Raw genomic sequence first — 99,742 nt, 5'->3', positions numbered from 1 at the left:
ATCAAGATCAAAAGCAGATCAAGTGCACAGCGGCCTGAAAGCCGGCTTGAGTGTGGTGAAGCAAAGGCAAAATCTAAAGCGGGGCACGATCCCCTGTAGGAGCTGGCTTGCCGGCGATGGCATCAACTGGATGTACCTGATGCACCGAGTCGCCTGCATCGCCGGCAAGCCAGCTCCTACAGAAAAGCAGCTTTTGCCTTTGCTTCACCACACTCAGGTCGGCTTTCAGGCCGCCGTGCTCTTGATCTGCTTTTGATCTTGATCTGCGGGCCCCGTCAACCACGATGGCCGGAGTGCGGGCATGCCGAGCCTAGGCGAGGCACCGAGTGGTGGGGCAAAGACCTTTTGGTTACTTTTGGCTGGGCCGGCATTCCGGGCGTTTGCCAAAAGTGACCCGCTGTAAGAGCGGAACCATAAGCGGCCGTTACCTAAATAACGGATATGCACACTGATTCACCCCGCCGCCAAAGAAGGCTCCAACTGCCGCTGAGCCAACCAAATCTCCTCCTGCAACCACCGCGCAAACACCTGCAACTGCGGCGAGTCAGTCTGCTCCGGCCGCGTCACCAACCAATAAGACTGATGCCCCTCCACATGCACATTCAACACCTGCGTCAACTGCCCACTGGCCAACTCCGAAGCCACCATGTGCCAATCCGCAATGGTAATCCCCAACCCATCAATCGCCGCCCGAATCGCCAGGTCCAACAGGTCAAACTCATACCCACCCTCGATATCAACCCCACTGATCCGCGCCGCATCCAGCCAGTGCTTCCACGTCAGATACCGCTGATCCTCCCGCGCCAACACATGCAGCAACGTCATGCGATTCAGATCAATCCCGTCACTCCACTCCCGGGCATACAACGACGGCGCACACACCGCAATATGCCGCTCCTGAATCAACAACGAACTGTCCAACCCATCCCATTCCCCATCGCCAAACCGAATCGCACAATCCAGCGTGCTGGTCTCCGCCAGACTGTCCTGCAAGCGCGTGGTGATGCTCAACTCCAACTCCGGATGCTGCTCGCGCAAGCGCCCCAACCGTGGCATCAACCAGCGACTGGTAAAGGTCGGCGGCGCGTTGATGTGCAACCGATTGGCATGGGACTTCTGCTGGATACTGCGCACCGTCAGCTCGATCTTGTCGAACGACTGATGCAACGCCCGCAGCAACACCCGCCCGGCGCTGGTCAATTCCAGATGGTGGTGACGACGCTCCAACAGCGCCTCGCCCAACTGTTCTTCCAGCTGACGCACCTGGCGGCTGACCGCACTCTGCGTCACGTTCAACAGCTCGGCAGCCCGGGTAAAACTGCCGGTACTGCCGGCGACTTCGAAAGCTTTAAGGGCGTTGAGACCGGGCATTTTGCGTTTCATGGACGACACTCGGGGGCACATGGGAAATAACCTGCACAACATACCTTTTTGTATTGGGTCAGCGGTAGCGCGCTGCGTTGACGGGGAAACAATCCCTCCAGGCACCGAAAGTGTCGTTTATCGACGCAGACCGTCGCTCACGCATAAATAGCCTGCGTATAACGCATGCACACTAAGACAAATAAGCATTGGTCGCCGCCGGACTATAAACGCTAGTCTGCCGATGTATTTCTTATTACTTCGCCCCGCTCTTTCGCGATTAACTTATCGAGTCATCGCCATGTCGAAAGCCCCCGCTTCATCTCGGCGAAGTATTGCCTTGCTCGCACTGGTATTTACCGCGTGCAACGCCACTACCCACGGTTTCAGTGTGTTCCTGTATTCGGCGTTGCTGCCGCAGATCCGCCTGGGGTTTGACCTCAGTTACAGCCAGGCCGCGTTGATTGCCGCGCTGTTGCAGCTGTTCTACATGGGCGCCTCGATTGCCAGCGGCCTGGCGGCGGCGTGGATCAGCCCGCGCAATATGGTGCGCCTGACCATCGTCCTCAGCCCCGCCCTGCTGGCCCTGGCCGTGGCCACGCCGTGGGTGCTGCCGTTTGCCCTGTGCCTGGCGCTGGTGTCGGCCTGTGCGGTGTCGAACTGGAATGCGATTTCGGCCCTGGCCCAGGACGTGATTCCGGCCACGCACCGCAGCCGGGTGCTGGGATTAGCTTCGTCGGGGTCCGCGTTTGCGCTGTGCTTGAACGGGCTGTTGATCGCGCTGTTGCAGGGTTTGTCCTTGCGTCAGTTCTGGCTGATCTGTGCCGGGTTGACGCTGCTGGTCACGCTGCTGACCCTGTGGGCACTGGCCCCGATCAAGGAACCCGCACCGCGTGAGGCCAAGGCGCCCGCGCTGAATCAGGTGCTGCGCCAATGGCTGAAGCTGTGTGTGGCGCAACCGGTGGCGATGCAGATCGTTTTGCTCAGCGCGTTTATCGGCGCCATCAGTGGGCCCTTTCTGAATTTCCTGTCGGCGTTTGTCAGCGAGCAGTTGCAGGCCAGCGCCTCGGTCACCGGGTCGATGTGGACGCTGATCGGCGTCGGCGGGGTCGTCGGCGGCTTGCTGCTGGGCACGCTGGCAGACCGTTGGGGCGCGTTGCGGGTGATGGCCCTGAGTATCGGCGCGTTTGGTCTCAGCATGCTCGGCGTGCTCGGGCACCCCAGCCTGCTGCTGAGCTGGCTGGCGGCCGGGCTGTTCGCGCTGTTTTATTTCCCGTGCTGGGGCTTGATGGCCGCTTACGTCGGCGCCCGGCTCAGCCCGGTGCAGAGCCTGCAAGTGGTGAGCCTGAGCATGGTCAGCTACGGCCTGGCCAGTGCCACCGGCAATGCGCTGTGCGGCTGGCTGCTGCAAGTGACCGGCGAGTTTGCCGTGGTCCACGGCTGGATCGTGGCCTGGGTGCTGGCCAGCCTGTTATTGCTGAAGCGCATGGCCTATCGACAAACTGCCGAGGCGCTGGCTGCCCAGATGCCCTGAGTGGCCCAATTGCCGGCGCAGAATCTCCACCAGCGCATCCACCTCCGGCACCTGGCAACCGGCTGAGCGCCAGAACATCAGGCGCGCCGGGGCGATCGGCGGGAAGCCCTGGCGCTCGTCCAGAATCTGCCAATCGGCCGGCACCAGGCGCCGCGCCATCACGCCCACCGACAGCCCCTGCTCAATCGCGATCGCAATGCCACGCGGGCTCTGGCTGGTGTAGACCACTTGCCACGAGCGTCCGGACTGGGCCAGTGCCTGCACCGCATTCGCACGAAATGCACAGCCCTCGGCGTACACCGCCAAGGGCACTGACTGACGCCCCACGCAGCTCCAACTGGGCGCCGCCACCCACACCAGCGGCTCGTCGCACAGGTATTCCCCAGCCTGCAAACCGGCGTGCTCCACCCCCAGCACCAGGTCCAGTTCGCCCCGTTGCAGGCGCCCCACCAACGCTGTGGACATCTCGCAGCACACGTCGGGCCGTACCTGGGCGAATTGCGCCTGGAAGTCCTTGAGCATCCCGCCCAGGCAATATTCGGCGTAGTCCTCGGGCATGCCCAGGTGGATACACACTTGCTCATTGGGCAACTGCGCGGCGCTGACGGCCTCGCTGTGCAGCTTGAGGATCTGCCGGGCGTAGATCAAAAAGGTTTCGCCACTGGGGGTCAGGCCCACCGAGCGGCTGGTGCGGCGGATCAGCGGCGTGCCGACGATGTCTTCCAGGCGTTGCAGGCTCTGGCTGACGGTGGATTGGGTCTTGTGCAGGCGCTCGGCGGCGGCCGAGAAACCCTGGCACTCGATAATTGCCACAAACACTTTAAGCAGGGTGCCATCCAGTTCGCCCGACATAACTATCGCCCTCCCCGATGGATTCGATCACAACTTGTAATTTCCACTTTGCACCTCGTTCAGCAACTATCGGTCCAGCCAGAAAACACCAACTGATAGTTCCGGGAGTCTTGCATGAGCCTTCAACTTGCTGACGCTGAAGTGGGCGATATCAGCGACATTATTAATACCGAGCTGTATCCCATACATGATTCGGGCCATGTGCAATTACAGGCCCTGATCGAACACGCCCGGGCGGAACTGGCCGAAGACGGTTGCTGCCTGCTGAAGAACTTCCTGCGCCCCGCAGCGCTGGAACAGGCACGCCTGGAAGGCCTGGCGCTGTCGGGCAAGACGTTTTATTCGGTGCGCAAGGTCAATGCCTACTTCACCGAAGACGACACCACCCTGCCCCAGGATGACCCGCGCCGCACGTTCATGGAGCGCACCAGCGGGTTTGTGACCCGCGACATGATCGCCCCGGACGCGATCATTCACCGGCTATACGTGTCGCCGATGATGAAACGCTTTATCGGCGCCTGCCTCAATGAGCCGGAAATCTTCGAGTACGCCGACCCGTTCGCGGGGCTGGTGATCAACGTGATGCCCGACGGCACCGAGCAGCCCTGGCACTTCGATACCAACGAATTCATCGTCAGCATGATGACCCAGAAGCCCGAGGCGGGCGGCCTGTTCGAGTACGCGCCGATGATTCGCTCCCGCACCCAGGAGAACCTCGGCGCAGTGGGCAAGGTGGTGCGCGGCGAAGACCGTTCGCGGGTGCAGGAACTGGAGCTCAACCCGGGCGATTTGCAGATCTTCAAGGGCCGTTTCTCGGTGCACCGCGTCACCCGCGTGGAAGGCGCCACCGAGCGCAACACGGCGATCTTCGCCTACTCCGAAAAGCCCGGAATCATTGGCCGCGCCCAACGCACCAAGCAGCTTTACGGACGCCTGTCCGAAGCCCATCTGCAAGCCGAACGCAACCTGGTGCGCAGCGACCAGTTGCTCGACTGATTCACCCCCTCAAAAAACTAAAAACCCGTATTTGCCCTGCGAGGAACACCCCATGAGTCTGTCCGGCGCCAACCGCAACCCCGCCGATTGTGAACCTACCTATGACGAGATCCAGCAGATCCAGCTGGACCGCCTGCAACGGGTGCGCAACGAACTGAAGAAGCGCGACTACGCCGCCTGCGTGCTGTTCGATCCCACCCACATGCGCTACGCCACCGGCTCGCGCAACATGCAGGTGTACTCGGCGCGCAACCCGGCCCGCTATGCGTTTATCCCGGCTGAAGGCCCGGTGGTGGTGTTCGAATTCGGCGGCTGCCTGCACCTGGCCGAAACCCTCAACACCGTCGACGAAGTACGCCCGGCCAAAGCCATCTCCTATTACTTCTGCGAAAGTTTCCTGGGCAATGTCACCGCCGACTGGGCTGCCGAAATCGATGAGCTGGTGCGCAAATGTGGCGGCGGCAAACGCATCGCCATTGAAAGCGCGACCTCGGCCGCGGCCTTCGAACTGCAAAAGCTCGGCTATCAGATTTTTGATGCCCAGGAGCCGCTGGAACGCGCGCGCTGCATCAAGGTGCCGAACGAGCTGAAGATGATCCGCGCCAGCCTGCGCGCCACCGAAGCCGGGGTGCGGCTGATGGAAAGCAAACTCACCCCCGGCATCAGCGAAAACGAACTGTGGTCGCACCTGCACCAGCATGTGATTGCCACCGACGGCGATTACGTCGAGACCCGCCTGCTGTCCTCCGGCCCGCGCACCAACCCGTGGTTCCAGGAATGCAGCACCCGGCCCATTGAGGCCGGCGACCTGGTAGCGCTGGACACCGACGTGGTCGGGCGTTTCGGCTACTACGCCGACTTCTCGCGCACCTTTCTCTGCGGCGAACAGGCCGCCACCGCCAAGCAGCAGGAGCTGTACAAGCTGGCCTACGAGCAAGTGCAAACCAACATGGAAATGCTCAAGGCCGGGCGCAGTTTCAAGGAGTACGCGGAACTGGCCTGGAAGATTCCCGAGCATTACAAAAACAACCGTTACTTCGCCCTGGTGCACGGGGTGGGCATGACCGGTGAATACCCCTACGTGGTGCACCGCGAAGACATCGATGCCCTGGGCTACGACGGCGTGTTCGAAGCCGGCATGACCATCTGCGTGGAAAGCTACATCGGCCACGATGACGGCGGCGAAGGGGTGAAGCTGGAAGAGCAGATCTACATCCACGAACACGGTATCGAGCTGCTCTCCGATTACCCGTTCGACCCGCGCTTGTTGCGCTGACCACCAGGATACAAACACCCCCGTAGCAGCTGTCGAGCCTTGGCGAGGCTGCGTAGCGGTGTATCAGGCAAACCGCAAACGCAGCCTCGCCAAGGCTCGACAGCTGCTACGCATGAGTAAGTTTGGGCCATACGCATGAATGGCTTTAGATCGATGGGTGGGCTTGGGATCGGTGAGTAACATGCGTTTATAGAACGTTCCAACGCAGAATTTGTCGTTTGTCGATCTTTGCGCAAATGACAAAACTGCGGGCATCTCTAATAAAAACAACATGAGAGCTGCCCTATGTCCTATCCCATTGCCACCCTCCCGACTTCGTTGCGCCTTGTTCTCCTGCCGGCTTCACAGAGGTCCCGGCTGCGCCTTCGCGGCGCTTGCCACTGACCCTTGCGGTTCAACAAAAAAACGCACATTCGCAAGTACCGGAGAGGCTTATGAAAGACTTGACTACCCTGGACGGCGCCGCGCCGCATCCCGCCGTAAATGATCTGTGTGCCCAAGTGCAAAGCGGCGAAATCAACCGCCGCCAGTTCCTGCGCACGGCCGCGCTGCTGGGCATTACCGTCGCCAGCGCCAGCACCTTTCTCGGCTCCGCACTGCTGGGTAACAACGCCCAGGCCGCCGAGCCGCGCCAGGGCGGCAGCCTGCGGTTTGCCTGCGCGATCCAGGAAATCCAGGACCCGATGCTGATCACCTGGATCGAAGCCTCGAACCTGTTGCGCAACTCGGTGGAATACCTGACCTGGGTCGACGCCGACAACATCACCCACCCGTACCTCGCCGAGAGCTGGAGCCCGTCGGAAGACCTCACCACCTGGACCTTCAACCTGCGCCAGAACGTGAAGTGGAGCAACGGCGACACCTTCAACGTGGATGACGTGCAGCACAACATCGAACGCTGGATCGCCGCCGACTCCAAGTCGGTGAACCGCACCGCGTTCCAGGACATCAAGGCCTTCGAGAAAGTCAGTGAGTTCCAGTTCCGCCTGGTGCTCAAGCGGCCGATCCTGGCGATCCCGGAAATGCTCAACGCCTTCACCTGCGCCATCGTGCACCGCAGCTTCAAGGCCGGAGATGACTGGGCGAAAAACCCGCTGGGCACCGGGCCGTTCAAGCTGACGTCGTTCGCCGTGAACAAGCAGGCGACCTTCGCCAAGCGCGCCGATTACTGGGGCAAGCCGGCGAATCTCGACGAGCTGCGTTATGTCGACATGGGCACCGACGTGTCCACGCACCTCGCCGCCCTGCAAGCCGGGCAAGTGGACGTGCTGTACCGCGTGACCGTGGCCGAGCTGGACCTGGCCAAGCGTCTGCCCGGCGCGCAACTGCTCACCTGCAAATCCGCGCAAACCGTGGTGATGCGCATGGCCTGCGACCAGAAGCCGTTCACCGACCTGCGCATTCGCAAGGCCGTGGTGTTGTGCGCCGACAACGCGCAGATGCTGAAGATCGCCTATCGCGGCATGGGTACCCTCGGTGAAGACCACCATGTGGCGCCCTCCCACCCCGAATATTTCCCGCTGCCCAAGCGCAACCGCGATGTGGCGGCGGCGAAGAAGCTGTTGGCCGAGGCCGGTTTCCCGAACGGCATCGATATCGACCTGATCGTCGGCAACACCCAGGGCCGCTACGAGCAAGACTGCGCGCAGATCCTGCAACAGAACTGCCTGGAGGCCGGGATCCGCATCAACCTCAAAGTGATCCCAGCCGCGCAGTACTGGCCGATCTGGGACAAGGCCGCCTTCAGCCTCACCTACTGGGCCCATCGCCCGCTCGGCGTGATGTCCCTGGAGCTGGCCTACCGTGGCGGCGGCGCCTGGAACGAAAGCCACTACAGCGACCCGGCGTTCGATGCCGCGCTGGACAAGGCCATGGGCATCATCGACCCGAAACAGCGCGCAGTGGCGATGGAAGACGTCGAGCGCATCCTGCAGGACGCCTGCGTGATCGTGCAGCCGTTCTGGGGCGACAAGTTCACCGCCGTGAGCAAAAAGGTCCAGGGCTTCCAGGTGCACCCTTCCGACTTCTACCCAATGGACAGTGTGTGGATGAGCGCTTGATTTAGCCGCGCCCTCCTCCCTGCCCGCACGCGGGCAGGCATCCCTTGAACAGTCGGAGCATGCACCCATGGCTCATTTTCTGATGCGCAAGTTATTGGCGCTGGTGGCAACCCTGCTGTCGGTGTCACTGATCGTGTTCCTGGCCCTGGAACTGAATATCGAAGACGTGGCGATCAACGTCCTCGGCCCCTACTCCGCCGCCGACCAGCGTGCGGCGTGGCTGGTGGAACACGGCTACAACCAACCCTTTGTGTGGCGCTACCTGGTGTGGCTCAAGGATTTTGTCAGCGGCGACTGGGGCACCTCGGTGTACTTTCGCGAATCGGTGATCAAGCTGCTGCTGCCCAACCTCGCGCAAACCCTGACCCTGGCCGGCCTGGCGCTGCTGGTGATGGTGCCGGTGGCGTTGACCCTGGGCGTGCTCGCCGGGATTCGCCAGGGCTCGGCGCTGGACCGGCTGGTGTCGTTCCTGTCGATCGTCACCACCTCGATTCCCGACTTCGCCAGCGCAGTGTTCGTGTCGGCGATCTTCGTGTTCTGGCTCAACTGGCTGCCCGGCGTGAGCAGCATGAGTGACGGCTTCAGCGCCGTGCAGCTGGTGCTGCCCTTGATGGTGCTGTGCCTGTTCGGCATCGGCTACCTGGCGCGGATCACCCGGGCCTCGATGGTGGAAGTGATGCAGGCGCCGTACATCCGTACCGCGCGGCTCAAGGGTGCGTCCACCTCACGCATCGTGCTGCGTCACGCCCTGCGCAATGTGCTGATCGCGCCGGTCACGGTGATCATGCTGTACATCCCGTGGCTGCTGTCCAACGTGATCGTGGTGGAGGTGTTCTTCGCCTACAAGGGCTTCGGCTCGCTGCTGTACACCGCCTCGCTGAACCATGACGTGTACCTGATCGAAGCCTGCGCGATGGTCAGTGCCGTGGTGGTGGGCATCACCAAGATCTTCTCGGACCTGGCCTACACCTGGCTCAACCCGCGCATCACCCTGCGCAGTCTCGGCGGAGGTGCCCAATGAACCTGCTGCATTCCTTCAAACATCCTTTGGCGCTGCTGGGTTTGCTGCTGGTGGGTGGCTGGGTGTTGATCGCGCTGTTCGCGCCGTGGATCGCGCCCCATGACCCGCTGGAAAGCTTCACCCCGCTGCTGACCCCGATGACCACCGGCGACAACGGCCAGAGCTTTCTGCTGGGCACCGACATGATTGGCCGTGACATTCTCTCGCGGCTGATCTGGGGCACCCGCACCGTGTTGTTCTGGTCGATCCTCGCCACCCTCACCGCCTTTGCCGTGGGCATCGCCATGGGCCTGTGCGCCGGTTACTTCAACGGTTGGGTCGACAACGTGCTGTCGTATGTGGCCGACACCGTGCTGTCGTTCCCGGTGCTGGTGTTGTACATCGTGATCATCATCGCCCTCGGTGCTTCGGCGCTGAATATCCTGATTGCGGTGACGTTCACCAGCGCGCCGGCGATCTTCCGGATCATGCGCGCCCTGACCATCGACATCCGCTCCCGGGACTACGTGCTCAGCGCCATCACCCAGGGCGAAGGTTCGCTGCGGATCATGCTGGTGGAAATCCTGCCCAACTGTGGCGGGCCGCTGATCGTCGATTTCTGCCTGCGCATCGGCTACACCGCGATCATGATCGGCGCCCTGGGTTTCCTCGGCCTCGGCCTGCCGCCACCCACACCCGACTGGGGCGGCATGATCAACGACGGCCGCGCCATGGCCATCGCCTTCCCGCACCTGGTGATCTTCCCGTGCATCGCCATCTCCACCCTGATGCTGGGCCTGAGCCTGTTGGCGGACGGTCTGGATGAACACGCCCAGAAAGGCGCAAGGAGTTGAGCATGAACCACACACAAGTGCTGCGGGTAGAGAACCTGTCCATCGAACTGCCCGCCGGCGCCGACCGCAGCCATGCGGTGCAGGGCATCAGCCTGGACGTGCGCAAGGGCGAAATCCTCTGCGTGATTGGTGAGTCCGGCTCGGGTAAGTCGGTGCTGTCGGCGGCGATCATGGGCGACTACGCCAAGGGGTTGCGGCATACCGAAGGCGTGATCGACTTTCTCGGCGATGATATTTGCACCCTCGATGAGGAACGGTTGCGCCAGTTGCGGGGCAATCGCATCGCGATGATTTTCCAGGAGCCGATGGCCGCGCTGAACCCGGCGATCCGCATCGGCACGCAAGTGGAAGAGATCTTCGATATTCACGCGCCACAGATGCCGGCGGCCGAACGTCGCGAGCGCATGCTGGCGTTGCTGGAATCGACCCACCTGCCGGACCCGCCACGCATCGCCAACAGCTTTCCCCATCAACTGTCCGGCGGCCAATGCCAGCGGGTGGTGATCGCCATGGCCCTGGCGATGAACCCGGACCTGCTGATCGCCGACGAACCCACCACCGCGCTGGACGTGACCACCCAGGCCCAGGTGCTGAAGCTGGTGCGTGAACTGCGCGGTCGCGGGCAGCACGGCATTCTGTTTATCACCCATGACTTCGGTGTGGTGGCGCAGATTGCCGACCGTATCGCCGTGATGGAAGGCGGCCGGCTGGTGGAAATCGGCGAGCGCGACCAGGTGCTGAATGCCCCGGCCCACGCCTACACCCGCAAGCTGATCGCCGCCGTGCCGGCGCTGCATCCGGAGTTGCACACGCCGAGTGCCGACGGCGAGCTTGCCTTGCGCATCGAGCACCTGACCAAGACCTACACCGTCGGCGGCAGCTCCGTGGCGGCCTTGCGCAACGTCTCGCTGCAACTGCCACGGGGCAAGACCCTGGCGATTGTTGGCGAATCCGGCTCGGGCAAAAGCACCCTGGTTAAGGCCGCGATCCGTTTAGTGGACAGCGACAGCGGCCACGTGTGGGTCGGCGACACCGATTTCCTGGCCCTGCGCGGCTCTGCACTGGCGGCGAATCGGCGGCGCATCCAGATGATTTTCCAGGACCCGTACGGCTCCCTCAATCCTCGGCACCGGGTGGGCGACATCATCGCCCGCGCCGCGCAGTTGCGCGGGTTGTCGGCCAAGGATGCATGGGCCGAAGCCGGTGACCTGCTGGAACAGGTAGGCCTCAAGCGTGACGCCCTCAAGCGCAAGCCCCGGCAGTTCTCCGGTGGCCAGCGGCAGCGCATCGGCATCGCCCGCGCCCTGGCGATGCGCCCGGAAGTGTTGATCGCCGATGAGAGCGTGTCGGCCCTCGATGTGTCGGTGCAAAAGCAGGTGCTGGAGCTGCTGGCCGAACTGCAGCAGCGGCTGAACCTGAGCATCCTGTTCATCACCCACGACCTGCGGGTGGCGGCGCAGATCAGCGACTACATCGCGGTGATGCGCCAGGGCGAAGTGGTCGAGTACGGCACTGCCGAGCAAGTGCTGCTGCGGCCGCAGAACACCTACACCCAGACCTTGCTGGCCGCCGCCCCCGGCGCCTCGGAGCTGCCTGCCGCCGGCCCGCCGCTGCGGCTGATTCGCCCCCAGGCCCAGTGAGTCAACCCTTTACCCCGCGTCGCAGCGTTCGTTGCGGCAAGGGGCTGCTGTTGCCAGAAAATAACCAATAACGAGAGCAAAACCATGCGACCAACCCTTCGATACATCGCTCTGGTCCCTGTGCTCGGCGCCCTTGCGGCACCGGCCATGGCCATTCAAGTCACCGACAACCTGGACCTCGGTGGCGCCGTGCGCGCCCGTTGGGACTACGACCCGGATCGCGGCATCCAGAAGTTCGGCCTCGACACCGCGTTCCTCAGCGCCAAGTACAACTCCGACACCTGGATCGGCGAGGCGCAGTACCGGTTCTACGGGCGCTCGTACCCGTACCAGTACACCAAGAACTACGGCGATATCCAGTTCGCCAAGTTCGCCTGGGTGGGCTACAAGTTCAACCCCGACCAGCAGGTGCAGGTGGGTCTGAACACCGTGCCGTTTGGCTTGCAACCGTACTTCGGCAGCACCTTCTACGAAACCCTGGGCAACGTCATTGGCCTGGAAGATGTGCAGCAGGTCGGCGCCAAGTACATCCAGCAAAGCGGCGACTGGAACATCCAGGCCGGTTACTACCTGCGCCCGGCGTGGCAAGGCAAAGGCACCAGCAAGGGTGTGACCTATTCCAGCGTGATCTCCGAGGCCGACAGCTACGTCGGCGACGGCAGCAACAACCAGGAACGCAACACCGTGGTGGTACGGGTGGCCAAGGCCATGGACCTGGGTAACTGGAAGTCGGAAGTCGGGCTGTCCGGCCTGACCTCCACCCTGGAAAACAAAGACACCAACAACGATGGCCGGCGCAACGCCGTGGCGATCCACTACCTGGGCAAAAACGGACCGTGGGGCGTGCAATTGCAGGCGGCGCGGCAGCAGATGTCACCGCGTAACCCCGGCACCGACAGCGTGGTGACGCTGGGCGGTTACGACGGCACGTTCAACGTGGCCAGCCGGGGTAATTTGTATGTCGCGGACCTGAGCTATGACGTGGGCGGCAAGTACCTGTTTGACCAGATCAGCGGCGTGAAGCTGTATGCCAACTACAGTGCGTTTGACAAGTCCGAGGACCAGTTCAAGACCTCGCAGCGGGTGATTCTGGGTACTTCGTTTTCGGTCAGCAAATTGTGGGTGGCCACGGAGTGGTTGATCGGCAAGAACGATCCGTATATTGGTGGGAGCAGCTATACCGAGAGTCTGGGGGCTGGGGGGAGTAACCAGTGGGAGAATCAGTTGTATATGAACATTGGGTACTACTTCTGACTTAAGCTCTGTAGCGCTTCAACTGGCCTCATCGCAGGCAAGCCAGCTCCCACATTTCGATCGGCGCCGCGGTCAAAATGTGGGAGCTGGCTTGCCTGCGATAGCGTCAGTACCAACACCATAAAAACAATAAGTGTGGAATCCCTTTCATGCGCCAACTGCCCTCCCTCAACATGCTTCGGGTCTTCGAAGAAGTCGCCCGCCACCGCAGCTTCAGCCAGGCGGCCGTGGGCCTCAACGTCACCCAGGGCGCCGTCAGCCGCCAGATCAAACAACTGGAGGACTACCTCGGCGTCGCCCTCTTCATCCGCACGCCCCAGGGCCTGTCCCTGACCGAAGCCGGCTTCGCCCTCTCCCCGCACCTGAGCGACGCCTTCGACCATATCGAACGCGCCTTGCAAGCCGTACGAGTACCCAACCTGCGCCAACGCCTGCGCATCGTCGCCCCGCCGACCTGGGCCACCCGCTGGCTGTCCGCACACCTGCGCCGGTTTTGCGAGCGCTACCCCGACATCAACCTCAGCGTCACCCACCAGAACAGCCACGCGAGCCTGGCGGAAATCGACTGCCAGATCCGCTTCGGCCTGGAAGCGGCCCCCCATTGCAGCAGTGAACTGTTGGTGATGGAACGGCACATCGCCGTGGCCAGCCCGGAACTGTTCGCCGACGGCCAGCCACCCGACCTGCGGCGCTTCCCGCTGCTGCACATCCTGCACGACGGCAAGCGTTTGAAGGTCTGGGAAAACTGGCTGGCGGCCATGGGCCGGGACGATATCGATGCAGAACAGGGCCTGGAATTCAGCACCCTGGACCAGGTGATCCACACCGCACTGGCCGGCGGTGGGCTGGCGGTGATCGACCGGCAGATGATCGAACGCGAGTTGGCCAATGGCAGCCTGCTGCCGATCACCCCGGTTGAGGTGATCGGCCCGTACGGCTATTGGCTGGATGTGGCGAGTGACAAGCAGGGATTATCCAAGGTTCGGTTGTTTACGCAGTGGTTGAACCGGGTTAGCAATCCCTGACACCGGTGGCTCGGCCTTGCACGCCTGGCTCAAAGTCAGCGCCTTGGTTTCCGGCGCCCAGGCCCAGGAGATGATTGCGCCCAACACCAGGATCGCGGCGAGGATGCCCATGGTCGGGCTCAGGCCGATCCCGGCCACGCTCACCGGCAACAGGAAGGTACTGACTGCCGAACCCAGCCGGCTGACCGCCGTGGCCAGCCCGATGCCGCTGGCCCGCACTTCAGTAGGGAAGCTCTCCGCCGGGAATACACCCACCAGGTTGCTCACCGCCGACAGCACCAGGGTGAACACGCCGAACGTCAGCACCATCAGCCACGCCATGCTGCCCGGCAATACCGCCAGCAGGAACAGCGCCGCCGCAAGGACGATGAACGAGTTGATCAGGAAGCCGCGCCGGGAGAATTTCACGGTGCACCAGATGCCAATCAACGCGCCGATGATCAGCAGCAGGTTGAGCATCAGCTCCGTGCCAAAACCTTCGGCCAGTCCCATCTTCTGCAGGATCGACGGCAGGAAGGTGTAGATGGCGAAGTACGGCATCACGATGCACACGAAGAACAGGCAGTTGAACGCGGTGCGCTTGCGGTATTCGCGGCTGAACAGCACGCCGTAGCCGGAGCGGGTTTGCGTCGACGGTTCTTCATCGAGTACCACATGCTCGCCCAGGTGCTTTTTGACGATGGCACGAGCCTCGGCAATCCGGCCTTGATTGACCAGCCAACGCGGTGATTCGGGGGTGCCGATGCGGGCGATCAGAATCAGCCCGGCGGGAATTGCCGACGATGCGAGCATCCAGCGCCAGGCATCATCACCGAGGCTGAGCATGGCGGTGCCGACGAAAGTCGCGGCCACGTAGCCAACGGTCCACACCACGCTGAAAGAGCCCAGCAGCACCCCGCGATGTTTCTTCGGCGAGAACTCGGCGAGCATGGCGTGGCCGACGCTGAAGTCGCCGCCCAGGCCGATGCCGATCAGCACCCGACAGAGGAACAGGCCCATGGCGGTTTCGGCATAGAACTGCATCACCGAGGCAACGGTGATCAGAATGAAGCTGACCAGGAAGATCTTCTGCCGGCCGAGGGTGTCGGAGATCCAGCCGAAAAACAGGCTGCCCATGAACAAGCCGATCAGGGCGGAGGCGCCGATCAGGCCTTGCCAGAAGGCGTCCAGCTGCATCTGTGGGCTGAGCAAGGTGAAGGCAATGCCGATCAGGCCAAGGATGTAGCCGTCGGTGAAGTGCGCGCCGAAGGTCAGGCCGGCGATTTTAAGGTGGAAGCGACCGATTGGCAGGTCGTCGATTTTGATCGATTGAGTGGACATGGTGTTCTCCCTATTTTTGTTTTTGACGGAGTAACAGCGGGCAGGCCGAGGGTGGTGGTGTGTGAGCTTTTTGTGGGAGCTGGCTTGCCTGCGATAGCGGTGGGTCAGTTGAATCATCAGGAGCTGACATACCGCTATCGCAGGCAAGCCAGCTCCTACAGGGGATTTGTGGTGTTTGGGGGAATGGGGTTAGAGACCGCCCATCAACACGTATTTGATCTCCAGGTAATCCTCCAGGCCGTACTTGGAACCTTCACGGCCCAGGCCCGATTCCTTGATCCCGCCAAACGGGGCGACTTCAGTGGAGATGATCCCTTCGTTGATCCCCACCATGCCGGCTTCCAGGCCTTCGGCCATGCGCCATACCCGGCCGATGTCGCGGCTGTAGAAGTAGGCGGACAAGCCGAATGGCGTGTCATTGGCCCGTTGCAGCACTTCAGCTTCGTCCTTGAAGCGGAAGCAGGCCGCCACCGGGCCGAAGGTTTCTTCCTGGGCGATCAGCATTTCACCGTGGGCTTCGGTGAGGATGGTCGGCTCAAAGAACGTGCCGCCCAAGGCGTGTCGACGGCCGCCGCACAAAAGCTTGGCGCCTTTCTCCAGGGCATCGCCGACGTGGGCTTCAACCTTGGCCAACGCAGCCACGTTGATCAGCGGGCCTTGTTCGGTTTCGCCGTCCAGGGCGCTGCCGACGCGCATCTGCGATACCGCTTCAGCCAGTTTGCGGGTGAACGCATCGTATACGCTGTCCTGGATAAAGAAGCGGTTGACGCACACGCAGGTCTGGCCGGTGTTGCGGAACTTGGAGGCCATGGCGCCTTTGACGGCGGCGTCCAGGTCGGCATCGTCGAACACGATAAAGGGCGCGTTGCCTCCCAGTTCCAGGGAGACCTTCTTCAGGGTGTCGGCGGCCTGGCGCATCAGCAGTTTGCCGGTGCGGGTGGAGCCGGTGAACGACAGCTTGCGCACTATGCTTGAGGCTTGCAGCGCGCCGCCAATGGCCACGGCATCACCGGATACGATGTTGAACACACCGGCCGGAATCCCGGCCTGCTCCGCCAACACCGCGAGGGCGAAGGCCGACAACGGGGTTTCCTCAGACGGCTTGAGGATCATCGTGCACCCCGCCGCCAGCGCCGGGCCGACCTTGCGGGTGACCATGGCCAGCGGGAAGTTCCACGGGGTGATCGCCGCGACCACGCCAATCGCTTCCTTGGTCACGATGATCCGCGCATCGGCCTTGTGGCTCGGGATCACGTCGCCATAGGCACGCTTGGCTTCTTCGGCAAACCATTCGAGGAAGCTGGCGGCGTAGACCACCTCGCCCATGGCTTCGGCCAGCGGCTTGCCCTGCTCCAGGCTGAGCAGGTTGGCCAGGTCCTTCTGGTTGCTCAGCATCAAGTCGCTCCAGCGCTTGAGGCGCTGGCTGCGTTCCTTGGCGGTCAGTTTGCGCCAGGCCGGCAAGGCACGGTTGGCGGCGGCAATGGCCAGGTTGGTTTCTTCGGCTCCAGCGCGTTGCACCTCGGCGATCTGCGCGCCATTGGCCGGGTTGAGCACCGGGTAAACCGGCCCACCACTGGACCATTGGCCATCGATGAAATTGCCTGTGCGAATCAGCGGGTTCATGCCACGGCCTCTATCAGGTTAAAGCGGTCCAGGCCCGGACGGGCGCTGCGCAGGATGCGTTTGCCGGCGGTGTAGTCGTTGATCACGTCGCACGGTGTGTAGTTGCGTTCCAGCTCATGCAGTTCTTCGGCGTCGAGTTGGGTGTCGAGGGCGGCGAGCGCGCTGTCAAACTGTTCGGTGGTGTCGGCGCCCACCAGCATCACGTCCACACCCGGGTGATTGGCAACCCAGGCCTGGGCGATCTGCGCATTCGACACGCCACGGGCACGGGCGACACGTTGCACCGAGTGGGCGATATCGAATGATGCCTGGTCGCTGTACATCTGTTGGGTGAAGAAGTCGGTCTGGTTGCGGGTGGACTGCACTTCACCGGTGAGCAAGCCACGGGCCAGCGGGCTGAACACCGAGACGCCCAGGCCCTGGTCGCGGCAGAACGGGATCATCTCGCGCTCTTCTTCGCGGTAGGCGCAGTTCAGTTGCAGCTGCATGTTGATCGGCTTGACCCAGCCATTGCGCTCGCAGGCCATGAGGATTTTCGCCAGTTGCCCGGTGAGCATGGTGGACACGCCGATGTAGCGGGCCTTGCCGGAACGCACGATGTCGTTGAGGGCACCCATGGTTTCTTCCACGGGGGTGTTCACGTCAAAGTAATGCAGCATGAACACGTCGACGTAATCCATGCCGAGGCGGCTCAGGGACGCGTCAATGCTGTCCATGATGTGTTTGCGCGAATGGCCGCTGGCGTTGACGCCGCTGCGGGTGCCGTAGCCGACCTTGGTGGTGACCACGATGTCTTCACGGCGGGCAACGCGCTTGAGGATGCGCCCCACCACTTCCTCGCCGACGCCGGCAGAGTAGAAGTCGGCCAGGTCAATGAAGTTGACGCCGTTGGCCAGGGCATGGGCGACGATGGGCTCGCTTTGTTTCTCATCGAAGATCCACGGTTTCCAGTCCGGGGTGCCCATGTTCATGGTGCCCAGGCACAGGCGGGAGACTTGCAGGCCGGAGTTGCCCAAACGGATATATTGCATGGGACAGTCCTCAGGCTTTTGGCGTGTAGAAAGGGTTGCTGATGTGGTTGACCACATCCGCCAGTTGCGCGGTGTGCGGCAAGCCTGTAAGGGCGGCGCGGATCGCGGTGCGGCAGGCGTTGTAGTTGTTCAGGTAGACCGCATCCAGGTCATCGCAGGCCGGGTTGACCCAGTTGGCGGTGACGATGGCCCACTCGTCGCAGGCTTCCGGCGGCAGGGTGCCGTCGAGCAAGGCCTCGAGCACCGCCTTGGCAATCCCGGCCTGGGACGCGCCCCAGGTGGCATTGCCGTGCAGGTCGCTGCCGATGGCGGCCTTGTTGACGTAGAGGGTCATGGGTTTGACCGGGATGTTCGGCTGGGCAATCACCATGAACGGGCAGTGGCCCTGGCTTGGGGACGCCAGGCTGGTGGCGAACGCCTGGCCGGCCGGGCCGTTGCGCGGGCCGATGAGGATGTTGATGTGGGCAGCATTGACGCCTGGGCCTTCGAAGCCTTCGCCGATGTACAGATCAAGTGCTTTCATTTCGCAAACGCTCTTTTTTGTTATGGGGAGCTGGTTGGCGAATTTTTAGCACTGGCCCGGGCGGCAGCCGTAACCATTAAAAGTCATGGGGGTGTGAGTTTTGGTCATGGCCCTGCGACCATCAGACCCTTCCTACGCGTTGACCATCGTTAACACACACCATATAGTGTGCCCACAAACACAGACAACCACTACATAGTGTGCAGGAACGCAGTATATCGACCACACTATGCGCAGTATTTCAATGCCTTGAAGCCTGCAAAACGCACATTTTTGAACGCGGTCACGCCGTCAAACGGACCAGGAAGGAGTAATTCAATGCTGAGTTGGGATGAAGCAGATCAACCAGACACCGGTGACGTAGTCATCCGAGGCGCCAACGCCGGCCACGCCACCGAAGCCAACATGGACCGCCTTGACGGCGCCGGCGCTGCCGCCGCCCTCGAAGCCCGCAACGTGACCGCCAACGACTCGGCCGCGATCATCCGCGCCAAGGCTGCGCTGGACAAACTCGACGTCGCCGAAGGCCTCGCCGAGCTCGAAGGCTCCGCCGCCCGCGTCGCCGTTGACGAAAAGCGCATGATCAACTGCCGCGCCGACCTCAACCAACTCGTGCCTTTCAAGTACGACTGGGCCTGGCAGAAATACCTCGACGGCTGCGCCAACCACTGGATGCCGCAAGAGGTCAACATGACCGCCGACATCGCCCTGTGGAAAAACCCTGAAGGCCTGACCGACGACGAGCGTCGCATCGTGATGCGCAACCTCGGCTTCTTCTCCACCGCCGACTCGTTGGTCGCGAACAACCTGGTACTGGCCGTGTACCGCCTGATCACCAACCCGGAGTGCCGCCAGTACATCCTGCGCCAGGCCTTCGAAGAAGCGATCCACACCCACGCCTACCAGTACTGCATCGAATCGTTGGCCATGGATGAAGGCGAGATCTTCAACATGTACCACGAGATTCCATCGGTCGCCAAAAAGGCTGCCTGGGGCTTGAAGTACACCCGCTCGATCTCCGATCCGAAGTTCGAAACCGGTACCGTCGAGACTGACAAAGAGCTGCTGCGTAACCTGGTCGCTTACTACTGCGTACTGGAAGGCATCTTCTTCTATTGCGGCTTCACCCAGATTTTGTCCATGGGCCGTCGCAACAAAATGACCGGCGTGGCCGAGCAGTTCCAGTACATCCTGCGGGATGAGTCGATGCACCTGAACTTCGGTATCGATGTGATCAACCAGATCAAAATCGAAAACCCGCATTTGTGGGATGCCGAGATGAAGGAAGAAGCGACCCAGATGATCCTGCAAGGGACTCAGTTGGAGATTGAATACGCTCGCGACACCATGCCGCGTGGAGTGCTGGGGATGAATGCGGCGATGATGGAGGATTACCTCAAGTTCATCGCTAACCGTCGTCTGTCGCAGATTGGGTTGAAGGAAGAGTATCCAGGGACGACTAACCCGTTCCCGTGGATGAGCGAGATCATGGACTTGAAGAAAGAGAAGAACTTCTTCGAGACCCGTGTGATCGAGTACCAGACCGGCGGCGCGCTGAGCTGGGATTGATTTAAAGCGGCCCCTTCGGGGGCCGTGTTGTTTTAACTGTCGATGCTTTTTTATGCCCAATCAAACCATCAAGACACCCTGCGTCGGCCTGTGCTCCACCGTCTACGGAGACCTGGTGTGCCGGGGTTGCAAGCGTTATCACCATGAAGTGATTCAGTGGAACGGCTACAACGCCGAGGAGAAACAGGCGGTGTGGCTGCGCCTGGAACAGCTGCTGGTGCAGGTGATGACCAGCAAGCTGCAGGTGCTGGACCCGCAACGCCTGCGCCAGCAACTGGAAGACCGCAAGATTCGCTTTGTGCCCCACCAGTCGCCGTACTGCTGGGCGTATCAGTTGATTGCCCGGGGCGCGCGGGTGATTTCCAAGCTGGATGCGTATGGGTTGGCGCTGTTGCCAGAGTTTCGCGAGCGCAATCTGGCGGATCTGCGGGATGCGATTGACCGGGAGTTTTTCCTGCTGTCCGAGGCGCATTACGAGCGGTATATCGCGCCGGGGTTTCTGCGTGAGTCTTTTGGGGCGCCGTTGATAGCCAGTACCTTGGGATAAACACCGACTAATGTGGCGAGGGAGCTTGCTCCCGCTGGAGTGCGCAGCGCTCCCAGGATTTTGGGGCCGCTTCGCAGCCCAGCGGGAGCAAGCTCCCTCGCCACAGTTTTGTTGTGTCAGCACACCCAGGACGCATCCCGCTCCGTCTGCAACGCGTACCGCTCTATCGCCTGCTGGCAAACCTGCCTGTCCAGACTCCCCTGCTCCACCAACGCTGTCAGCGCCGCCAGCACGATGTGATAGCGATCCACCTCAAAGAAATCCCGAAGCGCCGCCCGGGTATCGCTGCGACCAAAGCCGTCAGTGCCCAGCACCGTATACGCCGACTCCACGTACGACCCAATCATCTGCGGCACCGCCCTTACATAGTCAGACACCGCCACCACCGGCGCGCCCTTGGGTAAACACTCCGCCAGATGACTGCACCGCGCCGGCTGTTGCGGATGCAGACGGTTCCAGCGCTCCACCTCCCGAGCATCTCGCGCCAGTTCGCTGAAGCTGGTGACACTGAACACTTCAGCTTCAACCTGCCAATCATCTGCCAGCAACTGCGCCGCGGCCTGGGCTTCACGCACCAGCGTGCCGGAGCCAAGCAGGCGCACCTTGCCGCCGGTCTGCCCGCTCAACCGGTACATGCCTTTGATAATCGCCACTTCGACGCCTTCCGGCAGGCTCGGCTGCGGGTAGTTTTCGTTCATCAGGGTCACGTAGTAGAACTCGTCCACATCGTGCTCCAGCATCTGGCGCATGCCATGGTCGAGGATCACCGCAAACTCACCGGCAAACGCCGGGTCGTACGCGCGGCAATTGGGCACCGTGGCGGCGGTCAGGTGGCTGCTGCCGTCCTGGTGCTGCAAGCCTTCGCCACCCAAGGTGGTGCGCCCGGCGGTGGCGCCCAGCAGGAAGCCACGGGCACGCTGGTCGGCGGCGGCCCAGATCAGGTCGCCGACGCGCTGGAAACCGAACATCGAGTAATAGATGTAGAACGGCAGCATCCGCAGGCCATGCACCGAATAACTGGTGGCCGCCGCCACCCAGGAGCTGATGGCGCTGGCTTCGCTGATGCCTTCTTCGAGGATCTGCCCGTCGGTGGCTTCGCGGTAGCTGAGGATCGAGCCGATGTCTTCCGGCTCGTAACGCTGGCCGACACTGGAATAGATACCGATCTGCTTGAACAGGTTGGCCATGCCGAAGGTGCGCGCTTCATCGGCGACGATGGGCACGATGCGCGGGCCGAGGGCCTTGTCCTTGAGCAGATTGGTGAGCATGCGCACAAAGGCCATGGTGGTGGACATTTCCTTGCCGTCCGCCTGGGTGGCAAACGCGCCGTAGCCCGACACCGGCGGCACGCTCACGGTAGGCGCCTGCTGGCCGCGACTCGGCACATACCCGCCGAGGTCGGCGCGGCGTTTGTGCAGGTAACGCATTTCGAGGCTGTCTGGCGCCGGTTTGTAGAAGCTCAGGGATTCGGTCTGCTCATCCGACAGCGGCAACTGAAAGCGATTGCGGAAGGCGATCAAGGCTTCGCGGTCGAGCTTCTTTTGCTGGTGGGTGGTCATCTTGCCCTGCCCGGCCTCGCCCATGCCGAAGCCCTTTTTGGTCTGGGCCAGGATCACCGTGGGCTTGCCGCTGACCCGGCGTGCGGCGTGGTAGGCGGCGTGGATCTTGACCATGTCATGGCCACCGCGCTTGAGGCGGTCGATCTGTTCATCGCTCATGCCTTCGACAAGCTTGGACAGCGCCTCGCTTTGGCCAAAGAAGTGTTCACGGTTATAGGCACCGTCCTTGGCGGCGAAGGTCTGGAATTGTCCGTCCACGGTCTGCGACAGGGTGCGCGCCAGTTCGCCGTCGGTGTCCTTGGCCAGCAAGGCGTCCCAGTCCGAACCCCAGACCAGTTTGATCACGTTCCAGCCGGCCCCGGCAAACAAGGCTTCCAGCTCGTCGATGATCCGACCGTTGCCCCGCACCGGGCCGTCGAGGCGTTGCAGGTTGCAGTTGACCACCCAGGTCAGGTTGTCCAGGCCTTCACGGGCCGCCAGGGTCAGGGCCGACATGCTTTCCGGCTCGTCCATCTCGCCGTCGCCGAACACGCCCCACACGTGACGGTCGGTGGTGTCCTGCAAACCACGGTGTTGCAGGTAGCGCATGAACCGCGCCTGGAAAATCGAGCTGATGGGGCCAATGCCCATGGAGCCGGTGGGAAATTGCCAGAAGTCGGGCATCAACCACGGGTGCGGATAGCTGGACAGGCCCCGGGCGCCCGCCTTGCCGGCGCCGATTTCCTGGCGATAGTGGGCCAGGTCGGTTTCGCTCAGGCGGCCTTCAAGGAAGGCGCGCGCATAGATGCCAGGGGCGGAATGGGGTTGGTAGAACACCAGGTCGCCGCCAAAACCGTCGTTGCGGGCGCGAAAGAAGTGGTTGAAGCCCACTTCAAATAAATCCGCCGCACTGGCGTAGCTGGCGATATGGCCGCCCAGCTCGCCATAGGCCTGGTTAGCGCGTACCACCATGGCCAGGGCGTTCCAGCGCACCACCGAGGCCAGGCGCTCTTCGGTGGCCAGGTCGCCGGGGAACGGCGGTTGCTGGTCCACGGCGATGCTATTGATATAAGGCGTGCCGTGCCGGGGTTTCCAGGCGATGTGCGGCGCGCCGCCGGCGTCCGCCAGCATGTCGAGGATCTCCCGGGCCCGGGCGGCGCCGGCGTTGGCCACCAGGGAGGCCAGGGCATCGCGCCATTCCGCCAGTTCTTCCTGGTCCATCGCTGTGTGACTCACTGCACTCGCAAAACCGTTCATGGGCACCTCCGGGCTTTTTTTCCAGTTTATGTCGGTGCCAAGGGATTTTTTGACTGTTGTAAGCCGTCCAACCAATCCTTTTGAGCACAAATCACTGCCAATCGTCTAATTCAGAGCACGTTGTGCTTCAACTCCCTGAAAGCCCGCAATTGTGTTTAAAATGCCGCCCGCTCAATGACCGACGTTGCCCGATGAACCCAGACGCACTCGCCACCCTGCACGCCCATTTGCTGACCGCCCTGCACACCGTCCCCGCCGAGACCCGGCGCCTGTTTCACGGGCGTGGCCGCTGCTGGCCGGGCCTGGAACAGCTGACGGTGGACTGGTTGCAAGGCGTGGTGCTGGTCTCGCTGTTCAAGGAGCCCGAGGCTGCACAGCTTGAGGCGTTGAAGCAGATGCTGGTGCAGTTCGATTGGTCGTCCTATGGTGCCCATACCGTGGCACTGCAACACCGCTACCTGCCGCAAAGCACCACCGAATGGCTGCTGGGCGAGGCGGTCGACGAACTGATCATCACCGAAGGCGGCCTGCGCTACCTCATCGACCTGGGCAAAAAGCAGAACAGCGGGCTGTTCCTCGACATGCGCTACGGTCGCAACTGGGTACGCGAACAGTCCCGGGGCCTGCGGGTGCTGAACCTGTTTGCCTACACCTGCGGCTTCTCCGTGGCCGCCATCGAAGGCGGCGCCGAGCATGTGGTGAACCTGGATATGGCCCGTGGCGCCTTGAGCCGGGGCCGCGACAATCACCGCCTCAATGGCCATGACCTGGGCAAGGTGAGCTTTCTTGGCCACGACCTGTTCAAGTCCTGGGCCAAGGTCACCCACAGCGGCCCGTACGACCTGGTGATCATCGACCCGCCCTCCTTCCAGAAAGGCAGTTTCCTGCTGACCAAGGACTACCAGCGGGTGCTGCGCCGCCTGCCGGATTTGCTCACGGCCCAGGGTACAGTGCTGGCGTGCATGAATGACCCGGCCTTCGGCGAAGACTTCCTGATCGACGGCGTAACCCGCGAAGCGCCTGGCCTGCGCTTTGACCAGCGGCTGGAAAACCCGCCGGAATTTCCCGATATCGACCCGCAAAGCGGATTAAAGGCACTGGTGTTCCGTCAAGGCTGATGCCGAAACGTCTTACGCTTGCTACGCTTAACCTACGCCGGGTGGTGAACCTTATCCCACCCTTCCCGGTCGATACTTGCACACTCTGGCCAGATTCGACGGTGTTACCCCGTCGGCTGCCCTGTTTCACCCTTTGGAGAACGCCCCTGTGATATCGACCCTGCATGTAGCCCGTCTCAAGGCCTGGGGCGCCCATGGTTTTACCGCCACCGGCGTGGTCCTGGCCTTCCTGGCCACCCTGGCGCTGCTGGAAAACTCACCCAAGGCCTGCCTGCTGTGGCTGGGCCTGGCGCTGGTGGTGGACGGTGTCGACGGCTCACTGGCGCGACGGGTGAATGTCAGCACGGTATTGCCAAGCTTCGACGGTTCGGTGCTGGACCTGGTGATCGATTACCTCACCTACGTGTTTATCCCGGCACTGTTCATCTATCGCTACATCGATCTGCCGGAGTTCACCCACCTGTTTACGGTGTCGGTGATCCTGGTGTCGTCGCTGTTCTGCTTCTGCAACGTGAACATGAAGAGCAAGGACAACTACTTCGTCGGCTTCCCCGCTGCGTGGAACGTGGTGGCGCTGTGCGTCTATATCATCCAGCCGGATGCCTGGGTCACTTTGCTCACCGTGATCGGCCTGGCGTTGCTGACCGTGACGCCGATGAAGTTCCTGCACCCGTTCCGGGTGAAGCGCTTCATGCCGATCAATATCGCCGTCACCACCATCTGGCTGCTGTGCAGCTTTTTGATGGTGGTGGATTACCCGAATACCAACCCGTGGACCTTTGGGTTGTGGTCGCTGATGTCGGCGTACTTTCTGGGAATCTGCATCTGGCGTACCGCGCTGGAGTGGGTCGGGACACACAAATAAGCAAGCGGCCCCGCTCCCACATTTGGATCGCCTCATACCCGGGTTATGGGTAAGATACCGGCCTTTCGCGCAGCCCTTTCTGCGCCTTGCCGAATAAGTCTTGCCCATGCCCTTCGAACTCAGCGTCGACCTCACTACCTTGGCGATCCTCGCCGTTGTTGCCTTCATCGCCGGTTTCATCGACGCCATCGCCGGCGGTGGCGGCCTGCTGACCACACCCGCCCTGCTGACCGCCGGCATGCCGCCCCACCTGGTGCTGGGCACCAACAAGCTCAGTTCCACCTTCGGCTCGGCCACCGCCAGTTTTACCTTCTACCGCCGCAAGCTGTTTCACCCGCGCCAGTGGGTGCATGCCATCGTCGGTACCCTGATCGGCGCACTCACCGGCGCGGTGGTCGCCCATTACCTGCCCGCCGAAACCCTGAACAAGATGCTCCCGGTGATTGTGTTCGGCTGTGGTTTGTATCTGCTGTTCGGCGGCACGCCCAAGGCGGCGCTGGACAACGACGCGCCGATCAAAAAGAAATGGCAGTCCACCCAGGGCTTTGGCCTGGGCTTCTATGATGGCGTGGCCGGCCCGGGCACCGGGGCGTTCTGGACCGTGAGCACCATGCTGCTGCACCCCATCGACCTGGTAAAAGCCAGCGGTGTGGCGCGCAGCATGAACTTCGTCAGCAACGCGGCGGCGCTGACGGTGTTCATTTTCAATGGCTCGGTGGACTGGATTGTCGGCCTGGCGATGGGCGTGTCGGTGATGTGCGGTGCGTTCTTTGGCGCACGCAGCGCAATCAGCGGCGGCGCCAAGTTCATTCGCCCGGTGTTCATCACCGTGGTGCTCGGCCTGACGGTGCGCCTAGCCTGGCAGCACTGGTTCAGCGTGGCCTAAACGACGGGCCAGGTAGAGGTCGATCAGGTAGCGCGCAATCGAGCGGGACGCCGGCAACGGCGGCAGCTCATGGACGTTGAACCACTGCGCGTCTTCGATCTCGTCGGCCTGGGGCACAATATCGCCGCCCGCGTACTCGGCATGAAAGCCCAGCATCATCGAGTGCGGGAACGGCCAGCACTGGCTGCCCATGTACTGGATATTCTTGACCTCTACCTGCACTTCTTCACGCACTTCGCGAATCAGGCAGTCTTCGGCCGACTCACCCGGCTCGGCGAACCCTGCCAGGGTGCTGTAGACCCCAGTGACAAAGCGCGGCGAACGGGCCAGCAGGATCTCGTCGCCACGGGTCACCAGCACGATCATGCTCGGCGAGATACGCGGGTAGCTGCGCAGGTCACAGGCCTGGCAGAACATCGCCCGCTCCCGTGGCACCTGCACCATCGCCTGGCCACAGCTTCCACAGAAACGATGCTCACGCGCCCAGGTGCCGATTTGCGCGGCGTAGCCCAGGACTTTGTACAGGGTGTGGTCGCCTTGCAGCATGAAGCCGCGCAGGCCCTGCCAGCCGCAGCCCGGCACATCGGCGGGGCTGTTGAGCTCCAGCAGGTACACCGGCTCACCGTCCAGATGGCCGATGCCATGCTCGGCAAACACCGACAGGTCCTGGCGCTTGAGCCATTCACGGGGGAACAGCGGGCCGTTCTGGTCGTGCAAAAAGCCTTCGCGGCTGCGGGCCACAGCCCAGCCGCCCGGGGCGTCGTTGTCCAGCAGCGTTGTGGTAATCCAGCCTGGGGTCATGTTCAGTCAATCCACGAATTCGGGTTTCTGCTTGCTCATATGGGCCGCGATGGCCACGCGCAGGTCGTTGGATTGCAACATAGCTGAGTTCCAGGTGGCAACGTATTCCAGACCATCATTGATGCTGTGGTCACGCATGTAGCTGATCATCGCCTTGGTGCCGGTGACTGCTATAGGTGATTTGGCGGCGATTTCCCGGGCGATTTCCATCACGCCGGCCAGCAGGCTCTCGTGATCGCTGTACACCCGATTCACCAGGCCGATGCTGCGCGCCTCGATGGCACCGAACTGGCGGCCGGTGTAGGCCAGCTCGCGGAGCATACCGTCGCCGACGATTCGGGGCAGGCGTTGCAGGGTGCCGACGTCGGCGGCCATGCCGATGTCGATTTCCTTGATGGAGAATTGCGCGTCTTCGGCGGCGTAGCGCATGTCACAGGCGCTGATCAGGTCGATCGCGCCGCCGATGCAGTAGCCGTGGATCGCCGCGAGTACCGGCTTGCGGCAGTTGTCGACGGCGTTGAACGAGGCTTGCAGTTCGAAGATCTTGCGCCGCAGCAGCCGCGCATTGCGGCCGACGTCCTTGCCGAACTCGTTGGCTACCGAGGCCAGCATCATCAGGTCGATGCCGGAGGAGAAATGCTTGCCGGCGCCGCTGATGACCACGGCCCGTACGGCGTCGGTGTCTTCGATCCATTGGAAGATGTCGATGATCTCGGTCCAGAACGCGGCGTTCATGGCGTTGATCTTTTCCGGGCGGTTGAGCTGCACATGGGCGACGTTGCCGCTGAGTTCGACGACAAAGGCTTGGTATTCGGACATGGCAGTGATCCTTGACTGGCGGCTGGGGTAAGGGCCGAACTATATCAAGGGTGTGTGATGGCGGGTAAGGCTGTGCATGCGCCAAAAACAGGACTGAAGAACAGCGAAGATCAAATGTGGGAGCTGGCTTGCCTGCGATGGCGGTGTATCAGTTAACAAAGATGCAAGCTGACCCACCGCTATCGCAGGCAAGCCAGCTCCCACAATGGTTTTGTGGTGTTCTTTAACTCGGTAGCCAGAGGCGGAAGCGTGCGCCGCCCAATGGCGAAGCCTCGGCCGTAAGGGTTCCACCTTGTGCCTCCAGCGCCCGCCGACTGATAGCCAACCCCAAGCCAAAACCGCCAGTAGCGCGGTCACGACTGCGATCCAGCCTATAAAACGGCTCGAAAATCCGCTCTCGCTGATCCGCCGGAATGCCGATGCCGTCATCATCCACCCAGATCTCACACCCCTTGGGACACACCTTCACCCCCACCTGAATCCTTCGCTCGCAATAACGCATGGCGTTGCGCAGCAGGTTCTGCAGGGCTCGGGCAGTCAGGCGCGGGTCCAGGGTGAAGCGCTCCACCGCGCAGTCCAGCACCACGTCCATCACGATGTCGGGGTTTTCCAGTTCGTCGTCGACGCTGCCCAGGATGCTGTCGATAAACTCATCCAGCACCACTTCCACCCGCTCCGGCGTTTGTGCCGGGTTTTGCAGGCGGCTGTAGGACAGCAGCTCCAGCACCAGCTCGTCCAGCTCACGAATATGCGCCACCAAGCCTTGCAGGCGTTCGCGGCTGGCAGCCGGGAGCTCGTCGGACAGCGCCAGGGCCAGGCCGAAATCCAGGCGCGTGAGTGGCGTGCGCAGTTCATGGGAGACCGCGTTGAGCAGGTCGCGCTGCTGGTTGAGCAGTTGCTCGATGTCATTGGCCATGGTGTCGAACACCGCCGCCAGGCTGCCGATGTTGGAGCTGGGGGGGATCTTGGTGCGTGCCGCAAGGTTGCCCTGGCCGAGTTCGGCCGCTGTGCTTTTCAGGCGCTCCAGGTCGCGCCAGTGGGGCCGCAGCCAGAACAGCAGGCACGCCAGCAGCGCCGCGCCGATCAGTACGTTCATGCTCCAGTACAGCAGGTTCATGTCCAGCGGGTCCGGCGGTACCGAGACCTTGACCACCAGTTGGTCGTCGAGGGCCGAGCTGACGTCGTCCGCCCAGCCCCACTCGCCCAGGCGAATCACCATCTGGTCCTTTTCCAGCAGGCGCTGTTCTTCCGGGGTGTAGCTGGCGTCCTGGATACGCAGCAGTTGCACCTTCAGCGGCGCAAAATCCGCCGCCAGGCGCACGGTGACATTGGCCCACTGCTCCACCGGCACCCGCTGGTATTCCTTGACGATCAGGCTCTGCATCCCTCGGGACTGCTCGATGTTGTAGCTCATGTAACGGTGTTCAAACAGCTGGATCACCGCCCGCGGCACCAGGTAGATCGCGGCGGCGAAGGTGACGATGGTAATCAGGTACAGGCGAATCAGGACGCGAAACATGGCTCAGCATTCCCACTCGGATCGGCTGAACAGATAGCCCTTGCCCCACACGGTCTTGATCTTGCGCGCTTCACCAGCGTGGTCGTCGAACTTGCGCCGCAGCTTGGAAATCGCCACATCCACCGAGCGGTCGGTGCCGTTGAATTCAATGCCCCGCAGGCGTTGCAGGATCTGGTCGCGGCTGAGCACTTCGCCGGCATGCCGGGCCAGTACCACCAGCAGGTTGTATTCACCGCTGGACAGCTCCACCGCCTGGTCGCGCCAGGTCACGGTGCGCTCCGACAGGTCGATGCACAGGTTGCCCATCAGGATCTGGTCGTTGGCCACCTGGGGTTCGGTAAGGCTGCTGCGGCGCAGCAAGGTCCGTACGCGGGCCAGCAATACCCGGGGCTCACAAGGTTTGGTGACGTAGTCGTCGGCGCCCATTTCCAGGCCCAGTACCTGGTCGTGGCTGTCGTCGCGGGCGGTGAGCATCAGGATCGGCAGCGTGGCCGAATCGGCCCGCAGCAAGCGGCAGACTTGCAGCCCGTCGAGGCCCGGCAGCATCAGGTCGAGGATCACCAGGTCCGGCGGGTTGAGCCGTGCGCGCTCACGTACGTGGTCGCCCCGGCTGAGCACACTGACGTGATAGCCGTTGCGTTCCAGATAACTGGCGATCAATTCGGAGAGCGCGGCGTCGTCTTCCACCAGGAGAATGTTGGGCATGGTATTTCCAAATAATACAATTTCTAAGTCGTACGCAGATCCAATGTGGGAGCGGGCTTGTGTGGGTGCTGGCTTGCCTGCGATGGCATCTCCGCGGTTTTACTGAATAAACCGAGGCGTCTGCATCGCAGGCAAGCCAGCTCCCACAAAAGCCCAGCTCTCACACAAGCCCCACACATTAGATCTTCGGTGCCTGGAACATCGTGTAAGGTTCGGCGGATATGAAGGATATACGCCCCCGCGCACCTGTGGGCCGCACCTTACATTTCTTCACACACCACCTACAGAGCTTCACAGCACTGTGGCGGGGGCGCCCGTAGGATGCGCCAGTCAATATTGGGATATGAGCATGTCGAAGAATCTGTTTGCGCCATCTTGCCTGTTGGCCCTGACACTTGCGCTGAGCGCGTGTGGCAAGTCCGCGAGTGAGACCGCCGAGGCACCACTGGCCAAGGTGCGGATCGAAACCCTTGAAGCCAAGCCCCTGTCCATCACCAGCGAGCTGAGCGGGCGGATTGCCGCCCCACGCATCGCCGAAGTGCGCGCCCGGGTCGCCGGCGTGGTGTTGCAGCGGGTGTTCAAGGAAGGTCACGACGTGAAACAGGGCGATGTGCTGTTCCGGATTGACCCGGCGCCGTTCAAGGCCGACCTCGACAGCGCCCAGGCCAGCCTGCGCAAGGCCGAGGCCAATGCCTTCCAGGCGCGCCTGCAAGAGCAGCGCTACAGCCAGTTGGTGGAAGGCAACGCCATCAGCGGCCAGGAATACGACAACGCCCGCGCCGCCGCCCGGCAGACCGCCGCCGACGTGGCCGCCAACCAGGCCGCGGTGCAGCGCGCCAAATTGAACCTGGGTTATGCCACCGTCACTGCGCCGATTTCCGGGCGCATCGGCCGCGCGCTGGTGACCGAAGGCGCACTGGTGGGCCAGAACGAAGCCACGCCGATGGCGCTGATCCAGCAACTGGACCCGATCCACGCCGACCTGACCCAATCCACCCGCGAGCTGAATGACCTGCGCCGGGCCTTCCGCGCCGGGCACTTGAAGCAGGTCGGCCAGGACCAGGCCAAGGCCACGCTGATCCAGGATGACGGCAGCCTGTATCCGTTGCCGGGCAAGTTGCTGTTCGCCGAGATCAGCGTCGACCCGGGCACCGGCCAGATCATCCTGCGCAGCGAGTTCCCCAACCCGGACCTCGACCTGCTGCCCGGCAGCTTTATCCGCGTACGCCTGGAGCAAGCCGTCGACCAGCAAGGCATCAGCGTGCCGCAACGGGCAATCACCCGCGACAGCGCCGGGATCCCGATGGTGTTGCTGCTGGACGCCGAGCAAACCGTAAGCCAGCAGCCGGTGGAACTGGGTTCGGTGGTCAATGACCGCTGGGTCGTCACCAGCGGCCTCAAGGCCGGTGACCGTATCGTCGTCGAAGGCCTGCAACACGCCCGCCCTGGCGAGAAAGTCCAGGTTGACGACAGCCCCGCGCCAATCGCCCAGGCATCCGGCCAATAAGGATCGTTTTCCATGCCGCAATTCTTTATCGACCGCCCGATCTTCGCCTGGGTGGTCGCACTCTTTATCCTGCTGGCCGGCGCCCTCGCCATCCCGCAGTTGCCGGTAGCGCAGTACCCCAACGTCGCCCCGCCGAAAGTCGAGATCTACGCGGTGTACCCGGGCGCCTCGGCGCAGACCCTGGACGAAAGCGTGGTCAGCCTGATCGAGCAGGAGCTTAACGGCGCCGATCACCTGCTGTATTTCGAATCCCAGAGCAGCCTGGGTTCGGCCACTATCACCGCGACCTTCCAGCCGGGCACCGACCCGGAGATGGCTCAGGTCGACGTGCAAAACCGTCTCAAGGCCGTGGAGCCGCGACTGCCCCAGGCAGTGACCCAGCAAGGCTTGCAGGTAGAGAAAGTCTCCGCCGGCTTCCTGCTGCTGGTCACGCTGACCTCCAGCGACGGTAAGCTCGATGATGTGGCGCTCAGCGATTACCTGGCGCGCAACGTAATGAACGAGCTCAAGCGCCTGGACGGTGTGGGCAAGGCCCAGCTGTACGGCGCCGAGCGCGCGATGCGGATCTGGATCGACCCGCAGAAGCTGATCGGTTTCAACCTGACCCCGGCCGACGTCAACGCCGCCATCGCCGCGCAGAACGCCCAGGTATCGGCCGGCAGCATCGGTGATTTGCCGGGCACCAAGACCCAGGAAATCACCGCATCGATCCTGGTGAAAGGCCAGCTCTCGACCCCGGCCGAATTTGCCGACATCGTGCTCAAGGCCAACCCGGACGGCTCCACCGTGCGCGTCGGTGACGTGGCACGGGTGGAAATCGGCAGCCAGGAATACCAGTTTTCCACCCGCCTGAACGGCAAGCCGTCCACCGCCGTCAGCGTGCAGCTGTCCCCTGGTGCCAACGCCTTGAGCACTGCGACCCTGGTGCGGGCGAAGATGGACGAACTGGCGCGCTACTTCCCGGCCAACGTCGAATACAAGATCCCTTACGACACCTCGCCATTCGTGAAGGTCTCGATCACCAAGGTGGTGTACACCCTGGGCGAGGCGATGTTGCTGGTGTTTGCGGTGATGTTCCTGTTCCTGCAGAACATCCGCTACACGTTGATCCCGACGCTGGTGGTGCCGATTGCGTTGATGGGCACCTTTGCGACGATGCTGTTGCTCGGCTTCTCGATCAACGTGCTGACCATGTTCGGCATGGTGCTGGCAATCGGCATCCTGGTGGACGATGCGATTGTGGTGGTGGAGAACGTCGAGCGGATCATGGTCACCGAGGGCCTGTCGCCCAAGGAAGCCACGCGCAAGGCCATGGGCCAGATCACCGGGGCGATTGTCGGCATCACCCTGGTGCTGGTGGCGGTGTTCCTGCCGATGGCGTTCATGCCGGGTTCGGTGGGGGTGATCTACCAGCAGTTCTCGTTGTCGATGGCCACCTCGATCCTGTTCTCGGCGTTCCTCGCCCTGACCTTGACCCCGGCCCTGTGCGCGACCCTGCTCAAGCCGATTGCCAAGGGCGAGCACCATGAGAAAGGCGGGTTCTTCGGCTGGTTCAACCGGCGCTTCGAGCAGTTCACCGACCGTTATGAAGGCTGGGTGGCCTATGCCCTCAAGCGCAGCGGGCGCTATCTGGTGATCTATCTGGTGCTGGTGGTGGGCCTTGGGGTGTTGTTCAGCCGCCTGCCCTCCTCGTTCCTGCCGGTGGAAGACCAGGGTTACACCATCACCGATATCCAGCTGCCGCCGGGTGCGAGCAAGAACCGCACGGTGCAGGTGGCCGAGCAGATCGAGGCGCATAACGCCGGCGAGCCGGGCGTGGGCGATACCACGATGATCATGGGCTTCAGCTTCTCCGGTTCGGGGCAGAACGCGGCGCTGGCGTTTACCACCCTCAAGGACTGGTCGGAACGCAGCAGCAAGGATTCCGCCGCCGCGATTGCAGACCGCGCCAACGCAGCCTTCAGCGAACTGAAGGATGCGATCGCCTATGCAATCCTGCCGCCGCCGGTGGATGGCCTGGGCACCTCCAGTGGCTTCGAGTTCCGTCTGCAGGACCGTGGTGGCGTCGGCCATGCCGCGCTGATGGAAGCCCGAACCGAACTGCTGGCCGCCGCCGAGAAAAGCCCGATCCTGGCCAACGTGCGGGAGAGCGCTTTGGCCGAGGCGCCTCAGGTGCAACTGGAAGTGGACCGCAAGCAAGCCAATGCCCTGGGCATTTCCTTTGCCGATATCGGCAATGTGCTGTCCTCGGCCATCGGTTCGGCCTATATCAACGACTTCCCCAACCAGGGCCGCATGCAGCGCGTGGTCGTTCAGGCCGAAGGCGATCAGCGCAGCCAGGTGGCCGACCTGATGAAGATCCATGTGCGCAACAACGCCGGGAAGATGGTGCCGCTGTCGGCCTTCGTTGAAGCGCGCTGGATCCAGGGCCCGGCCCAGTTGACCCGTTACAACGGTTACCCGGCCATCGCGATTTCCGGTGAGTCTGCGCCGGGCCACAGCACCGGTGAGGCGATGGAGGAAATCCAGCGGCTGGTCAGCCAACTGCCCGCCGGCCTGGGCCAGGAATGGACTGGCCTGTCGCTGCAGGAGCGCTTGTCGGGCTCCCAGGCACCGCTGCTGCTCGGCTTGTCGCTGTTGATTGTGTTCCTGTGCCTGGCGGCGCTGTATGAAAGCTGGTCGATCCCGACTTCGGTGCTGCTGGTGGTGCCCCTCGGCGTACTCGGCGCGGTATTGGCCGTGAGCTTGCGCGGGATGCCCAACGATGTGTTCTTCAAGGTCGGCCTGATTACGATTATTGGCCTGTCGGCGAAGAACGCGATCCTGATCATCGAGTTTGCCAAGGACCTGTATGACCAGGGTGAAGACCTGATCGATGCCACGTTGAAAGCCGCACGCCTGCGTCTGCGGCCGATCATCATGACGTCCCTGGCGTTCATCCTCGGCGTGGTACCGTTGGCGATTGCCACGGGTGCCAGCTCGGCGAGCCAACAGGCTATCGGTACCGGGGTGATCGGCGGGATGATCACCGCGACGCTGGCGGTGGTGTTTGTGCCGGTGTTCTTTGTGGTGGTGATGAAGCTGGTGAAGAAGCGCCACAAAGACAGCTGAACAAAGGACTCAGGTGGGCTAAGGTAATGCAAACCCTGGCCCATCGAGCTCCCATGCCCTTCCTCGCCCGCACCCACCCTCGCCTGTCCTCCGCCGCCGTATTGGGCCTGGCGGTGGGCCTCCTGGCTCCGGCCGACACGATCATCAGCAAAATCCTTATCGGCTGGAATGCCGGGGTCTGGACCTACCTGGTGCTGATGCTGTGGCTGACCAGCCATTCCCGGGCCGACGACGTAAAGCGCATCGCCGAGATCGAAGACGAGAACGCCAGCCTGGTGCTGTTCATGGTGTGCATCGCGGCGATTGCCAGCCTGGCGACCATTACCTTTGAACTGGTGGGCAGCAAGGACCTGAGCAGTACCGAGCGCCTGCTGCACTACGGGTTTACCGGCCTGACGGTGATCGGTTCGTGGTTGCTGATCGGGGTGATTTTCAGTGTGCATTACGCCCGCCTCTACTACACCTGGGACGGCCCCGAGCCGGCGTTGCGTTTTGCCGAGGATTTACGCACGCCCAATTACTGGGACTTTCTGTACTTCTCGTTCACCATCGGGGTGGCGGTACAAACCGCGGACGTCGGCGTTGCCACCCGCGGCCTGCGCAAGGTGGTGCTGGGGCAGTCGTTGATCGGGTTCCTGTTCAATACCGCCATTCTCGGCTTCTCGATCAACATTGCCGCCGGGTTATTTGGCTGAAGCAGCACAAACCTTCTAGACACCAACCCCTGTAGGAGCGAGCTTGCTCGCGAAGAACGTCAACGATAACGCTGGCCGCCTGACTTGACGTGGCGCTCTCAGGTGCTTCGCGAGCAAGCTCGCTCCTACAGTCTTTCAACCCATCGGTGCTTTATGACCGCCCACAACTGGATCGACCTGGCTCAGGACGCCGACACCGGCATCGAGACCTTGCGTGCGCATTTCGAGGGGCATGCCTATGACCCCCACTGGCACGACAGTTTCCTGGTGGGCGTTACCGAACAAGGGGTGCAGCAATTCAACTGCCGCCGCACCCGCCATCACAGCACCCCGGGGCAAGTGTTTTTGCTGGAACCGGGAGAAATCCATGACGGCAACGCCCCCACCGCCGAGGGCTTCACCTACCGCATGCTGTACCTCGACCCGCATTGGCTGGAGCGCGAAGTATCGGCCGTGTTCGAGGAAGCGCCGGCCAACAGCCAACTGAGCTTTGCCAGCACCCTGACCACTGATCCGCGCCTCGCACAGGCCACCAGTCACGCCTTCCACAGCCTGCACCACGGCGAACTGCGCATCGTGCGCCAAAGCACCCTCGATCAACTGCTGGAGCGCCTGACCGGCCAGTTGCAGTGGCGCCAGCGCTATCACGAAGACCCTCGTTTGCCGCTGGTAGCCCACAAGGCCCGGGAATACCTGCACGCCCACCTGCATCAAGACATCGGCATGGACGAGCTGGCGCTGACCACCGGTGTCGACCGCTTCCGCCTGACCCGCGCCTTCAAGAGTGCCTTCGGCCTGCCGCCCCACGCTTACCTGGTGCAACTGCGCCTGGCCCGCGCCCGCAACCTGCTCGCCAAGGGCGAACAACCCGCCGAAGTGGCGACCGCCCTGGGGTTTGCCGACCAAAGCCATCTGGGCCGCTGGTTCGTGCGGGCCTATGGCCTTACACCGGCGGCCTACCGCAAGCGCTGCTCAAATCTTCCAGACAGATAACCACGCCTTTGTGAAGATCGACGCCATTGATCTACTCACTGGAGTCGCGCTGCCATGTTCCCTACCTTGCTGCCGTTTTTGCTGTTTGCATTCGTAGCCTCCATCACCCCCGGCCCGACCAATATCCTGGTGCTGAGCAACAGCGCCCGTTACGGCTTCAAGGCGGCCGTGCCAATTATTCTCGGCGCCTGCGCGGGGGCGGCCGCAATTGTATTGATGGTGGGCTCGGGGTTTGGTCAGTCCCTGGCACACCTGCCGAAAGTACAAACCGCGATGCAATGGGCGGGCGTCGCGTGGTTGAGTTACCTCGCCTGGCAGATCTTCACCGCACCGGCCCATGCGATCCATCCCGATGCGCCCGGAAAACGCCTGGGCCTCACCGGTGCCGCCAGCCTGCAACTGGTCAACCCCAAGACCTGGATGATGGCCCTGGCGGTGGTCAGCGTGTTCGCCGGCAACGGCGAGGAACGCCAAAGCCACGTGGTGTACCTGTCCCTCGCGTTTTTCCTGATCTCCCTTCCCTGCCTGGCCACCTGGGCATTGCTGGGTATCGGCTCGGCCCGGGTGTTCCGCTCGGCCAAGGCCATGCAGCGCTTTAACCGTTGCATGGCGGGGCTGCTGTTGGGGTCGACCTGGTTGAGCGTGCTGCTCTGAATCGCACCGACTATCGGGCCTTGTCCTACAAATTCTTGACGACTTTCCTACTTTAGTGGTTTCCTGAAACCGGTTTCAGTCATTCCAATAAGAAAAGAAGGTCTATGACCGTGAACACTTTTTCCGCCGCCCAGCGCAGCCGCGTGACCATGCTTGACGTGGCCGAGCGTGCCGGCGTTTCCAAAGCCAGCGTTTCACGCTTTATCGGTGAAGACCGCGCCCTGCTCTCCGACGCCATCGCCCTGCGCATCGAACAGGCCATCGACGAACTCGGCTACCGCCCGAACCAGATGGCTCGCGGCCTGAAGCGCGGGCGCACCCGCCTGATCGGCATGCTGGTGGCCGATATCCGCAACCCCTATTCGATTGCCGTGATGCACGGCGTGGAAACCGCCTGCCGCCAGCACGGCTACAGCCTGGTGGTGTGCAACACCGACCGCGACGACGAGCAAGAGCGCCAGCACCTGGCCGCCCTGCGCGCCTACAACATCGAAGGCCTGATCGTGAACACCCTCGGCCATCACCTCGACCAGTTGCTGGAACTGCAACGGGAAATGCCCCTGGTGCTGGTGGACCGCAAGGTTGAGCCATTGCACAGCGACCTGGTGGGGCTGGATAACGCGGTAGCGGTGCGCATGGCGGTGGAGCATCTCGAACAGCAAGGCTATCGCGACCTGCTGCTGGTCAGCGAACCCACCGATGGCACCAGCTCACGCCTGGAACGCCTGGACAGTTTCAAGGCCGAAATCGGCGAGCGCCCGCTGCTTACCGGCTCGGTGCTGGAGATCGATGATGATTTGAACAGCCACCTGCACGCCTTTCTCTCCCGTGATCACGCCGGCCCCAAAGCCTTGTTTTGCGCAAACGGCATCGCCGCCCTGGCCTGCACCCGGGCGCTGAAAGAACTGGGCTGCAAGCTGTTTGAAGATATCGGCCTGATCGCCCTGGATGACCTGGATTGGTACCCGCTGGTGGGCAGCGGCATCACCGCCCTCGCCCAGCCTACCGAGGCGATTGGCGCCAGTGCGTTTGACTGTTTGCTCAAGCGGTTGCGCGGGGATACAGCTCCCACACGCACCCTGGATTTCCTGCCGCAACTCATGATCCGGGGCTCCACCCAATCCCTTGTAGGAGCTGGCTTGCCTGCGATGGCGGTTTCTCAGGCGACACAGTAGTCGACTGACACACCGCCATCGCCGGCAAGCCGGCTCCTACAGTTTTGCTTTGCGTATAAAAATGAAACCGGTTTCAGAGGTACACAACAATGCATAAATACCCCGTTTCCATCAGCCTCTCCAGCTACGGCGCCGACCTGGTCCGCGATCGCGGCCAACTGAATTTTGTTGATGTGTTGGCCCGGGCCAGCGCGCAACGCATCGAGTGGCGCGAAGAACTGCTGACCACCGAACAGCCCGCTGAACTGGCCCAGGCCGCAGCGGATCAAGGCCTGGAATGCGTATTCTCATCGCCCCTCGAACTCTGGGTGGCCGGCCGCTCGCAGCCCAACGCCGAACTGGCCGCCACCCTCGACCGCGCCCAGGCGTTCGGCGCCCGCTGGCTGAAAGTCTCCCTGGGTTACTTCACCGACACCAACGACCTGGACAGCTTGAGCGCCCTGCTCAACCGCCATCCGGTGAAGCTGCTGGTGGAAAACGACCAGACCCTGCACGGCGGACGCATCGAACCGATGCAGCGTTTTTTCAACGAAGTCGAACGCCTGGCGGTGCCGGTGAAAATGACCTTCGATATCGGCAACTGGCAATGGCAGGACCAATCGGCCCTGACCGCCGCGCGCCTGTTGGGCCGGCACGTGGATTACCTGCACTGCAAGGCCGTCGCCCGACGCGCCGACGGCAAACTGGTAGCCCTGCCGCCGGGCGCCGCCGACCTGCATCTGTGGGAACAACTGCTGAGGCACATGACTCAAGGTATTACCCGGGCCGTGGAATTTCCGCTGCAAGGCGATGACCTGGTGCAGGTCACCGCACAGCAGGTCGCCGCCCTCGCCGTCCTTGGCCAGCCCCGCGTGGAGAATGCCCATGTCTGAGATCGATATCCTGTCGTTTGGTGAAACCATGGCGATGTTTGTCGCCGAACAGACCGGCGACCTGGCCCAGGTTGCGCAGTTTCACAAGCGCATTGCCGGGGCCGACAGCAACGTCGCCATCGGCCTGTCGCGCCTGGGGTTCAACGTGGCGTGGCTGAGCCGCGTGGGCGCCGACTCCCTCGGGCGCTTTGTGGTGGACACCCTCCAGAACGAGGGCCTGGACTGCCGGCATGTGGCGGTCGACCCGCTGCATCCCACCGGTTTTCAACTCAAGTCCCGGGAAGAAGCCGGCGCTGACCCTCAGGTGGAATACTTCCGCCGTGGCTCGGCCGCCAGCCACTTGTCGGTGGAGGCGATCAAGCCCGAGCTGCTGCAAGCCCGGCACCTGCATGCCACAGGGATTCCGCCGGCGCTGTCGGACGCCACCCGCGACCTGTCGCGCCAGTTGATGACGCAAATGCGCGAGGCTGGCCGCAGCGTGTCCTTCGACCCGAACCTGCGCCCGTCCCTGTGGGCCAATGAGCAACGCATGATCAGCGAAATCAACGCCCTCGCCTGCCTGGCGGATTGGGTGTTGCCGGGCCTGAGCGAAGGCCGTTTGCTCAGCGGTTTTGAAGACCCGGCCGACATCGCTGCGTTCTACCTGGACCAGGGCGTGGAAGCCGTGGCCATCAAGCTCGGCCCTCACGGCGCGTACTACCGCACGCAGCTGGACCAGGGTTTCGTCGCCGCCGTACCGGTGGCCAAGGTGGTCGACACGGTCGGCGCCGGCGATGGTTTTGCCGTGGGCATGATCAGCGCGCTGTTGGAAAACCTCAGTTTTGTCGAGGCGGTGCAGCGCGGCAACTGGATCGGCAGCCGGGCGGTGCAGAGCCGTGGCGACATGGAAGGCTTGCCGTTCAGGACCGATTTGCCGCATGCGCAAAAAGCCGGTTGATCAGATTTACCCGTTACCTGTTGCCACAACTACAACAAGCTCAGGAGCAACCCTATGGAACCGTTGAAACTCGCCACCCGCCGTTGGTGGTACATCATGCCCATCGTGTTCATCACCTACAGCCTGGCGTACCTGGATCGCGCCAACTACGGCTTCGCCGCCGCCTCCGGGATGGCCGAAGACCTGATGATCACCCCGGGCATGTCGTCATTGCTGGGGGCGCTGTTCTTCCTCGGCTACTTTTTCTTCCAGGTGCCCGGCGCGATCTACGCGCAAAAGCGCAGCGTTAAAAAACTTATTTTCGTCAGCCTGATCCTCTGGGGCGGCCTGGCCACCCTGACCGGCATGGTGTCCAACGCCTACATGCTGATCGTGATCCGCTTCATGCTCGGGGTGGTGGAAGCCGCGGTGATGCCGGCGATGCTGGTGTACCTGTGCCACTGGTTCACCCGCGCGGAACGCTCCCGGGCCAACACCTTCCTGATCCTCGGCAACCCGGTGACCATGATGTGGATGTCGGTGGTGTCAGGCTATCTGGTGCAGCATTTCAGCTGGCGCTGGATGTTCATCATCGAAGGCCTGCCGGCGGTGCTGTGGGCGTTTATCTGGTGGAAGCTGGCGGATGAAAAACCCGCCGATGCCAAGTGGCTGAGCGCCCAGCACAAAAAAGACCTGGAAACCGCGCTGGCCGAAGAACAGGTGGGCATCAAGGCCGTGAAGAACTACGCCGAAGCCTTCCGCTCGCCCAAGGTGATCATCCTGGCGCTGCAGTTTTTCTGCTGGAGCATTGGCGTGTATGGCTTCGTGCTGTGGCTGCCGTCGATTCTCAAGGCCGGCCTGAAAATGGACATGGTCGAGGCCGGCTGGCTCTCGGCGCTGCCGTACCTGGCGGCGGTGATCGGCATGCTGGTGGTGTCGTGGGGCTCGGACAAGCTGCAAAAACGCAAACGCTTCGTGTGGCCGCCGCTGCTGATCGCCTCCATCGCGTTTTATGCCTCCTACGTATTGGGCGCCGAACATTTCTGGTGGTCGTACACCCTGCTGGTGATCGCCGGGGCATGCATGTATGCGCCTTACGGACCGTTTTTCGCGATCGTCCCGGAAATCCTCCCGGCCAACGTCGCCGGCGGCGCCATGGCGCTGATCAACAGCATGGGCGCCCTCGGCTCGTTCGGCGGCTCGTACCTGGTGGGTTACCTCAACAGCAGCACCGGCTCGCCCGGCGCCTCGTACCTGCTGATGAGCGGCGCGCTGCTGGTGTCGGTGGTGCTGACGATCTTTCTCAAGCCGGGCGCCAGTGACCGCGAACGCGCCCCGCTGCATTCCCTTGAATTGAAGGTAAAGACCTGATGAAAAAGTCTGTCGTGCTCTACAAGAAACTCTCCGCACCGCTGATGGCGCGCCTGCATGAGCAGGCCGAGGTCACGCTGATCGAGGCGCTGGATGACAGCGGCCTGGCCAAGCTGCGCGAGGCCTTGCCGGCCGCCCAAGGCTTGCTCGGTGCCAGCCTGCGCTTGGACGCCAAGCTGCTCGACCTGGCGCCGAAGCTTGAGGCCGTCGCCAGCGTCTCGGTGGGTGTCGACAACTACGACATCGACTACCTGACCCAACGCGGCATCCTGCTGAGCAACACCCCCGATGTACTGACTGAAACCACCGCCGATACCGGCTTCGCGCTGATCCTGGCGACCGCCCGGCGGGTGGTGGAACTGGCCAATATGGTGCGCGCCGGCAACTGGAACCAGAACATCGGCCCGCTGCATTTTGGCAGCGACGTGCATGGCAAGACCCTGGGCATTATCGGCATGGGCCGGATTGGCGAAGCGTTGGCCCAGCGTGGGCACTTCGGTTTCGGCATGCCGGTGATCTACCACAGCCACTCGCCAAAGCCTGCGGTGGAACAGCGGTTCGGTGCGGAGTACCGCAGCCTGCCGGACCTGCTCCGGGAGGCCGACTTTGTCTGCCTGACCTTGCCGTTGACGGCAGAAACCGAAGGCTTGATTGGCGCTGAAGAGTTCGCACTGATGGGCCCGGAGACGATCTTTATCAATATCTCCCGGGGCAAGGTGGTGGACGAAGAAGCGCTGATCGAGGCGCTGCAACAGCGCACGATTCGCGCGGCGGGGCTGGATGTGTTCGTGCGTGAGCCGCTGCAACATGATTCGCCGTTGCTGCGCTTGAACAATGTGGTGGCGACGCCGCATATCGGATCGGCCACCCATGAGACGCGGGAGGCGATGGCCCAGTGTGCGGTGGACAATCTGTTGGCGGCACTGGCGGGTGAGCGACCGAAGAACCTGGTGAACCCGACCGCCTGGAAACACTGACTACTGTGGGAGCTGGCTTGCCTGCGATGGCATCAACCGGGTGTACCTGATACACCGAGGTGTCTGCATCGCAGGCAAGCCAGCTCCCACATTTGGGGTGTAGTGCCTGTCAGATGACGAAGCGCGCCACCATCGCGTTCAAATCCACCGCCAGGCGCGACAGTTCGTGACTGGCGGCTGAGGTCTGGTTGGCACCCGCTGCCGACTGGGTGGCCAGGTCGCGGATGTTCACCAGGTTGCGATCCACCTCGCGGGACACCTGGGCCTGCTCCTCAGAGGCGCTGGCGATCACCAGGTTGCGCTCGTTGATCAGGCTGATGGACTGGGTGATCTGCTCCAGCGCCACACCGGCGGCCCGGGCGATTTCCAGGGTGCTTTGGGTGCGCTGGTTACTCTGCTGCATGGACTGCACGGCTTCACCGGTGCCGCTCTGGATGCCGGCGACCATTTTTTCGATTTCCTGGGTCGACTGCGCGGTGCGATGGGCCAAGGCCCGTACTTCGTCCGCCACCACCGCGAAGCCACGCCCGGCTTCCCCGGCACGCGCCGCTTCAATCGCCGCGTTGAGCGCCAGCAGGTTGGTCTGCTCGGCAATCGCGCGAATCACGTCCAGCACCTTGCCAATGTCACGACCCTGAGTGGCCAGGCCTTCGATCAGCACCGAGGTGTTTTGTACGTCCTGGGTCATGGTCTGGATCGCGCCCACGGTTTCCACCACACGGTCGCGCCCTTCCCGCGCAGCCTGGTTGGACTGGCTGGAAGCCTCGGAGGTGGACACCGCATTGCGCGCCACTTCTTCCACGGCGGCGGTCATCTCGTTCACCGCGGTGGCGGCCTGGTCGATTTCGTTGTTCTGTTGTTGCAAGCCCTTGGACGCTTCTTCGGTAACGGCGCTGAGTTCTTCGGCTGCCGAGGCCAACTGCGTGGCCGAGCCAGCGATGTGCTGGATGGTCTGGCGCAGGTTGCTTTGCATAGCGGCCAAGGCGCCGATCAGGCGGGCCGGCTCGTCTTTGCCGTCGTCCTCGATCACTTTGCTCAGGTTACCGCCAGCGATGGTTTCGGCGACTTCCAGGGCTTTGCGCAAAGGGGTCACGATGCTGCGGGTCAGCAGCCATGCCAGCAACACGGTCATCAACGCCGCAACGACCGAGACGACGATGATCCCGGTGATGGCGTCCTGATAACTTTTCCCGGCTTCGTCACCGGCCTGCTTGGCATCGGCAGCGTTGATGGCGATCAACTTATTCAGCTGCTCGCCCATTTGGTCGGTACCGTCCTTGATGCGGCTGTTGATCAGCGCGCGCATCTCTTCCACTTTGTTCTGCTGCGAAAAACTCACCATCTCAGCCTGAGCCTTGAGGTAATTATCGAGCGTAAGGGCGAACGTCTTGTACAGCGCAGCCTCTTCATCCCCGGCGGGCATGGCGGCATAGGCAGCCTGGGCAGTCTTGACCTTGCCTTCCAGCACTCCCATACGGGTACGTGCCTCATCCAGCGCGGCCGGCTCACGGTTCACCAGGACGCGAAACGACAATATCCGCAGGCGCAGGACGTTCTCGGTCATGGTGGCCAGATAGCCGACGCTGGGCAGTTGGTTCGCGCCCATGTCCACCGACGCCTGACGGATCAGGGTCATGCGGTTGGCTGCAAACACCCCCAGCACAATGACGAGTAACGCAATGAAGGCAAAACCAAGGAAAGCCCGAGGGGCGATATTCAACTGGCGGAGGGACATAGGGGGCGCTCTCAGAAGTAGTGGCTGCGAGCATCCCTGCCGCGACACGGCCAGCCTGCGTCAACGCGCGGCTCTGACCGATTGGCACCACTGTTGTAATAGGTATGTGGGCCTATAGGAGATATCGGCAGGCATGGGGATTTAATCGAGGGTCTTTAGAAATATATTTCCACACTTCTGACAACTGGCACTTTCTGGCATCCTGCGCCTCCTTTTTCCTAATCGGGCCCGTATTTTGTCTGACGTTCAAACCCCTCGCCCCCGTTATAAATCCGACCTGATCTACGGCCTCGACGACCGTCCGCACTTCAGCGCCGCGATCTTTGCCGCCCTGCAGCATGTGCTGGCCAGCTTTGTCGGCATCATCACCCCGACGCTGATCGTCGGTGGCGTGCTGGGCCTGGAAAGCGAAGTGCCCTATCTGGTGAGCATGGCGTTGTTCGTGTCGGGGCTCGGCACCTTTGTGCAGGCTCGCAAGTTCGGCCCGGTGGGTTCCGGGTTGCTGTGTCTGCAAGGCACCAGCTTTTCGTTTATCAGCGTGATCCTCAGCGCCGGCTTCATGGTCAAGGCCCGGGGCGGCGGCACCGATGAGATTCTGTCGACGATCTTCGGCATCTGCTTCTTCGCGGCGTTTATCGAAGTGGTACTCAGCCAGTTCATCGGCAAGCTGCGCAAGCTGATCACCCCGGTGGTCACCGGCACCATCATTACCCTGATGGGGTTGTCGCTGATCAAGGTGGCCGTCACCGACATGGCTGGCGGATATGGTGCCAGCGACCTCGGCGCCGCCGGCAACATGGGCCTGGCGGCTTTGGTACTGCTCACTATCGTGGTACTCAACCGCTTCAACAACCCGTTCCTGCGCCTGGGTTCGATCGTGATCGGCCTGACCCTGGGCTTCGTCGTGGCCTGGTGGATGGGCCGCGTCGACCTGGGCGCCCTGCCCCAACTGCCGTTGATCAGCGTGCCGGTGCCGTTCAAGTACGGTTTCTCGTTCGACTGGGTGGCGTTTATCCCGGTGGCGGTGATCTTCCTGATTTCGCCCCTGGAAGCGGCCGGTGACCTGACCGCCAACTCGATGATCTCCCAACAGCCGGTCAAGGGCCCGCTGTACATCAAGCGCATCAAGTCCGGCTTGCTGGCCGACGGCCTCAACTCGGTGATGGCGGCCACCTTCAACAGCCTGCCGATGGTGACCTTCGCCCAGAACAACGGGGTGATCCAGTTGACCGGCGTGGCCAGCCGTTACGTGGCGTACTTCATTGCCGGGGTGCTGGTGCTGCTGGGCCTGTTCCCGATGATCGGCGCGGTGTTGCAACTGATGCCCAAGCCGGTACTGGGCGGCGCCACGCTGATCATGTTCGGCACCGTGGCGGTGGCCGGGATCAAGATCCTCGCCGAGGCCGGCCTGCACCGGCGCAATGTGCTGATCGTGGCGATCTCCCTGGGCATGGGCCTGGGTGTGGCCGCCGTGCCGGAAGTGCTGCGCGAGCTGCCCAAGGCGCTGCACAACATCTTCGAGTCGCCGATCACCGTGGGGGCGTTCTGCGCTATCTTGCTGAACATCTTCCTGCCTGAGGAGTTCATAGAGTTGGAAGAAGATGAATTCGATCCGGAAGCCTCCACCCTCAAGGTGATGCAGGACCCGGACGTCACGCACTAGGAGAACCCGTTTTATGCGCAAGCTCATGGTCCTGTCACTGCTGCTACTCAGCCTGAGCGCCTGCGCGCTGTTCCCCAACCGCGACCCGCTGAACATCAACGTGGTGGGCATCGAGCCGCTGCAAAGCCAGGACCTCGAGGTACGTTTCGCGGTGAAAATACGGGTGCAAAACCCGAATGAAACCGCGATCGACTACGACGGCGTGGCCCTGGACCTGGAGGTCAATGGCCGGCCCCTGGCTTCCGGGGTGAGTGACCAGCGTGGTTCGATTCCACGCTTTTCCGAGACGTTGCTGACGGTGCCGGTGAGTGTTTCGGCGTTTTCCGTGCTGCGCCAGACCCTCGGCTTGAGCCAGACCCAGAGTTTGAATAACCTGCCCTACGTGTTGCGCGGAAAACTGGCGGGTGGCCTGTTTGGCACCATGCGCTTTGTGGATCGCGGGACACTGGACTTCCCCAACACTGCCACCTGGTAACGACATGGACGCCCTGCCTACGCTGTATACCGAACGCCTGATCCTGCGGCCACTGACCCTCGAAGATGCCGAGGGCGTGCAGCAGCAATTTCCTCACTGGGAAGTGGTGCGTTATCTGAACGCCCTGGTGCCCTGGCCGTACCCGGCGGATGGCGCACGCAGCTATCTGGAGAATGTCGCGTTGCCGGCCATGGCGCGGGGTGAGGAGTGGCATTGGTCGATCCGCCTGAAAAGCGCGCCCGGGGGGTTGATCGGTAATGTCAGCCTGATGGATGAGGTGGACAACAACCGCGGCTTTTGGCTCGCGCCGCAATGGCAGGGCCAGGGGTTGATGGCCGAGGCCAGTGCGGCGGTGACCGAGTATTGGTTTGAGGTGCTGGGGCGGCCTTTGATGCGCGTGCCCAAGGCAGCGCCGAACCTGGCCTCGCGCAGGATTTCCGAGCGTACGGGGATGCGGTTGGTCGGGACCGACGAGGGGCAATTTGTCGAAGGTAATTTCCCACGGGAGATCTGGGAAATTACCCGCGAGGAATGGCTGAGGATTCGGGGGGCGTCAGTGTTGTAGAGCAAAATCAAAAGCCAAAGCGGGCACGGTCAACTGTGGGAGCTGGCTTGCCTGCGATGGCATCAACTGGGAGTACCTGATACACCGAGGTGTCTGCATCGCAGGCAAGCCAGCTCCCACAGAAAAGCAGCTCTGATTCAGCTTCAGATTGGCTGGGCCGGCATTCCGGGCGTTTGCCAAAAGTGACACGCTGTAAGAGCGCAACCCTAAGCCGCCGTCACCGCAGCAACGGATATGCACTCAATCAGCAATAAACCGCACCCCCGGCTTAGCCCGTTCATCCACGCTCAACTCAAAAATGTCAGGCCGGGCATAATGCCCAACCACATCATAGTCATACCGCGCCCGCACCAGATCATCAGTATCAATCCGCGCCACCAGCAACCCCGCGCCACCGAGCAAGGGCCCGGCAATAACGTCACCCATGGGCCCGACGATCACACTGCCACCGGCAATCAGCGGCCGTTCCGCCGGCCAGTTGGCAATCTCCACCCCCAACGCCGCGGGCGACGCCTGCACCTGGCACGCGCTGACCACAAAACACCGGCCCTCATGGGCGATATGCCGCATGCTCACCTGCCACATTTCGCGCTCATCCACCGTCGGCGCGCACCACACTTCCACGCCCTTGGCGTACATCGCCGTGCGCAGCAACGGCATCATGTTCTCCCAGCACACAGCGCCGCCAATGCGCCCCACCGCCGAATCAATCACCGGCAACGTCGAGCCATCGCCCTTGCCCCAGATCAGCCTCTCCGTGCCGGTGGGCATCAACTTGCGATGCTTGGCCACCAACCCGCCCACTGGCTCGAAATACAGCACCGTGCAATACAGGGTGCTGCCACTGCGCTCGATCACACCCAGCACCAGGCTCGCCCCGGTACGCGCCGACAATCCGGCCAGCGCCTCGGTCTCGGCACCCGGCACGTCAATCGCGTTGGCAAAATAACGGGCAAAGGCCTCACGGCCTTCAGGCAGGCGATAACCCAACTGGGTGCCAAACCCTTCACCCTTTGGGTAACCGCCGAGCAAGGCTTCAGGCATCACCACCAGTTGCGCACCGCTGCGCAGGATTTCGTCCTCGTAAGACAGGATCTGTTCCAGGGTCTCGGCCTTGCCACCGGGCAAGGAACCGATTTGCAGCGCAGCCACGGTAGAAACAGGCATCACGATCACTCCGAATCAATGGGGGTTACCCATTCTCCGGCCGACAGCAATCATGAATAAAGCCCACTTCACTGCTAAATGACATGAGCCAGATAAATATCAAATCCCCTCAGTTAACGTCTTTCAGGGAACCGATAAGGGTTTCGATAAAAAGCTCAAGCGCCGCCGGTAACGCGCGTTTGGGCATCGTCAGCACCTGGATTGCGCGGTCCGAAAATTGAGGGTTCGACAGCGCAACGGAGATCAGGTCGTCGCTGCCGTTCGCCCGATGGCTGATCGCGCCGCCAAACGCAATGGTGTCTGTGTTGCGAACGAATTCATGGATAGCGCCCGAATAGTTGCACGTCATCACATGATTGAAAGACAGCCCTTCCATCTGGCAAACGAGGTCGAATAGCTGCCTCTGGGTGGAACCCTTTGGGGTCAGCGCCAACGGATAAGGTGACAGCGACCGGAGCGGCACCTGCTTGAGCGTGGCCAGTGGATGCCCCACACGCATCACGGCCCGGATCGGCGAGCGGCTTGAATGCAGGACCTCCACACCTTCGACAGGCTCGGTGCTGAACACCACCCCCACATCGGCATCGCCGCGCCGCACTTTTTCGGCACATTCGTGAGGCGACATCACCTCCAGCACATACTGGAAGGCCGGATTTTGCTGGTAATGCCGGATCAGGACCTGAGGCAGGAAGTAACGGGAAAGCCCCTCGGTGGATACCAGCCGCACCACTTTCGCCCCCGGGTAATCCCCCGCACGCAGCTCCGACAGCAGGCTTTGCTCCTCCAGCGAGGCACGTCGTGCGTGATCGGCCAAGGCGCTGCCGGCAGCTGTGGGCTGCATGCCACGTGGCCGTCGTTCGAACAACGGCACGCCGATACTTTCTTCCAACAGGGCAATTTGGCGACTCACGGCACTGGGGGCGATATGCAAACGCTCACCGGCAGCGGCCAGGGACCCTGAATCGATCACGGCCAGGAAATAGCGATAGTCCACGGTTTGATTCCTTACCAAGGCATCTATTTATTAGAAGTCAAACGTCAAAAAACAGCAATATACAGTGCGCTACGTGACTTCTATATTGGACTGAATCTCAGCCCGCACCGGAACTGTCATGTCCAAGCAACAAGCGCTCGCGAATGTTCGCCAGTACCTGGCCGACGGCCATTTTGAAGCCGATTTACGCCGTCGGGTCGCGATTCGAAGTGAAAGCCAGAACCCCGCCCAGGCCCACGAACTGACGCGGTACCTGCAACAGGAAATACAGCCTGCGCTGGCAGGCATGGGCTTTGAGTGCCAAATGCTCGACAACCCCTCCGACGCCGGGCCTTTGCTGTTCGCATCGCGCCACGAAGGGGCCGACCTGCCGACGATATTGATGTATGGCCACGGCGATGTGGTACTCGGTTATGACGAGCAATGGCGCGAGGGGCTCAGCCCCTGGGCGCTGACCGTGGAAGGCGACCGCTGGTACGGCCGCGGCACCGCCGACAACAAGGGCCAGCACAGCATCAACCTGACCGCCCTCGAACACGTCATCCAGCAGCGCGAGGGGCGCTTGGGCTTTAACGTCAAAGTGCTGTTCGAAACCGGCGAAGAATGTGGTTCTCCCGGGCTGCGCGAGGTTTGCACAATGCATAAGGAGCTGCTGCAAGCGGATGTATTCATCGCCTCGGATGGGCCGCGCCTGAACGACAGCCGCCCGACGATATTCCTGGGCTCCAGGGGTTCTGCGTTGTTTTCCCTTGAAGTCAAGGCGCGGGACAAGGGCCTGCACTCCGGCAACTGGGGCGGCGTGATGTCCAACCCCGCCGTGGTACTGAGCAACGCACTGGCCAGCCTGGTGGACAAGCACGGACGTATTCGCTGCCGAACGCTGGTGCCGGGCGCCATCCCCGAGTCGGTGCGCGAAGCCATTCGCGACCTGGGTATCGATCAGCATTCCCTGGGCCGACCTTTGGATATGCAGTGGGGCGAGCCCGGCTTGACCTTGGGTGAGCGACTTTTCGGTTGGAACACCCTCGAGATCCTGGCGTTTACCGCCGGTAATCCATCCAAACCCGTTAACGCCATTCCACCCAGCGCCATCGCTCATTGCCAGTTGCGCTTCGTGGTGGGTACCGACTGGCAACACCTGGAAAGCCTGCTGCGCAAGCACCTGGATGCCGAGGGCTTTGAACAGGTCAATATCGTGATAGACCGTTGCACACCTGCCAGCCGGCTGGACCCTGACAACCCATGGGTGCGCTTTGCCAAGCAGTCGATTGCCGACGCCACCCACCGGCCTGTCGCCGTGTTACCGAACCTGGCAGGCACCCTGCCCAACGATATTTTCGCTGACCTGCTGGGCCTGCCCACACTGTGGATACCTCACTCCTACCCCGGCTGTTCACAACATGCTCCGGATGAACATCTGCTGGGCTCGGTAGTCCTCGAGGGGCTGCAAATCATGACCTCGCTTTTCTGGGACCTGGGTCACCTCGCGCCAACCCAACAACAATAAAAAGCAGGGGTCAGGTCGACCCTTTTTATCTGCCGCTCACCCCCTTATAAAATCAGGAGCGTCAAGCATGACAGCGTTATCGTCCCCCACCGTTTCACCCGCGGTCGCAAAGGCCACGCCCCTTTGGAAACCCGTGGGCGCCGCCTTGATCGGTAACACGCTTGAATGGTTTGACCTGTCGGTGTACGCCTATTTTGCGCTGACCATCAGCAAGGTATTTTTCCCGGCCGCAGACCCGGCGGTCTCGCTGTTTCTCGCCTTCGCCACCTTCGGGCTGTCGTTTCTGATCCGGCCGCTGGGCGCCGCCGTGCTGGGTTCCTATGCCGACCGTGAGGGCCGTAAGAAAGCGTTGACGCTGTCGATCATGCTGATGCTGATCGGCACGGCGATGATCGCGGTCATGCCCAGCTATGCCGCCATCGGGATTAGCGCGCCGATTGGCATTCTGCTGGCCCGTCTGCTCCAGGGCTTCTCGGCCGGCGGTGAGTTCGGCAGTTCAACCGCCTTCATGATGGAACATGCGCCGCAAAAGACCCGCAATTTTGTCGCGAGCCTGCAGTTTGCAAGTCAGGGTTTTGGCGTGGTCATCGCCTCGTTGTTCGGCTACTTCTTGACCACCAACCTGAATGATCAACAGATGTTCGACTGGGGTTGGCGCGTGCCGTTTTTCTTCGGCTTGATCCTCGCCCCGGTGGGCCTGTACATCCGCCGCACGGTGGATGAGTCGCCCGACTTCAAGGAAAGCGAACCCGGCTCGCGGCCTTTGCGGGAAGTGCTGTTCTCGCAGAAGACCTTGCTGCTGGTGGCCATGGGTGTACTGATCGTGTCGACGGCGTCCAACTTCATGATCAAGTACATGCCGTCCTATGCCGCCACCACCTTGAACATTCCCCAGTCCACAGGCTTTTTGGCCACGCTGTCAGGTGGGCTCATCCTGACCGTGGTCACGCCGGTGGTGGGGTTCATCACCGGTTACGTCAGCCGGATCAAAATCATGCTCTGGGCCTCGGCCATCTATATCGTCGCGATTTTCCCGGCATTCGTCTGGCTCAACAAAGTCGCCAGCGCAACCTCGTTGTTGCTGGTGGTGTCGATGATGGCGTTGATCAAGGCGGTCTACTTTGCACCGCTGGCATCACTCATGGCCGATGTGTTTCCTGTGCGCACCCGGGTGACCGGCATGTCACTGAGCTACAACCTGGCCGTGACCATTTTCGGTGGCTTTGCCCCCGTGATCGCAACCGGGCTGATCGCGCTGACCGGCTCGCAACTGGCGCCGAGCTTTTACCTGATTGCGGCAGCCGCGCTGAGTATCAGTGCGCTGTGGGTGGCCAAGAGAAAATTGCAGCTGGTGTAGGGGCGTTATACATTCGGGGCATATTCGGCCACGCACTATGAACCTGATGAATATCGCTAACGTCGATCTGAACCTGCTGAAAACCTTCGAAGCCTTGCACGACGAGTCCAGCGCCAGCCGCGCCGCCCTGCGCCTTGGGGTCACGCAGTCGGCCATCAGTGCCGCACTGCGCCGCTTGCGCGATGTGTATGGCGATCAATTGTTCGTGCGCACCGGTCGGGGACTGGCGCCGACCTTGCGGGCCAACCAGTTGAAGCCGGTGATCAGCGAGGCGCTGGATCGCTGCCGCCAAAGCCTGGCGATGGTCGACCCCCAGGGCAGCCACTATCAGGGCCGTTCGGTGGTATTGGGGTTGTCGGATGATTTCGAGATTGCCTACGGCCGCCAGCTGATCGATGAGATCGCCCGACGCGCGCCGAAGCTGCGGCTGATTTTCCGCCAGACCCACAGCCAGATCGTCGCTGGTGCCCTGCTCGACCGCAGCCTGGACCTGGCGATCACTGCCGGCGGTTTTGCCGAGCGCCGGCTGAGCCGCCAGGTACTCGGGGAAGGGCATTATGCGTGCCTGGTGGACCCCGCCAGCCTGGCGCCGGGGCAGCAGGCCATCGACCTCGACGAGTTCGTGAGGCGTGAGCATGTATTGGTGTCGTCAGGCGGGTTTATCGGGATTACCGACGAGGGCCTGGCCGCCCAGGGCCTGAGCCGGCACATAGGGGCTTCAACCACGCATTTTGCGGCGTTGCCGTTTCTGCTCAAGGGCAGCGAGGCGGTGGCGACCATTCCCGGTCACGCTGCCCAGGCCATCGCACGGCTGACCGGGCTGACCGTGCTGCCCTGCCCGCTGGCGTTGCCGCGTTACCCGGTAGAACTGGGCTGGCGCACCCAGGCGCAACTCGATCCCTTGCAGCGCCTGGTACGTGAGGCGATAGAGGCGTGTTTTACTTCGCCGCCATCAGGCGATTGACTTCACTGCGCACCATGTTGGAAAACTCCGGCGGCGACATGCCGTCGAGTTCCGCGCGTACCCATTCGGCCCATTTGCCCTTGCGCTTGGCACGTTCGCCAAACAGGCGGGCGGCCTCGCCCTTGGCCTTGCCCAGGTTGCTTTGCCACAGGTCGTAGAGACGGGACTTTTCATCTTCCAGCGCGGCGCGCTCGGCGAGGGGCTTGTTGGCCAGATTGAAGCTCATGTTGAATTACCTGCTGCACAAATAGGTGACATCTTACACTGTAGGTCGAAATTTCCGGGTCTGGATTTAACCCAAACTGACGTCAGGGGAAAAAAGCTGCAACTTTTGCCCGCGTCAAACACTCCATTGTTCATTGCCACATCCACCTGCAAGGAGTTAACCCAATGGCCCGCAAATCTGCCGCCCAAGCCGTCGAAGAGCAAATCAAGGATCAAGCCTTCAGTGAACTGACCGCACTGATCGAAGAATCGGACAAGCTGCTCAAAAGCAGCGCGTCACTGGTGGGAGAAGAAGGTGAAACCCTGCGTGAACAGGTCGCCATCAAGCTGAAGCAGGCGCTGGACTCGGTGTCCAACGTGCGCGAGCGCAGCAAGCCGGTGGTGGACGCCACTGAGACTTACATCGGTGGCCATCCGTGGCAGACCGTGGCGATTTCCGCCGGGTTTGGCCTGGTGGTCGGCCTGTTGCTGGGCCGCCGCAACTGACCTGACAAAATGCCTGCGCCCTCCCCGGGCGCAGCGCACTTCATAGCTGTGCCAGCACCCGCAACCGCTTCAATTCGTGGCTATCAAGCTCGATCCCGTCGACCAAGGCCTTCGCCCGTGTGCGATGGCGTCGATCCCCCGGCAAACGCCGTAAACCTGCCGCATGCATCTGTCGCACCAGTTCCTGGCTGCGCTCGGCGAAGCTCTGCCCGGCGGTTTTGCTCGGATCGATCACGATCAGCAATTGGCCGGTCCACGGGGTGCGGGCACCCGGGTGATCGGACCAGTTGAACTCAAAGGAGAAATTGCCGCCTGTGAGGGCCGCTGCCAGCAACTCGACCATCATCGACAAGGCCGAGCCCTTGTGCCCGCCAAACGGCAGCAGTGCACCGCCTTCGAGGATCGCCTTGGGGTCCTGGGTGGGCTGGCCGAGGCCGTCCACGCCCATGCCCGGCGGCAGGCGTTCGCCCTTGCGCGCGGCAATCTGTACGTCACCGTGGGCGATGGCGCTGGTAGCCAGGTCAAATACGATCGGCAAACCATCGGCGCGGGGCGCGGCAAAGGCGATCGGGTTGGTGCCGAACAGTGGCCGGTCGGCGCCGTGGGGCACCACGCAGGTCATGCTGTTGACCACGCTCAAGGCCACCAGGCCTTCTTCGGCGAAGGGCTCGACATCCGGCCAGAGCGCCGCAAAGTGATGGGAATTGTGAATCGCCAGCAAGGCGATCCCGGCGCTGCGGGCCTTCTCCACCAACAACGGGCGGGCGGCTTGCAGTGCAGGCTGGGCGAAGCCATTGGCGGCATCGACACGAATGAAACCGCTGGCCACATCCTCGACCACCGGTACGGCCTTGCCATTGACCCAGCCACTGGCCAGGGTCGACACATAACCGGGAATGCGAAACACGCCGTGACTGTGGGCACCATCGCGCTCGGCACTGGCGCAGTTCTCGGCGAGTACCTGGGCCACGTCGGCCGATGTGCCGTGACGCACGAAGACCTGGCGCAGCAGGTCGGTCAATTGGGCATAACTGAGTCGCTCTGATGAAGACTCGACATCCAAAGGCGATGCAGACATCTGAAGCTCCCGTTTAATTATTGGAAAGGGCAACAGCGTACAAAGAATCGGTCCGACGATTAGACAGGGTTTGCCCCATGGCTGTCGACAGGCAACACCAGACATATCTAGCGCCCTGGGGCGATTGCGGGTGGGTAGGGTCAACACCTCAATTTGCCCAAGGACCCGGAGCATGAGCCAGACTCCCCTACCCTATTTTTTCCCTGAAGCGCTGCGTGATGGCTGGAACGTTTCGGATCGTGAACGGCAGCTGGGCCTCGACCGCAAGGACCATGAATTTCTCGGCAAGGTGTTTTTCGCCACCGACACTGCGCGCCGCCAGCAATCGCCGCCAATGATTGCCCAGCGCATCTGGCTCGATAAACACCGCCCCGACGCGGTCGAGCTGGCGGGCAGCTTTATCTTGAGCTCGACCACTGCTTACCCCCACGCGTTCCTCTACACGCCCTACGGCGGCCTGGAAAAGTTCGATAACCGCACGCAAATATTGGCCGCATTGAGCGAGCGTATGAAAGTCCCGGATCAAGCGGCGCAGCTGCTGTGTTTCCTGCCCCTGCAAACACAGGACGCGCAGGTACCAGACAGCACGCGAGTACTGACCGCCGAAGCCATACTTGAGGGGGTTTTTGAAGAGCAGGAAGCGACCCTCAGCGGTTATCAGGACAAAAATCGCCAGGCGATGCTGACTGAGTTGAAACAGCTACCGGTGCTGAATAGCTTGCTGTCGCAACTGCTGGCCATGGTCTGTCGCCCGCTGTTCCCCGAACTTGACCCCAGCGCCGCGCGTGTCAGCTTTTTCGCCCGCCAACCACTGCAGAACCGCACACCTCACTGGCTTGACTCCCTGCAGATCACGGATGCCGTACTGTTGTTTTACCGCGAGCAAGCGTGGCCGCCCGGGCAAACCCGGGAGTTTCTCCATCCCAGGCGCACACCCGATCCCAAGGATGCGCAACGCTGGGAAACCGCGATCCGCCAGGCCGCCGGGCAACTGACACCGTTCCTGCAAAGCGCGCTGGAGACGTTCTGGAACAGCGAGCTATCACCGGGTCTTTCCCGTCGGGCCTTTTTCGCCCGCGCGATGGCGGCAAATGCACGGCTGGACCTGCTGCTCAAACGCCAAAACTCGATCATCAGTGCCGCGCAAAACCAGGCGCTGGCCGCGCTGTACCAAACCGAAAACGTCGCCGATACGCTGCGCTTCGAAAAGGTGCAGATCTGGGAGCACCCGTCCAACACCGTCTCACTGGCCAGCACCTTGATGATCGGTAACACCCAGACATTTTTCTACACCCCGGGCCTGGGCCTGCAAGTACTTGGAAACTACGATGACTTGATGAACGCCCTCAAGTCGATGGCCAAGGCGCCGGGTTATGACGAAGGCCTCTACAACCTGATGTCCCTGCAAGAGCGGGCGCTGTTTGCCGGCTTCCAGGCGCCGCAGTTTTCCGGCGTGCGCCTGCAAGGCAACCTGTTTGAGCAGTTGTTCGAAGAGATCGTCGTCAAGCAACAGCAGAACCTCGGCTATGCCCTGGACCTGTACCGGCGCACGCGAGCCGCCATAGAGCCCTCGGCCCTGGTGGATTATGCGCTGGACGTGCGCTACATGATTGACAGCCAACTGCCGGGCCTGGATACCGCGGGCCGTTGGACCGCGCACTCGGTGCTCGCCGACCCCACACGTCCGGTATCGCTCACCGCAGAGCGCGCCACGCTGCTGCAAAAGCAGATGGACAGCATCGAGGAGTCACTGGCCGTGCAGGTCCGCGCCCAACCGACCCTGGCGGGCAGCATCCGTCAGGTACTGGCAGCGCAGTTCAACCTTCACCTGCTGAGCGACCTGGACGCCGATGCGATCTACATCAACCGATACGCCGGTACCGCAGGTGCAACACAAGCGGCACCGCCCCTGGAAAGTCAAAGCCTGTCCAGTTACCTCGTCGGGCGCTTGACCCGAGGCCTCGGACCAATCCCCCAAACCTCCGACTACGGTTTGTATCACCCAGCGAAAAAGAGCCTGGCGAAAAAAACCACCCGCCTGGACATTACGCGGGCCAACACCATGCTGGACGCGGCGCTGGTTCAATTGCGCAACCACGACATTGCGAGCCTGCCCCGTGTGTATCTGGAAAACCTCAAGGCCCCCATGGCCCATGCCATGTCGGTGGCCATCCAGGGAGAAGCCCGGTTGCGGCGTCTCAACAACAGCCTGGACGCCCGTGACCAGGCACTGGTCAACACGGTGTTTGATCATCAATACCCGGATCGGCGCCGGCGCCAGGGGCTGGATGGTTTCGTTCCGGACGCCTATGCCCTGACCGTCGAGCCGTCGGGCCAAGCGCAACGGGTGCCACTGGCCCATTGCCTGATACTCACCGAACGCGGTGGCCTGGACCCGTCCCATTCCGGCAGGGCGCTGATGTGGACACCGGCACGTAGCCTGGAACGTTTCGCCAACATCGCCCAATTGCGCGCCGAGCTTGAACGCCGGCTCGCCGATCCCGAGCGGCGCGGCTCGCTCCTGGACAACCTCGATCCACGCCAACGCAAGCCGCATCTGCACTACGCCCTGGGCAGCTTCATGCTGATCAACGGCGATGTGGCGCAACATCGCCAGCAGTCCTGGATAGACCACTGCATCGCACAGCGCGTCCACTGCCTGACGCTCAATTTACCCGGTAGCGCACTGTTAAACCGTTTCGCAGCGCTGGACAAGGCCTTGCCCGTCACCGGCCTGCGACACACCGCACAGATCGCCCAAACCCTGATGGCGCAACAGTCCTTGCCCGCCTGGCTGGGCATGGCGCCGGTCATGGAGCAGCAACGCCATATGGAAATCCTTGAGCAATACCGCCATAACCTCAACGATGACACCGATTACCTGCACGACTTTTCATCACTGTCCCAGTATGTCCACGACAAGCTCAGTACCTTGTTGATGGACTACACCGTGTCCCCGACAAACGTCTACATCAAGCCCCGTCTAGTCCTCGCCGGGCAACGGCAGAACCTGGTGGATTACGCCCTCAATCACATCACGCAGCAAGCCGCCACCTTCGACGTCGATTCCACCGTCACCGGCCTGACGCCCGTAGTCATACGCCAGCTATTGGCACGCCTGACACTCAAGCAGGACAAACAGGCCTATCTGGCCGAGAAACTCACCCCGGGCAAACCCGGTGCCGCGGCTCGCGAGCAACGGTTTATCCGGCAGTTGCCCTGGCAATTATTGCAACATGCCCACGCGCTGATGCTGCAAGAGCGCCTGTCACCCGCAGGTTTGAGCCTGATTCAGCAGATCGTCGACATGCCCGACGCCATCGCCCGCGCCGCCGTCGAAGGCGCCACCGCGATCATCCGCCCGCTGGAGTTGATCGCCACGGTGGGCGCCCGCGCTATCAAGGCCCTCGGGGTCTACGTGATCAGCGCGACCGAAAAACAGCCACTGGTGCTGTACACGCCGTATTGCCCGCAGTTGACGTTCCAGGAGTTTGAAAACCCGGCCAGCCTGCTGCATCGCCTCAACCTCCCCGGCCAGTTGCAGGACTGGGTCATCGGCCTGCTGCCCACCACCGAACAGGCCACCTACAAAAACCTCTGGGCCAGTACGGCAGGCAGCGTTTCCGAAATCTCCGTGGCTACCACGCCGATCCAGGGCCATGCGCTCAAACACCTGTACCGGGACAACATCGCCCTGATGTCGCACATGCTTGAACAGCAGAACCAGCCTGACGGCCAGTCCGGCTGGGACACCATCAAGGCACTGTTTACCGGCGGCCTGCAGCAGGCACTCGAGTTGTTGCCCGGCAAGCTGATGCTGCCGATAGTGGTCTGGCAAAGCTACCGCCTGTTCAAGGCTTCCGCCGAAGCCTTGCAGCAACACCAATGGCGCCTGGCACTGCAGACGTTTATCGATGGCGTCGGACAAATGGCCACGTTGCGCGATCTGATGCACACGCCGGCGGTTACAAACAACGCTGAACCACCCTCAGAGATGACGAAAAAAAGCCGCACATGGCAGGAGATCGACCTGACTGCCCAGGCACGCACCCGGCTGCAAGCCTACGAGGCCCACGAGCCAAGCCTGGAATCACCGAGTGCCACCACCGGAGTTTTCACCACAAAAACCAACCGTCATTACCTTCCCTATGAGGGCAAGGTGTATCACGCCGAAAAGAGCGGCAGCGACTGGCGGCTGTTCAATGCGCAGTCCAAAGGGCCTCACATGCGCCTGGACACCGAGCGCAAATGGCACCTGGATACGCGCCCGCTGATACGCCGGCACGGCCCCGGATTCAGCCGAATGCTCGAACGGCGGGCCGTCAGGAACGTGGCACGTGATGTGATGAACATCGAAGCGCGGGGCATGGCCGCGATTCGGCGCCTTTCGCCACGCAGAGCCCAGGCGATAGTCGATGCGTTGGACCTGGCGACGTTTTACCTGCACAACTGCCAGCAGAATCTCCAGTTGCTGGCCCCCCAATACCCGCGGGTCACCCGCATCCATCGCTTCGTCAACCGCTTCTTTGGCATCCCGGCAGACACCGACACCGGGCCGGGGGAATTTCCTCAGGCGCTGGTTAAAAAGCTCCAGGCCACCGTCGATGCCATCCTCGAAGAGGTGCTGGACCCGTCGCTCTACTCACTCAATTCCAAACGGTTCATTGCCGGCGCGCATATCGCAGAGCCCGAACGGCACTGGGCCTTTACCATCGACGATGACCCGGATCGCTGCATCTACCTCTCCGAGAATTTCTTCAATACGCCCCTGTCACTCTTCGAGAGCCAGTTGACCGGCTACTTCGACAGGGAAGTGCACGCGCGCGCCACCACGCTGATCCACGAGTTGACCCACATTGTCTGCAACACCGTCGACGCGGCGTACCTCAATACGGTCGTGCCTTTTTCCGACCTCATGGAAGTCCAGACCCAGGACGGGCGCGAGCTTCGCGACTGGATACAAGACATACAGGAAAATGCCTACTCGGTGAGCACGCCCTTCAGGCAGCTGTTCAAATCAATGGATGCTACGGGTGCGTTTGGGGATGACTTGGGAACCGATCCCGAGGACGATTACATCAAGGAGCAGATTCTGCAGACCACCGGTGGCGTGGACTTGAGCAATGCGAGAGGAATTTTCAAAACCAACCTGACCCGGCGCTTCGATACCCAGATGGACAACGCCGACTCATTGACCCTGCTGATTACCACCCTGGGACGTCAACTGGACCCGATACCGGCCATAGGGCATCAAACGCCGTGAAGAGCATGCCTGCGCAGGCCCGGCCGGGTCTGCGCAGGGTCAATCAAATCAACGCCTATCAGTCTTTCTGGTCGCGCAACACGTTACCTGAAGCGCCGTCGATGCGGAACTCATAGACGATGCCATCGGACTTGCGCCCTTCCCCTTCCCAGTAGCCATCGTTGTCGGCTTCGATCTTGTAGATCTCGATATAACCGGCCTTGGTCTTGGCCGTCTCGATGGCTTTTTCGATGGTGATCCATCCCGCGCCCGGCTTGTCGGCCAAGGCGGCCCCGGCGCTGAGCAAGGCTGATGTTGCAACGAGGGCGGCTAAGGTTTTCTTAAGCATTTTCGTACTCCATTGAGGGAAAGAATGTGACCTGTCCTGATTTTTAGGGCCTTGCAGACGAGAATTAGTTCCAATTGATGTTCATTCGCCATGATGGCTGTTCTCCCACTCCTGCTGTGGAGGTTAGAATGTGGGAAATCAGGATGAGTTAATGACAGATAAGTCCCTTTCAGAAGCCGAATACGACGCCATCACCGATGCCGCTGCGCACTGGTGCATGCGCATGCATGCGGGTGATTGCACGACGGCCGAGCGCCAGGCTTTCGAGCAGTGGCACGATGCGCATCCACTGCACGCCTTCGAATACGCCGCCATGCTGGAAATCTGGGACGTGGCCGATCACCTGCCACGCAGCGCTCCGGCACCTGTCGTGGCGCCATTCAAACCTCGTCGCCGTTTAAACCACTACGCAGTGGCAGCGGCGGTCTGCCTGGTGGCGTTGCCACTGGCAGCCTTCACCGGCTGGGAAGCCGGTTGGCTGCCCAGTTCGTACAAGCATTACGAAGCCGAAAATACCCTGCGCCAGGTCACCCTCGACGATGGCAGCCAGGTGGAACTGAACCTGGGCACCGAGCTGGTCTACAGCAATTACAAGGACCAGCGCCGGGTCATCCTGAAAAAGGGCGAAGCATTTTTCAAGGTCAGCCATGACGCGCAACACCCGTTTGTAGTGCGCGCCGGCGACGGGCAGGTTCGGGTGACCGGTACCCAGTTCAACGTCTGGAAATATGAAGACCATGTGCGGGTGATGCTGTTGGAAGGCTCGGTAATGGTCACCAGTGACGATATCCACAGCGGGCTGCGCATGTCTCCCGGCATGCAGGCCAGCTATACCCATGGCGACGCCAGTCCTCAACTGCAACCCATTGCCCCCGGCGACACGGCCCTGGCCTGGCGTGACGGCAAGTTGATCCTCGACAACCTGGCCCTGGCCGATGCGCTGCCGCTGATCAATCGCTACCTGAGCAAACCGGTGATGCTCGCCGACGCCGGCACTGGTGCTATTCGCATCGGTGGCATTTACAACATCAACGAAGTGACCAACCTCGTGCCCTCCCTGCCCAAGGTCCTGCCGGTCTACCTGACCCAGAACCAGGACGGCAACCCCGTACTCAACTCCATTCCGCGTAAAACTCCGAAGGGCTAAGCCTGGAGGGAAGGCCTGCGCCCTTCTTCAAGGGTGCCCGCTGCCTGGAACCGTCCACTTTTGAAACACTTGCACCGGCTGAGTTGACAGCCGGCTGCGGACTGCCGGGTTTGTGGCGCGCAGTGTTTCATCCCTGAGACACCTGCCGGGCGGGCTGGGTGCGGGCCTGCTGTCTCACTTCTGGAACACATCCCGCCGGCATTTCTTATCTCGCATTCATAACGCTTTGAATCTCTTCACAAAATCAAAAGCGGCACAGCTCCTGCTCTCTTCCTGACAACGCTGTTTAGGGTCAGCGCCAAAGAATAAGGAATGCCGTCGTGAAGACACTTAATCCAGGCTCATTGAGCCTACTGCTGATCAGCTGTGTACTGAGTACCAGCGTGAGCCTTCCAGTGCTCGCGGCAGGCGACGGCGTGATCGTGATCCAACGCACTGTTCAGGGCCACATGGCCGGCCGCTCCGCCGGCGTCGACCCCAATCCCGTCACCGTCAATGCCAACGCGGCGCCACAGATTCTGCGGGCCACCAGCGAGCTGAGCGATAACGACTACGCCAACATCAGCAGCGGTTCCAGCATCACTCGCGCCATCCTGCCTGGCGGCAACCTTCCCGGCTTGACCAACAACGGCGGTGGCGTGGGCCTCGGTGGCGGCCCAGCGGCCGGCCATGGTGGCGGCTCCAGCCTCTCCGGCCAGATCAACGGCTCGATCTCCCGCGGCATGGCCCCCCTGAACAACATCGGCAGCCTGATGGGAGGCCAATGAGATGAAATATTCCTGGTTATTCCTCGCGATCCTGAGCAGTACATCGGCCATGGCCGACAACAGCGCAGTGATCGACAACTCCGGCAAACAATACAACGGCATCGTCTCGATCAACCAAGCGGCCGGGGATCAACAACAGCAAACCAACAACCGGGTGATTTCAACGGGCGGCAATGCCCAGTCTGGGGTCTCGATCACTCAGACCATCGGCGGCGCACCTGCCGACCGCTCGCAGAACGCCAAGGTGACGATCCAGGGCAACTCTTTCAGCAATGGCAGCGGTGTACTGGGCATCAACCAGTCGGCCGGGGCCAATAACCAGATGATCAATGCCGTGCGGATCAGCGTGAATGCTGGCCCGCAGAGCATCGACGACGGCGTCATGTCGCAACAGAACGTGGCGCTGTCACCAAACTCAGGGTTCACCTCTACCACTGGCAGCCGCCAGGTCGTCACAAGCGACCAGGCCTTCACCGGCAGCCGTGGAGTGGTACAGGTGAATCAGAGTGCCGGGGTGGGGAACCGCATGGCTAACGCCCTGAATGTGAACATCCAATGACTCATTGGAGCTTGAAGCTGGACCGTACCAACACTTAACCAACTAATTAGAAGCAAGGAGATACACCATGAAACCTACAATGGCTCTTAAACCACTGGTTTTCGCTCTGACTGCTCTCATGGCTGTTGCTGCAAACGCTGGCGGCCATGGCGGTGGCGGTCATCCTCAACCTGCCCCTGAAGCGACAGTTGCAGCGGTGTCTGATGCTCAGTCGAGCCACGGCAACGGCGTGCTCAACCTCGGCACTCAAAACAACGCTTCGGCCAACAACTCGTTGAATGGCAGCAGCGGCAACGCCCAGGCCAACATCGCCTCGGGTGACGGCAACCAACAAGACAACCAGACCGCCATTGCCGCCGGCGATGCGGACGCTGTGTTTGCCCTGGGCACCATTACCCAGGACAACCGCAACAACATCTCCGTACAAGTGGCTACCCACAACAACGCGTCGCTCAACAACTCGGGTAACGGCAGCTCCGGTAACCTGGGTGTGAACGCTACCGCCGGCAACTTCAACCAACAGAAAAACCAACTGGCGATTGCCAGTGCCAGCGGCGCTGCTGCAGCGGCTTCCAGCAACACCACCCAAACCAGCGTAGACAATGCCTACCTGAACACCGTGGCTGTGCAATCCGGTCACCACAGCACCACTTATCTGCCTGTCGTGAACAACGCCAGCGCAAATAACTCCCTTAATGGTTCGTCCGGCAACCTGGGCGCAAACATTTCGGCTGGCGTGGGCAATCAGCAAGGCAACACCACTGTGATCTCCTCTGGCGTGCGCTTCTGATCCAACGGGGCCTTGGCAACAAGGCCCCTTTTTATTCCAGTGTCCTCCAGGCCATTCGATCATGCGGATCATCGCCCTCACCTTCCTGTTATTGCTCACCGGCCCGACCTGGGCGGGGCAAATGGCGATTGCTGCCATGCCCGGCGGTGGCGTGATCTACAAAAAGGTCGAGAGCATCCGTGAACGCAAGTTCGCCAACCTGGTGGAACAGAAAACCGATTTCAGCTGCGGTGCAGCCTCCCTGGCCACCATCCTGCGCCAGGCCTACTGGATGGATGTGGATGAAGACCACGTCATCAAGGGCATGCTGGTCAACGCCGATCAAGACCTGGTGCGTACCCAGGGCTTTTCCATGCTGGACATGAAGCGGTACCTGGAAAGCATCGGCATGCGCGCACGGGGCTACCGGATCAATGCAGACACGCTGCTCACGGTGAAAATCCCGGTGGTGGTACTGCTGGAGATCCGCGGCTACAAGCACTTCGTGGTGATGCAGCGCGCCGACAAGGACTGGGTCTACATTGGCGACCCGGTACTGGGCCACAAGCGCTATGCCAAGGACGACTTCGTCAAAGGCTGGAATGGCATCGTCTTCGCCGTATTGGGCGAGGGCTACGACAAGACCAACACCCTGCTCGACCCGCCCACTCCGTTGACCGCGAAAGACCGGCTCAATGAGTTCAGTCCGGTCCGGGACAGTGAATTGATGGACTTCGGTTTTATCCAGAGCGACTTCTTCTAGAAGCGCAATAAGGGGCAGGACGCTCCAGGAGCAAACGATGAACACTTACCGTTGGCTGACGGTCATGTGCCTGGCAGCCTCAATGCCCGCTTACGCGTCATCGGTGTTCAAACCGATTGAAATAAAGGATTCGGAACTGGCTGACCTGCGCGGTCGCTACGTGATGCCGGGCCGGATCATCAGTTTCGGGATTGTGATGAGCAGCACCTGGACCAACGCCGTGGGCGACAGCATCACCGGCTCGGCCAGCATGCACATCAATTCGTCGACCATCACCCCGCAGTTTTATGTGACCACCACCAGCACCACCGGCAACGGTTCAACGCCCAACACCGGCACCGGCACGGTCGTCGGCGGCTCAGGGCTGGGCACCGGCCAGGGCGTCACCCAAAGCGTACGCGCAGCGGGCGATGGCAATACCGCGAACAACAACGTCGACATCAACGTCAGCCAGAACGGCCTGTCTCCCGCCAATATCGTGCAATCCGGGCAGGCGCTGGTCGCCGGCCAAACCATTACCGGCAACAGCGGTGCTGGCCAGGTCAGCGTTTCGGCGAAGAATGGCGGGCTGCAAATGGCGATCCTGGCGGCCAACAATCAAGGCAACGTGGTCCAGCAAATTGGCGGCGGCAACGTACTGCAAGGCACGGTTTTGCAGGGTAACAGCAACTTTGTCAGCAACATGACCCAACTCAATGTAGTGCTGGGCAACAACGGTTTGAACAATTTGGGGCAGAACCTCAACTTGAATCAGCTCAGGGCCCTACGCACTAACGGTTATTGAACTACGCTGTGCCTCGACACTTGTGCAATAGAAAGGGACGGCTTATTTCATGCATCGATCGCTATCGCTACGGGCTGTAATTTGTTTAAGCACGCTCCTGCCCGCATCCATGTTGTATGCCGCGCCGGACACCGACATCGACACATTGAAAAAGGAATTGCTGGAACTCAAGCAACGCTACGAAGTGCAGCAAAAAGCACTGGCGGTGCTGGAACAACGGGTGCGTCAGGTGGAAGAACAGCCGGCCGCCCCGCCACCGAAACGCCTGGCCAAATCCCCGGCAGACTTCCAGAAAGGCGGCACCACCGTGGCTGGCAACACGCCTGGAGTGGGCGCAGCTGCAGCCTCCGGCGGCGCTGCCGGTGGTGCGTCGTACGGGCAATCCCTCAAGGACGACTCGGCCCCGGCACAAAGCGTGAGCAACCTGTACAACGAGGCCAGTGGCTTCTTTGGCAATGGCAAGTTCAGCTTCGAAACCGGCGTCACCTATTCCCGCTACGATGCCCGCCAGTTGACCCTCAACGGCTTTTTGGCGCTGGACTCGATCTTCCTTGGCAATATCAACCTGGACCGGATCAAGTCGGACAGCTGGACCCTCGACCTCACTGGCCGCTACAACCTCGATAACCGCTGGCAGTTCGACGTGAACGTGCCGGTGGTGTATCGCGAGTCGACTTATCAGTCCGGTGGTGCCAACGGCGGCGGTGGCACGGAGACTTCGGAACAATCGGTCACCCGCGACCCGACTATCGGGGACATCAACTTCGGGATTGCCTACAAGTTCCTCGACGAGAGCGTCAACCTGCCGGATGCGGTCGTGTCGGTGCGCGTCAAGGCGCCTACCGGCGAAGACCCGTTTGGCATCAAGCTGATCCAGTCGCCGAGCAACACCAATCTCTACGTGCCGGAAAACCTGCCCACCGGCAATGGCGTGTGGTCGATCACACCAGGCATCTCGCTGGTCAAGACGTTCGACCCGGCGGTGCTGTTTGGGTCGCTGTCGTATACCCATAACCTCGAAGACTCGTTCAGCGACATAAGCTCCAACCCTGCCCAGAAGATCCCCGGCAAGGTACGACTGGGCGACAGCTTCCAGATCGGCGCCGGCGTTGCATTTGCGTTGAACGAGAAGATGAGTATGTCGTTCTCGGTGTCCGACCTGGTGCAACGCAAGAGCAAGCTCAAGCAGGATGGCGGCGACTGGCAATCGGTGGTTTCCAGCGACGCCAACGCGGGTTACTTCAACGTGGGCATGACGATTGCGGCAACCGACAACCTGACCATCGTGCCGAACCTGGCCATCGGGATCACGCCGGATGCGCCTTCGTTCAGCTTCAGCCTGAAGTTCCCGTATTATTTTTAAGGCATGACAACGGGAAAAGCCCCGCAACGATAAGGGTCGTTGCGGGGCTTTTCGGTTTACCCGCCCTAGCGGATCTGGTGTTTGTGCAGCAACCGGTAGAACGTCGGCCGGGAAACCCCCAGCACACGGGCCGCGACACTCAGGTTGTCGCTGTGCCGGTTGAGCACATCGCACAGCGCCTGACGTTCGGCGCGGTGTTTGTAATCTTCCAGTGTAGCCATCGGCAGCGCGATTGCCTGTTGGCTTTGCAAACCCAGATCAACGGCTTCGATCTGCCGCCCTTCCGCCAGCACCAGGCCCCGGCGCACGCGGTTGGCCAATTCACGTACGTTGCCCGGCCAGCCGTGCTCGCCCATGGCCACCAACGCATCTTCGCTGAAGCTGCGGGGGCGGCGCCCGGTTTCCTGGCTGTAGAAGTGCGAAAAATGGTTGGCCAGCATCGCCACATCACCATGGCGCTCGCGCAACGGCGCAGTCACCACTTGCAGGACGTTGAGCCGGTAATACAGGTCTTCCCGAAAAGTGCCCTTTTCAACCGCGGCTTCCAGGTCGACGTGGGTGGCCGCCAGTACCCGCACATCCACCGGAATCGGTTGGCTGCCCCCGACCCGCTCAATCTGTTTTTCCTGGAGAAAGCGCAACAGGTTGGCTTGCAGTTCCATGGGCAAGTCACCGATCTCATCGAGAAACAAGGTGCCGCCATGGGCCGCCTCGATCCGTCCGATCTTGCGCTGGTGGGCACCGGTAAAGGCGCCCTTCTCATGGCCAAACAGTTCCGACTGGATCAGATGCTCAGGGATCGCCCCGCAATTGATCGCCACAAAGGGCTTGGCGTGGCGTTGGGACTGGCGGTGCAAGGTGCGGGCGACCAGCTCCTTGCCGGTGCCGCTGTCGCCACGAATCAACACCGGGGACTCGGTGGGCGCCAGTTTGGCCAGCAGTTTGCGCAGTTCCCGGATGGGGCGGCTGTCGCCCAACAGTTCGTGTTCGGGCTGGCCGGCAGGCGCGTTGTTGCCTTTGCCCCGCAGACGCGCCATACCAAAGGCGCGGCCCAGGGTGACCTGCACCCGCGACACATCAAACGGCAAGGTATGGAAATCGAAGAACCATTCGCAGACAAAATCGCCGACGTTCTGCAGGCGCAGCACTTCCTGGTTAAGCACGGCGATCCACTCGGTGCCGCTGCGGCTGATCAGTTCCTTGACCGCTTCGGGTCGCTCCAGGTGAAACGGCTGCAGGCGCAACAATCCCACGTCACAGGAGCGCTCACCCACCGCCTCCAGGGCACAGCTGTCTACGTCCCACCCCGCCGTGCGCAAACCCGGCAATAGCCGGTGGCAGTCATCACAAGGATCAACCACAAGCAGGCGACGCTGGGCAGGTGTAACAATCATGACTATTCCTTGGCGTCAAAATCGTTAAAGTTATTTAAAAACAGCTATTTGGAAAGTCTGCTGGTAACCCTAGCAAGATCTTGACGCAGCCTTTGTACCGATTCGCTATAAGTCACAGGTAAACCGCGCTTTTCGGTCACGACCCTGCGGTCAATTGCCGCGGCGTAACTTTCAAGAAGCTTTCAAAATAGCCCTTACATGACTTTAATCAGGGAAAGTTAAAAAATCTTCTTCTAACATGTGACCCGTACCCGGTGATCGTGCATCAGTACAAGTAACCAGTCGTCAGGCACGCCCAACCAACGACTTCACTTGAATGGGCACTTAGAGAGAAGACCCCATGAACGCCCCGCTCCGCATCAACGAAGCTCTTTTGATCGCAGACCGTGCCTTCCAGCCCTTTCAATGTGTGGCCTGGCACGACGGCAACGGCGCCCTGAGCCTGAGCGTCATCGACCGCACCAATACTCGTATCGGACGCAAACAGCTGTCTTCGAGCACTTATTCGGACCCGGCACAGCTAGAGAACTTGCTGTTGCAGGCCCGCGCCGAACTCGACAAAGATGGCTATCAGTTGCAATCCTGGGCGATGCCCAAGTAACTGAAACTGGCGCTCGGCGGCTCTGGAAAGTACGCCGCCAGACCGCACAGTATATTGACTGCTATTAACACGAGTGAGTAGCCAGCCATGCAAGTTGCAACTTTGCATAGCTGGCTACTTATTACGCTGCTTGCCAATTAATAGGCCGAGAGAATAAACCGCTCAATGGCTTCCGCCGCGCCATCATCGACATTACTGCCGGTAACGACGCTGGCCTGACGCTTGACCACCTCGTCAGCCTGCCCCATGGCAATCGACAACCCGGCCACGTGAAACATCGCCGGATCGTTGCCGCCATCACCGATAGCTGCCGTCTGTTCCAGTGGCACACCGAGGTGCGCCGCAAGGGTTCTCAAGGCTTCGCCCTTGTTGGCCTTCATGGCGGTCACATCCAGGAACACCGGCTGTGAACGCGACACCTGGGCCAATCCCTCGACCCTGGGCTGCAACTGCGCCTCAAGCTCGATCAGCAGTTGGGTATTGGTACTGGCGGCAACAATCTTGTCGACCCGATCCAGATACGGCTCGAAGCTCTCCACCACGATGGCCCCATAGCCCAGGCCGTGCTCCTCGCGAACCGCCATCGGCCCGCCAGGATCGCGGCGCAGCCAATCGCCGTCGGCGAACAGCCAGACTTCCACGTCGGGCTGCGGCGTAAACAAGGCCAATGCCACCAGCGCGGCTTCCGCCGGCAAGTGATGCGCCACCAGGATACTGCCGTCGGGATTGACCAGCGTGCCGCCATTAAAGCCGGCAATGGGCACATCAATGCCCAGTGCTTCGACCTGCTGACGCATGGCCTTGGGCGGGCGCCCGCTGGCCAGGCTGAAAAACACCCCGGCCGCGCGCAAGGCGCGAACCGTCTCGATGGTGCGTTGACTGAGGCTGTGATCCGGATGCAGCAACGTGCCATCCATATCACTCAGGACAAACCGGATGGGTTGACTCGGCAAGTCACTCATCCGAGGCTGTGCCACGTTCGGCCATCGCGGGCCAGCAGCGCGTCAGCCGCCGCCGGGCCGTCTTCACCCGCCTTGTACGCCTGGATACCGTCGTCCTGCTTCCACGCATCGAGGAACGGCTGCACCGCACGCCAGCCGTTTTCGATGTTGTCGGCGCGCTGGAACAAGGTCTGGTCGCCGGTCATGCAGTCGTAGATCAGGGTTTCGTAACCCGTCGACGGCTGCATCTCGAAGAAGTCCTTGTAGGCAAACCCCAGCTCCACATTGGCCATGTCCAGGGTCGGCCCGGGCTTTTTCGCCAGCAGGTCGAACCACATGCCTTCATTGGGCTGGATCTGGATCTTCAGGTACGTGGGCTTGAGCTCATCGACCTCGGTATCGCGGAACTGCGCGTAAGGCGCCGGCTTGAAGCAGATGATGATCTCGGTGTCGCGGATGCTCATGCGCTTGCCGGTGCGCAGGTAGAACGGCACGCCCACCCAGCGCCAGTTGTCGATCAGCACCTTGAGGGCGACGAAGGTTTCGGTGCTGCTGTCGGGCGCAACGTTGGCCTCTTCGCGGTAGCCCGGCAATTGCTTGCCGTTGACTTCACCGGCGGTGTACTGGCCGCGAACCGAGTTGGCCCGTGCGTCTTCCAGCGACCAGGGCCGTATGGCCCCGATCACCTTGGCCTTTTCGCCCCGTACCGCATCTGCGCCAAAGGCGGCCGGCGGTTCCATGGCGATCATCGCCAGCAACTGGAACAGGTGGTTGGGGACCATGTCCCGCAAAGTGCCGGTGTGCTCGAAGAAACTGCCACGGGTTTCCACGCCAACGGTTTCGGCAGCGGTGATCTGCACGTGGTCGATGTAGTGGTTGTTCCAGAACGCCTCGAACAGCACGTTGGAAAAACGGCTGATGAGGATGTTCTGGACGGTTTCCTTGCCCAGGTAATGGTCGATGCGATAGATCTGCTTCTCGCTCATCACCTTGAGCAGGCAGGCGTTCAGCGCTTCGGCGGTGGCGAGGTCGGAGCCGAACGGCTTCTCGATCACCACCCGGCGGAACGCCTCCGGGGTTTCTTCCAGCAAGCCGGCAGCGCCAAGGCGCTGCACCACTTCGGCGAAGAAGCGCGGCGCGGTCGCGAGGTAGAACACCGCGTTGCCGGTGCCGCTGTCGGCAATCTTCTTGCCGATATCGGCGTAGGTGCCGTCGTCGAGGAAGTCTCCCTCGACGTAGCTGATGCCTTTGGCCAACTGGTCCCACAACACAGGATCCAGGGCGTTTTCGGCATTGCCCTTGACCTTGCTGGCGGCCTCAGTGCGAATGAAGTCCTCGAGCTTCTTGGCGAAGTCGGCGTCGCTGATGGCGTTGTGATCAACCCCCACGATGCGCAAGCCATCGCCCAGCAGCCCGTCGCGACTGAGGTTGTACAGCGCCGGCATCAGCAGGCGCTTGACCAAATCACCATGGGCACCAAACAGAAACAGTGTGGTGGGCGGAGCGGGTTCGGCCTTTGGTTTCTTGCCGTTGGCGGTCATTTTTTGGGTGTCTCCACATGGCCGCCAAAGCCGAAGCGCATGGCAGAAAGCATTTTGTCACCGTAGGTGCTCTGCTGACGCGAGCGGAAGCGCGCGAACAACGAGTTCGACAGCACCGGTACCGGCACCGATTGCTCCATGGCGGCTTCGATGGTCCAGCGGCCTTCGCCACTGTCGGCGACAGAACCGGAATAACCGTCGAGCTTCGGATCGGTGGCCAGTGCATCGGCGGTCAGGTCCAGCAGCCAGGACGAGACCACGCTGCCACGGCGCCACACCTCGGCGATGTCGGCAACATTCAGGTCGAAACGCTGATCTTCCGGCAGGTTTTCCGAGTTCTTGGTTTTGAGGATGTCGAAACCTTCAGCGAAGGCCTGCATCATTCCGTACTCGATACCGTTGTGGATCATCTTCACGAAGTGCCCGGAACCGGCTGGGCCCGCGTGGATATAACCACGCTCGGCACGGCTGTCCGCTGTGGCAGAACGGTCCTTGGTGCGCGGGATGTTCCCCAGGCCCGGGGCCAGGCTTTCGAAGATCGGATCCAGGAGCTTAACCGTCTCGACGTCGCCGCCGATCATCATGCAGTAGCCGCGTTCCAGGCCCCAGACGCCGCCCGAGGTGCCGACGTCGACATAATGCAGGCCTTTTTCCGACAGGGCCTTGGCCCGGCGGATGTCATCCTTATAGAAGGTGTTGCCGCCGTCGATGATCACGTCACCGTCTTCCAGCAGTTGGCTCAATTCTTCAATGGTGTTCTCGGTCGGGTCGCCTGCCGGCAGCATCACCCAGATTGCCCGGGGCTTTTGCAGCCCGGCCACCAGGCCAGCCAGGTCGGCAACGCCCGTGGCGCCCTCGCCTGCCAAACCTTTCACGAATGCTTCATTGCGGTCGTAAACCACGGTGGTATGCCCATTGAGCATCAGGCGCCGCGCAATGTTGCCACCCATGCGGCCTAGTCCAATAATCCCCAGTTGCATGTGCTGATGCTCCTTACTACGAATAAATGTGTGTCACAGTTTATAGCGCAATGAGGCTAATGAGGGTTAGTCCAGAGCGGATTGGCATAGTTTCATGACAAAAAGTGGCCATCCTTTAGCCTTCAGTGCGATAAAAGTCACAACGACCATCAAAAATAAAAAAGTTCCCTTCGTTAAAAAAAGAATTCAGAATTGCCCCGACTGCTGCCGAGAGCCTTGAATCGAGCGCTCTGGCACCGCGATACACCGGCTATTTGCGAGGTAAGCAATGAGCACTGCACACATGACCCGTCCGCCACAGACCCTCTACGTCACCATTCGCCGTGATGAATTGCGCCAGTTGAAAGACGAACGCGATCAACTGCAGCAGGAAGTCATGCGTCTGCGTTCACACTTGCAGGGCCAGCTCAACCAGCCGTCCGGCAACCAGCCCGCCCTTTGCTGAACGTGAGCTGAACGAACCGTTCAGGAATAACTCACGAAGTTTTCACATCCCCCTCCCGATACTCCCGCCCATTAAGGCCGCGCCACGTGCGCAGGCCTTCTGCTGCGTGCTTGCTCGCGCGGCGACTGAAAAATCATTGGGTTGGAGCGCTGGATGTCGATGTTCAAACGCAGCACCACGTCTGCGAAAGGTTTTGATTGGGCCGGCCTCGGCTGGATGTTCCTGTTCTTCTGGTATTTCTCGGGCATTACCCAACTGCTGATCCAGCTGACCGGCACCTCCGGCTTCAGCGGTTTCCGCCAGGCATTCTTCATGAGCGCCCTGTGGCTGGCACCGATGCTGTTGTTCCCGCGTCGCGCGCGCCTGCTGGCGGGATTGATTGGCGTGGTGCTGTGGGCCTGCTCCATGGCCGCCCTGGGTTATTTCTTCATCTACCAGCAGGAATTCTCCCAAAGCGTCATCTTCATCATGTTCGAGTCGAACATCTCTGAAGCGGGCGAGTACGCCACCCAATACTTTGCCTGGTGGATCGTGCTGGCGTTCATTGCCCACACTGCCATGGCCATTTTCCTGTGGACCCGTGTGCGTCCGGTGTACCTGCCCCGTGGCCAGGCAATACTGGCGGCCACGGCGATCGTGATTGCCATCGTCGGTTACCCGCTGGTCAAACAGATCGCCAAGAGCGAAACCATGGAACTGGCCATCGACCGCTTCGAAACCCGCATCGAACCGGCCGTGCCATGGCAGATGATCGTCGCCTACCGGCGCTACACCGAACAACTGGACAACATGCAAGGCATGCTGACCAGCGCCAGCAAGATCCCGCCCCTGACCAACCTCAAGGACAGCATGGCCGGCCAGCCCTCGACACTGGTGCTGGTGATCGGCGAGTCCACCAACCGCCAGCGCATGAGCCTGTACGGCTACCCGCGCAACACCACGCCGGAACTGGACAAGCTGCGCGACCAACTGGCGGTGTTCGACAACGTCATCACCCCGCGCCCCTACACCATCGAAGCGCTGCAACAGGTGCTGACCTTCGCCGACGAAGAAAACCCGGACCTGTACCTGAAAACCCCGTCCATCGTCAGCGTGATGAAGCAGGCCGGCTACAAGACCTTCTGGATCACCAACCAGCAGACCATGACCAAGCGCAACACCATGCTCACGACCTTTTCCGAACAGGCCGACGAGCAGGTGTACCTGAACAACAACCGCAACCAGAACGCGCGCCAGTACGACGGCGACGTGCTGGAGCCGTTTGCCAAGGCGATGTCTGACACCGCCGAGCGCAAATTCATCGTGGTGCACCTGCTGGGTACCCACATGAGCTACCAGTACCGGTACCCGCCGACCTTCGACAAGTTCACCGATCGCCAGGGCGTGCCGGCCGGGATCAGCGACGCACAATTGCCGACCTACAACAGCTACGACAACGCCGTGCTGTACAACGATTTCGTGGTGTCGAGCCTGATCAAGGATTACGCCAAGACCGACCCGAACGGCTTCCTGCTGTACCTCTCGGACCACGGTGAAGACGTGTTCGACTCGGCCGGCCACAGCACCCTGGGCCGCAACGAAGGCAAGCCGACGGCGCCGATGTACACCATTCCATTCATGGCCTATGCCTCGCCCAAGTGGCGCGAAAGCCATGACTGGAGCTTTGCCGGTGACTTGCAACGGCCCTACAGCAGCTCGCAGCTGATCCATACCTGGGCCGACATGGCGGGCTTGAGCTTCGATGAACTGGATCACAGCAAGAGCCTGGTCAGTGACAGCTTCAAGCCACGACCGTTGCTGATTGGCGATCCGTATGCACGCCAGCAAAAGCCGCTGATTGATTTCAGCCTGATCAAGCCAAAGACCGACGCCGCCAACGTGGTCCTCAAGTAGCTTGAACAGCCCGGGTTTCATCCGCGCAATGTGGTGAAACCCGACCTGGCTGCGGCAACAAGATAATAATTATTCTCGTTTAGCGCTAAAGTTCCCCGCCTCCTTTCGTCTTTGAGCCAATGGCATTTTTCATAGACGACAAGGAGTTCGCCGCGATGTTCGCGCCTATTACCCGTTCCATGACCTTGACCCTGGGCCTCTTCAGCGTGGTGCTGAGCCCGGACCTGCTGGCCGAAAACGACCCCGACCAGGAATCCAAAGCGCTGGAGTTGGGCAGCACCAGCATCACCGCCGAAGGCCTTGGCGCCAACACCGAACATACCGGTGCCTACACCACAGGCTCAATGAGCACCGCCACCAAGTTGAACCTGTCCATCAAGGAAACCCCGCAGTCGGTCTCGGTGATCACCCGCCAACAGATGGACGACTTCAACCTCAACACCCTCACCGAAGTGATGCGCCAGACCACCGGCGTGGTGGTGCAGCACCTGGACTCCGACCGTGTCGGCTACTCCTCCCGCGGCTACGGCATCACTAATTTCCAGATTGACGGCATGCTCAACACCTTCGGCCGCATGAAGTCCGATGCCGACACCATCATCTACGACCGGGTCGAGGTGGTACGCGGCGCCACCGGCCTGACCACCGGCGCCGGCGACCCCTCGGCCACTGTCAACATGGTGCGCAAACGCCCGACCGCACAGTGGCAGGCCAAGACGGGCGTCAGTGGCGCCTCCCATGACAATTACTACAGCTACCTGGACGTTGGCGGCCCCCTGGCCTTCGATGGGCGCCTGCGGGGCCGTACGGTGCTCGCCTACCGGGACAGCCAGTCCTATCGCGACAACTACGCGCTGCAGCGGGAAGTCGGCTACGGCATCCTCGAGGGCGACCTCACCGACGACACCGTGCTGGCGGTGGGCTTCGATTACCAGAACAAGCATGTGCAGGGCACGGCCTGGGGCACCTTGCCCTACTGGAACAGCGACGGCAGCAAAGCCAAGCTGCCCCGCTCCGCCAACATCGCGGCCACCTGGAGTTCATGGCCACTGAAAGACGAAACCACCTTCGCCACCCTCGACCACCGTCTGGCCGGTGACTGGCACCTGAAGGCCGCGTACACCCACCGCGAAAGCGACACCGACGGCAAGGTCTACTACGGCGGCTCGGGCTTTCCCAATGCCGACCGCAGCGGCATGACCGCCTGGACCAGCCACATGCTCGGCACCTCGAAAATGGACGTGGTGGACTTGAACCTGGCCGGTTCCTACTCGCTGCTGGGGCGTGAGCACGAATTGATGGTGGGCTACGGCGAATCCGAGCAGCACGATTCTTCGCCACACCTGCGCGACGGCCCGGTGCCCAAGGACTACACCAGCATCGACGACTGGAAACACATGGGCGCAATCGGCAAATTCCCCGACTCCAATACCGGCCTCAAGGGCGAACAAGGCAGCACCCGCCAGAAGGCCGGCTACCTGGCCACCCGCCTGAGCCTGACCGATCGCCTGCATGCCGTACTGGGCAGCCGTTACGGCAGTTGGGAGATTGAAAGCACCACGTACAACTACGACAAGGACACCGACCAGTACCTCGGCGCGTCAAAATCCAGCCAGACCCACAACGACATGTGGACACCCTACGCGGGCCTGCTCTACGACTTGACGCCGGAGTACACCGTCTACGCCAGCTACACGGATATCTTCAACCCGCAAAGCGAGCGCGACGCCAGCAAGAAGTACCTGGAGCCGGTGGTGGGCAGCAACTATGAAGTGGGCCTCAAGGGCAGCCTGCTGGAGGAACGTGTGAACGTGGCAGCCGCGTACTTCTGGAGCAAGCAGGACAACGTCGCGGAACTGGACAGCTCGGCCCAACCGGACGAGGAGACGGGTGAGCAGTTTTACAAATCCGGCGGCAAAGGCAACAAAGTGCAGGGCTTCGAGGTGGAAGTTTCCGGGGAGGTGCGACCTGACTGGAACCTGACCGCCGGCTACACCTACACCCACTCCCTGAACGGCGACAAGCAGCGCAATAACACCAACCTGCCGCTGAACCTGCTCCGCGTGTCCACGGCCTACCGCCTGCCCGGCGAGTGGCATGCGCTGACCGTGGGCGGCGCGGTGAACTGGCAGAGTGACTTCTACGACTTTGCCTATCGCCCGGTGGGCCGGGACACCAGTGGAACGCTGATCAGGGAACGTACACGGATCACTCAGCAGGCCTACACGGTGGTCAACCTGATGTCCCGCTACCAGTTCGACGACCACTTGTCGGCGTCACTTAATATCAACAACCTATTTGATAAAAAATATTACGAACGCGTCGGGTTTTATAATGGCGTGTATTGGGGAGACCCACGTTCCATCAGCCTTGCACTGGATTGGAAGCTCTGAGTTCATTGTCGAAACAGATTGGAAGTTAACGAAATCGTTAACTTCCGGTCAGCCCGAGGTTAACCCTTACTTAATACTATTGGCTCACAGTCTCCCCATCCCGCCGCTGACCACAACGCGCGGAACCCAACACACTTAAATGAGACACTGCCATGAAAATTTCGACTGTTATCCTTGCCGGCCTGATGACCATGACCTCCGTAGCTGCCTTCGCAGAAGGCGGTTCAGAGCGCTCGAAGGAGTTCTACAACAACTTCACGTTCGTTCAGGAACAAACCCACGGCGCGGCGCAGCAAACCGCGCTGGCTGACGGCAAGACTGCCAAGCCCGCAGCAGCCGATCAAACTACCAGTACACCCAACAGCTGATTTACCCGTAATACCCTGTGCTATTCCGCTCTGATAGCTAAGGTCAACTTGGCGCCACTTGCTGGCGCCTTTTTTTGCCTTTGATTAACTAAACATTAATTAAAGCGGCTTACTCCAAAACAACATCCGGCCATGCTCCGGATCAAATACCGCGTCGTCAAAACCAAACTTGCGATAGGCCGACTGTGCCACCGCATTGCCTTCGAGCACCTCAAGGGTGATTTTGCAGCAGCCACGCTGACGAGCGATTTCCTCGACCTTTTGCAGCATCTTCTGGCTCAGGCCCAAGCCACGGAATTTATCCATCACCACCACGTCGTGCACGTTCACCAGCGGGCGGCAGGCAAAGGTGGAAAACCCTTCGAAGCAGTTCACCAGGCCGGCGGGCGTCCCGCCAACAAACGCCAGCACACTGAACGCATGGGCACGCTTGGCCAACTCGGCCGGCAGTTGCTCCAGGCGATCGGCCGGCAGGCTGTGGCCGCCGCCCATTGGGTCTTCGGCGTAATGGTTGAGCACCAGGCCAATGGCCTCGGCATGAACCGGATTGGTGTAGCTGGCTTGCAGCACCAGGATGTCTGCGGTGTCCATTTCCTTCCTCATTAACGGTGCAACAGGGACTCGGTCCCCATAAAAGGGATCGATTGTAAGCGGGGAGCGGGCATTAGCTGAAGGAGATTAACTACATTTCCCCGCGTGAAAGCGCGTCAGGCTCACCAAAGCGCGCCAGCTGCATCTCCTGCAAGCGGCTCAGGGTGCGCCGGAATGGAAACTCCAGGTAACCCTCGGTGTAGAGGGTTTCTAATGGCACCTTGGCCTCGATGTACAACGGCACCTTGCGGTCGTAGCACTCGTCCACCAGCGCGATGAAGCGCCGGACACTGTCGTCATGCACCGACAGCTCCGGCAGTTCCCGGTCACCGGCATCCACGCGCTGGGCGGCGTCTTCCGTGCCTCGGGCGATGCGCCCTGGACGTTTTTGCGCGCTGAGGTTGGGCACCTCTCCCAGCAGGATGGCCTTGAAACGATCACACAGCAGCATGAAATCCATGGCGGCCAGGGGCTGTTCGCACAGGTCGGCATAGCGGCACCACAGCACCGTATCGCTGGACTGCACCGCCACGATGGAGCGGTAGCCCACAGCAACCGGCGCGCGGCTGACGGCTTGCCCCTCGCTCAACTGGCGAAACACCTCGGCCAACGCCTCGGGCTGGTCAACCCAGTAACGCTGCAGCGCAGTCCCGGGATGCAGGCGATGATCTTCGCCACCGTCAACCGCCACTACCCGCATATGCTGCTTGATGGCCTCGATCCCCGGCAGGAAGCGGTCACGGTTGAAACCGTCGGCATACAACTGATCCGGAGGTTGATTGGAGGTGCAGACCATCACCACGCCTTCCTCGAACATCACTTGGAACAGCCGGCCGAGAATGATCGCGTCACCGATGTCATTGACGAACAACTCATCAAAACACAGCACCCGCACCTCCCGGCTCAGCTCACGGGCCAGGGCCTGCAAGGGGTCGTGGGTGCCGGTGAGCTGGAACGAGCGCTGATGCACCCAGCCCATGAAGTGGTGGAAATGCTGGCGCCGCGCAGGCACCCGCAGGCTCTGGTAGAACTGGTCCATCAGCCAGGTCTTGCCGCGCCCGACCGGACCCCACAGGTACACGCCGGTGACGGGGCCATGGCCGTGATGCAGGGCCTGATGGCAGTCTTGCAGGGCTTGCACCGCCTCACGCTGGGCGTCGTCGGGGACAAAACCCTGTTCGGTGATGGCGTGCTGGTAGGCGGCGAGTGGCGAGTCGAAAGTCATGCCCGGCAGTATGCCATGACGGCTACAGGGAAATATCCAATCGGGAAATCTTGCCTTGCTCATTGAGGCGGAAGGTATAGCGCAGTTCCAGCGGGCTGCCGGGAAAGCTGCCGGTGACCAGGTTACTGACCAGCACCTTGCCCGTGCGATGCTGCACATTGAGCACCTGCACTTTGGGCTGATAGCGGCGCCCGGTGTCTTCCATCCACCGGGCAATGGCGGCGGTACCGACCTGGTGCTCGCCTTCGTCGAACACGTTGGCATCCTCGGCAAAACAGTTGACTACCAGCGAAGTGTCACCGGTATTCGCAGCGGCAATGTAAGTGGCGATCGCCGGGGCCAGTTCAGGGGTGGGTTGGGACATGGTGACAGCTCCTTGTTGGTGATTTATGGAGCCATGCTAAAGCAGCACTGTGTCAGTTCTTGTCAGGAGTAAACGGCCCGGATTCGTTCTGTTCCATCAGCTTGCGCCAGCCCCGCAACCAGTCACTGCGCCGGCCCGGATAACGCTCACCTTGCAGGCGCGCGGCGGCCACCCGGTCGGTGCGGAAGGTGCGATAGGCACCGCGCAACTCGCACCACGCGACGATCACCCGCACTTCGTTCAGAAAGCCCAGAGCCAGGGGCCAGATCAAGCGTTGGCTGGGGGTCTGGCTGGCGTCGGCGTAGTCGATATGCAGCTTGGCCTGGCCGCGAATGGCCTCGCGGAACACATTCAACGGCACGCGGTTTTCCGGGTAGCCGAAGCCTGGGGGGCCCGGCAGCAACGTGGGATTGCGCAATGCTTCCTGTGCGGCCGGGTCCAGCACGTCGGCGATCTTTGCCAGGGCATTGGCCGCCGCCTGGCTCAGCACGTCATCGCCACGCTGATCGACATACCGCAAGCCCAGCACAATGGCCTCGGTTTCGTCGGCATTGAGCATCAGCGGCGGCAGGAACAGGCCGGCACGCAGCACGTAACCCACACCCGCCTCGCCGAAAATCGGCGCGCCCAGGGCCGTCAGCTCGGCGATGTCGCGGTACAGCGTGCGTTCGGAAATCTCCAGCTCCGCCGCCAGCACGGCGGCCGTTACCGGGCGTTTTTTGCCCCGCAGGACTTGCAACAAGGTCAGCAGACGACTGGTACGCGACAAGGTGATCACGCTCGAAAGAGGAAGGTGGCGCAGCTTAGCAGAGGCCTCCGTCAGAAAGTGTCAGGAGGAGCGCCCTTCCCTTCAGAAGACAAAAAAAGCCCCTTGACGAAAAATATGACTCACATCATATTAAATAGATGTTGCAAAACATTTAAAACAATCACAGCGTCAGGAGTTCTCTTATGCGCAATAAAGTCTTTGGCCGTCGTAGCGGCCTGCGGGTGTCGGAGCTGGCCCTGGGCACCGCCAATTTCGGCACAGGTTGGGGCCACGGCGCCGAGCGCGAAGAGTCCAAGCGGATTTACGACGGTTACCTGGAAGCCGGCGGTAATTTCCTTGATACCGCCAACGGCTACCAGTTCGGCCAATCGGAAGTGCTGCTCGGCGAGTTCATCGCCTCGGAACGCGATCGCCTGGTGATTGCCACCAAGTACACCCTGCGCACCCAGCCGCAAGACGAAGGCACGATCAAGCTGGGCAACAATCGCAAGAACATGGTGCGCGCTGTCGAGGAAAGCCTGAAGCGCTTGAACACCGACCACATCGACCTGTTCTGGGCGCATATCAGCGACAACGTCACGCCGATGGAAGAGATCCTGCGGGGCTTTGATGACCTGGTGCGTGCCGGCAAGATCCACTACGCCGGCTTGTCGAACTTCCCGGCCTGGCGCATTGCCCGCGCCGACCTGCTCGCCGAAGTACGCGGCTTTGCTCCGCTGGTAGCGATCCAGACCGAATACAGCCTGGCCGAACGCACCGCCGACCGTGAGCTGCTGCCCATGGCCGAAGCACTGGGTTTGGCGGCCACGTTGTGGTCACCGCTGGGGGGTGGTTTTCTGACCGGCAAGTACCGCAACAGCCAGGGCGATACCCGCGCCAGCAAGCTGGGGATTTTGGTTCATGCGGAAAAAAGTACACGGGAAACGGCAGTGCTCGACACCCTGCTGGCGGTTGCCGGCGAGCTGAACGCCACGCCGACGCATATCGCCATCGCCTGGCTTCGGGAAAAAGCCCGTCGTTCTACCACCGCGCTGATTCCGATCCTGGGACCGCGTACCCGCGAACAACTGGATGGCACCCTGGGCGCGCTGACGGTGCAACTTTCGGCCGAGCAAGTGGCCCGCCTGGACGCTGCAAGCGCGATACCGCTGGGCGTGCCCCACGAGATGATCGCCGAGCGCTTCCCGCGCTACACCGCTGACGAGGCCCAGGACCTGCGCTGGCCGCCGGTTATCTAAAAACACTTGTGGCGAGGGAGCTTGCTCCCGCTGGAGTGCGCAGCGCTCCCAAGATTTTGGGGCCGCTACGCAGCCCAGCGGGAGCAAGCTCCCTCGCCACATATGAGTGCTCAGCCTTAAAAAAGCGGCGGTCTCAGTTACGCGAGGCTCTTGCTCACCACTTCAAACACATCGCTGGACAGCTCGCCGGAAGCGCGAATCCGCTCCAGCTCACCTTTCATCAACGCCTGCCGCGCGCTGTCGTATTTGCGCCAGCGGGTCAACGGCGCCAACTGCCGCGAAGCAATCTGCGGGTTGAAGCCGTTCAACTGGATCACCAGGTCCGCCAGGAAGCGATAACCCGAGCCGTCTGCTGCGTGGAAGTTGATCAGGTTCTGCCCGGCAAACGCGCCGACCAGCGCGCGCACCTTGTTCGGGTTCTTGATATTGAACGCCGGGTGCTGCATCAACGTCTTGACCCGCTCCAGCGCACCCGGCAAACCGCTGCCGGCCTGCACGCTGAACCACTGGTCCATGACCAGCGGGTTGTCCTTGAAGTTCTCGGCGAACACCGCCAGGGCCTTGCCCTTCTCTTCTTCGAACGGCGAGTTGACCAACACCGCCAGGGCCGTCAGGCGCTCGGTCATGTTGTCGCAGGCATCGAACTGCTCAAGGGTCGCCGCCAGCACTTCAGGCTTGCCACTGAGCATCAGGTACGACAGTGCGATGTTCTGCAAGGCACGACGGGCAAAGTGTTCCGCCTCGGCCACGTACGGGGTTTTCTTCGACAGGTCGCGATTGGCCTGGTAGCGCAACCACAGGCCTTCGAACAGATTCTCGGCCAGTTGCTCGCGGGCAAACTCGCGGGCCGCGTGGATGGCGTCGACATCCGCCACTTCACTGATTTCAGTCAGGTAGGCTTCACTCGGCAGCGACAGCATCTCGGCAACCATCGCCTGGTCCAGGCTTTCATCGCTCAATACGCTGCGCAGTGCAGTGATCAGGCGTTGATCCAGCACCAGCGCCTTGCCTTGCTGATGTTGGCCGATCAGCTCCTGCAACACTTGCACCGACAGTTGCTGGCCGGCGTCCCAGCGATTGAACCCATCGCTGTCGTGCTGCATGAGGAACATCAGTTGGTCGCGGTTGTACGGGAAGCTCAGCTTCACCGGCGCCGAGAAGCCACGCAGCAACGAAGGCAGCGGATGTTCGGCGATATCGACAAAGGTGAACGTCTGTTCGGCTTCGGTCACCGAGATCACCCGGGACGTGGCGCCAGCAGCGGCTTCACCGGCCAGGCGCAAGGCGATGCCCGCGCCCTTCCCGTCCAGCAGGCCCAGTTCGACCGGAATCACGAACGGCAGCTTTTCCACCTTGTCCGGGGTTTGCGGGCAGCTTTGACGGAAGGTCAGGCTGTAGGTTTTGGCCGCCGCGTCGTAGGACTCGCTCACCGCCAGGCGTGGCGTGCCGGCCTGGCTGTACCAGCGTTTGAACTGGGTCAGGTCGGCACCGTTGGCGTCTTCCATGGCCTTGATAAAGTCATCGCAGGTCACGGCCTGGCCGTCGTGGCGTTCGAAGTACAGGTCGCTGCCCTTGCGGAAGCCTTCGGCGCCGAGCAAGGTCTGGATCATGCGGACGACTTCCGAGCCCTTTTCGTACACGGTCAGGGTGTAGAAGTTGGAAATTTCGATAAAGCCATCTGGACGCACGGCGTGGGCCATGGGGCCTGCGTCTTCGGCGAACTGGTGAGTGCGCAGGTAGGCCACGTCCTGGATACGCTTGACCGTCGCCGAGTTCATGTCGGCAGAGAATTGCGAGTCACGGAACACCGTGAAGCCTTCCTTCAGCGACAGCTGGAACCAGTCGCGACACGTCACGCGGTTGCCCGACCAGTTGTGGAAGTATTCGTGGGCGACAATCGCCTCCACACGCTGGTGCGCAGCGTCGGTAGCGGTTTCGGCGCGGGCCAGCACGGCGCTGGAGTTGAAGATGTTGAGGCCCTTGTTCTCCATGGCGCCCATGTTGAAGTCGTTGACCGCCACGATCATGAAAATGTCGAGGTCGTATTCACGGCCATAGGCTTCTTCGTCCCAGCGCATGGACTTCTTCAGGCTGTTCATGGCGTGCTGGCACTTGTCGATGTTTTCCGGCTCGACATAGATGCGCAGCGCCACGGTGCGCTCGGTCAGGGTGGTGAAGGTGTCTTCCACACACCACAAATCACCGGCCACCAGTGCGAACAGGTACGCCGGTTTCTTGAACGGGTCTTCCCAGGTCGCCCAGTGCCGGCCGTCTTCGCCGGGGCCGGAAGCAATCGGGTTGCCGTTGGACAGCAGCACCGGGTAGCTGTGCTGTTCGGCGATCACCGTGGTGGTGAACACGCTCATCACGTCCGGGCGGTCGAGGTAATAGGTGATCTTGCGGAAGCCTTCGGCCTCGCACTGGGTGCAGAACATGCCGCTGGATTTGTACAGGCCTTCCAGGGCGGTGTTGGTTTCCGGGTGGATCTTCACCGTGGTGTCGAGGGTGAAGGTCGCGCTGGCGGGGTGCACGGTCAGGTGGCTGTCGCTCAACTGGTAGTCGGCGTCGGTCAGTTCCTGGTCGGCCAGGTTCACGCTCAACAGCTCAAGCTGCTGGCCGTCCAGCACCAGTGGCGGCAAGCCGGCGCCACGCTCGGGGTTGCGGCGCATCACCAGTTGCGCGTGGACCAGGCTGTGGTCCTCGAACAACTCGAAGGTCAGGTGCGTCTCGTCGATCAGGTAGTCCGGCGCCTGATAGTCCTTCAGGTAAATCATCTTCGGCTGTTCGGTGCGCATGTCTGTCGTCCTTCTACTGATGCACGGCGAGCTGGTAGGCCGTGTATTTACGAATGTTGATCACGCCGGTATCGAAGATCAGGTATTGGCCCTTGATCCCCATCAGCGTGCCTTCGGCAATCGGGTTCTTGTCCAGGTTGAAGCTGACGATCTTGGTCGGATACTGCTCGATCGGGTAGCGGATTTCGATCGGTTCGATGTCGCTCACCGGTTGGATGGCCTGCAGGCCAAAGCGTTCCTGCAAACCGAGCAAGCCTTCGGCACAGCTGGCGAACAGTTCGTCGCGCACCTGGCCAAGGTTGACTGCCTGGGCGTCGCCCTTGAGCAGCGCGCGCCAGTTGGTCTTGTCGGCCACCTGGCTGCGGAACAGGTCTTCGACGAAGCCCGACTGCTGGCGCGTGGCAACGCGCATGATCGGCAGCGCCTGGCTGGCGCCCTGGTCCAGCCAGCGGGTTGGCAGCTGGCTGGCACGGGTGATGCCGACCTTGACCCCCGACGAGTTTGCCAAGTACACCACGTGGTCGGTCATGCAGAATTTTTCACCCCAGGCCGGATCGCGGCAGGTGCCGGCGTCGTAATGGCAGCGCTCGGGGCTCATGATGCACAGGTCGCACTGGGCCAGTTTGGTCATGCACGGGTAGCAGTAACCCTGGCTGAAACTGGTCTTGGTCTTGCGACCGCAATGGGTGCAATGGATCGCACCGAGGTATTCCAGGCGCACGGTGGTGCCGATCAACGGGTTGACCGGCACCTCGGTATCGCCGAGGCGAAACGCGTATTGAACGGTCGGCTCACCCAACTGCGCCGACATTTTGCTGACTGCACCACGGCCAATCTCAATCAATGGATGGCATCCGACTTGAACAGGATGTTCGGCACCGGCGCCGACTTCGAGGCGCATTCCTGCGGGCCCATGTAGCCGGTGCGCTGGTCTTCCGGCAGGTTCTGCAGTTCCCAGGCGATGACCGCCTGCAACGATAGTTCACGCTGCTCGGCGGTGAGCTTGCGGCCATCGGACCATTTGCCGATTTCCACGGCGAGCTTGAGGCTCTCGTAGATGTCCGGGGTGATGTTTTCGATCATTTCGACAAAAGAGGACATAAGACTCTTCCTTAACTAAATAGGAGACATTTTGCGGCGGCTGTACAAGCCACCCAGCAAACCGGTCAGGCACCCGATTACCAGGCCGCCCACGTGGGCCGCATTGGCGATTTCGCCGAAGCCGATCATCGAGACCAGGCCCGACAGGCACAGCACCAGCCACACCAGCATCATCACCAACACCCCGCGAGGCAGGCGATACGCCGGATTCGGCGACAACAGTTGATAGATCCAGCAATGCCCGAGCAAGCCGTACAGCACGCCGGACAACCCGCCAAACAGGCCGGGGCCGCCAAAATAGTATTGAGCGTAGTTCGACACCAGGCTGAACAACAGCGTCAGGCCCAGCAGGTTGATACTGCCCTGGCGCAGCTCGATGCGCCGCCCCAGCTCCCAGTACCACATGCCGTTCATGGCCAGGTGCAGGATGCCGAAGTGGATCAGCATCGGCGTGACCAACCGCCACCACTGCCCCGAGGCCAGGCTGTCGGCCAACGGGGTGAAACGGATGTACTCGCCCACCACGCTGAACGGCAGGAACGTCAGCCAGCTCATGGCTTGCAGGTTGTCCCCCAGCAGCGTGACGGCGGCGACGATGATGCTCAGCAGCAGGATAAGTCCGGTCACCGGGCTGTGGCGCAACTGCTGGACAAAACCCGGACGCCTGGTCGACGTTTCCTGCACCGGAATATCCAGTTGCTGGTCCGGGTCGCCGGCCGGGAAACGCTGGTACAAGACCTTCACGTCTTCGCTGATGGAGTCGGGTACCCACAACACCTGCTCCCCGGCCTCTTCGCTGACGCGATGGGGCACTTGCATGCGTTGCAGCAGCTTGACGAAACCACTCAAGTCCACCGCCAGCGGCAAACGTAAAACAGCCACGGTACTCATGAAATAACCTCAGGGCGCTCGACATCGACCCAAACAAATTTACGTGGGTCCAGGCGGGTTTCCTGATCCAGCCGGTAGGCCACCAGCTTGCCGTACAGCACCGCGCTGTAGTCCAGGCAAGCCAGGTTCGGGCGGATCGGCGCCGGTTTGCCGCTGCGCCAGTAGTGGCCGACGAACAGCAACGGCTCGTCGACGCCGTAGCGCAGCAGGGAATTCTTTTCAGTGGACGACAGTGGCGTGGCGGCCACCGGTTCTGGCAGCGCATCGGGCTGGAACACGATGTCGCCGTAGGTCTTGGGGTCGTCTTCCCAGAATTTGGTACGGAAAAACGAGCGCGTCAGGCCGTCGCCACCGGTCAGGGTCATGCCGTCCGGCAGGCGCATATCGGTGCCGCGCAACAGGCGGTCGAAGGCATTGCTGGCAAAACTGCCGGGCACGGCGGCGGCTTGCAGGAAGTGCTGGTCGATGCAGCCGTCCGGGAAATGCGCGCGCAGGGGTTCGATAAAGCCGTTGTCCCAGCAGGCGTGCACCACGCGGAATCGCCCGGCATCGACAAACAGCGGCATGTCGTAGAACCAGCCGAGGAAGTCGTGCCAGTCCGCCGGATGCTGTTCGAACTGGGTCAGGGTTTCGTGGATCAATCGCGCATGGCGTGGCGTGTGTTCGCGCACAAACTGCTTGCCGCTGCCCGGGGTCGCCGGCGTGCTCCAGCCCAACGCGTTGAACTCATGGTTGCCCATGATGCACAGCGCCTGGCCGGCCTCGGTCATGTCGTGGACGATATGCAGCGCCTCGCGAATGCGCGGGCCACGGTCGATGATATCGCCGAGGAACACGGCCATTCGCGACGGATGGCGCCAGGTGCCGCCCTGCTTGTGGTAACCCAGTTGCTCAAGCAAGTGCTCAAGGGTATGAGCGCAACCGTGCACGTCACCAATCAGGTCGTAGCTACGCGCGGGATCGAGCATCAGTCGCCTCCACCCCCCAAGCGGCTGCCCCAGCCCAGCTTGGTGCGGCACACTTCGTAGTAGTTGTGGTCCAGCGGGTGAATCAACCGCAACTTCTGTGCCTTTTTGCTCACGGTGATGGTGTCACCGGGGGCGCAGGTAAAATGGTTCTGCCCGTCGCAGGAGACTTGCGGGTAGATCTGCATGTCTTTGGACACCACGATTTTCAGCTCACTGTTGCCGTCGACCACAATCGGCCTGCTGGACAACATATGGGGGTACATCGGCACGATCACAATGGCATCCAGCTTGGGATGCATGATCGGCCCGCCGGCAGACAGCGCGTAGGCCGTCGAACCGGTGGGCGTGGCGACGATCAGGCCGTCGGCCTTCTGGCTGCACACGAACTGGCCGTCGATGTACAACTCGAACTCGATCATCCGGGTCGACTTGCCGGGGTGCAGCACCACGTCGTTGAGGGCGTCGCCCTGGCCGATGGCTTCGCCGTGGCGGCGCACTTCGGCTTGCAGCAGGAAGCGGTTTTCCACCAGGTAGTGGCCGTCCAGCACCTTGGCCACTTCGACTTCCAGGTCGTCGGGGCGAATATCGGTGAGGAACCCCAGGCTCCCGCGGTTGATCCCCAGCACCGGCACGTTATGCCGCGCCAGTGCACGGGCGGCGCCCAGCAGGCTGCCATCGCCGCCCACCACGATCACCATGTCGCAGACTTCACCGAGCATCTTGCGCGACGAGGTTTGCAGGCCATGGCCCGGGAGGATTTCAGCGATGGTGTCTTCGAGGATCACATGCAGGTGGCGCTCGAGCAGAAACTTTTTCAGCCGGCGGACGGTGTCCAACACCTGGGTACTGCCCAGGCGACCGATAATGCCGATATTGCGAAATTGCTCCATGGGGCTCCTGCGGGGTTCGGGTTCTGCAAAAAAGAACGATTATGGGCGAAAGCCGGCGTTACACAAAATCCTTTGTCGCCGCAAACCCCAGACGACAACGGTTCTCAGCCCCCTTCCCGGCTGTAAAAGGCTATGCTCGGACCATGACCCTGTTCCCTGATCTGCAGCACCTGCCCCGCCAACTGCGTCACCCCGAGGTGCGCGACCTCGCGTGGGTGATGCTCGCCCCGCCGATGCTCGCGCAGACGCCGTGGCCGCAGCGTCACCCGCTGACCGGCAGCGACTGGGTGCAGGCCCCGCATAGGCTGGAGCACTGGCTACGGCAACTGGACCAGGACAGCAGCGCCTTGCTGCACTGGCTGAGCCAGGCCCGCACCCGCCGATTGGGCCTGTATTACGAACGGCTGTGGCAGTTTGCGGTGCAACACGCGCCGGGCGTGGAGTTACTGGCGGCCAACCTGCCGATCCGCCAGGCCGGGCATACCCTGGGCGAACTGGACATGCTGCTGCGTGACCGCGACGGCGTGCACCACTTGGAACTGGCGATCAAACTCTACCTGGGGCCCCAGGACGGCGACGGCCGGGACACCGAGCAATGGCTCGGCCCCGGCTGCCATGACCGGCTGGACCGCAAGCTCGCGCATTTGGCCCAGCATCAATTGCCGATCTCCGCCCGGCCAGAGAGCCGGGAAGTGCTGGCGGCCCTGGATATCCAGGCCTTTGATGCGCATCTATGGCTGGGCGGGTATTTGCTCTACCCATGGCCTGGCATGGCGCACGCGCCGGTGGGCGCACATCCGCAGCACCTGAACGGGCGCTGGCTGCATCAGCGCGATTGGCCGAGGTTTATCGAGCAGAGTCCCGCCGGTCGTTGGCAACCGCTGCCCCGCCACGCATGGCTGGCGCCGGCGCACTACGCGGCGGACGAAGCCTGGGATGCAGCCCGGATGCAGCACTGGCTCACCGAACTGGACCCCATGGCACCTGCACAATTGCTGGTGCGCCTGGTGGAAAACAGCGAGGGCGAGTGGGAAGAAGCTGAACGGCTATTCCTGGTGGCGGACCTGTGGCCAAACGTACCCGGGAAGATCACATCCCCGGGGTTCATCCTTCACTCCGCTCCCCCGTAAGAAAAATCTGCGCCGGCAACGTAAAACCCCGCAATTTCAACAACGCCAGCGGTCCGGCGTCCAGTTCCGTGCGCAGGTGCCAGGTCAGATCCAGGCCGTCCGGCGCCTTGAGCACCATGCGGTAGCGGCTATCGCCATCGTCCAGTGCGGTAAGCCGGGCTTTTTCCAGCAGGCGAATCAAGCCCCAGGTGCCCTGGTAGTCACCGAACAAACGTTCTCCGGTGTGCACGCTGGTCCAGCTCAGGCTCGCTCCCGGATAGTCGCTGCGCCCGGGCCAGTTGAAGCGTTGCCAACTTTCTTGCTGGTTGAAGTAGTGGTGCCGTTCGCCGTTGAGGATGAAGGTGGTTTGCACGATGTCTCGAGCAGCCTTGCCCTGGAGTTCGAAACTCAGGCCCATGCCACCGTCGGTGTAGAGCACATCGGCAAGGTCGCTCAGTTGGTTGATAGCCGCGAGAAACTGCGGATTGAAGCGCAGGCCCTGGCTGTGCCGGTCGGCCACCCAGCGGTTGCCCTCCTTACGCAACACGCCGCCCAGTTGGCTCTGGAGAAACTGTTCGATGCGCCCCGAGTCGGCGCGGATCATTTGGCCGAGCATCGGTAACGAGGCGTCGCTGGCGGTGGCGGCAAACGGGTAGCGGCTGGCGAAAGCGCTGTGCCAAGGCGTGACAATCGCACGCTGCCACTGGCGATTGAGGCTCGCGGCTGAGGGTTGCAGCACGCGCTGCCAAGCGTGATCCAGTGGCTGCACGAACAGCGTTTCGCCCAAACCAGACCACTCGGCGCCGAGGCTGGCGGCGATCAGGCTGCCGTAGGATTGGGTGTCAGTCAGGTCGATGCTCTTGCCCTGGAACACGCTTTGCGCCAAGGCTTGGGTCATGCCCTGCGGATCAGGTGCGTGGCTGATTTGTTGCAGCTTCAGACGGGCACGGGTGACCTGGGTGAGGAAGGTGTGCAGGTTGAGGCTCTTCTCTTGGCTCATCAGGGAGAGCAACGGGCCAAACGTCGCCTCCAATGGACCGGTTTGCAGTGGTGGGTCGATCATCTCCACCTTGTCCTGGCCAATCAGTTGCTGGGCGGATTTCACCAACGTGTCTTTCAGCCCTTGGCCACGGGTGCCGGCCTGGCCCTGGTAGGCCACGGTGTTCATCAGTGCGATCAACGGCGATTGGCGGGCGTCGCTCATCAGGGTCAATTGGTCGATGACATCGGGCAGGCTGTCTGAGGGATGCCAGCGCAGGCTGTTGAGGAAGTCCAGCCAGGCGCTGGCGTAGTCGTCGAAGTAGCGCTCGGTGAGGCGTTTTTTCAGCATGGCCGGCGTCAGGTCGCTGGCGATATCACTGAGCTGGTCGCTGAGAACCCAGTCGATTTGTTCGCGACGGGCTTCGGCAATGTCGTCGATGGCCCGACTCACCTGGCCCTCCCAGGCTTGTCGGGTGAACACCCCGGGTACGCGGGCATCGCTGGAAAACAACGCCTGGGCGTCGGTGGCACCGACCATTTGGCGCAGCTCCAGGGCGGGTGAGTGATTGATGGAGGCGTCGAGCACCTGTTGGTACAGGCTGGCTTCGGCATTGCGCTGGCCGAGTTGGCCGAGGAGAACTTGCCGGGCCTGGGCGATCAGCTTCGGGTCGGCCGGGATGCGCCACTCGGGATGCGCGGACAGTTGCTCGCTGTAGAACTGCCAGAGATCGGGCGACAGGGTTTGCCACAAGCCGGGGGAGACGCCGGGACGCAACGGTTCGGCGTCATTGAGGGTTTTAGCGAGGAATTCGGCGTCGGTTTTTTCCGGATGCGCCAGCATCAGGTAGGCCTTGAGCTGGCCGTAGGCGACCCGGGCCTCGCTGGCGCGCTCGGGACTGTCCGGCGCAAGCTGGATCAAAGCCATGAGTTGGCGTTGCAGGTTAGCCGCAGCCGGATCGCGCATCAGGCGGTGGTTGGCGTCGACATAGCGCGGCCACAGGGTGTCGAGCAGGGCCTGGTTCTGGTTCAGGCCAAAACGTTGGTGCCAGGGCGTACCGTTTTCGGCGCGGTAGTCCAGCCGCCCGAGTTCGCGGGTCAGCTCGTGCAAGGCCCGGAACTGTTCGTCGCCTTGTCTGGAGTGTTGCAACGCAGTCAGCGAGGTTTGCACGTGGCTGATCAGGGCCCGGTTGCTGGCGTAGGACAGCAGCAGGCCGGCGGCCCACACCAGCGCCAGGCTCATGGCCAGGGCGTAGCCGATACGCGGGGTGCTCCAGCCGACGCGGCTGATAGAGGGTTTGTCCCGCAGAACGCCTTCCCAGGCCGGGTCGATGGGCCAGAAATGATCCTTGGAAATGCGCTCCACCGGCAGACTGAACCACAAGCCACGCAGGGGCACACCACGGGCGAACTGACCGAATAACGGTGCGAGCGCCTGACACCAGCGGGAAATGCCTTCGGCCCCCAGATCGCGGGCCAGACGCAGGAGGAAGTCGTGGGCGTTGTTGATTTTCATCTGGGCCCAGCCGGCGTTGCGCAGGGGCTCGATGAGGGCGGCGAGACGGGTTTCGAGGGCGGCGGCGGTGAGTTTTGGCGGCAGCCGACAGCCGACGGCGTCGACCTGACGTTTGGCTTGCGGCCATTGGCTGTCGCAGACCTGCCAAAGATGGAGCGGGAGTTGCCAGCGCAGCCCAGCGGACAGGTACCGCAAGTAGCGAACACCGGCGGCCATCGCAGCATCGTCAGCGCTTTGATCGCTGCTGAGCGCCCAGACGACACCGTCCAGGGCGCGCCAGCGGCTCAGTGCACGCCACTGCGCCAGCAATGACTCATCCAGTTTGGTATGCACGCTGCCGCCCCACAACAGGACGGTGTTTTGTCCTTCCAGCCAGTGGTCCTGGGTCAGGCTGGGGGCGATGGCGGCAATCTGTTCAGGCTCGCCGAAGACGATAAAAAAACGCACCTTAAGGCGCCAGAAGAAGCCGTATTTCACGTGAAGCGAACAGATAAGCTCATCGAGCTTAAAAGCCGGCTTATGCGATGGCGTCAAAGGCGCGTCCGGTTGAGGATAGACCTTATCCACCTGGCCCTGATCACGATGGTTGAGTCGCTTGAGCTGTATCAACAGACGTGGTGCAAAAAGCCCGACGGCAGCCATAAGAATGATCAGCAAGAAAACAGAAATCCTTTGCCCTGGCTCCAGTAATCCCACCTCCTGACCATACCTCCAGATCACCCAACCTAACACCGAGGTCAATGCAACGGCCCATACCGACGTGCCAATCAGGCGCCACGAATTGCTTCCCTGCTTCATGCCAACTCTCCAGTGGTAACGGTGCTGATCCAATGCCGCGTTTCGTCCCGAGTCAGCAACAGCAAAGGCCGTTGCTGATGTCGGGCGACTTCAATCCCAAGGGCTGCCACCAGCCAGTGGCTGAAAGGTCCCGAGCGTCCCCAGAGGTATTCCTGAATCCATAGTTGCCCAGCCGTCAGTGATGCGCCGCAATGGCCGCTGATAGCCGCGACATCGCCGGTCAATGGATGCCAGTCTGCGTCGTCCGCCAACACGCTTGAGGCCTGACGCGCGATGGGCTGGGTTTGCATGAACAGCGTCAGTTCGTTCTTTAACTGGGTGGTGTCCAACGGCATCGGTCGCAACAACCTTCCCTGCACAGGCAGCTCCCACTCAGATGCCAGCCTGTCCGGACACAAAAGCAAAGCCGCCAATCCATCGGAATACGCCACCTCGCCGCGTACCTGCAACACCAGGATCAACTGAAGGGCCGGGCTGGCCGTCTTCAATATGTCGTCAATCCACTGGTAGGGCAGTTCATCAGTCACGGTGAGTTTTTCCGGTATGGGCGTGCCCATCACGGCCACCCAGCTCTGCTTCCAGGCATCGCGCAGCGCCAAGTGATGCATGGGCTCGACATCACTCAACAAGGTGATGTGCAGCGCCCGACCCGCAGGCAGAGCCAGCAATGTCGCGTCCAGCGCCTGAAGCAGCAACTGCAACCCCGTTAGCGCACGCACATGCGGGATCAACAATGCCGTAATGCGCCTTGCTTGCCCGCTACGGTTTGGAAAGCTGACAGCGCCTTGCGCCAGCGCGCTGGCAGACACCTGATCCGGCAGCAGCACGCAACTGCCGCACACCGCCATATACCGTTGCGCCCAGCCCTGCCAGGCCTGTTGCGCAACCAGTGCCTCCTCCTCAAGAAACTGCTGATGACTCAGCGCACTACCGTAGAAGTAAGCGCGCGCGCCAAACGCGAGGAGCCAGATCAGCAAGGGTGAGCCGGACACCGCCCAGATGTTCACGGCGTGCAGCGGCGGCACGCGCTCAGAGGCGTACAGCAAGAACAGCAGCACACTGGCCAGCACCGCCACGACCGCCGCCAATATCCAGCGGCTCACCACAATCGGTGCCGGAACTTCCCCCCTATCGGGTGCCTGACGATCCCAGCCCATGGCTCAATCCACCCTGCAATCGGAAGCACTGGAAATCACCTGGCAACCGCACTCGCTGTGACAGCCGTTGACCACCATCGCCCGACCGTTTTCAGACCATTGATCGGTACCCTCGGTAATCGCGTTACGCCCATGCAGGGGGCAACTGACTTCGTCACCGACTAAAGCCACGAGCCTGCCATTTACGAACATAGTGGAAGACGCCGAGATCACTTCGCCGTCGTGGGTGGTTTTATCACCCAGCAAAACAAATTCTTGGGACATACGAATTAATTCCAATGGTTAAGACTGGGCCAATGACTGGCTGTAAGGGTCGTAGGGAAGAAGCACGGTGACGGGGGCGAACAGCCTTGTACCGCGCAGCCAGACGGGTGACGTGACCCCGGTAAATAGAGTGATGAATCCGAAGGGAAGAACCATGTTCATTTTTGCGCCTGCGCAGCCAGGCGGATGGCTTGTAATTTGCGGAAGTCGGGTTTGGAGCGACCGTCGGCTGAGGTGCTGCCGTCGGGGTAGGTGAAGGCGGTGTGGTTACCCTCTTTCTTCTCCTTTGGCTGTATGGAGTAAACGGTGAATTTAGAATGCAGGACAGGTTCGAAATAAACACGTCGGGCCTGCAATGCTTGATAGCCAAGATAGATATCACCTTCACCTGTCAGGCTAATTTGTTTCCTGTAACCGCCAAGAAAGGCCTCACTCAACCAGGGGTAATAGTCCTTCTTGATCATCAAATCCCCTTCGACTTGAATAGGCATACCTGCGCTTCTGAGCCCGCGATTGTGGTCAAATTTCACCACGACACCGCCTCCCGCGCCGTAAGTTACATTCTCGCCAAATTGCGCGGGATTGCTGTAGGCAACGCCAAAGATGACGTTACTCAAGCGCCACTGGCATGCACCACCGCCGTCCATTGGTAACTTGGCTTCGTAGAGATCACTCTGCCCCTGCTGCTGCAGTTGCACGTCAATTCCGTGATAACCCTGCAGTTCAATGCGTTGGCCGCTGGCTCCGGAAGTAATGCGCTTGCAGATGGGCGAGCGATACATCACTTCCAGCGTTTCGGCTTCAAGTTCCTTGGGCACTTTCACCGTGATGGTCATGAGTTCGCTGTCCGGAGGCGGCGCCAAACTTCGGTCCATAGCACAACCGCTCAGGCCGGTGAATAGAGTGATCATGGTGAGGGGAAGAACTATGTTCATTTTTGCGCCTCCGCAGCCAGGCGGATGGCTTGTAATTTGCGGAAGTCGGGTTTGGAGCGACCATTGGCTGAGGTGCTGCCATCGGGGTAGGTGAAGGCGGTGTGGTTACCTTCCTTTTTAATCTTCGGTCCAGCCGAATAGACCGCGAAACCTGAGTGCAGAACCGGCTCGAAATATACTTGGCGAGCTTGCAATGCCTGATAGCCGAGATAAATATCGCCTTCACCCGCCAAACTTAGGGTTTTTTTGTAAGGTCCCAAAAACTCTTCATCGATCCAAGGGTAATAGTCCTTCTTGATCATCAAATTCCCTTCGACTTCAATAGGCATACCCGCGCTTCTCAGCCCGCGGTTGTGGTCAAACTGCACCACAACACCGCCTCCCGCTCCGTAAGTTACATTTTCGCCGAAGCGTGTTGGGTCGCGGTAGGCAACGCCAAAGACGACGTCACTTAAGCGCCACTGGCACGCACCGCCGCCATCAATCGGCAACTTGGCCTCGTAGAGATCACTCTGTCCCTGCTGTTGTAGTTGCACGTCAATCCCGTTGTAACCCTCCAACTCGATGCGTTGACCGCTGGCTCCGGAAGTAATGCGTTTGCAGATGGGCGAGCGGTACATCACTTCAAGTGTGCGCGCTTTCAAAGCTTTGGGGACTTTCACTGTGATGGTCATTAGTTCACTTTCGCGCGGCGGCGCCAAACTACGGTCCATGGCGCAACCGCTCAGGCTGGTGAGTAGAGCGAATAAAACGACGGTGGTGTTCCTGATCATGGTCTTGTCCTGGCCGGTATTTACGGGCTTAACCCTTAATGGTTTCGTGGTGCCTCTCGGGATCCGAGACCGCATCGAAACGTTGCAGCGCTTCGGCGCCGCCCTCCATTTCCCGCGTGACGCGCAGGGCCTGCTCCAGTTGGTTTTGCAGTTCGAGGAACACCCGGTTACGCGTCAGCTCATCTTCGGGCGCGCTCAAGGCGTTCTCCCGCATCTGTTGCTTGAATTTCTGCCGCTGCACCTGCCGCTCCAGCAACGGGTCGCGCCCAGGGTTGAGCAGTTCCAGCAACTGGTTGCGGATATGGGGTTGGTACACCCCCATGAAATGGTTGCCGAGCCCGGTGAACCGGCCGGTCCTGAGGTTGCCATTGGGCGGGAAGATTCTGTTCCGGCTCTCGGTGGCCAATGAGGTGAAAAACCGCTGCTGGGCGTGTTCGGCCTGTTGGCTGTCGTCGGTGCTCAGGCTGGGTACCACATACATCAGGGATCGTTGCGCCAGGCGATGGTTGATCGTGGTGTGGTAGGGCGCGCCCAGTCCTTCCTTGTTGAGATAGGCCGGATAGTGCGAGCCTCTGGCTTGGCGGTGCTGGTCGGCCCAGTAAAGCATGGCGATTTCGCCGTGATGGCAGAACGGGTCGCCGTACCGGAACAGTTGGCTGGCGGTTAGTTGAACCAGGGACCAGGCGAAGCCCAAAGAGGTGCCCAGTTGGCCGTACAGGTTGTACAGGTGGTTGTCCAACTCCGCTTCGGGCGGGACGCTGGGGATCGTGTCTGTGTCATTGACATGACGAAAGTGTCGAATCTCGGCTAGGCCGTGCACGGCTTTGAGGGTGAAGGTGCGGGGCATGCCGTAGGTGTAGAGCAGTGGTTTTTGATCTTTTAGCGACGCGGCGTGGATCAGGCCAAGGGCGCCGCCCAGGCTGTGGCCGCAAATGAACAGTTTTTTGTCGCGAATCTCACTACCGATCGTTTCGCCTAGATTCTCGGCATAAATCCTTCTGGCCTTTTCAAATGCATCACGAAACCCCAGATGAACACTGCCCTGCGGTGTCAAGTCGGCGCAGGGTACCTTGGGTTCACAAGTGGCCTGCACTTCTGGCTTAACTGGCCGAAAGGTTACATCCGTTGCCAGATCGGTAAACGGCCATGCCATTTCGGTACCGCGCCAAGCGACCAATACCTGGGAAGCGTTGATAGCGTAGAAAAATTGAGTATTGCCTTCCGGGGGATTGGCCTTGCCCGTATCCAGCGTCCGCGCCAACGTATAGCGCTCACTAAAGGGCACATCCGTTACCACGCAAACCCAGTTGTTCCCGGTATCCAATACGCGCGGCGTACGTGACAGGTCCAGGCATTGATGGAGAAAAAACCGCTCAGGTGAACCGCGTTCTTTTTGAGGATCCCTGCTATAAGCCAAAATGCTCATAAGCCCCAAATTGTGTGCATTAACCAAGCTGTACTCAGGCTGATGATGTAACACCAACGCCCAAGCACGAAACGGACACACCTCCACCACATGCCGGCGATTCAGCTCCTCGTACTCAACGGTAAACCCACTGAAAGTCGGGTCCGGAAAGTGAAACGCCGGAAGTTTCTCCGGGTCTGCCAACGGCGGGTCAACGTTCGGCGCTTGATCGCATAACTGCCCAATGCGCACATAGTGGTAGCCATGCCCCGCCGCGATCGACTGCGCCTCAATCGGCGAAAAGCCCGGGCGCTGCGGACCGTAGGGCGCGCTGCGGTCACCGATAATTGGCCACTCCGGTTCGGGCCTTTCGGCACGCAAGCGCCGGGTTTGCAGTTGCTCGGCCAGCGGGTCGGCGGACACCAGCAAGGTGATGGGGATGGGGTGCAGGCCGTCTACACGAACCACTCCTTGGGCATCGCTCACACCTGAGTACGGCGGCGCACAGTCGGCACGTGTGGCATCGTTCACCGCTCGCCACGGCAGGTTCGCCAGTGGTTCACCCTGTTCATCCACCAACTGGAATTCAACCCAGTGCTTTTTCTGTGGACCGCAAGTCACCACTTTGACGGTGCCGAGTGTATCCGTGCGATGCAAAAATTCGTCACTCATACAAGCCCCTGAGCATCTCTAGTTATGATGGGTTAAATCCATAATCAATGGTGCGTAGATTTGCTTTTCCATCTAACTGAAAAACTTCGACAAAAGAAAAACAAAAAATAACCATCCAACTCCACCCACCACAAGTCCGACTGACCATTTCATGCGTAGTTTGATAGAGCCAGGCAAACAAGCCAGTTCCTGAGCGTCGAGCGAACCGTTGCGTATATGCTTGTACGGCCACATCACACTTCCGGCCACTACCATAGATAAGGCGCTGCGTGAAAAAAAAGAACCACCCGCCCATACATCAGCATAAGACGTCACAATGGAGCTTTTTTTAAAAACCTTTAACACCACCTCCAAATCACGGCATGCGACATAACTATTCACCCCGGCACCCGCCAATCCGAGGGCCAGAGGCGCGAACAATGAAAACAATAACTTCAATAAAACAAGCGTCATGAGTATCTCCATCGACCGCACACACTGACTGGCGTACTACTTCACCTGCCAACGAGTAAATTCCTCGAGCTCGTCATCAAAAAGCTCTACAACTTCTGACGCAACCCATCCTGCGGCGATCCCGCCACCAATCAATAGTGCAACAGCACACACGGGAGCTCCTGGGCCACACACCAGCGAAGCGGCAGAGCCGGCTAAAATCGTGCCTGAAAGCCCGCCAGCCATTACAGCGCCTTGCTTGATCACTTCTTTCACTTTGTTTTGCGCATTGACAACGTCGTAGACAACATACGCAACAGTCACCACTATCAGCACTTTCCCTATCGTTCTTAATGCTTTGTTTCTTATATTGAACTTGGTGTTTGGCCTGGCGGAAGACTCAATGATCTCGTAATGAACAGTACTTTTTTGCCTAGGGCCCAGCTCATTAAACCTTTTTCCAAATTTCCTGCCGGACTTTTCGTCCAGCAATTTCTCCAGAGCAGGAGAAATTACTTTCTCTTTCTCAGCAACGGCGCGCCCCGCCACCGAAGTTCTGGCGCGCGTTTCCGCCATGATTTTATTTCTCATTTCATAGCAAAACTCAGCACCTTCCTTTGCTGAAATGCTCCCATTTGCTACTTGCTTCAAAACCTCAACCTTGACCCTCTTGACGTTACGATTGTAATTATCACGCTGCCTTGCATCTTCTATAAAATCCGAAGAAAACTTAACGGCAACTCCCTCAAAGCTCTCTAGCGCACGCTCCAGAACCTCAGCATCAACCGAGTGATTTTCTCGAGCCAGGTAATTTCGATAAGGGGCATCCATATTGATTACTCCATAATCCTTTTCAGTATTTCTTCGGCGCAGCTAATACCCGTTTCCTGTGGCGCAAGTTCAGCCACCTCAAACTTGACACAGGTGTTACCAGCAAAAGAATAAAAGCTCGCCTTGTTCTGATGATCGAACTCACCTTGCAAAACGGTTCCATCGTCCATCGTCGCAGTGCATTTGATGCCTTGATGATTCAATTCAACCGGCGCGCAAAAGCAGATCCATTTCTCCGATGCCGGAAACTCAACTTTCAACTCTCCCGGGACCAGTGTATGGATCGGCATGGCCTTGCCTGCCTTATCGGTCACCCCCTTGAACACCTCTCCCTGCCGGGTGGTAATCCGATAACGAGTGAACGGCAGGGGCACCCGGGCTTCATCCTTCAGGGCATAGCTACCGGAATATCCCGCTGGTAGCGGTGATACCGGCGTATCAAGGCTGGCGCTTCCAAGCTTGTCGACATGGGCAGCCTTGAGGTAAATATTGCCGGGCGCACCCAGCTCAATTTCGCCATTCTTCAGGCGGATATAGGCGCCACCACAGTTGAGTACAAGCTCTTGTGGCGCGCTGATTTCTACGCGGCCTTCCACGCTTTCGATCTTGATATCGGTCTTCGCCATCGCATGCAGATTGCTGGCCTGGGCATGCAGCTCAATCTTGCCTAAGGCGGCCTTGAGCTGCATGTCTGCACGTTGCGCAAGTACGCTAATCCCCCCCTCGGCAGCGGCCGTGATGTTGTGCCCGGCGCTGATGTCGGCGTTGTGCGCCGCCATGATGCCCACGCTTTCGCCCCCGGATGACAGGCATACCGCTTTGGGACTGACCACACCGACGCCTGCGGGGGCATGCAGCAATACGCCTGATCGCCCCAACTCGCTGAGCGCCTGAACCAGTCCTCGTTGGCTATCGATATCACCGGGGAGAGCTCGTGCATTACGAGCCGCATCGGCCAGGGAACGCGCCAGTGATAGCGCGCTTTCCAACTGCGTAATGGCAGCTTCCATTTCAAGTTGCTCACCGCCGGCCTTGACCTGCTTGTCGGCACTGATAAACAACCCCTTCCCCGCCCGAATGGCACCCCAGTCGTCGGTTCGCAGCTCAAACCCCTCCCCGCGCTTTTTCTTCCCGGCATCCACCAAATGCCCAAGGTTCAGCTGACTTTTCCCACCGTATTCCGTACTGAGCTTGACGTGCTCCTGCCCCCGCGTGTCGTCCATGCGCAGTTTGTTATTGGCCGGCGTGCGCAGCACGTTGCGTTTGTAGTTGCGCAAGGT

The 99,742-nt window shown here is 61.2% G+C and carries 86 protein-coding genes and 1 pseudogene; 47 read left to right on the top strand and 40 right to left on the bottom strand.

What is annotated here, in order from left to right; genetic code table 11:
* Positions 1-256 (top strand): annotated as a pseudogene (locus HX875_RS28370) (hypothetical protein); the annotation flags it as partial.
* Between the two features lie 197 nt (positions 257-453).
* Here HX875_RS28370 and HX875_RS28365 read toward each other — a convergent pair.
* Positions 454-1,383: a LysR substrate-binding domain-containing protein gene (locus HX875_RS28365; RefSeq protein WP_177047830.1), complete on the bottom strand. Its 930-nt coding sequence runs from the start codon at positions 1,381-1,383 to the stop codon at positions 454-456.
* A gap of 280 nt (positions 1,384-1,663) precedes the next feature.
* Between HX875_RS28365 and HX875_RS28360 the strand changes: the two genes are divergently transcribed.
* Positions 1,664-2,896 (top strand): MFS transporter, encoded by a 1,233-nt coding sequence (locus HX875_RS28360; protein ID WP_177047828.1) that lies wholly within the window; start codon positions 1,664-1,666, stop codon positions 2,894-2,896.
* On the opposite strand, the gene HX875_RS28355 is transcribed toward HX875_RS28360, so the two are convergent.
* Positions 2,834-3,748 carry a LysR family transcriptional regulator gene (locus HX875_RS28355; protein WP_177047826.1) on the bottom strand — a complete coding sequence of 305 codons (915 nt, stop codon included), beginning with the start codon at positions 3,746-3,748 and terminating at the stop codon, positions 2,834-2,836. The two genes, HX875_RS28360 and HX875_RS28355, sit on opposite strands and share 63 nt — an antisense overlap.
* A 114-nt stretch (positions 3,749-3,862) precedes the next feature.
* Between HX875_RS28355 and HX875_RS28350 the strand changes: the two genes are divergently transcribed.
* From HX875_RS28350 to HX875_RS28315, 8 genes are all read left to right on the top strand, one after another.
* Entirely contained in the window at positions 3,863-4,744 is an 882-nt protein-coding gene (locus tag HX875_RS28350; protein WP_177047825.1) for a HalD/BesD family halogenase, read from the top strand.
* A gap of 52 nt (positions 4,745-4,796) precedes the next feature.
* Positions 4,797-6,020, top strand: coding sequence for a M24 family metallopeptidase (locus HX875_RS28345; protein WP_177047823.1), 1,224 nt, complete (start codon positions 4,797-4,799; stop codon positions 6,018-6,020).
* A gap of 434 nt (positions 6,021-6,454) precedes the next feature.
* On the top strand, positions 6,455-8,080 hold the full coding sequence (locus HX875_RS28340; protein WP_177047820.1) for an ABC transporter substrate-binding protein: 1,626 nt from the start codon (positions 6,455-6,457) through the stop codon (positions 8,078-8,080).
* Positions 8,081-8,147: 67 nt separating this feature from the next.
* Positions 8,148-9,101, top strand: coding sequence for an ABC transporter permease (locus HX875_RS28335; RefSeq protein WP_177047818.1), 954 nt, complete (start codon positions 8,148-8,150; stop codon positions 9,099-9,101).
* Positions 9,098-9,934: an ABC transporter permease gene (locus HX875_RS28330; protein WP_177047816.1), complete on the top strand. Its 837-nt coding sequence runs from the start codon at positions 9,098-9,100 to the stop codon at positions 9,932-9,934. The genes HX875_RS28335 and HX875_RS28330 overlap by 4 nt, the downstream gene beginning before the upstream one ends.
* A gap of 2 nt (positions 9,935-9,936) precedes the next feature.
* Positions 9,937-11,574, top strand: a complete 1,638-nt coding sequence (locus HX875_RS28325) for a dipeptide ABC transporter ATP-binding protein (RefSeq protein WP_177047814.1) — start codon at positions 9,937-9,939, stop codon at positions 11,572-11,574.
* Positions 11,575-11,658: 84 nt separating this feature from the next.
* Positions 11,659-12,828, top strand: coding sequence for a hypothetical protein (locus HX875_RS28320; protein ID WP_029615849.1), 1,170 nt, complete (start codon positions 11,659-11,661; stop codon positions 12,826-12,828).
* A 149-nt stretch (positions 12,829-12,977) separates the two neighbouring features.
* Positions 12,978-13,853, top strand: a complete 876-nt coding sequence (locus HX875_RS28315; RefSeq protein WP_177047812.1) for a LysR substrate-binding domain-containing protein — start codon at positions 12,978-12,980, stop codon at positions 13,851-13,853.
* Here HX875_RS28315 and HX875_RS28310 read toward each other — a convergent pair.
* From HX875_RS28310 to fae, 4 genes are all read right to left on the bottom strand, one after another.
* A complete protein-coding gene (locus HX875_RS28310; protein ID WP_177047810.1) occupies positions 13,800-15,173 on the bottom strand; it encodes an MFS transporter in 1,374 nt (457 codons plus the stop codon). The two genes, HX875_RS28315 and HX875_RS28310, sit on opposite strands and share 54 nt — an antisense overlap.
* Positions 15,174-15,362: 189 nt before the next feature.
* Positions 15,363-16,796 (bottom strand): NAD-dependent succinate-semialdehyde dehydrogenase, encoded by a 1,434-nt coding sequence (locus HX875_RS28305; protein WP_177047808.1) that lies wholly within the window; start codon positions 16,794-16,796, stop codon positions 15,363-15,365.
* Positions 16,793-17,827, bottom strand: coding sequence for an aldo/keto reductase (locus HX875_RS28300; RefSeq protein WP_177047806.1), 1,035 nt, complete (start codon positions 17,825-17,827; stop codon positions 16,793-16,795). The genes HX875_RS28305 and HX875_RS28300 overlap by 4 nt, the downstream gene beginning before the upstream one ends.
* A gap of 10 nt (positions 17,828-17,837) precedes the next feature.
* Positions 17,838-18,350 (bottom strand): formaldehyde-activating enzyme, encoded by a 513-nt coding sequence (gene fae / locus HX875_RS28295; RefSeq protein WP_177047804.1) that lies wholly within the window; start codon positions 18,348-18,350, stop codon positions 17,838-17,840.
* Positions 18,351-18,668: 318 nt separating this feature from the next.
* On the opposite strand from fae, the gene HX875_RS28290 reads away from it, so the two are divergent.
* Both HX875_RS28290 and HX875_RS28285 read left to right on the top strand, forming a co-directional pair.
* The gene (locus HX875_RS28290) at positions 18,669-19,919 is read left to right on the top strand and encodes a ribonucleotide-diphosphate reductase subunit beta (RefSeq protein WP_177047802.1); all 1,251 of its coding nucleotides are present in this window, start codon (positions 18,669-18,671) and stop codon (positions 19,917-19,919) included.
* A gap of 52 nt (positions 19,920-19,971) precedes the next feature.
* A complete protein-coding gene (locus HX875_RS28285; RefSeq protein WP_010165586.1) occupies positions 19,972-20,466 on the top strand; it encodes a DUF1289 domain-containing protein in 495 nt (164 codons plus the stop codon).
* Between the two features lie 116 nt (positions 20,467-20,582).
* On the opposite strand, the gene mdeB is transcribed toward HX875_RS28285, so the two are convergent.
* A complete protein-coding gene (mdeB, locus tag HX875_RS28280; protein WP_177047800.1) occupies positions 20,583-23,261 on the bottom strand; it encodes an alpha-ketoglutarate dehydrogenase in 2,679 nt (892 codons plus the stop codon).
* Between the two features lie 191 nt (positions 23,262-23,452).
* Here mdeB and HX875_RS28275 point away from each other — a divergent pair, with 191 nt between their 5' ends.
* The 3 genes from HX875_RS28275 (at position 23,453) to HX875_RS28265 (ending at position 26,130) form a co-directional block, all read left to right on the top strand.
* Entirely contained in the window at positions 23,453-24,379 is a 927-nt protein-coding gene (locus HX875_RS28275) for a class I SAM-dependent methyltransferase (RefSeq protein WP_177047798.1), read from the top strand.
* A 148-nt stretch (positions 24,380-24,527) separates the two neighbouring features.
* Positions 24,528-25,244, top strand: coding sequence for a phosphatidylcholine synthase (pcsA, locus tag HX875_RS28270; RefSeq protein WP_177047796.1), 717 nt, complete (start codon positions 24,528-24,530; stop codon positions 25,242-25,244).
* A gap of 106 nt (positions 25,245-25,350) precedes the next feature.
* Positions 25,351-26,130 carry a TSUP family transporter gene (locus HX875_RS28265; RefSeq protein ID WP_177047794.1) on the top strand — a complete coding sequence of 260 codons (780 nt, stop codon included), beginning with the start codon at positions 25,351-25,353 and terminating at the stop codon, positions 26,128-26,130.
* Here HX875_RS28265 and nudC read toward each other — a convergent pair.
* The 4 genes from nudC to HX875_RS28245 form a co-directional block, all read right to left on the bottom strand.
* Positions 26,098-26,931 carry an NAD(+) diphosphatase gene (gene nudC / locus HX875_RS28260; RefSeq protein WP_177047792.1) on the bottom strand — a complete coding sequence of 278 codons (834 nt, stop codon included), beginning with the start codon at positions 26,929-26,931 and terminating at the stop codon, positions 26,098-26,100. The genes HX875_RS28265 and nudC overlap by 33 nt on opposite strands.
* 6 nt (positions 26,932-26,937) lie before the next feature.
* Positions 26,938-27,750, bottom strand: coding sequence for a crotonase/enoyl-CoA hydratase family protein (locus HX875_RS28255; RefSeq protein ID WP_177047790.1), 813 nt, complete (start codon positions 27,748-27,750; stop codon positions 26,938-26,940).
* Between the two features lie 223 nt (positions 27,751-27,973).
* Positions 27,974-29,269 carry an ATP-binding protein gene (locus HX875_RS28250; RefSeq protein WP_177047788.1) on the bottom strand — a complete coding sequence of 432 codons (1,296 nt, stop codon included), beginning with the start codon at positions 29,267-29,269 and terminating at the stop codon, positions 27,974-27,976.
* Positions 29,270-29,272: 3 nt separating this feature from the next.
* Positions 29,273-29,974, bottom strand: coding sequence for a response regulator transcription factor (locus HX875_RS28245; RefSeq protein WP_010165572.1), 702 nt, complete (start codon positions 29,972-29,974; stop codon positions 29,273-29,275).
* Between the two features lie 349 nt (positions 29,975-30,323).
* On the opposite strand from HX875_RS28245, the gene HX875_RS28240 reads away from it, so the two are divergent.
* From HX875_RS28240 to HX875_RS28195, 10 genes are all read left to right on the top strand, one after another.
* Positions 30,324-31,481 (top strand): efflux RND transporter periplasmic adaptor subunit, encoded by a 1,158-nt coding sequence (locus HX875_RS28240; protein ID WP_177047786.1) that lies wholly within the window; start codon positions 30,324-30,326, stop codon positions 31,479-31,481.
* Positions 31,482-31,493: 12 nt separating this feature from the next.
* Entirely contained in the window at positions 31,494-34,592 is a 3,099-nt protein-coding gene (locus tag HX875_RS28235; protein WP_177047785.1) for an efflux RND transporter permease subunit, read from the top strand.
* Between the two features lie 53 nt (positions 34,593-34,645).
* Complete coding sequence (locus HX875_RS28230; RefSeq protein ID WP_177047783.1) at positions 34,646-35,287, top strand: DUF1345 domain-containing protein; 642 nt, start codon at positions 34,646-34,648, stop codon at positions 35,285-35,287.
* A gap of 153 nt (positions 35,288-35,440) precedes the next feature.
* A complete protein-coding gene (locus tag HX875_RS28225) occupies positions 35,441-36,280 on the top strand; it encodes an AraC family transcriptional regulator (protein ID WP_177047781.1) in 840 nt (279 codons plus the stop codon).
* 54 nt (positions 36,281-36,334) lie between these two features.
* A complete protein-coding gene (locus tag HX875_RS28220; RefSeq protein WP_177047779.1) occupies positions 36,335-36,934 on the top strand; it encodes a LysE family translocator in 600 nt (199 codons plus the stop codon).
* 110 nt (positions 36,935-37,044) lie between these two features.
* On the top strand, positions 37,045-38,109 hold the full coding sequence (locus tag HX875_RS28215; protein WP_177047837.1) for a LacI family DNA-binding transcriptional regulator: 1,065 nt from the start codon (positions 37,045-37,047) through the stop codon (positions 38,107-38,109).
* Between the two features lie 89 nt (positions 38,110-38,198).
* Positions 38,199-38,981, top strand: coding sequence for a sugar phosphate isomerase/epimerase family protein (locus HX875_RS28210; RefSeq protein WP_177047777.1), 783 nt, complete (start codon positions 38,199-38,201; stop codon positions 38,979-38,981).
* Positions 38,974-39,918 (top strand): sugar kinase, encoded by a 945-nt coding sequence (locus tag HX875_RS28205; protein ID WP_177047775.1) that lies wholly within the window; start codon positions 38,974-38,976, stop codon positions 39,916-39,918. Before HX875_RS28210 ends, HX875_RS28205 begins: the two co-directional genes overlap by 8 nt.
* A gap of 54 nt (positions 39,919-39,972) precedes the next feature.
* A complete protein-coding gene (locus tag HX875_RS28200) occupies positions 39,973-41,268 on the top strand; it encodes an MFS transporter (RefSeq protein ID WP_010165554.1) in 1,296 nt (431 codons plus the stop codon).
* Positions 41,268-42,245: an NAD(P)-dependent oxidoreductase gene (locus tag HX875_RS28195; RefSeq protein WP_177047773.1), complete on the top strand. Its 978-nt coding sequence runs from the start codon at positions 41,268-41,270 to the stop codon at positions 42,243-42,245. The genes HX875_RS28200 and HX875_RS28195 overlap by 1 nt, the downstream gene beginning before the upstream one ends.
* A gap of 109 nt (positions 42,246-42,354) precedes the next feature.
* Here the strand turns inward: HX875_RS28195 and HX875_RS28190 are convergent, their stop codons facing one another.
* Complete coding sequence (locus HX875_RS28190) at positions 42,355-43,980, bottom strand: methyl-accepting chemotaxis protein (protein WP_177047771.1); 1,626 nt, start codon at positions 43,978-43,980, stop codon at positions 42,355-42,357.
* A 235-nt stretch (positions 43,981-44,215) separates the two neighbouring features.
* On the opposite strand from HX875_RS28190, the gene HX875_RS28185 reads away from it, so the two are divergent.
* From HX875_RS28185 to HX875_RS28175, 3 genes are read left to right on the top strand one after another with little or no spacing between them, the layout of a single operon-like run.
* Positions 44,216-45,643 carry a nucleobase:cation symporter-2 family protein gene (locus HX875_RS28185; RefSeq protein WP_177047769.1) on the top strand — a complete coding sequence of 476 codons (1,428 nt, stop codon included), beginning with the start codon at positions 44,216-44,218 and terminating at the stop codon, positions 45,641-45,643.
* Positions 45,644-45,656: 13 nt separating this feature from the next.
* The gene (locus tag HX875_RS28180; RefSeq protein ID WP_177047767.1) at positions 45,657-46,118 is read left to right on the top strand and encodes an LEA type 2 family protein; all 462 of its coding nucleotides are present in this window, start codon (positions 45,657-45,659) and stop codon (positions 46,116-46,118) included.
* A gap of 4 nt (positions 46,119-46,122) precedes the next feature.
* Positions 46,123-46,683, top strand: coding sequence for a GNAT family N-acetyltransferase (locus HX875_RS28175; RefSeq protein WP_177047765.1), 561 nt, complete (start codon positions 46,123-46,125; stop codon positions 46,681-46,683).
* Between the two features lie 240 nt (positions 46,684-46,923).
* Here HX875_RS28175 and HX875_RS28170 read toward each other — a convergent pair whose 3' ends face one another.
* A complete protein-coding gene (locus tag HX875_RS28170) occupies positions 46,924-47,850 on the bottom strand; it encodes a carbon-nitrogen hydrolase family protein (RefSeq protein WP_177047763.1) in 927 nt (308 codons plus the stop codon).
* A gap of 109 nt (positions 47,851-47,959) precedes the next feature.
* A complete protein-coding gene (locus HX875_RS28165; protein WP_177047761.1) occupies positions 47,960-48,844 on the bottom strand; it encodes a LysR family transcriptional regulator in 885 nt (294 codons plus the stop codon).
* Between the two features lie 118 nt (positions 48,845-48,962).
* Here HX875_RS28165 and HX875_RS28160 point away from each other — a divergent pair, with 118 nt between their 5' ends.
* The 3 genes from HX875_RS28160 (at position 48,963) to HX875_RS28150 (ending at position 52,672) form a co-directional block, all read left to right on the top strand.
* Positions 48,963-50,351: a M20 family metallopeptidase gene (locus HX875_RS28160; protein WP_177047759.1), complete on the top strand. Its 1,389-nt coding sequence runs from the start codon at positions 48,963-48,965 to the stop codon at positions 50,349-50,351.
* Between the two features lie 67 nt (positions 50,352-50,418).
* Positions 50,419-51,708: an MFS transporter gene (locus HX875_RS28155; RefSeq protein ID WP_177047757.1), complete on the top strand. Its 1,290-nt coding sequence runs from the start codon at positions 50,419-50,421 to the stop codon at positions 51,706-51,708.
* A gap of 46 nt (positions 51,709-51,754) precedes the next feature.
* Entirely contained in the window at positions 51,755-52,672 is a 918-nt protein-coding gene (locus HX875_RS28150) for a LysR family transcriptional regulator (protein ID WP_177047755.1), read from the top strand.
* On the opposite strand, the gene HX875_RS28145 is transcribed toward HX875_RS28150, so the two are convergent.
* On the bottom strand, positions 52,647-52,898 hold the full coding sequence (locus HX875_RS28145; protein ID WP_003217960.1) for a hypothetical protein: 252 nt from the start codon (positions 52,896-52,898) through the stop codon (positions 52,647-52,649). The two genes, HX875_RS28150 and HX875_RS28145, sit on opposite strands and share 26 nt — an antisense overlap.
* Positions 52,899-53,062: 164 nt before the next feature.
* Between HX875_RS28145 and HX875_RS28140 the strand changes: the two genes are divergently transcribed.
* Entirely contained in the window at positions 53,063-53,383 is a 321-nt protein-coding gene (locus HX875_RS28140) for a DUF883 family protein (protein ID WP_010172915.1), read from the top strand.
* Between the two features lie 40 nt (positions 53,384-53,423).
* Here the strand turns inward: HX875_RS28140 and HX875_RS28135 are convergent, their stop codons facing one another.
* Positions 53,424-54,461 carry an Ldh family oxidoreductase gene (locus HX875_RS28135; protein ID WP_177047753.1) on the bottom strand — a complete coding sequence of 346 codons (1,038 nt, stop codon included), beginning with the start codon at positions 54,459-54,461 and terminating at the stop codon, positions 53,424-53,426.
* A gap of 172 nt (positions 54,462-54,633) precedes the next feature.
* On the opposite strand from HX875_RS28135, the gene HX875_RS28130 reads away from it, so the two are divergent.
* On the top strand, positions 54,634-59,724 hold the full coding sequence (locus HX875_RS28130) for a DUF6543 domain-containing protein (protein ID WP_177047751.1): 5,091 nt from the start codon (positions 54,634-54,636) through the stop codon (positions 59,722-59,724).
* 58 nt (positions 59,725-59,782) lie between these two features.
* Here the strand turns inward: HX875_RS28130 and HX875_RS28125 are convergent, their stop codons facing one another.
* Positions 59,783-60,052 (bottom strand): PepSY domain-containing protein, encoded by a 270-nt coding sequence (locus HX875_RS28125; RefSeq protein WP_010172920.1) that lies wholly within the window; start codon positions 60,050-60,052, stop codon positions 59,783-59,785.
* A 151-nt stretch (positions 60,053-60,203) separates the two neighbouring features.
* Here HX875_RS28125 and HX875_RS28120 point away from each other — a divergent pair, with 151 nt between their 5' ends.
* From HX875_RS28120 to HX875_RS28090, 7 genes are all read left to right on the top strand, one after another.
* Positions 60,204-61,199, top strand: a complete 996-nt coding sequence (locus HX875_RS28120; RefSeq protein ID WP_177047749.1) for a FecR family protein — start codon at positions 60,204-60,206, stop codon at positions 61,197-61,199.
* Between the two features lie 320 nt (positions 61,200-61,519).
* Positions 61,520-61,966 carry a hypothetical protein gene (locus HX875_RS28115; protein WP_177047747.1) on the top strand — a complete coding sequence of 149 codons (447 nt, stop codon included), beginning with the start codon at positions 61,520-61,522 and terminating at the stop codon, positions 61,964-61,966.
* A gap of 1 nt (position 61,967) precedes the next feature.
* Positions 61,968-62,525, top strand: a complete 558-nt coding sequence (locus HX875_RS28110) for an adhesin (RefSeq protein ID WP_177047745.1) — start codon at positions 61,968-61,970, stop codon at positions 62,523-62,525.
* Between the two features lie 79 nt (positions 62,526-62,604).
* Positions 62,605-63,315 (top strand): hypothetical protein, encoded by a 711-nt coding sequence (locus HX875_RS28105; protein WP_177047836.1) that lies wholly within the window; start codon positions 62,605-62,607, stop codon positions 63,313-63,315.
* Between the two features lie 61 nt (positions 63,316-63,376).
* Positions 63,377-64,057, top strand: a complete 681-nt coding sequence (locus HX875_RS28100; RefSeq protein ID WP_177047744.1) for a C39 family peptidase — start codon at positions 63,377-63,379, stop codon at positions 64,055-64,057.
* Between the two features lie 37 nt (positions 64,058-64,094).
* Positions 64,095-64,841 carry a hypothetical protein gene (locus HX875_RS28095; RefSeq protein WP_177047735.1) on the top strand — a complete coding sequence of 249 codons (747 nt, stop codon included), beginning with the start codon at positions 64,095-64,097 and terminating at the stop codon, positions 64,839-64,841.
* Positions 64,842-64,890: 49 nt separating this feature from the next.
* A complete protein-coding gene (locus tag HX875_RS28090) occupies positions 64,891-66,204 on the top strand; it encodes a hypothetical protein (protein ID WP_177047733.1) in 1,314 nt (437 codons plus the stop codon).
* A gap of 65 nt (positions 66,205-66,269) precedes the next feature.
* On the opposite strand, the gene HX875_RS28085 is transcribed toward HX875_RS28090, so the two are convergent.
* Positions 66,270-67,598 carry a sigma-54 dependent transcriptional regulator gene (locus HX875_RS28085; protein ID WP_177047731.1) on the bottom strand — a complete coding sequence of 443 codons (1,329 nt, stop codon included), beginning with the start codon at positions 67,596-67,598 and terminating at the stop codon, positions 66,270-66,272.
* 340 nt (positions 67,599-67,938) lie between these two features.
* Between HX875_RS28085 and HX875_RS28080 the strand changes: the two genes are divergently transcribed.
* On the top strand, positions 67,939-68,199 hold the full coding sequence (locus tag HX875_RS28080; RefSeq protein ID WP_177047729.1) for a hypothetical protein: 261 nt from the start codon (positions 67,939-67,941) through the stop codon (positions 68,197-68,199).
* 137 nt (positions 68,200-68,336) lie between these two features.
* Here the strand turns inward: HX875_RS28080 and HX875_RS28075 are convergent, their stop codons facing one another.
* Genes HX875_RS28075 through gnd form a run of 3 tightly spaced genes read right to left on the bottom strand, consistent with a single transcriptional unit; the run spans position 68,337 to position 71,685 of the window.
* Positions 68,337-69,161 carry an HAD family hydrolase gene (locus HX875_RS28075; protein ID WP_177047727.1) on the bottom strand — a complete coding sequence of 275 codons (825 nt, stop codon included), beginning with the start codon at positions 69,159-69,161 and terminating at the stop codon, positions 68,337-68,339.
* Positions 69,158-70,681, bottom strand: a complete 1,524-nt coding sequence (zwf, locus tag HX875_RS28070) for a glucose-6-phosphate dehydrogenase (RefSeq protein ID WP_177047725.1) — start codon at positions 70,679-70,681, stop codon at positions 69,158-69,160. Before zwf ends, HX875_RS28075 begins: the two co-directional genes overlap by 4 nt.
* Positions 70,678-71,685 carry a phosphogluconate dehydrogenase (NAD(+)-dependent, decarboxylating) gene (gene gnd, locus HX875_RS28065; RefSeq protein ID WP_294734059.1) on the bottom strand — a complete coding sequence of 336 codons (1,008 nt, stop codon included), beginning with the start codon at positions 71,683-71,685 and terminating at the stop codon, positions 70,678-70,680. Before gnd ends, zwf begins: the two co-directional genes overlap by 4 nt.
* A 244-nt stretch (positions 71,686-71,929) precedes the next feature.
* On the opposite strand from gnd, the gene HX875_RS28060 reads away from it, so the two are divergent.
* The 4 genes from HX875_RS28060 to HX875_RS28045 all read left to right on the top strand — a co-directional run bounded on the left by HX875_RS28060 (position 71,930) and on the right by HX875_RS28045 (position 76,760).
* Positions 71,930-72,106, top strand: a complete 177-nt coding sequence (locus tag HX875_RS28060; protein ID WP_256348195.1) for a DUF6026 family protein — start codon at positions 71,930-71,932, stop codon at positions 72,104-72,106.
* Positions 72,107-72,259: 153 nt separating this feature from the next.
* On the top strand, positions 72,260-73,999 hold the full coding sequence (locus tag HX875_RS28055; protein WP_177047719.1) for a phosphoethanolamine transferase CptA: 1,740 nt from the start codon (positions 72,260-72,262) through the stop codon (positions 73,997-73,999).
* Between the two features lie 155 nt (positions 74,000-74,154).
* Positions 74,155-76,392, top strand: a complete 2,238-nt coding sequence (locus tag HX875_RS28050) for a TonB-dependent siderophore receptor (protein ID WP_177047717.1) — start codon at positions 74,155-74,157, stop codon at positions 76,390-76,392.
* Positions 76,393-76,544: 152 nt separating this feature from the next.
* Positions 76,545-76,760, top strand: coding sequence for a hypothetical protein (locus tag HX875_RS28045; RefSeq protein WP_177047715.1), 216 nt, complete (start codon positions 76,545-76,547; stop codon positions 76,758-76,760).
* Between the two features lie 99 nt (positions 76,761-76,859).
* Here the strand turns inward: HX875_RS28045 and HX875_RS28040 are convergent, their stop codons facing one another.
* From HX875_RS28040 to HX875_RS28025, 4 genes are all read right to left on the bottom strand, one after another.
* Positions 76,860-77,351 carry a GNAT family N-acetyltransferase gene (locus HX875_RS28040; RefSeq protein WP_177047713.1) on the bottom strand — a complete coding sequence of 164 codons (492 nt, stop codon included), beginning with the start codon at positions 77,349-77,351 and terminating at the stop codon, positions 76,860-76,862.
* A 91-nt stretch (positions 77,352-77,442) separates the two neighbouring features.
* Positions 77,443-78,576 (bottom strand): cell division protein ZapE, encoded by a 1,134-nt coding sequence (zapE, locus tag HX875_RS28035; protein ID WP_177047711.1) that lies wholly within the window; start codon positions 78,574-78,576, stop codon positions 77,443-77,445.
* A gap of 22 nt (positions 78,577-78,598) precedes the next feature.
* On the bottom strand, positions 78,599-78,940 hold the full coding sequence (locus tag HX875_RS28030; RefSeq protein WP_177047709.1) for a nuclear transport factor 2 family protein: 342 nt from the start codon (positions 78,938-78,940) through the stop codon (positions 78,599-78,601).
* Positions 78,941-78,992: 52 nt separating this feature from the next.
* Positions 78,993-79,709 carry a helix-turn-helix transcriptional regulator gene (locus HX875_RS28025; RefSeq protein WP_177047707.1) on the bottom strand — a complete coding sequence of 239 codons (717 nt, stop codon included), beginning with the start codon at positions 79,707-79,709 and terminating at the stop codon, positions 78,993-78,995.
* 182 nt (positions 79,710-79,891) lie between these two features.
* On the opposite strand from HX875_RS28025, the gene HX875_RS28020 reads away from it, so the two are divergent.
* Complete coding sequence (locus HX875_RS28020; RefSeq protein ID WP_177047705.1) at positions 79,892-80,947, top strand: aldo/keto reductase; 1,056 nt, start codon at positions 79,892-79,894, stop codon at positions 80,945-80,947.
* A 137-nt stretch (positions 80,948-81,084) separates the two neighbouring features.
* Here HX875_RS28020 and pepN read toward each other — a convergent pair whose 3' ends face one another.
* From pepN to HX875_RS27990, 6 genes are read right to left on the bottom strand one after another with little or no spacing between them, the layout of a single operon-like run.
* Positions 81,085-83,742: an aminopeptidase N gene (pepN, locus tag HX875_RS28015; RefSeq protein WP_177047703.1), complete on the bottom strand. Its 2,658-nt coding sequence runs from the start codon at positions 83,740-83,742 to the stop codon at positions 81,085-81,087.
* Positions 83,743-83,755: 13 nt separating this feature from the next.
* Positions 83,756-84,586, bottom strand: a complete 831-nt coding sequence (locus tag HX875_RS28010; RefSeq protein ID WP_177047701.1) for a DUF2797 domain-containing protein — start codon at positions 84,584-84,586, stop codon at positions 83,756-83,758.
* Positions 84,583-84,843, bottom strand: a complete 261-nt coding sequence (locus HX875_RS28005) for a YeaC family protein (protein WP_003217900.1) — start codon at positions 84,841-84,843, stop codon at positions 84,583-84,585. The genes HX875_RS28010 and HX875_RS28005 overlap by 4 nt, the downstream gene beginning before the upstream one ends.
* 15 nt (positions 84,844-84,858) lie before the next feature.
* Positions 84,859-85,734, bottom strand: coding sequence for a rhomboid family intramembrane serine protease (locus HX875_RS28000; protein ID WP_177047700.1), 876 nt, complete (start codon positions 85,732-85,734; stop codon positions 84,859-84,861).
* Complete coding sequence (locus tag HX875_RS27995) at positions 85,731-86,705, bottom strand: metallophosphoesterase (RefSeq protein WP_177047834.1); 975 nt, start codon at positions 86,703-86,705, stop codon at positions 85,731-85,733. The genes HX875_RS28000 and HX875_RS27995 overlap by 4 nt, the downstream gene beginning before the upstream one ends.
* Positions 86,702-87,592, bottom strand: coding sequence for an NAD(+) kinase (locus tag HX875_RS27990; protein ID WP_010210870.1), 891 nt, complete (start codon positions 87,590-87,592; stop codon positions 86,702-86,704). Before HX875_RS27990 ends, HX875_RS27995 begins: the two co-directional genes overlap by 4 nt.
* A gap of 143 nt (positions 87,593-87,735) precedes the next feature.
* Between HX875_RS27990 and HX875_RS27985 the strand changes: the two genes are divergently transcribed.
* Positions 87,736-88,722, top strand: coding sequence for a DUF1853 family protein (locus tag HX875_RS27985; protein ID WP_177047693.1), 987 nt, complete (start codon positions 87,736-87,738; stop codon positions 88,720-88,722).
* Here the strand turns inward: HX875_RS27985 and HX875_RS27980 are convergent.
* The 9 genes from HX875_RS27980 to HX875_RS27940 form a co-directional block, all read right to left on the bottom strand.
* Positions 88,697-91,993, bottom strand: coding sequence for an ImcF-related family protein (locus HX875_RS27980; RefSeq protein ID WP_177047691.1), 3,297 nt, complete (start codon positions 91,991-91,993; stop codon positions 88,697-88,699). The two genes, HX875_RS27985 and HX875_RS27980, sit on opposite strands and share 26 nt — an antisense overlap.
* Positions 91,990-93,150, bottom strand: coding sequence for a hypothetical protein (locus tag HX875_RS27975; protein WP_218172029.1), 1,161 nt, complete (start codon positions 93,148-93,150; stop codon positions 91,990-91,992). The genes HX875_RS27980 and HX875_RS27975 overlap by 4 nt, the downstream gene beginning before the upstream one ends.
* 3 nt (positions 93,151-93,153) lie before the next feature.
* On the bottom strand, positions 93,154-93,414 hold the full coding sequence (locus HX875_RS27970) for a PAAR domain-containing protein (protein ID WP_177047689.1): 261 nt from the start codon (positions 93,412-93,414) through the stop codon (positions 93,154-93,156).
* Positions 93,415-93,572: 158 nt separating this feature from the next.
* Entirely contained in the window at positions 93,573-94,349 is a 777-nt protein-coding gene (locus HX875_RS27965) for a hypothetical protein (RefSeq protein ID WP_177047688.1), read from the bottom strand.
* Entirely contained in the window at positions 94,346-95,122 is a 777-nt protein-coding gene (locus HX875_RS27960) for a hypothetical protein (protein ID WP_177047686.1), read from the bottom strand. Before HX875_RS27960 ends, HX875_RS27965 begins: the two co-directional genes overlap by 4 nt.
* Before the next feature lie 28 nt (positions 95,123-95,150).
* Entirely contained in the window at positions 95,151-97,199 is a 2,049-nt protein-coding gene (locus HX875_RS27955; protein ID WP_177047684.1) for a lipase family protein, read from the bottom strand.
* A 72-nt stretch (positions 97,200-97,271) separates the two neighbouring features.
* On the bottom strand, positions 97,272-97,652 hold the full coding sequence (locus HX875_RS27950) for a hypothetical protein (RefSeq protein ID WP_177047683.1): 381 nt from the start codon (positions 97,650-97,652) through the stop codon (positions 97,272-97,274).
* Positions 97,653-97,688: 36 nt separating this feature from the next.
* Complete coding sequence (locus tag HX875_RS27945) at positions 97,689-98,462, bottom strand: hypothetical protein (RefSeq protein ID WP_177047681.1); 774 nt, start codon at positions 98,460-98,462, stop codon at positions 97,689-97,691.
* Positions 98,463-98,467: 5 nt separating this feature from the next.
* Positions 98,468-99,742, bottom strand: a 1,275-nt coding sequence (locus HX875_RS27940; protein WP_177047679.1) for a DUF2345 domain-containing protein, incomplete at its 5' end; no start/stop codon positions are given.

Origin of the sequence: Pseudomonas yamanorum (assembly GCF_013386765.1) — a bacterium.
Lineage (GTDB): Bacteria > Pseudomonadota > Gammaproteobacteria > Pseudomonadales > Pseudomonadaceae > Aquipseudomonas > Aquipseudomonas yamanorum_A.
Note: the sequence above shows the minus strand (reverse complement) of the source record. Positions and strands in the feature narration are given on the sequence as shown.

Bases quoted from the DNA above. Each gene is read 5' to 3' on its own strand.
- HX875_RS28315 (WP_177047812.1), top strand. From the start codon at position 12,978: ATGCGCCAACTGCCCTCCCTCAACATGCTTCGGGTCTTCGAAGAAGTC.
- HX875_RS28135 (WP_177047753.1), bottom strand. From the start codon at position 54,461: ATGTCTGCATCGCCTTTGGATGTCGAGTCTTCATCAGAGCGACTCAGT.
- HX875_RS28275 (WP_177047798.1), top strand. From the start codon at position 23,453: ATGAACCCAGACGCACTCGCCACCCTGCACGCCCATTTGCTGACCGCC.
- HX875_RS28110 (WP_177047745.1), top strand. From the start codon at position 61,968: ATGAAATATTCCTGGTTATTCCTCGCGATCCTGAGCAGTACATCGGCC.
- HX875_RS28000 (WP_177047700.1), bottom strand. From the start codon at position 85,734: ATGAGTACCGTGGCTGTTTTACGTTTGCCGCTGGCGGTGGACTTGAGT.
- HX875_RS28155 (WP_177047757.1), top strand. From the start codon at position 50,419: ATGACAGCGTTATCGTCCCCCACCGTTTCACCCGCGGTCGCAAAGGCC.
- HX875_RS28285 (WP_010165586.1), top strand. From the start codon at position 19,972: ATGCCCAATCAAACCATCAAGACACCCTGCGTCGGCCTGTGCTCCACC.
- HX875_RS28095 (WP_177047735.1), top strand. From the start codon at position 64,095: ATGAACACTTACCGTTGGCTGACGGTCATGTGCCTGGCAGCCTCAATG.
- HX875_RS27945 (WP_177047681.1), bottom strand. From the start codon at position 98,462: ATGGATGCCCCTTATCGAAATTACCTGGCTCGAGAAAATCACTCGGTT.
- HX875_RS28225 (WP_177047781.1), top strand. From the start codon at position 35,441: ATGACCGCCCACAACTGGATCGACCTGGCTCAGGACGCCGACACCGGC.
- HX875_RS28355 (WP_177047826.1), bottom strand. From the start codon at position 3,748: ATGTCGGGCGAACTGGATGGCACCCTGCTTAAAGTGTTTGTGGCAATT.
- HX875_RS28195 (WP_177047773.1), top strand. From the start codon at position 41,268: ATGAAAAAGTCTGTCGTGCTCTACAAGAAACTCTCCGCACCGCTGATG.
- HX875_RS28075 (WP_177047727.1), bottom strand. From the start codon at position 69,161: ATGAGTGACTTGCCGAGTCAACCCATCCGGTTTGTCCTGAGTGATATG.
- HX875_RS28020 (WP_177047705.1), top strand. From the start codon at position 79,892: ATGCGCAATAAAGTCTTTGGCCGTCGTAGCGGCCTGCGGGTGTCGGAG.
- HX875_RS27960 (WP_177047686.1), bottom strand. From the start codon at position 95,122: ATGATCAGGAACACCACCGTCGTTTTATTCGCTCTACTCACCAGCCTG.
- HX875_RS27985 (WP_177047693.1), top strand. From the start codon at position 87,736: ATGACCCTGTTCCCTGATCTGCAGCACCTGCCCCGCCAACTGCGTCAC.
- HX875_RS28255 (WP_177047790.1), bottom strand. From the start codon at position 27,750: ATGTCCGAATACCAAGCCTTTGTCGTCGAACTCAGCGGCAACGTCGCC.
- HX875_RS28105 (WP_177047836.1), top strand. From the start codon at position 62,605: ATGGCTCTTAAACCACTGGTTTTCGCTCTGACTGCTCTCATGGCTGTT.
- HX875_RS28045 (WP_177047715.1), top strand. From the start codon at position 76,545: ATGAAAATTTCGACTGTTATCCTTGCCGGCCTGATGACCATGACCTCC.
- HX875_RS28160 (WP_177047759.1), top strand. From the start codon at position 48,963: ATGTCCAAGCAACAAGCGCTCGCGAATGTTCGCCAGTACCTGGCCGAC.
- HX875_RS28345 (WP_177047823.1), top strand. From the start codon at position 4,797: ATGAGTCTGTCCGGCGCCAACCGCAACCCCGCCGATTGTGAACCTACC.
- HX875_RS28320 (WP_029615849.1), top strand. From the start codon at position 11,659: ATGCGACCAACCCTTCGATACATCGCTCTGGTCCCTGTGCTCGGCGCC.
- HX875_RS28055 (WP_177047719.1), top strand. From the start codon at position 72,260: ATGTCGATGTTCAAACGCAGCACCACGTCTGCGAAAGGTTTTGATTGG.
- HX875_RS28150 (WP_177047755.1), top strand. From the start codon at position 51,755: ATGAATATCGCTAACGTCGATCTGAACCTGCTGAAAACCTTCGAAGCC.
- HX875_RS28005 (WP_003217900.1), bottom strand. From the start codon at position 84,843: ATGTCCTCTTTTGTCGAAATGATCGAAAACATCACCCCGGACATCTAC.
- HX875_RS28060 (WP_256348195.1), top strand. From the start codon at position 71,930: ATGAGCACTGCACACATGACCCGTCCGCCACAGACCCTCTACGTCACC.
- HX875_RS28250 (WP_177047788.1), bottom strand. From the start codon at position 29,269: ATGTTTCGCGTCCTGATTCGCCTGTACCTGATTACCATCGTCACCTTC.
- HX875_RS28300 (WP_177047806.1), bottom strand. From the start codon at position 17,827: ATGCAATATATCCGTTTGGGCAACTCCGGCCTGCAAGTCTCCCGCCTG.
- HX875_RS28085 (WP_177047731.1), bottom strand. From the start codon at position 67,598: ATGATTGTTACACCTGCCCAGCGTCGCCTGCTTGTGGTTGATCCTTGT.
- HX875_RS28305 (WP_177047808.1), bottom strand. From the start codon at position 16,796: ATGAACCCGCTGATTCGCACAGGCAATTTCATCGATGGCCAATGGTCC.
- HX875_RS28365 (WP_177047830.1), bottom strand. From the start codon at position 1,383: ATGAAACGCAAAATGCCCGGTCTCAACGCCCTTAAAGCTTTCGAAGTC.
- HX875_RS28220 (WP_177047779.1), top strand. From the start codon at position 36,335: ATGTTCCCTACCTTGCTGCCGTTTTTGCTGTTTGCATTCGTAGCCTCC.
- HX875_RS28140 (WP_010172915.1), top strand. From the start codon at position 53,063: ATGGCCCGCAAATCTGCCGCCCAAGCCGTCGAAGAGCAAATCAAGGAT.
- HX875_RS27980 (WP_177047691.1), bottom strand. From the start codon at position 91,993: ATGAAGCAGGGAAGCAATTCGTGGCGCCTGATTGGCACGTCGGTATGG.
- HX875_RS28235 (WP_177047785.1), top strand. From the start codon at position 31,494: ATGCCGCAATTCTTTATCGACCGCCCGATCTTCGCCTGGGTGGTCGCA.
- HX875_RS28335 (WP_177047818.1), top strand. From the start codon at position 8,148: ATGGCTCATTTTCTGATGCGCAAGTTATTGGCGCTGGTGGCAACCCTG.
- zwf (WP_177047725.1), bottom strand. From the start codon at position 70,681: ATGACCGCCAACGGCAAGAAACCAAAGGCCGAACCCGCTCCGCCCACC.
- fae (WP_177047804.1), bottom strand. From the start codon at position 18,350: ATGAAAGCACTTGATCTGTACATCGGCGAAGGCTTCGAAGGCCCAGGC.
- HX875_RS28205 (WP_177047775.1), top strand. From the start codon at position 38,974: ATGTCTGAGATCGATATCCTGTCGTTTGGTGAAACCATGGCGATGTTT.
- HX875_RS27975 (WP_218172029.1), bottom strand. From the start codon at position 93,150: ATGGGCTGGGATCGTCAGGCACCCGATAGGGGGGAAGTTCCGGCACCG.
- HX875_RS28090 (WP_177047733.1), top strand. From the start codon at position 64,891: ATGCATCGATCGCTATCGCTACGGGCTGTAATTTGTTTAAGCACGCTC.
- HX875_RS28180 (WP_177047767.1), top strand. From the start codon at position 45,657: ATGCGCAAGCTCATGGTCCTGTCACTGCTGCTACTCAGCCTGAGCGCC.
- HX875_RS28350 (WP_177047825.1), top strand. From the start codon at position 3,863: ATGAGCCTTCAACTTGCTGACGCTGAAGTGGGCGATATCAGCGACATT.
- nudC (WP_177047792.1), bottom strand. From the start codon at position 26,931: ATGACCCCAGGCTGGATTACCACAACGCTGCTGGACAACGACGCCCCG.
- HX875_RS28175 (WP_177047765.1), top strand. From the start codon at position 46,123: ATGGACGCCCTGCCTACGCTGTATACCGAACGCCTGATCCTGCGGCCA.
- mdeB (WP_177047800.1), bottom strand. From the start codon at position 23,261: ATGAACGGTTTTGCGAGTGCAGTGAGTCACACAGCGATGGACCAGGAA.
- HX875_RS28325 (WP_177047814.1), top strand. From the start codon at position 9,937: ATGAACCACACACAAGTGCTGCGGGTAGAGAACCTGTCCATCGAACTG.
- HX875_RS28330 (WP_177047816.1), top strand. From the start codon at position 9,098: ATGAACCTGCTGCATTCCTTCAAACATCCTTTGGCGCTGCTGGGTTTG.
- HX875_RS27965 (WP_177047688.1), bottom strand. From the start codon at position 94,349: ATGAACATAGTTCTTCCCCTCACCATGATCACTCTATTCACCGGCCTG.
- pepN (WP_177047703.1), bottom strand. From the start codon at position 83,742: ATGCGCACCGAACAGCCGAAGATGATTTACCTGAAGGACTATCAGGCG.
- HX875_RS28190 (WP_177047771.1), bottom strand. From the start codon at position 43,980: ATGTCCCTCCGCCAGTTGAATATCGCCCCTCGGGCTTTCCTTGGTTTT.
- HX875_RS28290 (WP_177047802.1), top strand. From the start codon at position 18,669: ATGCTGAGTTGGGATGAAGCAGATCAACCAGACACCGGTGACGTAGTC.
- HX875_RS28265 (WP_177047794.1), top strand. From the start codon at position 25,351: ATGCCCTTCGAACTCAGCGTCGACCTCACTACCTTGGCGATCCTCGCC.
- HX875_RS27990 (WP_010210870.1), bottom strand. From the start codon at position 87,592: ATGGAGCAATTTCGCAATATCGGCATTATCGGTCGCCTGGGCAGTACC.
- HX875_RS28200 (WP_010165554.1), top strand. From the start codon at position 39,973: ATGGAACCGTTGAAACTCGCCACCCGCCGTTGGTGGTACATCATGCCC.
- HX875_RS28310 (WP_177047810.1), bottom strand. From the start codon at position 15,173: ATGTCCACTCAATCGATCAAAATCGACGACCTGCCAATCGGTCGCTTC.
- zapE (WP_177047711.1), bottom strand. From the start codon at position 78,576: ATGACTTTCGACTCGCCACTCGCCGCCTACCAGCACGCCATCACCGAA.
- HX875_RS28340 (WP_177047820.1), top strand. From the start codon at position 6,455: ATGAAAGACTTGACTACCCTGGACGGCGCCGCGCCGCATCCCGCCGTA.
- HX875_RS28245 (WP_010165572.1), bottom strand. From the start codon at position 29,974: ATGCCCAACATTCTCCTGGTGGAAGACGACGCCGCGCTCTCCGAATTG.
- HX875_RS28230 (WP_177047783.1), top strand. From the start codon at position 34,646: ATGCCCTTCCTCGCCCGCACCCACCCTCGCCTGTCCTCCGCCGCCGTA.
- HX875_RS28145 (WP_003217960.1), bottom strand. From the start codon at position 52,898: ATGAGCTTCAATCTGGCCAACAAGCCCCTCGCCGAGCGCGCCGCGCTG.
- HX875_RS28100 (WP_177047744.1), top strand. From the start codon at position 63,377: ATGCGGATCATCGCCCTCACCTTCCTGTTATTGCTCACCGGCCCGACC.
- HX875_RS28240 (WP_177047786.1), top strand. From the start codon at position 30,324: ATGTCGAAGAATCTGTTTGCGCCATCTTGCCTGTTGGCCCTGACACTT.
- HX875_RS28120 (WP_177047749.1), top strand. From the start codon at position 60,204: ATGACAGATAAGTCCCTTTCAGAAGCCGAATACGACGCCATCACCGAT.
- HX875_RS28170 (WP_177047763.1), bottom strand. From the start codon at position 47,850: ATGCCTGTTTCTACCGTGGCTGCGCTGCAAATCGGTTCCTTGCCCGGT.
- HX875_RS28040 (WP_177047713.1), bottom strand. From the start codon at position 77,351: ATGGACACCGCAGACATCCTGGTGCTGCAAGCCAGCTACACCAATCCG.
- HX875_RS28030 (WP_177047709.1), bottom strand. From the start codon at position 78,940: ATGTCCCAACCCACCCCTGAACTGGCCCCGGCGATCGCCACTTACATT.
- HX875_RS28080 (WP_177047729.1), top strand. From the start codon at position 67,939: ATGAACGCCCCGCTCCGCATCAACGAAGCTCTTTTGATCGCAGACCGT.
- HX875_RS28125 (WP_010172920.1), bottom strand. From the start codon at position 60,052: ATGCTTAAGAAAACCTTAGCCGCCCTCGTTGCAACATCAGCCTTGCTC.
- HX875_RS28130 (WP_177047751.1), top strand. From the start codon at position 54,634: ATGAGCCAGACTCCCCTACCCTATTTTTTCCCTGAAGCGCTGCGTGAT.
- HX875_RS28050 (WP_177047717.1), top strand. From the start codon at position 74,155: ATGTTCGCGCCTATTACCCGTTCCATGACCTTGACCCTGGGCCTCTTC.
- HX875_RS28360 (WP_177047828.1), top strand. From the start codon at position 1,664: ATGTCGAAAGCCCCCGCTTCATCTCGGCGAAGTATTGCCTTGCTCGCA.
- HX875_RS28210 (WP_177047777.1), top strand. From the start codon at position 38,199: ATGCATAAATACCCCGTTTCCATCAGCCTCTCCAGCTACGGCGCCGAC.
- HX875_RS27955 (WP_177047684.1), bottom strand. From the start codon at position 97,199: ATGAGTGACGAATTTTTGCATCGCACGGATACACTCGGCACCGTCAAA.
- HX875_RS27950 (WP_177047683.1), bottom strand. From the start codon at position 97,652: ATGACGCTTGTTTTATTGAAGTTATTGTTTTCATTGTTCGCGCCTCTG.
- HX875_RS27970 (WP_177047689.1), bottom strand. From the start codon at position 93,414: ATGTCCCAAGAATTTGTTTTGCTGGGTGATAAAACCACCCACGACGGC.